Genomic DNA, 115,343 nt, shown 5'->3' with positions numbered 1-115,343 from the left:
TTTCTGTCAAGAAGGTGCTCGATTTCAAGAATCTTAGCAGCTTCATGAACTGACTTATCAATCTTTTCCTTTGGTACCTTTCTGAGTTTAAGACCAAATGCCATGTTATCGTAAACTGACATATGAGGATACAGAGCGTAGTTCTGGAAAACCATCGCAATATCTCTATCCTTTGGCTCAACATCGTTAACAAGCTTGTCGCCGATCCAAAGCTCACCACTACTAATGTCTTCAAGACCTGCGATCATACGAAGTGTAGTAGACTTACCACATCCTGATGGTCCTACGAAGATTATAAACTCCTTGTCCTGAATATCAAGATTGAAATCCTTAACAGCGTTGAATCCGTTTGGATAAATCTTGTAAATATTCTTTAATGATAAACTAGCCATTTTTTAATCCTCCTACTATTATAGCTATGTTTCTTGCTTACTAACTATGGAAAATAATACAACTTTTCTATATTTTAAGCCATATTAGTTTTGCATAAAAACAAAAAAAATCTTTTGTTTAGATTGCATAACCCCCGGTGGTTTATATGAATTATTACCAAAAAAATCTTTTGAAAAAGCGGTATTCGACCTGTTTTTTGTGAATTCTTTACCACTTCTTAAGATTTATCGGCTACTGCCAATCTTTTTTTTTACATTTTGCCCATTTTCCAAGCTTTATTTGGTCATTATTGCCCCGAATCCGAAGCTCCAATTATTATGATAATCTTAACATCAGTAAGGTCTGCATCTGTCTCTTCACTGGTCATAGTCCCTACTGAAATTGATGCATTAGGGAAATACTCCTGAATATCCTCTCCAAGCCCTTCTTCAGCCACAAGTATCTTTGTCGTATCGTACTTATTATATGAATTTGCGGCAGAAACATCAGTAAAACCTGCATCCTCAAGTTTGGCTGTCCATCTACCCGCAAGTCCTTCAACTTCTGTAGCATTAAGCACAACTATCTTCATATTGGCAGAAGAAACCTTTTCCTTCTTACCTTCTTCCGTATTGTCACCATTTTCATCAGTTGTCGTATCTTCATCCTTCTGCTTATTGGAAATAAGATTATCATCACCTTTTTCCTCTGTAAGGATTGATTTTTCAACAGCAGCCTTTGTTCCCTTCTTTTTCTTAAGGTCATTTCCTCTTATAATTTCCTTAACAAGATATGCACTGAGTCCAACTATCACAAGTGCAAGTATTATAACTATTCCTCTGAAAAAAAATGTAAAGAAAAGTCCTGCTGCACTGCCATTTTTCTGTTTCTTATCGTCTTCCATTACTCAATCTCTCCATTCATATTTATTATCTATATCCATCCACCGTCACATTTTAACACTTCACCTGTAAGATAATCCGGCATTTCCAGCATTTTTATAACTGTATCCGCCGCCTCCTCCGGAGTTGCCATCCTACCGATAGCGATGCTCTCTGCCAGTTCATTTTTCTCCTCATCACTGAGGTGACCGTTCATTCTGGTATCAACCGCACCGAAAGCTATAGCATTTACCGCTATGCCGGACAAAGCCATTTCCTTAGCCAGCGCCTTTGTAAATGCATTAACCGCACCTTTAGTCGCCGAATAAGCCACTTCGCACGAAGCTCCGACAAGTCCCCAAACAGAGGAAATATTGATGATCCTGCCTCTTTTTTCTTTCACCATATAAGGTAATACTTCATGGCAAGTATTATAAACAGAATCAAGATTGACTGCCACAGTCTGTCTCCACTCATCAGGATTCATATCCATCAGAAGTCCGACATAAGATATGGCCGCCGAATTAATAAGCGCATCGACTCCACCGGCCACAGAAACCGTCTTTTTAATAAGCGCCTTTGCTGTAATATTCTGACTGATATCGCCAAAAACCGTAATAACTTTTATCTTATCCGAAATCTCTTCGATAAGATGAGCGACATCCGCCAAGGCCTTTTCATCATGGCCTGAATTAATGGAAATATATTCATATTTACCGCTCTTTGCAAGTTGAAGAGCTACACTTCTGCCAATGCCTGATGAGGCACCGGTTATTATAACTGAACTCATATGATCTCCATTTTTGATTATTACTATCCCGGAACTACTGAATAATCCCGTGAACAGCGTATATATTTTACTATAAGAGATAAAAAAATGATAGTTAAATATAATGAAAAGTTTTTAAGAATGAGTTATACTATCATTAAGAGGGACCAATAATTCACGAAGGGGTGATACTATGTCAGGGACATTCGTTGAATTCTTCTCAGAAGAAGCACTTGAAAATGTTATGGTCATTTTAAAATACAAGCCCGACAGGGTTGTTTATGTTGGCCATAAATCCAATATGATCACAAAAAAGATCAACAGTCTTCGTGCCTTCGTCGCACGCACTTCTCCGAATACAGAACTAAAATTTGTTGAAGTTTCAAGAGATAATCTTGACCAGATAATCGACACTTTAATGGAGCTTGTTGAAAAATATAAAGATGCCAAATTCGAACTTACCGGTGGTGGGGAGCTTATACTTATCGCCTTTGGCTTCGTTAGCTCCAAAATCCCTGTCGAAACTCTGCGTATCGATCCATACACAGGAACGGAGATTGATTTCAGTGGATCTACACCTACACGAAGCGCAAGCCATATACAGATGTCGGTAGCCGACAATATGGTACTTCACGGCGGTTCACTTACCAATCTTACCGGAAGTTATTCTACATGGAAATTTACCGATGACTTCAGAAATGACATCAGAGCCATTTGGGAAATCGCCAAATCGATTAAATCCAAGTGGAATAAATGCACCGCAAATATCGAAGAAGTAGTTAAAAATTTCCCTCCTGACGAAACAGGTCTTTATACTCTTCCTCGTTCCGGTCTCGGTGAAGCTACAGAACTGCTTTTTAAACTTAAAAATATTGGCGTTGTAAAAGACCTTTATATAGCGAAAAGAACGGTATCATTTTATTTTAAAAATGAAATGATACGTCATGTTGTTACAAAAACCGGTAATATTCTTGAGCTTCATGTTTATGATGTCGCCACAAGCAATAATTCCAAATTCACGGATGCGGTTATCGGCGCCATGATTGACTGGAACGGCGACAACGATAAGAAACCTTTTGAAGAGCAGCAACAGCAGTATGATAATTCAACCAATATAGATACAATAAATGAAATAGATGTCATCTTAATGAGAGATACCATACCTACATTCATTTCATGTAAGAGTGGAAAAGTCGGCAGTGTTGCTCTTCACGAGCTGCAGACAGTCACAAGTCGTTTCGGTGGCAAATACGCTCTCAAGGTTCTCGTCATGGCTACGCCTTGCGACAACTCATCCAGCGGAGTCAGCTTCTTCAAACAGCGAGCCAAAGATATGCACATCTGGGTAATCGATGACGTATATTCCATGAGTGACGAAGCCCTTCGCCAGAAGCTCCTGAAAATCCAGGGAATATCGATAAATTAAATATAGAAAATATGAAATATCGAAAAAAACCTCAACGTTACTGTTGAGGTTTTTTTACCGGAATATTTATCTTGCACAGTTGGCAAATCTTGTATATTTACCCTGCCAAACAAGATCTATAGATCCCGTGGAACCATTTCTTTGTTTTGCGACGATTATCTCCGCAATACCCGGTTTCTCGGTCTCCTTATTGTAGTATTCATCTCTATATATGAACATTACAACGTCGGCATCCTGCTCGATAGCTCCGGATTCTCGAAGATCCGCAAGAACCGGCTTATGATCCGGTCTCGAGTCAACCGCACGGTTAAGCTGTGAAAGAGCTATAACAGGAACATTTAATTCTCTTGCAAGACCTTTAAGAGATCTTGATACTTCTGAAATAAACTGCTGTCTTGATTCAACAGCCCTGCTGGGACTCATCAACTGTAAGTAGTCGACAATTATAAGTCCTATATCATTTTTCTGTTTAAACTTACGACATTTCGAACGCATTTCAGCTATAGTAATAGAAGAATTATCATCAACAAATATCGGTGAATCACCAACTATACCGGCGCTTTCTGCCATTTTGCTCCAGTCCTCATCCATAAGATTACCTGTCTTAAGAGCCTGGGCATCGATGAAAGCATCCTGCGCAAGTACTCTGTCTCCAAGTTCTTTCTTACCCATTTCGAGCGAGAAGAACAATACCGGGATATTCTGCTTAACTGCCACATTATGCGCTATATTTAACACGAAAGCTGTCTTACCCATAGAAGGTCTGGCAGCAACAAGTATCAATTCACCACCGTGAAGACCTGTAAGTTTTTCGTCAAGGTCGATAAATCCTGTAGAAAGGCCGTTTATACGACCCTTATTCTTTGAGGCTTTATCAACACTTTCTATAACTTCAAGAATGATATCATTCATTCCCGCAAAATCACTGTAACCGTTTCTTGACTGAGAAAGCTTGAATACATCCTGCTCTGCACGTTCAAGAATATTATCTACCGTATCCTGTGCGGCATAACAATCCTTTGCTATCTCATCAGTTATCTTTATAAGTCTTCTTAATACAGCCTTATCTCTGACTATCTCTCCATACCCTTTAGCATTGATAGTTGTCGGAACGGAATTTACAAGATCACCTATAAATGAAACATTATTGATCTCTTCAGGAATATTCTTCTTGGTGAGCTGATCCATCAATGTAACGATATCGATCATTCTTTTTGATGAATATAGTTCACATATCGCTTCAAATATAACTCCGTATGCAGCATTGTAGAAATCATCGGGAAGAAGCATATCCGCAAGGTCTGCAACAGTTTCTTTATCCATTATCATGGAACCTACTACAGCTTTTTCGGCATTATTGTCATGAGGCATTATTCTTCTTACTGCCCCGGGAACCTTCTTCTGTCTCTCCACGGCCGCATTTCCTGCATCACGCGAAGTATTATTTGATGCTAAATTTGCTTCAAAAGAAATGCTTTTAAGACTGCTGTCATCCGCTATATTTGTCCCGGTAAAATTATCTGAAGGAACAGGCTCTGCCGCATTAAAAACGGCATTTACATCTATATATTCATTTATGTCTTCTGTTTCTTGAGGAAACATATCCTGATCATCAAACATCTTAATCTAATCCTTTTTTAGAGTTAATCCTACATTCCTTCAACAACAACCTTAAGGCTTGCTGTTACTTCCGGATGAAGTTTTACTGATACAGTATATGTACCAATATTTTTTATAGCATCCTTTACAACTATCTTCTTCTTATCAATCTTGATGCTGTGCTGCTTTTCGAGTTCTTCTGAGATTTCCTTTGATGAAACCGAACCGAAACTTCTTCCGCCTTCGCCGACTTTAACTTTTGTATTTACGGCAATAGCTTCTATCTTCTTAGCAAGTTCCTTTGCGTCTGCAAGATTCTCAGCCGCAACCTTGTCATCATGCTGCTTCTTAAGCTTAAGATCGTTAAGATTCTTAGATGTTGCTTCAAGACCAAGCTTCTTAGGAAGCACGAAATTTCTTGCATAACCATCATTTACGTCTACTATCTGTCCTGCCTTACCGAGGCTCTTAACATCCTGAATTAATATAACCTTCATCTATATGTCTCCTTCTGTATACATTTCCTTAAGTACTGTCTTTAATTCATCAAAAAATTCTTCTTTATGCACATCCTTCAGCTGTACGCCGGCAATATTTGCATGACCGCCTCCGTTAAACCTTTCCATAACGATCTGAACATTTACATCACCGATAGATCTTGCAGAAACATAGAGCGTTCCCTTAGACTCGGTAACTACGAATGATGCCTTTATACCGTCAACATTCAAAAGTTCATTTGCAACCTTGGCAACAGGAACTGTCGGAGCCTCGCCGAGACTCTCGTCTGCTTCAACATATGAAAGTGCAAATACATCCATAAATATTTCCGCATTGCTGATACCCTGTGCACGTTCTTTTAATTCATTTATACCGCTTCGGAACATCTTTCTTACTCTTACTATATCTGCACCACATTTTCTAAGATATGATGCAGCTTCAAATGTTCTTACGCCGGTTTTATTCAAGAAATTATCTGTATCTATGAGAATTCCCGCATACATCGCATCGGCCTCAACGGCTTTGATCCTTGGCTTAACGCTAATATACTGGAACATCTCTGTGATCATCTCGCATGCTGATGAAGCAAATGGCTCGATATATGAAAGAGTTGCATTGGTAATTGCTTCATTTGACTGTCTATGATGATCGAAAACTACTACTGTTTTACAGAGTGAAATGAGTTCTTCACATTCTGTAATGCTTGGTCTGTTTACATCACATATAACAAGCATGGTATCATCATCTACCATATTGATAGCCTGCTGACTTGTAAGCAGAAGATTATCATATGAATCCGCTGCCCTGAAACTGCTGACTACAGGTTTTATGGCAGAAGTAACTTCATTTAAAACTATATAGCCCTTCTTGCCTAAAGTAGTTACAAGTCTGTAAATACCAACAGCTGAACCAAATGCATCCGCATCCGGTCTTTGATGAGCCATGATGATAACCTTATCTTTATTTGCAAGAAGTTCCTCAAATGCCTGAGCCTTAACTCTTGCCTTAACTCTTGTTGTCTTTTCTGTTCCGGCACTCTTACCGCCGTAGTAAGTAACCTTGTCGCCATACTTAAATGCAACCTGATCACCACCTCGACCAAGAGCAAGACCTATGGCAACTTTTGAATATTCATAACAGTCGGAAAATGAATCCGTTCCTGCTCCGATACCCATACTGAGTGTTACAGGGATTTCATTTCCAACATTTATATTCTTGATCTCATCTATAAGTGAGAATTTATCGTCTTTTAATGTCTGTAGATATTTCTGTCTGAATACGAAGAAATATTTATCATTTTCAAGACGTTTTGTTATGGCATCAATATTAGCAAGGTACATATTGATCTTTCTGTCTACAAGGGCATTAAGGATCGAATGCTTAACCTCTTCTGTACTATCCATGACTTCATCATAGTTATCAATATAAAGAAGACCTGCTATAAGTTTCTGATCTGCATTTTCCTGCATGTAGAATCTAAGATCTGTAACATCCAAAAGATAAAATGATATTACCTTTTCATCATTTTTCTTCTCTTCAGGATTATCTGTTAAAACCTTTGTCATATCAATCTTCTTGATCAAAGCATTATATGTTTTATCATCATAATAAAGCTCCATGCTTGAATCATCGACTTTATCAAAGACCTCTGAAGTAAGTTCAGGGAAATAATAATCCATCCTCTTCTTGGCACGTTTCTCATTGTGGCAGATGTCTTCTTTGAACATCTTGTTGCACCAAAGAATTCTTCCGCTTGTATCAAGTATCGCATAAGGAACAGCCAGATCCTTAAGAAGTTCCTTCTGTATCCTGCCCTGATCAAGTGCATAATCAACAAATGTTGCACTGAATACAGGTCTCATTTTCCAATAAATTACGGAAACGATCAGGATGTAAGCAAGTATTACTCCCGATGCGATGAGTGTTTCCTTACGGTCGGTGCCCATAGTGGCACATACAACCACCATAAGGACAAGCGCCAGGATGATAGGTACAATGATCAGATATTTTATTTTACCTTTGAGTTTTCTCTCGTTGCTCATAACTTATTCCGCCTTATTTACCAAGAACAGCTATACTGTTTTTTGAATGAGTATAGCTGTTCTAAGTCTTTATCTTAACGCATTGATTCTCTCAACAACCTGTTCATATGTTTCTTTATACTTAACAAGTTTTGCCTTTTCTTCTTCAACCTTAGCTACCGGTGCTTTTGCTATAAATTTCTCATTTGCAAGCATTCCTTCGCCACGCTTAATCTCACCTTCGAGACGTGCCTTTTCCTTGTTGAGTCTTTCAAGTTCCTTCTCAATATCAACAAGTTCAGCAAGAGGAATATAGATAACAGCATCATGGATAACTACAGATACCGCATCATCAGCTATTCCTTCCTTATCTGCCTGTACTGTCACCTTATCAGAAAATGCGAGTTTCTCAAATATATTGCTGCTTTCTTCAAAAATGCTTCTTACAGCCGGCTTATCTGAAACAACGAATACATTTGCCTTTCTGCTTGGTGGTACATTCATCTCTGTACGGATATTTCTTACGCCTCTTACAGCTTCCTTGATAACATCAATTTCCTTCTCTTCAACAGCGAAGTTTAATGAGTCACTAGGAACAGGCCATGGCTGGATCATGATTGATTCTTCGCCTGTTATACTGCAGAAGATTTCCTCTGTAACGAATGGCATATATGGATGAAGAAGTTTCATGCAGTTTACAAGAACTGTCTTAAGTACATAAAGCGCAGCAGTTCTTGTACTGTCATTCTCATCCCAAAGACGAGGCTTAACCATCTCAATATACCAGTCGCAGAACTCTTCCCAAAGGAAGTTATAGATCTTATCTGCTGCTATACCGAGCTCGTACTTCTCCATATTGTCTGTAACATCTTTAACAAGAGTATTCATCTTGCTGATGATCCATCTGTCAACCGCTGTAAGATTTGTTGGCATAGCACCACCTATCTTAGCAGCATCATTTGAATTGCCGTCAACTTTCTTAGCATCATTCATCATAATGAATCTTGAAGCATTCCAGATCTTATTTGCGAAATTACGGCTTGCTTCAACTCTCTCCCAATAGAAACGCATATCATTTCCCGGAGCATTTCCTGTAATAAGAGTGAAACGGAGCGCATCTGCACCGTACTTCTCGATTACTTCAAGAGGATCGATACCATTTCCAAGAGATTTACTCATCTTTCTTCCCTGATCATCTCTTACAAGACCATGGAAAAGAACTGTATGGAATGGAAGTTCACCTGTCTGCTCAATTGAAGAGAATACCATACGGATAACCCAGAAGAAGATGATATCATAACCTGTTACAAGTACATCTGTTGGGAAAAAGTACTTAAAGTCTTCTGAATCTGTATCAGGCCATCCAACAGTTGAAAATGGCCAAAGAGCAGATGAGAACCATGTATCAAGAGTATCCTCATCCTGCTTGAAATGAGTACCGCCGCACTTAGGGCATACATGTGGTTCTTCAAAATCAACAACTGTTTCTCCACAATCCTGGCAGTAATATGCAGGAATTCTATGACCCCACCATAACTGTCTGCTTATGCACCAGTCACGGATATTATCAAGCCAGTTATAATAAACTTTATTCATTCTTTCAGGAACAAGACGAAGCTTTCCTGATACAACAGCTTCCTTAGCAGGACGAGCCATTTCTTCCATCTTTACAAACCACTGTGGCTTAATAAGAGGTTCAACGGTAGTCTTACATCTGTCATGTGTTCCAACCTGATGTGTATGAGGTTCAATCTTTACAAGAAGACCAAGCTTATCAAGATCTTCTACTATTGCACGTCTTGCCTCATAACGATCCATTCCGTCATATTTAGAACCGATATTTGCAATAGTAGCATCATCGTTCATGATATTGATCTCCGGAAGGTTATGTCTCTTACCAACCTCGAAATCGTTAGGGTCGTGAGCAGGTGTGATCTTAACGCATCCTGTTCCGAATTCCTTATCTACATAACTGTCGGCAATGACAGGAATTTCCTTATTTACAAGTGGAAGGATAAGCATCTTTCCAACGATATCTTTGTATCTTTCATCGTCAGGATTTACAGCAACAGCTGTGTCTCCGAGCATTGTTTCAGGACGGGTTGTTGCTATCTCAACAAATCTTCCTTCCTCACCTACAACAGGATACTTGATGTGCCAGAAATTACCCTGCTGCTCTTCATGAATTACTTCCGCATCAGAGATAGATGTCTGACATACAGGGCACCAGTTAACGATTCTTGAACCCTTATAAATCCATCCTTTATCATAAAGCTTTTTAAATACAGTATTAACGGCTTTATTGTTTCCTTCATCCATTGTGAAACGTTCTCTGTCCCAGTCAGCTGAAGAACCGAGTGACTTAAGCTGGTTGATGATACGTCCGCCGTATTCCTTCTTCCACTCCCAAGCTCTTTCAAGGAACTTCTCTCTTCCGAGATCTGCCTTGTCGATACCCTGAGCCTTAAGTGCTTCTGTTATCTTTACCTCTGTAGCAATAGCCGCATGGTCTGTACCCGGCTGCCAAAGAGCGTTATATCCCTGCATTCTCTTCATTCTGATGAGAATATCCTGCATAGTATTATCAAGGGCATGTCCCATGTGGAGCTGTCCTGTAATATTTGGAGGTGGCATAACGATAGTAAAAGGTTTCTTTGATCTATCTACCTCAGCATGAAAATAACCGTTTTTAACCCATTTTTCGTACAATCTCTTCTCTATTTCCGAAGGATTGTAAGTCTTTTCAAGTTCACTCATTTTTATATCTCCTACTTAAATATAATTATCAAATAAATTAAATGCTTTCTTCACGGAAGTTATCTTTAAGTTCCGAAAGAATTATGTCCATACGTTTGTCGTAATCACCCATGTCTTTATTCATTTTATTGTAAACAGCTCGCTGAAGCATTGCAAATATAGTCATTTCTCTGACATCATCCTTTGCATCGCCGATTTCCATCATGATATCCTCAAAATATCCTTCGGCATCTTCGATATCCTGCTGTCTTATTTCCTGTCTTAATGTCTCTGTATCGCCCGTGACGGCGACGACAAAGAAATACCCCTTGCGGGATTCCTCATTATTATTCAGTTCAAAGGCCTTAAGGAAATATTCCTTGGCAAGAACCGTATCAAAATTGCTCGCAGCCGCAACTGCTCTGTTATGATAAACATTTCCAAGAAATGTCTTATTCTCTATCTCATCTGCCATTCCGATAATGTCATCATAAATATTTGCCGCTTTAATATATCTTCTGTAACCAAGATATCCGTCCGCCTTCAGTTTCATCCTCTGCACAGGCGAAAGCTTTCTGTACTTTTGCCATGCTTCTGCATAGATGCGCACTTCCTCGTTGGTATAATAATTTCCTGCAGAAAGTATCTCCACGAGCAGTTCCTGGGCATATGCGGTTTTGTTGACCATCCCCGTCAGCCTATCAGCCAGAACAGGCATCTTTATCTCATTTCTGATCCAGTCGAAAAGCTTCTCAGAAAGAGAAGATTTACTTATAAGAACTGTATTGTTATAGATATAAAAACAAAGCTCTTCATAAGTATATATCTCAACCTTAGTATTCAGAAATGTAAAAGGAACCTTTGCCTTTTCAGTTGTACAAACAATTAATTTTGACATCTTTACATCCTTACAGATTTTTTATACTGAATTCCTTACGATATATCTTGTTCGTAGTAGGGAATAGCTTCCCAAATCCTAAATCCTTTATAATAATCGCTCCGTCGGTCGGATTCTCAAATTCAACCGAAAGCGACAACTTCGTAGTCTTGTTCGGACGCTTCGGAATCCCATGGATCATCACCGTCTCCCTGGCTTCCGTACCTGTATGTCTGCCTCTGTAAACAATACCTACTTTATCTGTATCATCAAGTATCACTTCGACCTTACCATGTGTGTTATACCACTGTTTGCCACCCTCGGCAACCGGAACGAAAGTATCCTTCTCATCACCGAGAGATATGCCTACATCAAAAAGAACATTCTCCTTGGTCTCTATGAAAAACCTGTCATAAAACTCTTTATATTCTCCTCCGACCGCTCTGTAGCAGGCGCCTTTGGTATAAATATTCTGTCCCACGAATACCCTTCTGCCCTGACAGAGAACATTGGTGGTCTTCTTCATCCATTTTCCCGAAAAACCTATTCCTGTAAGGAACACAGAAGAAATATACGCTTCCTTCACCTCATAATCTGCGATCCTCGAGAAATCATTATCCATCGAATGTGTATCTGTTCCATACTTTGCAAGACTCATCTGACTTGAATAATCTTCATGGATCACTGTTATTATCTCAGGTTTTTTATTCCTTGAAATATCGATCCTATAATAATCAAGCCCGTCAGCATTATAATCAAAAAGAGCCACACTGTTAACCCACAGATCCTGTTCCTGATTGAAAATATAGTAAAGTCCGCTGTCCATATGACTCGTTATCTCAATCGCCTCTTCAGGAACATCCATTATCTTATATAAATCCGAAAGGATCTGATGAATCTCTTTATTGTATTCCTGTATGGAAATGACAAGCTTTCTAACAACCGCCTGCTCATATCTATACAAAAATGAATCCACATGAAGCTTTATCATCATAAGGAACAGTTCCCTGTAAGTATACTTCTTCCCGGCAATTTCTACAGGTTCTGTATTCTGAAGATTCTCGAAAAGACTGTCAACGATTATACCGTCCTCGCTGAATCTTGCTTCAGATGCTTCTCCGCCAACATACCAATGCTCTGTATCCCTGCTATAGAAAAGGATATTCGGCATCATATATGTCTCTTTATTATTCAGTTGGCTAATTGACTCCGGCTCACGAGTGATATCATTATAATAGCTCATCTGCGTGAAGTCCGTACACAGGTCCATGCCTATGTAAAATGCTTCTGCCATCTTTCAAGTCTCCTGTTTTTGATACGTGATCAAATTTGTTTTTGTCCTGCAGTTTCAGAAAATATAATCAATACTCATACCTCAGTTTCGGTGAGCATGATCTAACTCGTTTTTGTCCTGTAATCTCCCGGCATTTTAAAGTATGCTGAGATTTTCTTCAAATAAATGAAGTGTATTGATATATACATCAAGATCTTCGAGAAGTTCTCTGTCTTCTCTCATTTCCTGTTTAACAAGCATATTGTTGATCATCTCGAATCTGTCGCGACCTCTTCTGTCATAAGCTTTACCCTTAAGGCTTTCACTTTCTATTATCTTCGTATTTCCGCCTTCGTCGCCTTCAATCCTATAGACCAGTCTTTCGCCATGGAATACAACAAATTCCATAACATATATTCCCTGTACAACTTCTTCCATACGCTGAACCTTTGAAACAGTCTTTGTTCTGCTTCCCGTATCGAAGCTGTATTCCACAAATATCTGCTTATCAGATTCACCCTTATAAATAAGATATGTCTTAAGGAAGATATCCTGAGGAAGTCTGACAAACTTCGAAAAGCTCTTATAGAATGGCAGGCATTTTCCTGCATCCATGAACTTTTCAACGCTTTCAGCTATCCAAAGCTTCTGGTCTTCCGAATATCTTTCAAGCCTGCTAAAGAATAAGAGCAGTGCCATCTTAGATATTTCATCATCAATATTGTCTTTAACTATTTCATGATACAGGCATTCAAATATATAATTCGGAACCTGCACATCATTTATCAGATAATTATGAGCAACCATCCTGAGGAATGCCTTTACAACAAGGCCTCTGCTTCTTCCGGAATAATAAGTTGCAAATATATCATAAATATATTCAAGATAACCTCTTACGAACATCATCTGCGCCAAAGTATTTTCGGCCAGAAGCGCCACGTCATTTACCTTATCCTTTGCAAGTTTAAACAGTGCCGCAAGCTCATCAAGACTTCCGTTGAAATGATTGATGATATATGTAAGTATGTTGGCATTTACCGTTCCTGTTTTGTAAAGGTTGAGGCATATAGACATCAGGTCTTCATTTATGAATCCGTCAGAGTCTTTTACACCATAGTCCGCAAGTCTGTATAATTCATCAATTTCAAGCTCGTTGAAACCATATAATTTAACAGCCTGAAATGCTTTGTCATACATATTCATATCGATGAGATATGAAATGATAGTACTGGTATTGGCATGAGTAAGATATTCAATATCAAGTCTCGAAAGATATTTTCTGAGGACATCCGTATCAAGATTCTCATGATAATATTCGATAATATTGATACATGCCTGCTGCTTATAATGATAAGATATCTCGTCGCAGTTGATTATCTCTCTTGCTGCATTTACCTCTTTCGCATTCCTGTATGTGAATTCTCCGATGCTCTTGTAGTTGAAGAGAAGGACCCTGTAATCTCTAGGACTGTATTCTCTGCAAATATGCATATATGCCTTCTCATCTACTATTCTTTCAAGATGATAAGGGATAGAACCCGCATATCTGTTACCGGACTTATCTTCAAAAATAATGGATGCATTTTCCGAAAGAATCTCAACATATGCTTCTCCATTTACAAGAGGTACTCTCTCCTCATTCTGAAGTTCCTCATGAGTAACTATTACTGCACGAACATTTTTGTTGAAACATACAAGTTTACGCTTAAATATTATATTTACAAGTTTGCCGGCAAAAAGTGAACTTACGCTTTCCGGCTCAAGAAATTCATCATAAATCACGGTAAGATCGTCATTTACCTTACCCTTGATGATCATATTCTCCATGAAATCTTCCATGGTAGGAGCATAATCATGATAGATCTTCATATGCTCAGCCTTGTTGAAGATAACATTTGCATAGAGATAGGTCAGTTCTTCCTCGTTGAGTGTATTCTTGTAATTAAGATACATAAGAACCGAAGCAGGAATCAGATCATACTTCGAATGATTCATACTTCTGATGTAACACTCATTAAGCCCTATGAATTTAAGGGACTTAAGAACTGCAGCCTTATAAAATCTATGATATTTATGATCAAGTTTATTTGCAGAAATAAGCATAGAACAAAGGCTCTTTAATACCTCTTCATTTTCCTGCTCTCTGCGCATATAGTTTTCAGTATTTAATGCATGCTCTTCAAGAGCTTCCGGATCATCATAAACCGTCTTCTCCGTCTCGGCCTTCTTCTCCGGAACATCCTTCTCTTCAGAAGTTTCCTCCATATATTCATCCGGCGGAAGAGCATTTTTGTCCTTGATTCCGTTTGCCAAAATGAGATTCTCAGGATCTATACTTGCGTCGCCGCTTTCCTCCATCGAATACTTAAGATATTCATTGCTGCTGTCCATCCTGCGGATGCGTTCTTTCTTAAGCTGATTCTCATTTTTGTCATAAACTTCTTTCAGAACATCAAAAATCTGCTGGTTAAATTCCTGGTTTTTACCGGCCAGCTTAACAAATTCACTTTGCACATCATCCGAAAGATAGTGATGTCTGATGCCCCATTTGATAGCTGTTATCTCAAAAGGAGTAAGCTTTCTGAGAAGCATAGGATTTGTATTGAAAATCTCGCAAAGTTCAAAATATATTATCGGACTGTTCTCGCCCTCTTCATACATAGAACTGAGTTCTCTGTAGAGCGTTGAACTGTCCTCGTTATATTCATTATCAACAAAGAGTAAAAGCCAGAAATAAAATATCTTCGGCTCCTGTGTTCTGAAATTACGGCGTATCATATTCGCTGTTTTCTCAACAGTCTCTTCATCCTTCAGTACCATTGATTTGAGATAATTGTAATAACATCTCTGCTGGTTGCTCATGAGATTCCTGTCAACATCGGCTTCGATTCTGAGGAATTCCTGCTCAACCTTTGCAAAATCACCTGCAAGGACATTCATATGCATGATACCGAGTCTGTACATATCCTCTTCAGGTTCAAGTTCTCCGAGAGTCTTCAATGCATCGATTGACTTCGATACATATTCTTCAAGAGATATCCTCTCCATTCTGAAATCAAGATATGCCTTGGTAAGTTTGATATTGCTGTCTTTATATAAGCGTCTTCTATTTCTGTTTTCCTGATCCGGACGCTCTCTGAGAGGCTTTGTAAGGTGTATCTCAACTTCAAATCTCTGATAGATATTCTCAATAATGAGATGACCTCTGTTCTCGCCTTCAGCCACGTGTTCAGGAGAGATATATACAGGAAGACTGCAGGTATTTCCTGTGAAATCATCGCCTGTTATAACTTTCTTCGAAGGAATGATAAATTCCACATCACTGCTTATCTCCGAATGTGTATATCCCCAAGTATTCTTATTGATATCAACTGTTATCTGAGACATTTCTTCCGGCATCTCAACATCGATCTCTGCCTTCGGCATAGAGAGTGTTACAGTTCTCTTCTTATGAACCATAACAAGAAATTCTTCCATAGCCTGGTCTACAAGACGGCTCGCAAGAAGACTCTCATACATCTGTCTCATATGATTATCATTATCTATAAATGTTCTTCTAAAATCACCTGTTGTGAAAAGTTTTGCCGCTTCAGACCAGCTCTTCTCCGCTAAAGCCGCAAACTTGAAAAGATCGTCAATTTTGTCATTATAATGCTTAACAAACGGCATTACTATATTTATATCATAAGGAATACGGAATTCACCGCCGTCAGTGATAACATTTATATGACCTCTGAATGTCTGTCCCGCCTCAAGGCAAGTTGCATCAAACGAGAATTTTACAGTGAATTTCCTGCTGACAAATGAATGCGTATCAAAACGCATAAGATATCTGCTGTCATATAACATTCCCTTTATCGGTACATCATTAAGACTATGAACTTCGAAACTGCCTTCATAGATTGTGCCTGCCTCAATATTCAGTTTAAATCGCTTTTCCGAAATGGCTACTTCAGGTCTGTCAACCTTGAATTCGCCCTTGGCATACTGTTCAACGATTGCCTTCATTATGCATCTCCGATGATATAATTATGCCCCATGTATATATGGGGTATCTTTTTTGATTATTACTCTTGATATTACTCATTTATTTGTTGTAAAATACTACTTGTATGAGTAAAGCTGGTTATCCAAATTACAGCCTCATATATTATAACAAAAGAGTTTCTCGTTTGCAATGTAATAAACTCTTTTGTTTATGCAGTCTTCTGACTCTTTATAACAGTTTATAGGAGAGAGTAAAATGGCAAAGGCAACATTAAGGATCAATCAATACGACACAATTCACTTTGATACAAATGTCAATCCCCTGGGAATTCCTGAAACCGTAAGGACAGCTCTTGCAAATAACATTTCTTCTGTATATAATTATCCTGAAACTTATTATGGAAATCTCAAAAATGCCATATCCGAATACATTTCAGCACCTGCTGAGAATATCATCCTCGGAAGCGGTTCTGTGGATCTCATAAGACTTCTTACAGCACTGGTCATGCCTAAGAAAGCACTGGTCATCGTTCCGGGAAGTATGGGATATGAAAATGCACTCCATGTTATTAATTGTAAAATGGATTATTATCATCTCGATGAAAATAATGATTATGAGCTGGACATAGTTGATTTCCTTAGTAAACTCGATTCATCTTATGACATGCTGATAATCGGCAATCCTAATAATCCTACTTCCAAAAAACTTGAGAGAAGCAGTATTGAAGAGATTGCAAAGGCATGTGAAGCAAATAAAATCTTCCTTGTGGTAGATGAAATGTATATCGAATTTATAGATAATGATGAAGACTATACATCTATTCCATTAACCGAGAAATACAGCAATCTTGCAGTTTTAAGAAGTGTAACCAAATTCTTTGCGGTTCCGGGACTCAGAGTTGCATATGCTGTTATGAATAATCCTAGTTTCATAAAAAAAGTCAAGAATTCCAGAAGCGAATCCGGAATCTCTTCTCTTACTGCTATAGCAGGTTCGGTAATGTTTAGAGATATGTCTTATATAGAGGAATCAAAAAGTATGATGCATACCGAAAGGTCTCTCGTTTATCTGGCAATGTCTACCTGTAAGACTATAAAGCTTATAAGACCGGACGCGAATTTCATGTTAATGAAGATCCTCAAAGATGATATCACTGCTTCCGATGTTTATGATCACTGCAAACAGCGCGGAGTACTGATCAGAAAATGTGATGATATAACAGGACTTAATAATAAATATGTTCGTTTCTGTTTTATGAAACCAAAGCAGAACGATCTTATGGTTAATACAATACTTGAGTTAATGTAATACTTGATCACAACACTTAAATTAATTTAATACACAAAAAATGTCGGTACACTGTACCGACATTTTTTGTTATATCAACAATCAAGATAATTGATTATTTTGCACGATTCTGCATATATTCATCCATAGCCTTAGCAGCAGCCTTTCCTGCTCCCATTGCGAGGATAACTGTAGCAGCACCTGTAACTGCATCTCCACCGGCATATACGCCTTCTCTTGAAGTAAGACCTGTTTCCTCATCAGCGATGATTCCGCCCCACTTCTGTGTATCAAGGCCTTCAGTAGTAGACTTGATAAGTGGATTTGGTGAAGTACCGATTGACATGATCATACAATCACATTCAATCTCGTTAAATGCACCTTCAACAGCAACCGGTCTTCTTCTTCCAGATTCATCAGGCTCAGAAAGTTCCATCTGCTGACACTTAACGCTCTTAACCCATCCATTTTCACCAATAACTTCTACAGGATTGTTAAGGAATGCAAATTTGATTCCTTCTTCCTCTGCATGCTCAACTTCTTCTGCTCTTGCAGGAAGTTCCTCTTTTGTTCTTCTATAAACGATTGTTACATCTGCGCCAAGACGCTTTGCACATCTTGCAGCATCCATAGCAACGTTACCACCACCAACGATTACTGCACTCTTTGGACGCATGATTGGTGTCTTTGAATCTCCAAGATAAGCCTTCATAAGATTGATTCTTGTAAGGAACTCATTTGCAGAATAAACTCCGTTAAGGTTCTCTCCCGGAATATTCATGAATTTAGGAAGTCCGGCACCTGAACCGATAAATACTGTCTCATATCCGAACTCATCCTTAAGCTCATCTATAGAAATTGTCTTTCCGATGACAACATTTGTTTCAACTTTAACTCCAAGAGCCTTAAGTCCGTCGATTTCCTTCTGAACGATTGACTTCGGAAGTCTGAATTCAGGGATACCATATGCAAGAACTCCTCCGGCAAGGTGAAGTGCTTCATAGATAGTTACATCATATCCCTTCTTTGCAAGATCACCGGCACACGCAAGTCCTGAAGGACCTGAACCGATGATGGCAACCTTGTGACCATTTGAAGCAGGCTTTACAGGTGCATCCTTAAAGTTTGCATTGTGATAATCTGCTACGAATCTCTCAAGACGACCGATAGCAACAGGCTCGCCCTTGATTCCTCTAACACACTTCTGCTCACACTGTGATTCCTGTGGACATACACGTCCGCAGACAGCAGGAAGTGAGCTTGAACGGCTGATTATCTGATAAGCTTCTTCAAATCTACCATTCTTTACTTCTTCTATGAATTCAGGAATATCAACCTGAACAGGACATCCTGATACACATGGTCTATGCTTACAATGAAGGCATCTGTTTGCCTCATCTATAGCCATCTCGGCTGTATAACCAAGAGCAACTTCATCAAAGTTTTTATTTCTTACATCAGGCTCCTGTGATGGCATCTTGTTCTTTTCCAATGACATATTAGGCATTTCTACTTCACCTCCATTTTAAGTAAGTTGCAGGCTTCTTCACGAGCCTTCTGTTCAAATGGTTTGTATGTAGCCGAACGCGCCATAGCTTCATCGAAATCAACCTCGAAACCATCAAAATCAGGTCCGTCAACGCAAGCGAACTTTGTCTGTCCGCCAACTGTAAGACGGCATCCACCGCACATTCCTGTTCCGTCAACCATGATCGGATTCATGCTGACAACAGTCTTAACATTATATTTCTTTGTAACTCCAACAACAAACTTCATCATGATAAGAGGTCCGATAGTAATAACTTCATCATATTCCTCTCCTGACTCTATAAGCTTTTCAAGAGCATTTGTTACAAGACCCTTTTCTCCGGCAGAACCATCATCTGTCATAAGAACGTATTTATCACTAACAGCCTTGAACTCATCTTCAAGGATTATAAGATCTTCATTTCTGAAACCAACAATTGAATGAACTTCCACACCGATATCATGAAGCTTCTTTGCAACAGGATATGCTATAGCACAACCTACGCCACCGCCTACAACAGCAACCTTCTTCAGTCCTTCTGTCTCTGTAGCTTTGCCAAGTGGACCAACGAAATCGTGAATGAAATCACCTTCATTAAGTGCATTAAGAGTTTCTGTAGCACCACCAACAATCTGGAAAATAATAGTAACTGTTCCCTTCTCACGGTCATAACCGGCGATAGTAAGAGGAATTCTCTCTCCGTCCTCGCTTGCACGAAGAATGATAAACTGGCCAGGCTCAGCCTTTCTCGCAACTAACGGTGCATCAACTTCCATAAGTGTTACCGTTGGATTGAGAGCCTTTTTCTGAATAATCTTGTACATTTCCTTACTCCCTTTATAGATGCTCTGAAGCTAAAAGTATTTTGTTACTTCCGGCATAATCTCTAGATCATTATCTATTACCGCACCAACCTAAAAACTCAGGTCAGATAAATCGGTCATTAAGCGGCTTATATTATACATTATAATGCCGCTTTACTTCAAGATATTTATTATAGTTAAATAGATCAATCTTCAAATTTAGGCATATCACTGTAATCTACAGTATTTCCAAATCCGGCATCGCTCAGACTGTTACTGCCTAAATCACTGCTTCCTCCGAGGCTTCCACCACTGAGGCTGTCGCTTAAGCTGCTTCCGTATCCGCCGCCAAGACTTCCTCCTCCGAGACTGTCACTTATGCTGCTTCCGTATCCGCCACTAAGTCCTCCTCCGAGGCTGTCACTTGAGCTGCTTCCGTATCCGCCACCAAGACTTCCTCCTCCGAGGCTGTCACTTGAGCTGCTTCCGTATCCGCCACCAAGACTTCCTCCTCCGAGGCTGTCACTTGAGCTGCTTCCGTATCCACCGCCAAGACTTCCTCCTCCGAGGCTGTCACTTGAGCTGCTTCCGTATCCACCGCCAAGACTTCCTCCACTGAGGCTGTCACTTGAGCTGCTTCCGTATCCACCGCCGAGACTTCCTCCACTGAGGCTTTCTCCGCTGAGACTATCGCTCATGCTGCTTCCGTATCCGCCACCGAGTCCTCCACTGAGGCTTTCTCCGCTGAGACTATCGCTCATACCGCTTCCGTATCCGCCGCCAAGACTTTCTCCTCCGAGTTCGCCGCCATTTAATCCCTGTGATGAAATATTACTACCGTTTAAACTGTTTTTATAGATGTCTGCGCTGTTTCCGCCAAGTCCTTCACCCAATGAACCAAGATCATTTCCACCAAATGTGTTTCCGCCAAGATCATTTCCGGTGAACTCATTTGAACCAAGATCACTTCCGCCAAATTCATTTGAACCAAGATCACTTCCGCCAAGATTATTTCCGGCAAATTCATCTGCAGGAGACGAAAAACCGTTTCCACCAAGACCGTAATTTGATTCCGGATAATCACTACTTACATTATTGTCAGTGTTAAAATCAGTCCTACCAAAAGCTATCTTTTCAGGAACGCTCGCCGCAGGACTTTCACTTACATTATCCTGACCAAACTGAAGTTTTTCCTGTGTTGGTTCTGTTGAAGCAACAGACTTATCAACATTATGATCGAAATAACTGATTTCAACAGGTTCATTCTGCTTCTGTAAAAGCTCAGCTTTCTTGTTGTCTACAGCATTGATAATTCCGCCAAAATCGTTCTGCACGGCTGTTGCTATATCATAATTATATCCGGTAATAATATATGGAGCCTTTTCATGAACAATTTCTACTAGTTTTCCCTGCTCAACATAATTAACTGTAACAGGTGTAGCTTTCTTATTCCTCTCTGTAAATATTACCTGATATGTTTTTGTCTGACTTGTTTTTATTCCATAAGTCTTATTCTGTGTTGTTGTAATCTTAGGATATACCCAAACAAGGTTTTTAAAGAAAAATACCTTTGGTGAAATCCCCTGAATAACAACTGCATCATCAGTAATTGTAATGAGCTTACCAATCTTAGTACCACTCTGAAAATCTTTTGTAAACTGAACCGGGTTAATTCCTGAAGCAAGAATTTTGTTTGTAGCTTCTTTTCTGCCGCCATTCATGGTTACGATGAATATAACACCTCCAACAAAAAGGGCCAAACCCATAAGTCCCATAATCCAGTCTTTTCCACCCATCATCCTTGGGAAAGTTTTATATTCAAGAGTTTTATATACCAGATGATCCTCTATTTCTTCTCCATAAGCCTCTAAACATGCCTTTTTAAAATAATACTTTTCATCAGATTTCATCTTTCTGACTCTTCCCGAGCCTGAAATATATTGATAATCTCCTGAATTCAATCCATTGTAAAGCTTTTCAGCCACCTTAGAGTCACTTTCATCAAAGAATATTCCCATTAAATACCAGTCATTCTGTGACTCATCTAAATGTTCCATATCACCTTCCGGATAAATGCACATTACATATCCTGTACCTACAGTTCTACTTCCAACGGAACTTTCTCCGTAAGTTCCCAAAACTCCATAAATATCAGTATATTTATAGTAACCTGTACTTACCTGATTAGCCTTACATTTTGTAAGTTCCTTACTTGCAAGCTGACATCCGATAAGCATTCTAAAACCGATTAAGAAAAAGGGTAAACCAATAACAACTAAAATAATTCCGAGTTTTATTCGCTCACTCCTACTTTTCTTAAACAATTCCTTTTTTAACGTATCCATTTTTTCACTCCTTGTTATACTTTAACCTTTTATATTATGCGGCAAGATTTTCCCGCATCATATCATATGCAATGTCGCTGATTTCCTGTGTAGAAAGCCTTTCTACATCAGCAGCTTCAATCACACCCAAAATGTCCATTTCGACTTTTATTCTCTTAAACATAAAACGCCGAAATACTCTGTCACTGTTTTTTATTGTCATGACCGCTACAGGACATTTAGCCTTTTTAGCAACTTTAAATGCTCCTGCTCTGAAAGGAAGCAGAGGCTCATCCGTTTTATTCTCTTTACCTTCCGGATAAATACCGAGATTGCAATGCCCCGTCCTTATATAATCAGCAGCCTTATTAATCGTATTTATGGCATTTCTTGGATTTTCCCTGTCAAGATCAAGGCAGCCTACCGCCTTCATATATCTTCCAACAAAAGGTATCTTCAGATTTTCCTCTTTCGATATATATGCCATATTATATTTTTTAAATCTCGTTATGCCTATCAACGGATCAAATATGGACCTGTGATTGCAAACGATAAGAAAATTCTCTTTCGGAAGTTTCTCTTTACCGCTTATCTTTATCTTGAATCTGAACGAATCAACAAAAACCTTAAGCGTCAAAAGCCCAAACCACCTATAGAATGTATGTATGCTCTTTGGAAGTTTTTTCTCATTTATGGTCGTCCCGACCAGAACGAATACCGCCACATGCAGTGCAAAAAGAGCGATATATCCGCTTATAGTCAGCCCTGCCACAATAAAATATCCTGAAATCTTTCTGAAAAGATGTCTGGCCAGCGCATACATTAGAGAGCTTGCGAAGCTTATACCCAAATAAATCAAATGCAGCATATCCCTTTTCCCCTTATTAACCGAAAACTTTAATTCATTTTTTCTTCAGCATCATCTAAATCTTTGTAACCATACATTTTAACCGTATTTTCCATAATCTTAAGTGTAAGATTTATGTTATTTTTGCATAATTCAGTTATAAATCTTCCATACATGACAAGCATCTTATCACTATATGAATAAAGCTCACCTCTCTGATATGTCTCAGATGAGGTTTCAAAACCGGCATCTTCAGTAGTATGAATAACTCTGGCATTCTTTGAAAGTTTCGGATATTTGCCGGCAAACTCCTCCATCCAGGCCGTCTCAATCTTTGTGAGTTCCTTAACAAGATTCCTTTTTCTTTCGGGAACCGGAGGCAGTTTATCCTTAATCCTCTTAAACTCTTCAGGCGCCGTCGTTTCCATCATATAACCATACTTCTCGGTTATCATATTCCTTCCCTCGGAAATGACACCTTCAAAATCAGTTATATATTGAATAAGCATTTCTTTGGTCCATGTAAGATACTGGCTCATTCTCATGATCCTGAAAGTCGGCCAGTTATTCTGACATGACGCCCTTCCGCCTTCATTATTCACATCATTAAATGCCCTGAATTCAACCTTCGCAACTTCTTCCGCAAGCTTTTCAATACTCATCGTATATAAACCCGCTTTTCTTTCGAAATTACCGGCATAATCAGGAAGAAATGTACTGTTTCCCCAAACTATACCCTGATCTTTAATTTCGCGAAGAATTGTAAATGTCAGTTTTTCAAAATATCTTACTATTTTATCTTTATCTCTTATATCAGATAATTCTATATCATCAATAAGTCCGCCAACATATGAAATATGCGGAAGATCTTCTATACCACGTCTAAGCCATTTTTCATGAGGCGCATAGGTATCATTAAGCAGATATATAAGATGAAGCGCATCCCTTACTGCTGAATCTCTCATAAGCGCCGCAGCTGTATAATCTCCTCTGTTCGAAACTCTTTCAAAATTATACTGAGCTTCTCGGCCGAGCATCGTTGTATATTCAGCCACTTTCAGAAGTCTTATATACTCCGGATAATGCATCTTAAGGCGGTTTCTTATAGCTGTAAATTCACCAAGATCATCTCTAAATACCTCTCCGTTTACAGCTGCCGCAAGTCCCGTTTCCTCAGCACTTAGATAATCTCTTTCACTGAGTGGGCCTTCCGGATATCCTGTATGCTCAAGGTAGAAATCAGAAATCTTTCTTACACCATTTCTCTTTTCCGCCTTTTTATTCCTGTATGCACTTCGGATATTCTCTTTTCCGGAAATATATTCTTCAAGTATCTTATCATATTCTTTTGATAATGCTTCCGAAATTTTTCCATAATCTTCATCTGTAAGCCACATAGAAAATCCCGGCCCAAAATCATGATCCCTCGATAAGTCATCATCAAACCCAAAGCACTCAGAACCACTGCCAACTTTACCCACAGCTATTCTTCCCGCGTACTCCGGAAATTTATCTTCAATCATCTGTCTTCCGTATTTTTCATAAAAATCCTTCGACAGCTTCATTCCATAACCTTGTTCTACGACTTTTTCAACCTTAGAACCTATATCCGGAATGGATTTATATTTCTCTTCAACGCGCCTATAGTCGTCATTCTGACCGATATAACCTTCTATCATGTCCATGGCATATTTATATCCGTCACGGGCTTTTTCGTAGTCACCCATTTTAAGATCAATATCTGCAAGCCCTGTAATTGCCGCAGCATGATGCGTATCGCTGGCGCCTTCATCGGTAAATATCTCTACAGCTTCCGTAAGGTCAACTTTTGCTGCCCCCAGTTCTCCGACCATAATCTCGCAATTTCCAAGATTAGCCAAAGTAACTGCTGTCTCAAATTCTTTATGAGGCGTATCTCTGCAGATTGAAAGTGCTCTCTCAAGTGCATTCACAGCCTTATCAAATCTTCCAAGTTCCTGATAAAGCAACGAAACATTATTGCATACTTCTGCAAATCTGAAATCTCCCGGCTGAAGTATGATATCAAATATTTGAAAAACTTCAGCATATCTTGCAGCTGATTCCTCATACTTTCCTGCCGCTCTATATACTGTAGCAGCATTTAACAGTGTCATTGCATATGGCTCCGTGCCTTCCATCTTCAGATCTTTCATGATCTTCGTTGCTTCTTCGGCACATTCTATAGCTTTTTCATGCATACTCTTTTCACGATAGAAGCCCATCATTTCATTTAAAACAGTAACTCTGGAACCTTTATCATTTTCTGCATCACAAAAGCCCAGCCATTCACTAAAGAGCGCCGGTACCTTCTCAAGTTCATTTAAATTATATAATTTCGATAATTCGTTAAAAAAAAGCTGAAGTTCAACCATTACAAGCTCCAGTCATTCCTTACTAATATTTTATACTTATCTCAGTCAGGGAAATTCCCCGACCGAAATAAATATTTATCATTATTCTGTGTAATCTGATATTTCTTTTTCGTAATTATCTCCGATTTTTCCTGTTTCAGGAACATAGTTAACGGCATTCACTACTATATCCTGAGCCGCTTTTATAAATTCGTTAGAGTCTGTTGTTTCTTTTCCGTCAACAATATATTTAACAGTTCCGTCTTTAAATACTTCACCGCTTGTATATTTGCTGATTTCAATTTTTTTACCATCAAACTTAAAGAGTAAATACTTCTCTGCTGCCATATAATCGCCTAATTCCTGGTTTATATAAACTCTGGCACAGATTGTATCATCCTTTGTTGTGATAAGCTTTCCTGTAGTTGCTATATATTCAACCTTACCACTCTTATATGCAAATATATGCGAATAGTATTCACCATTAATAATCAATTCAGGTGTACCATTTTTATCAAGATCATAAAGTGAATATGACTTAGGTGTATCAAGGTCAAATAAACCTGCATCTGTTGGTATATAGTCCTTGATAGAATTTCCTTTAGCAAGAGCATCTTTAAGATGCTTCTCATAATTGTTCATAAAAGCTATATAAGACTCAGCCCACTCAGGATTGAATCCGGAAAGAACATCATCATTTACTGCGAAGTGATCTTTAACTTCCTCATATAACTTCTTTGCAGAGTCCTTATCCTTCTTCTCCTTAAACTCTTCGAACTTAGAATTATAATAGATTGTACCTTCTTCTATAGCTCTTTTATATGCATCATCAAGCTTATTCTTTACTTTCTCAACATTTTCAGCAAGAATCTTATCTGCATACTTTGTTGTGCATTCAATATACTGATTAACCGCTTCTACATATTCTTTGTTATCACTAAACTCTTCCATCTTGTCGATATATGCCTGAAGCGTCTGAGCAGTTTCAAGCTCAGACTTAATATCTACAGCAAGATCAGAACCTGATTTTGACTTATAGAAATATCTAGAAACAATATCAGCCTCAATAACTATTCTGTCAATGTTACCATTTCCGGCAAGGTAATTATCGTAATCCTTCTGAAGAATATCATTGAAATATTCTTTTATATATGCCTGATAATTCTGCAGTGCAGTAGGATCAAAATACTCAAGATAGTTAGATATTGTATCAACACCATCTATCTTCTCTTCACCGGTTATGAAATATACATCATGAAGACTGCTTAAAAGAGCATCACTCTTTCTTGAATCAGACGAACTTCCGGAAAGTTCTGTAACTAATTCATCATATATTCTTTTAAGTTCCTTTGTATTAGCTTCTGTGAAGCAGTCGTCAGCCATATTATAGAACCAGCTAACATTTTCAACAGTGAGAAGAAGCTTTTTAAGCTTGTCATAATCACCGTTATTTGCAATATAATTGTTGGTTTCGCTAACTACAACATCTCTGACTTTATCTTTAACCTTAGCTCTGTCGGACTTAGAAAGAGTATCCATTATCTCTTCCGCGCCTACACTGTCTCCGGCCTTAACCTTTTCTATAACCTTATTACCTTTCATCAAAGGAATAAGATAAAAGATGCTGAATAATACCTCTGCTGCTATGAGAACCAGAGAAATGACAGTAATAATGATCCACTTCTTTTTATTCTTAACCATCTCTTCAGTCCTCCTATTCACTTTCTTCTTCAGAATCTACTTCATCATCTGAATCGTCACTATCGTCACCGGTTTCGTCATCAGGTGTTTCCGAATCAGGTGTTTCCGAATCACCGGAATCTTCAGAAGTCTTATCATCTGAACCCTTATCATCTGGAGCTTCACTTGCTACTTTCGCCAGTTCCTTACCGTTATCTTTATAATTCTTGGCATAATCCGAGAAGAAAAGATTAATACAAAGCAGTACGGCAACAGTTATACATCCAAGAATCGCAATGATAAGTGTTATGATTCCGGTAGTTTTTATACCTTTACCACTGCTCTCCTTTAATGGATCCTTAGGTGCTTTAGGAGCTTTCTGTTTCTTTAACTTCTGTGTTGGCTTTCCACCTGTAGGAGGTGTCATCAGGCTACTCTGAGGGAACTGTCCCGGCGGATACTGTCCTTGCGGATACTGTCCCTGTGCACCCTGCTGATTCTGAACACCCGGATACTGCACGATCGGTCCACCTGGATTCTGCATATTGCCGAACTGAGGGAACTGTCCCGGCGCGCCCTGGAAACTTCCGTTCTGATTATTTAAATTCTGATTAAATCCGTTCTGACCAAACTGTGCCGGTCCATTTGGATTATTCTGACCAAACTGAGGTATACCATTCTGATTCATTTCGTTCTGATCAAACTGCATTGGTCCATTTGGTACATTTCCGTTTGGATCACTATTCTGAGCGAACTGTCCGGAAGTACCCTGAGGTCTCTGACCATTCACTCCAACAGCACCTGCAGGCATAGGCTGGTTCTGATTCCGTCCTACAATTCCGACAGGTCTCGGCTGAAAATTAGGAATCTGATTATTCACCGGTATAGGATTTCCAACCTGAGAAGGAATCGCAACCGGTGATACTGTACCTGCCGGCTTTGGAATACTTGTAGGTGTAAATCCATTCGAAGTTAAAGGAGTATTACCCTGACCCTGCTGGCCATTTACGTCCATAGCCCCGTTTCTGTCATTTTCTTCCAACATACCCAACATCTCAGCTGTAAGTATTGTTGTGCCTTCCTCTCCGTCAAGACTTCCGGCAGCTCCATCTGCGGCCGAGGCATTAAGCGCTTCTATAGCATCTGGCGCACTGGCAACATTTCCTGCTGCCTTTGCCATCTCGGCAACCACATCTCCCGTTGTCTCATTCTTTTTCTCTTCGAAGATATTGTCTACAGTCTGATTGATGTCAGCAGCAACATCTGTATCATTAGCTTCCTTACTCATTGTAACCTCCTTATCTTTAATTCCATTATTCCCCCGAATCATGAAAATTAGATATCCATATTATAAACATTGGACTTAATCGGCGGTATTTCTACCTAAATGATAAGTAATTAGCTGATCATTGATCCAGCCGGCATATCCTTGTCAGCTGTAAGAAGTGCAAGATTACCATCAAAATCTTCTGCACATAAAAGCATACCTTCCGATAAAACTCCCGCAAGTTTAGTAGGCTTAAGATTTGTTATTACAACAACCTTACGTCCAACCATATCTTCCGGCTTATAGAACTTCTTGATTCCTGATACTATCTGAAGTGTACGACCTGCAACCTTAACCTGTGAACAGATAAGTTTCTTTGATCCAGGAACTTCTTCACACTTAAGCACTTCTCCCATCTGAAGCTGGAGTTTATCAAAATCATCTATTGAAATAGTTTCTTTAATCGCTGTTTCAACTGAAGGAATCTCTGTTTTTTCAGGAGTTTTTTCCTTTTCAACTACTTCAGGTTCTTCCTCTTTAACAGGGAATTTTTCGTTGATCTCAGCAAGTTTTTTCTCAACATCGATTCTTGCGAAAAGCATCTCAGGCTTTTCAGCAACCTTATTTCCATTTGGATAAAGACCAAATGTACCAAGCTCAGTAACCTTTCTCATTTCTGTATTGAGCTGAGCAAGGATCTTCTCTGAAGTCTCAGGAAGGAATGATGAAAGAAGGGAAGCACCGATTGTGATACCCTCAACAAGATTGTAAAGAACAGTCTTAAGTCTGTCTTCCATATCTCCTTCTTTTGCAAGTGCCCAAGGCATAGTTTCGTCGATATACTTATTGCATCTCTTGAAGAGATTCCAAATTTCTGTGATAGCATCAGCAACACGAAGCTTGTCCATAGCATCATTTACCTTGAGTCTTGTATCAAGGATAAACTTCTTATATTCATCATCCGGATCAATATTGATACCACCATCAGTAACAACACCACCGAAATATTTATTTACCATTGAAACTGTTCTGTGAACAAGATTTCCAAGTGTATTTGCAAGATCCGAATTAACTCTCTCGATAAGGAGCTCCCATGAAACCACACCATCATTATCAAATGGTGTCTCATGAAGAACAAAATATCTTACAGCATCTACACCAAAGAAATCTACCATATCATCAGCATAAAGAACATTTCCCTTAGACTTACTCATCTTACCGCCACTCATATTGAGCCATGGATGACCAAATACCTGCTTTGGAAGCGGAATATCAAGCGCCATAAGCATGATTGGCCAATAAATGGTATGGAATCTAAGGATATCCTTACCGATAAGATGAAGATCTGCAGGCCAGTACTTGTTATAAAGTTCATTATGATTGCCGTCAACATCATAACCAAGTCCTGTGATATAGTTTGAAAGTGCATCTATCCAAACATATACAACATGCTTAGTATCGAAATCTACAGGGATTCCCCACTTAAATGATGTTCTTGAAACGCAAAGATCCTGAAGACCCGGCTTAAGGAATGTGTTAACCATCTCATTTTTACGAGATTCAGGCTGAATGAAATCAGGATGATCCTCGATATACTTAATGAGTCTGTCAGCATATTTACTCATTTTGAAGAAATATGCCTCTTCCTTTGCAGGCTTTACAGGACGTCCGCAATCAGGACAACATCCGTCAACAAGCTGGCTCTCTGTCCAGAAAGACTCACATGGAGTACAGTACAGTCCTTCATATTCACTCTTATAAATATCGCCCTGATCATAGAGCTTCTTAAAGATCTTCTGTATCTGAACTTCATGATACTCATCAGTTGTTCTGATGAATTTGTCATATGAAGTATTCATTATATCCCAAATTCTCTTAATCTCTCCTGACTGTTCATCAACGAACTCCTTTGGAGTAGAGAAATTCTCAAATGCTTTTGTCTCGATCTTCTGGCCATGCTCATCTGTTCCTGTCTGGAATCTTACGTCATAACCTGTAAATCTCTTGTATCTTGCAATACTGTCTGCAAGAACTATCTCATATGTATTGCCTATATGAGGCTTTCCTGATGCATATGCGATCGCTGTTGTAATGTAATAAGTCTTTTTTGCCATTTATTTCCACCTTTCCGCCACTAATGATATGGCCGGCTTTTTTTGCAAATTTATATGTATCTTCAAATAATCCTTCTTATAAAACTAACGCCACCGCCTTTAGGCGATGGCGAATCTTTTTCTGATATCGAATCGGTGATTAGCCAATTTTTAATTTATACTTCTGATAATCTCTTTCTGAATCAATGATCTCAATAACGCCACCAAGATTTCTGATCTTCTCATCGAAGTTCTCATAACCTCTCTTAATAAACTTTATATCATCAATAAGACTGAAACCATCAGCTGCAAGAGCTGCGATAACAAGAGCCGCACCTGCTCTAAGATCCGGAGCTACAAGATTAGCACCAAGGTACTTGTCCACACCATGAATAATAGCTGTATTGCCTTCGACTCTAATGTCAGCACCCATCTTACAAAGTTCCTGAACATATCTGAATCTGTTCTCGAAAATGCTTTCGGTAACTATACTTGTTCCTCTTGAAAGAGCCAGCGTAGCTGCCATCTGTGCCTGCATATCCGTAGGAAATCCCGGATACGGAAGAGTCTTTATCTGTGTTGGCTTAAGTGTACCATCGGCCATAACTCTTACAGAATCATCATATTCTATTACTGTGGCACCCATCTCCATAAGCTTTGAAGATATAGCCTCAAGATGCTTAGGAATAACATTCTTTATAAGAACATTTCCTCTGGTAGCTACTGCCATTGTCATGAATGTTCCTGCTTCAATCTGATCCGGAATGATAGAATATTCCGCACCATGAAGTTTAGCAACACCTCTGACTCTGATAACGTCAGTACCGGCACCTTTTATATTTGCACCCATTGTATTAAGGAAGTTCGCTACATCTACTATATGTGGCTCTTTTGCGGCATTTTCGATAGTTGTCTTGCCTTCTGCAAGAGCAGCTGCAAGCATGATATTGATTGTTGCACCTACCGAAACTGTATCAAGATAAATATGCTTACCAATAAGTTTATCTGCTCTGGCAACAATCTTGCCGCCCTGTACTATCTTCACGTCTGCTCCGAGATTTTCAAATCCCTTGATATGAAGATCGATAGGCCTTGTACCTATATCACATCCACCCGGAAGTGCTACATTAGCATATTTATATTTACCCAGAAGTGCTCCGATCAGATAATATGAAGCTCTGATCTTTCTGATGTTTATACCGTCAACTGACAGAGAATCATCACCGGCGATTCCCTTTCCACATATCGCAACTGTATGTTCATTAATCTGTTCAACAGTTGCACCAATATCCTGGATAGCAGCCAGGAGTGTTCTCGTGTCGCTAACATCCGGCACATTCTCTATAACAACTTTCTCATCAGTCATTATAGCTGCCGCAAGTATGCCTAACGCCGCGTTTTTTGCTCCTGCGATGGTAACCTCTCCCTCTAATGCCTTACCACCTTTTATCGCATACTGTTCCATACCAATAAAGCTCTCACTTTCTTTATTTTTACGCAGACTAAGCCCACGTAACTAACTGATTATACCATATTCTTGTCATTTGTAAAACGAAAATTCATGTTTTTATTAAGATTTTATAAATCCAGTTATGCAAATTATGCACTTTTTACTTATCAGCTTCACAATAAATACATCTGTAAACACGGTTCTTTTCATCAGTAAGATTAAATATATGAGGTATTCCCGGTTCAATTGCGGTAATACATCTAGGATTCTTGCACTTTTTGATATTTACAAGTTTCTTAGGAAGATCAACCTTCTTCTTCTCGATAGTTTCGCCGTTTTTAATGATGCTGACCGTCACATCAGGATCGATATATCCTATGACATCAAGGTCAAGATCCATATTCTGATCAACCTTGATTATGTCCTTTTTACCCATTTTCTTACTTTTAACATTCTGGATCAGAGCAACGCTGCAATCCAGTTTATCAAGCCCCAAATCGTAATATATCTGCATAGCTTTTCCCGCAGTTATATGATCTAAAACGATACCATTATAAATACTGTCTATTTTCATCACTGCCTCCTGTCCTATACAAGCTCGAGCAATTTAAGAATAAGCGCCATTCTGACATATTTCCCGTTCATAACCTGTCTGAAATACGCTGCTCTCGGATCATCATCAACATTTGTTGCAATTTCATTTACTCTCGGAAGCGGATGAAGGATCGTCATATCCGGCTTCGCATCAGAAAGCTTAGCTTTATCAAGAATGTATGTATCTTTAAGTCTTACATAGTCAGCTTCATTGAAGAATCTTTCTCTCTGTACTCTTGTCATGTAAAGGATATCAAGCTTTGAAATATTATCTTCGAGTGAAGTCACTTCCTCATAAGGTATTCCTGCAGGATCAAGCACCTCTTGAAGGATATAACTTGGTATCTTAAGTTCCTTAGGTGAAATGAATACAAATTTGATACCTTTATATCTGGACATTGCCTTTACAAGAGAATGAACCGTTCTTCCGAATTTAAGATCTCCGCATAAACCTATAGTCAAATTATCAAGTCTGCCTTTTTCTCTGAAAATGGTAAGAAGATCAGTAAGTGTCTGTGTCGGATGATTATGTCCTCCGTCACCTGCATTTATGATCGGTACAGGTGAGTACATAGACGCAAGCATTGGAGCACCTTCATTTGGATGTCTCATTGCTATCACATCAGCAAAACAGCCTACAACCCTGACTGTATCCTCTATGCTTTCACCCTTACTTACAGAGGATGATGAAGCAGAAGAAAAACCAAGCACGGAACCACCCAGCTCAAGCATCGCTGCTTCAAAGCTAAGTCGCGTTCTGGTACTTGGTTCATAGAAAAGAGTCGCTATCTTCTTCCCTTTACAAATATCACTGTATTTATCCTTATGATCGATAATATCAAGAGCAAGCATAAGCAATTTATCAAGCTCTTCAACCGATATATCCATAGGGTCAATCAAATGTCTCATATTCGCCTCCATGCGTTTTATACTTTTTTTATTATAAAATCGGATATAACGTATGTCAACCCGAGCTTCTTCCAATCTTATCAAAAGGAGCCCGGGTTGACGCACTGTTTTTATATTTAATTAATCAAATGATATTACACCAAGTGAAATAAGAAGGAGAAGTGTAAGAAGGATCGGTGCAATAACTGTTATCATTGCTGTAAACAATTTCTTCCTTCCGAATTTTTCTCCGTTGATACTAGCTTCATCAATAACTGTCTTAGGTTTAACTACCCATCCTATAAGTATACATGTTCCGATAGCAACTACCGGCATGAAGATATTATTTGCAAGGTAATCAACTACATCGAGAAGCTGCTGACCCTTGGCACCGTTCGGAAGATCAACTTCCATATAGAATATTGATTTTGCTTTATAACCAAAGCAGATGATGATTCCGATTATAAGAGCGATGATCCCTTCCGAAATAACAGCTTTCTTTCTCGAAGTTCCGAACTTATCGATCATTCCCGAAACAACAGCTTCAAGAACCGAGATAGAACTTGTAAGTGCCGCAAAAAGAACCATAAGGAAGAAAAGCGCTCCTACAAACTGGCCAATACCGCCCATTGACTGGAATACTTTAGGAATTACCATAAATACAAGTCCTGCACCACCGGTCATTCCTTCCTTACCCATGAATACATAAACCGCAGGAATTATCATTACACCTGCAAGAAATGCAACTATTGTATCGAATATCTCAATTCTGTTAACAGACTTAATAAGATTATCTTCTTTCTTGAAATAAGAACCGTAAGTTACCATGATACCCATAGCAACACTGATACTGTAGAACAGCTGGCCCATGGCATCCATTATGACTCTGCAATAATCGCTTAATTTAAATCCTTCAACATTCGGAACCACATAATATTTCAAACCTTCAAGACCTGTAACACCTGTCTCTTCATTCTTTATTGTAAGAGAGAAAATAGCGATGCCGACTACGATAACAAGAAGCACCGGCATAAGTATCTTTGATAAAGATTCGATTCCCTTATTTACACCACGATAGATAACAAAGCATGTTGCAAGAAGGAAAATAAAATCAAATGCAATAGCTACCTTCGGATCCGAAATAAATTCAACAAAGTAACCGTCCTGTGCTGCCTTTGTTCCGTTTCCGGTAATGAATACAACTGCATATTTGAGAACCCATCCACCTACTATGCAGTAATATGGTAGGATAAGAAAAGGAACTATTGCCGAGAAAACTCCGAGCCATCCGAATTTCTTATTAAGCTTACCATATGCAGTAAGTGAGCTCTGATTAGTTTTTCTTCCTATTGAAACTTCTGTAATAAGAAGAGTAAATCCGAAAGAAAGCGCCAGTATAAGATACACCACAAGAAAAAGGCCACCACCGTTTTTTGCAGCAAGATTCGGAAATCTCCAAATATTTCCAAGACCTACCGCACTTCCTGCCGCCGCAAGAACGAATCCTATCGAGCCTGAGAATTTGTTACGTTTTTCCATTTCCACATCTCCATTCATATACTAATAGTCCCACCGGAGGTTCCGATGGGACTAAATAAACATACTTATCTTTCGGACTAACTACGAATTAATAAGTGTATACATTACAGCTTTTTCTGCATGGCGACGGTTTTCAGCCTGATCAAGGATATGCTCAAGATTCTTCTGTTCAACACTCTCTGAAATCTCAAAACCTACATGCATTGGCATATCATGGAATACTATAGCCTTACTGTCTTTTGTAAACTCATCATTGATCTGATATGGCATCATCTTGCTTAATGTTTCTTCCTTCTTCTCCTTATATGCAGGATTGTTGAAGAATTCCATATCAACCCATGTATCTGTATAAAGAACATCCATGATATCAGCATATTTCTTTGCTTCTTCCATGCTCATTGTCGGATCAAGCTCTACATAATGACCTGTAGCTTTTGCTTCTTCATAGAAATCAGGTCCGCATGCTGTATCATTTACAAGAGGAGTGAGTCCGTAAAGAGTACCCTTCTTCATCTTTGCAAAGAATTCAACAAGAGAATTAAATACATTATTCTTAGCACCGATATACATAAGCTTAATATCAAGTGTTCCGAACTTCTCAATAACTGTCATCATATCCGCAAGGATCTGACATGGATGATATGAATTATCACAACCGTTGATAAAAGGAACTGTGACATTCTTACCGAACATCTCAACAGTTTCATTCTTTATAAGACGCGCCATGATGATATCAACATTTCTGCAGACATATTTAATCTCTGAAACAGGCTCTCCAAGTACGAAATTCGAATCTTCCCAAAGCTGGTTGAAATAATGTCCGCCAAGCTCTGTAATTCCTGTTGTGAACGATAAAAATGTTCTTGTAGATGTCTTCTCAAATAAAGAATATAATTTCTTACCTTCAAGCGCATGAGCGTACTTATTAGGATCCTTCTTCATATCGATAGCAAGATCAAGTATATCCTGCAGCTCCTGTGCTGTAAAATTCTTGAAATTCAGCATGTTTTTCATATCATCAATCCTCTTTCAATTCTTCCAGGCTCCCCCGCCTATATTAATGATTCAATCGATCATTTGTTACTCAAATAAACAAATACCAATGAAATGTCTGAAAAATCACTGGTATTTGTTTATATTCGCACCTTTTATAAAAATATGCAAGCATTTTTTACGTTTTTTCGTATATATTTTGCATTTTTATGCATATTTTATGTATATTCAATGCATATTTGGTTTAATTGTCATTTTACTGTAACTTTGCAGCTTCTGCAGCAAGCTTATCAGCAAGATCTGTCTTCTCCCAAGGAACTTCGATATCATTTCTTCCGAAATGTCCATAAGCTGCTGTCTGCTTGTAAATAGGACGTCTTAAGTCAAGCATCTTGATGATTCCTGCAGGACGAAGATCGAAATTATTTCTTACAAGCTCAACAAGCTTCTCATCAGAAATCTTACCTGTTCCGAATGTATCAACGAATATTGATGTAGGTCTTGCAACACCGATAGCGTATGAAAGCTGGATCTCACACTTATCAGCAAGGCCTGCAGCTACTATATTCTTAGCAACATATCTTGCAGCATATGCAGCCGAACGGTCAACCTTTGTTGGATCCTTTCCTGAGAAAGCTCCGCCGCCGTGACGAGCATATCCACCATAAGTATCTACTATTATCTTACGTCCTGTAAGACCTGAATCTCCGTGAGGACCACCGATTACGAAACGTCCTGTAGGATTAATGAAATACTTTGTATTTGCATCAACCATTTCCTGAGGAATGATAACATCAAATACATGTTTTCTTATATCTTCATGAATCTGTTCCTGTGTCACTTCCTCGCTGTGCTGTGTTGAAAGAACAACAGCATCGATTCTTGCAGGCTTACCATTCTCATCATATTCAACTGTAACCTGAGTCTTTCCGTCAGGTCTGAGATAAGGAAGTGTTCCGTTCTTACGAACTTCTGTAAGTCTTCTTGAAAGTTTATGAGCAAGTGAAATAGGATATGGCATAAGTTCAGGTGTTTCATTTGCAGCATATCCGAACATCATACCCTGATCTCCGGCGCCGATTGCCTCAATCTCCTCATCGCTCATCTGATTTTCTTTAGCTTCGAGAGCCTTATCAACTCCCATTGCGATATCAGCTGACTGCTCATCGATAGCAACTATAACTCCGCATGTATCACAGTCAAAACCGTATTTAGCTCTGTCGTAACCAATCTCTCTGATCGTGTCACGAACTGTCTTCTGAATATCTACATATGCACCTGTTGTGATTTCTCCCATTACAAGTACAAGTCCTGTTGTAACTGCTGTCTCGCAGGCAACACGGCTATTTGGATCCTGACGAATCATCTCATCAAGTATCGCATCGGAAATCTGATCGCAGATTTTATCCGGATGTCCTTCTGTTACGGACTCAGATGTAAAAAGTCTTCTTTCCATTACATCTACTGATCCATTCCATTTTAACGGAGGATCTTTTCCTTTCTAAAAATTTTTCGAGTAATACTCATCGCACAATAAATGTAAAAACCAATAAAGTTTGATTAATATATCTTTTTTGAAACAGCTCATATAAAATGAACAGTTTCCATATAACAACATAAAACCTATTGCTATAAAAAAACGGCTGTGAGAACACAGCCGGATTTGATACTTATAATACAAACCCTCTTATTGCTCACAATAATCTGTGCTCAGGCTGGCACCTTCGTCATAATGACCGGGTTGCCGTGGCTTCAACGTTCCCTGTAACTCCACCACTCTGAATAAGAGTTATTTTTCAGATGAGACAAAATTACAACATCCACACAATCTTGTCAATAATTTTATTATAATATATAATCTTTTTTAGACTGAATTTATACTCGGCACACGAAAATGTACCGATAAATCACACAGGAGGTATAACTAAAATGATTAAAGACGATTGCATTTTCTGTAAACTTGCAAATGGAATCTTTCCTACAAATACTATATATGAGGACGAAGATTTCAGAGTAATTCTTGATAATTCACCTGCTGCAAAGGGACATTCACTTATAATCCCAAAACAGCATTTCGAAAATATCTACAGCACTGATGATGCTTATCTTGCAAAGCTTCTTCCGGTTGCGAAGAAAGTTGCAAATGCATTAAAGAAGACCTTTAACTGCAACGGAGTAAATATAGTTCAGAATAACGAGCCTGCTGCAGGCCAGACTGTATTCCATCTCCATGTTCATGTAATCCCACGTTATAATGATGACAAAGTCGGCATTACATGGCCACAGCATGAAGTAGATCAGGATGAGCAGAAAAAGCTCGCTGATGAGATTGCAAATAATTTCTAAATAAAAACGGTATGTACCTGATACTTCCGAACTTCGGATATATCATTTACATACCGTTCATTTTAATTTCGTTCTTTTATTATTTTCTCTTCTATTATCTCTTTTTTATTTCTTGATGTACTGCTCTTTTTATTTGATATACTGTCCGATTATTTCTTTAGCCTTGGCACTGTCTCCGGAAACAACAAGTACAACATACTTTCCACCGGAAATAATAACCGCACCATCAAGTTTTGGAACTTCATTTGCATTGTAGCTCTGGAATGATTCCTTCTGATCTGCAACTCTTGTCTCGAAAGCTTTCTTCACATCTGCTACATAAGATTCATCATTAACTTTGATAACTGCGATGTCCTCTGCTGTAGCATTTGAATTTGAATAAAATGCAGCTGAATCGATCTTATTCTCATCAAGCTCATAAAGTCTGTTTATCGCAACTCCGTTTTCAATAACACTTAAATCTGTAAAAGTGATCTCACTCTTGATCTTATCTGCAAGTTCCTGAACCGCAAAATCTGTCTGCTGTTCTTCAGTAACTGCGCTGGTATTCTCTTTTTTGTTCTCTTTACCGCAAGCAGATAAACCTGCCATGCATAAAGCAAATGTAAGTACAAGTATCGCTTTCTTTCTCATATATTCATCCCTCATATTCCGGTTAATCATTTATCAAATCTCGATTTTCAAAAAAATCGTACAGCGAAAATCATAGCATTAATTAAAAATTATGTAAACAGTAAATCCCTGTGTTTCAGAAAAAATTAATTTTATCTTCGTCTCTCTACAACAGCACTCTTTATATAATTCATAATGACTCTGTATCCTTCAGGAGTATAGTGAAGCCCGTCCGAAATATACTCTTCCTTCGCCGTACCGTTTTCATCTGTCATAAGCGATGCGATATCAAGATAAATAAGGTCTTTTGACTCTTTACACATTTCCTTGATTTTCTTATTATACAAGACTGCTCTTTCATTTGAGAAATTCGGATTATTGTCCGAAAATCTCTCGCCCATCGGAAGAACATTTTCAATATAAACAGTGGCTGTCGGATGATATTCCTTAATGGTATCTATAACGACCTTAAGTTCTTCTATAAACTTATCCGGATCTCCGTATCCCAGTTCATTTGTGCCGTAACCAACATAATAAATATCATAATCCACATTGGAAATGATATCCAAAATGTTCATCATATTCTCGCCATCTATAGTATAGGCTCTTTCTATGCACGCCGCTGCAGCAGTACTTCCGACTTTATAAAATCCATGCCATTCCGGAATTACTGAATATTCAAGAAGGCCCATGGTCCTTGAGTCGCCCAGGAAGCATACTTTTTCAAAGTAACTGTCCGGAACATCTTCGCATAATGCTCTGTAAATGTCCGTGTTGTACCAGCTGTCATAAAGATTTTTCTCGACATATTCACGTTCTTCATCTCTGTCCGCTTTTCCTATATCTTCAGACCAGCCGAAATCAGTAACACTGCCCGGTTCACCTGTATCCTCTGAATAAGCTTCTTCCGTGGTCGATTTTTCTTCCTCGTCGGCACTCTTACCATTTAGTTCAAGCAGCATTTTTATGAATAAACATGTCAGCACAGAAACACTTATCATAGCTACGATAAGTACGACTGTCAGCTTATCTATTTTATTTTTCCTTTTGCGTTTACCCTTTCCAGACTTCTGCATATCTCCACCAACGACTTATTTTTTCCAATCGTCGCTCATTATACATTCATTTTTCTTCATTTGCAAATAATCACCGTTATGTCTTTTCTTGACACTGTTTTTCTATTACCTTATTCTATATTTATACACATTTTTACATGAAAGGAATTCTTATGAATAAAAGAAAAATAGTTTTAATATATTGCGCTGTAGCGCTTATAGCAGTAGCCGTTGCAGTATACTTTATAGAAAAAAATAATGATAAAGCCGCTGCAAACAGCACTTCTTCCACAGAAGGATCACTTGATTCATCGGTAGATTCAAGCGAATCAAATGACACAATTTCATCAGAAGCCTCTACCGAAAACGGTAATCTTTCAACCGAGGAGGCAACAGAAATCTATAAAATAAAAGTTCTTTCTGAAGGTGATAAAGCTCCTGACTTTACAGCAGAGCTTGTAAGCGGAGAAACATTCAAACTTTCAGACCACTCAGATGAAGTTGTACTTATCAACTTCTGGGCCACATGGTGCGGTCCATGCGTCAATGAAATGCCTGCATTTGAGTCTCTGAAAAATGATAACATCGACGGCTTTACACTTGTTTGTATTAACTGTAATGAAGATAAGTCAACAGTCGATCAGTATGTAAAAGAATGCGGTTATACATACAATATTGCTTATGATACAGATAACTCCATCGGACAATACTATCCGACCGACGGAATCCCTTATACACTTATTATTAATAAGGGCATTGTTTCTAAAACCTTCCTTGGCGCAGACAACGCCGAACATATGTATAAAGAATATAAAAGTGCTGTAGAAGAAGCACTTTCATCCAAATAAAAAATATTAAATACAGCAATTCATCTGCCGCCTAAACCGGCGATGAATTATCATCAAATAAAATCTGATCAACCACCGTTTTTCTGTCCGTAAAAGGAGTGATTATATGCAGCAGGATAATAACTTAAAAGAAGAAAAAAATATAATCATAAATATTATTCGCATAATTCTTTTTATCACCGCTGTCACTCTTATTATCGTCGGACTGGAAAACGGTGGTTTTCGTGATGTGATGAATAAAGCTATACGTATATGTTTCGAATGTATAGGCATAGGCTAAACGAGGTGGAGACTTATGAAGATTAAGAAGCGTAGATATACTCAGCTGATAACGGCTGTTTTATATAACTGCAATATCAAAGGCTTCATGGACGGAACCATTTATAAAGGCTCCTTCAAAGGAATATGCACACCGGGACTTAACTGTTATTCCTGTTCCGGTGCTATCGCATCCTGTCCCCTCGGCAGTCTTCAATCAGGCCTTCTTTCATCCAAATATAAGGTTCCTTATTACATTCTCGGAACCCTGCTTTTCTTCGGGCTTATACTCGGCAGATTTATCTGCGGCTTCCTGTGTCCCTTCGGCCTGATTCAGGACCTTCTGTATAAGATTCCATTTCCAAAGATCAAAAAGAACAAGTTCACACGTATACTGTCATATCTGAAGTACGTTATACTATTCGGACTTGTTATCATAATCCCATTGGTAAAACTTGTTCCGGGCTTCTGCAAATATGTATGCCCTGCAGGAACACTCGAAGCCGGCATACCGCTTGTTTCGCAAAATGAGTCTTTGCAGCGTCTCACCGGATTTTTATTTACATGGAAGATCTTTATCCTCGCAGTGATCCTGCTTATATGCATGTTCTGTTACAGGTCTTTCTGCAGATTCGTATGCCCCCTCGGAGCAACATATTCATTCTTTGCTCCCGTTTCTTTAGTAAAAATTAAAGTGGACCGGAAAAAATGTATTCACTGCGACAAATGTATCGTCACCTGTCTTATGGACACCAAAAAAGTTGGAGATCATGAATGTATCCACTGCGGCGAATGCATCCATCACTGCCCTGTTGATGCCATCAGTTTTTCGGTTCGACGCCCGGGTAGAAGGAATACAACTTCAAAAATACCCGCATGCAAAAAATAAAAATGCAAATAAATATTTAATTATATATTTTATTAAGGAGAATAACTTATGAGTATTTCAGCTGAAAAGAAAAAATTCCACGGAAAGGATATCGTTGAATTAACCTGCGGAAGATATACCGCCACTATCGCTGCATTTAACGGAAGTAATATCATGCGTATGCAGGACACAGAAAACGGTATTGACTTCTTCAGAAACGATCCTTCATTTAATGCCGATGATTATAAAAGCCATGCGGAGATATACGGCTTCCCAACTTTATATCTTCCTAATCGACTTTCAAACGGAACCCTAAAAGTTTCCGACTATATTTATCAGTTCCCATGTAACGACCCTCTCGGAAATCATATCCACGGTTTCCTTCATCTTAGAGAGCATACTGTTACAGCTGCAGAAACAACTGATTCAGCCGCTATTTGCAAAACAGAATATGTATATGATGAAAATGATCCTTTCTTTGAGACATTTCCTGTCAGCTTCAAAGCAGAATTCATTTTCACATTAAGTGATGAAGGTATGTCATACAGTTTCACAATGACCAATCTTTCGGACAGATTTCTTCCATACGGCGTATGTAATCATACTGCCATGAAGGGACCTTTCACAGAAAACGGACGCACCGAAGATGTACGCCTTTATGTACCTATCGGAGATAAAGTAATCTTGAATTCCAAATGCATTCCTGACGGAACATTTAAAAAGCATGACGATTATGACAAAGCATACCTTGAGGGTACAGTGGTTCCTGTAGGACATGACATTGATAATGATATGTATTTTATGGCAGACGGAAATGTGGACGGTAAACCTTTCTACGGAATAGTTGCCAAAGATACAGCCTCAAATAAAGAAATCCGTTACGAAGTATGCAGAGACTTTAAATACTGGGTCATCTGGAACGATCATGGTGACAAAGGATACTTCTGCCCTGAACCGATGAGCTGGATCATAGACGCTCCAAACCTTGATATGGACCCTGAAGTTTCAGGATATACAGAGCTTGCTCCGGGCGAATCAAAAACAGTGACAGAAAAGATTTATTCGGTCATTTCATAATGCGTATTTAGTTACATTTTAATTGTTTTTTAGGCTTATTTATTATATAATGTAGAGTGATTATGCGGAACTCCATAAAGTAAATGTATTTCAAGTGAATATCTAAAAAGAGGGGTTCTTTAGATAAGCAATAATTTACTAATCAATCTAAAGAAAGGCAGGTATTACAATCAATGAAATTCGGTTATTTTGATGATGCACAGAAAGAATATGTCATCACCTCTCCGAGAACACCATACCCATGGATCAACTATCTTGGAACAGAGAGCTTCTTCTCTCTTATCTCCAACACAGCAGGAGGTTACCATTTCTACAAAGACGCTCGTCTTAGACGAATCACACGTTATCGTTATAACAATGTTCCCGTAGATCTCGGAGGACGTTATTTCTACATAAATGATGACGGAACAGTTTGGAATCCGGGATGGTCTCCGGTCAAAACCGAGCTTGATTTTTATCAGTGCCGTCACGGTATGGGATATACTATCATAACAGGTAAGAAAAACGATCTTAAGGCTGAAGTTACTTTCCTCGTTCCACAGGGATACAACGGAGAGATTCAGAAAATAGTTCTCAAGAATGAAGGAACAACAAGAAAGTCATTTACACTCTTCTCATTCCTCGAGTGGTGTCTCTGGAATGCTGAAGATGATGAGCATAACTTCCAGAGAAACTTCAACACAGGTGAAGTAGAAGTTGAAGGTTCTACTCTTTTCCACAAGACAGAGTATAAGGAACGTCGTGATCATTTTGCATTCTATACAGTTAATACAGACATTAATGGTTATGACTGTGACAGAGAATCATTCATGGGTCTCTACAACGGTTTTGATAAGCCTGATGTAGTATTTAACAATGAGTCAAAGAATTCAAAAGCAGACGGATGGTCTCCAATTGCTTCTCATTCTATCAAGATCGATCTTATGCCTGGCGCAGAGAAAGAACTCGTATTCATTCTCGGTTATGTTGAGAATGGTGCAGATAAATGGAATTCCGACGGATCAATGAATAAGTCTAAGGCTTATGAAATGATCAAACAGTTCGATACAGTTGAAAAGGTTGATGCTGCATTTGAAGCAAACAAAGAAATGTGGGATGACCTTCTCAGTAAATATAATGTTAAAACACCTGATAAAAAGGTTGACCGTATGGTTAATATCTGGAATCAGTATCAGTGTATGGTTACATTCAACATGTCACGTTCAGCTTCTTACTTCGAGTCAGGAATCGGACGTGGAATGGGCTTCCGTGATTCTAATCAGGATCTTCTTGGATTTGTTCATCAGATTCCTGAAAGAGCACGTGAAAGAATCCTTGACCTTGCTGCAACACAGTTTGAAGATGGTGGTTGCTTCCATCAGTATCAGCCTCTTACAAAGAAGGGTAATGATACTCTCGGAGGAAACTTCTCAGACGATCCACTTTGGATGATCCTTTCAACAGCAGCTTACATCAAGGAAACAGGTGATTATTCAATCCTTGACGAAAGCGTACCTTACAAGAATGACGAATCAAAGGCTCAGTCAATGATGCATCATTTACATCAGTCATTCTACAAGGTAGCAGGAAGTGTTGGTCCTCACGGACTTCCACTTTCAATGAGAGCTGACTGGAACGACTGTCTCAACCTTTCATGCTGGTCAGATACTCCAGGTGAAAGCTTCCAGACATATACATCACCTAAGTATGGTGATAAGGGATTCTCAGATGTAGCAGAGTCTGTATTCGTTGCAACTCTCTTCACATATGCAGGTCCTGAATATGTTGCACTTTGCAAATATAAGGGCGACGAAGCTGAAGCTGCTAAGGCACAGGCTGAAATCGACAAGATGAAGAAAAATATCGTTGATGCAGGATGGGACGGAGAATGGTTCCTCAGAGCATATGACGATCTCGGAAGAAAAGTTGGTTCTAAGGAAAATGAAGAAGGTAAGATCTTCATCGAGCCACAGGGATTCGGTATCATGTCTGATATCGGTAAAGAAGAAGGATTTGCAGAAAAGGTTCTTAACGCAGTTGAAGAGCGTCTTGGATGCAAGTATGGTCTTGTTCTTAATAATCCTGCATTTACAAAGTATTATATTGAATATGGTGAAATCTCAACATATCCTGCAGGATATAAGGAAAATGCCGGTGTATTCTGTCATAACAATGCATGGATGATCGCAGCTGCAGCTTATGCAGGTAAGGGTGATCTTGCATATGATTGGTACTCACGTATTGCTCCTGCTTTCAATGAAGAGATTTCAGATCTTCATAGAACAGAGCCTTATGTATATGCTCAGATGATTGCCGGTAAGGATGCAGGTCGTATGGGTGAAGCTAAGAACTCATGGCTTACAGGTACTGCTGCATGGAACTTTGTAGCTATCAGCCAGTATATCCTTGGTATCTCAGCTGATTGGAACGGTCTTAAGGTTGATCCATCTATCCCTGCTGCATGGGATGGCTTCGCAGCTGTTCGTCAGTTCCGTGGCGACATCTATGAGATCACTGTTAAGAATCCTAACCACGTATGTAAGGGTGTTAAGTCACTCATCGTAGACGGAAAGGAAATCGAAGGAAATGTTATCCCTGCTATCAGCGATGGCGGAGTACATAAAGTAGATGTAATCCTTGGTTAATTATATTTCTTGATATATTAAAAGAATCCATGACATATGTTATGGATTCTTTTTTTACTATGTATATTAATTTTTTAAATTTACTCTGTTATGAGATTTCTGACATCAACCTTTTTCGTTTTTCCTGCAACTACATATGCAAATATAAAATAGCAAAGAGCTACGGATATTATCGGGAGAAATACGGTTATAAATCTATAATCAATAACAAAGTTGGCAATGCCCATACTTCTCAAAATATACGAAAGCATCTTTCCGGAAAACAAAATGCTTAATGTTGTACCTATTATTATTCCGAAGAATGCAACGATAAGAAATCTTACTGCAAATTGAAGTCTCAGATTTCCTGAAGTAAATCCCAGAGCCTTATAGATTCCTATATCTATCTTCTCTCTGACAAATGTCTTAGAACATATCATGGATACAACAACAAGTGCAAAGATCACTGAAATAATATATATAACAGCTTTGATCGAATAAGCTATCGTAGTTATCATTTTTGATCCCGAATCATTTCCAAGATAAAGAGTAAAACCAATGTCAGGTGATATTTCCGACTGAATCTTCGCTTTTATCTCTTCCGCTTTTTTCGGATTGGCAAGCTTATAACCAACTGCCCTTACAACGTAATCATCTATAAAAAAGCCTGCCCCTTCACTATTCATACCGAAAAATCTGCCTGCATCAGCAATACCAGTAATAAATCCGCTTATTATAAATTCTTTCTTCCTTCCTCTGTAGGCTACTTCCACTTTATCACCGATATGATAACCCATATCTTCTGCATAAATCTGACTTACTACCACCTCATTTTCATATTTCGGGAAACGTCCCTTTGTAACTGTAAATACTTCTTCATCTTCAGCGAATGTACATAACAACTTTTCTCCGTTAAACAACATATACGAGGATGTATAGCCATACCTTTCTTCTATTTCCGTATATTGTCCGATAATATTCTCTATTTGATCATACGTATCACGAACATATTGGGTATATTCCGGACTAAATTCATCGAAAGGTAAATCAACACCAAAATTCTCCAAAGTCGCACCCATGGCTTTCTGCGCACTTTCTGATGAAACCGCATCAGTCATCCCCGTCATAGTCATAAGGAAAAATGTAAGCACGGATGCTATCATGATCGAAGCAATATATCTTTTTATACTTGAGGTAAACTGTCTAAAGGCAAGACTTGGTGAAAGCATCTTACTGCTTATAGAAGCCGTCAGCCTGCTCTCAAAAAACACCTCACACTTTCCGCCTGAAATAGCTCGTATAGGCGATATCTTACTTACTTTAGAAGATATTAACAGAACACACAATCCGGAAACAAGCATAATACCGAGAAGTATCAAAAGGGTGAATCCGATTGCAACACCACCTACTATCTTGATCCCAACCACAGATTCAAAGGCCCTCGGCAGATATATGATAATCGGAACAGATAAAAGCATCCCTGCTATCGTTCCAATTATTTCAGCCAACATATATTGTCCAAGAAATACAAGCTTTAATTTTTTGCTATCAAAGCCCTGGGCTTTCAGTATTCCGAGGTCTGTATAATTCATTTCTATACTTGAAGAAATGCTATTCGACATCACAACAAAAACTATGACCACAAGAATGATCACAAATGACAGAAATATATTAAGAATTACATCCGGCATGAGTCCGTGATAATATAAGCTATCAGACCTGGTCAAAAGGCCTTGAGCATAACTTTCTATATCTGATGTTTTATTCAGTTCCTGAGCAAATCTATTGTCCGAAAGCTTACAGTCTTCAGCTTTTGTTATATAGACTATTTTATAAATATAATAACTTAAAGTCGGATCTTCAGCTATTTCCTTCTTTCTGCCTTCTAAAATCTCTTCAAAATCTTCCTTGCTTATAAAAGGAACTTTAAGCGGCATAAATGAACTTCCGCTGACCGGTTCCTCCACAAATCCTTTAATTATAAAATCATATGAAGCCCCTTCAAATTTAACGGTCATAGTATCTCCAACTTCGAGATTATAATAACTCTTCATAACCCTCGGAAGATAAACCTCTCCTTTTGATAATACAGGAACTTCCTTGATGATTTCCGAATAATCCTTATTAAATATACCATCGACAGTTTCATTTTGAGCCACAATACGTATACCGAATGTATTCTTTTCTCCGTTTGAAAATGTAACTTCATCAGGACAAATGGCATCACAATAAAAAACATCTCCTACAAGCGGATCATTAGAAAGATTCGTCATCATTTCTTCCGTAACAAAATCTCCACGGATATTTAAAGTAAGATTTGCATTATATTTTCTGTCATATGTACTTTCAATTGATTTAGATAAATTCCTCTTAAGACTGACTATGGTGGAAACAGAAAGAGAAATGATCATCATAAGCATTATTATACTTTTAAATGACCCCTTCTTGTGACGGATATTCGATCTGATAAGTGTAATGATCTCCATAGGCCACCTCCTACCAAGACATAGAGGAAAGCCATGAATTCACCTGAGTTTCCCTGCTTTTCTCATCTTCTTTATTATAAGGAGGAAGTGTCATTTCCCCTATAATCTTTCCGTCTTCAATATAAAGAATCCTAGTTGCCCTAAGAGCCGCGCGAATATCATGGGTGACCATAAGAATACTCTGTCCTTCGCGGTTACATTCCGTGAGAAGATCCAGGACTTCCACTGTATTCTTACGATTAAGAGCCCCTGTCGGTTCATCAGCAAAAACAAGAGCAGGTTTATTTATAAGAGCTCTTGCAATGGCGCACCTTTGCTGCTCTCCACCCGAACACTGCGACGGAAGGTGAGTCTTAATGTTGGATATATTCATTTTCTCAAGAAGACTGTCAGCAAATGAATTAATCTCAGCAACCGAACGACTCTTATCCAAATATCCTGGAACTGCAACATTTTCAAATAATGTAAGATTACTTACAAGATGGATCTGCTGAAATACAAACCCAAACGCAGTAGAACGAAGCCTTGCCAGCTTCTTCTCACTCATCTTTACAATATTATCACCTTCATAAATCACTTCGCCCGAAGTTGGCCTATCCATACCGCTAAGGGCATAGAGCATCGTAGACTTCCCTGAACCGGAAGCCCCCATGATAACAGTCAGATCCCCTTCGTAAATATCAACATCAGCATTTGATATAACATGAATCTGCCCGCCGTTATGTGCAAAACTTTTACATAGTCCTTTTGCCGAAAGAACCTTATTTTTCATTTCGAATTTCTCCTTTTATGATCATATTCCATGTTTAATGTTCCGGATCCATGTTTCTCATTCCGTATCCCGGTCCTATATCCCGGTATTACATTTTGTTCCGCATCCCGGTCCTATATCCCGGTTCCGCGTTTTTTATTCCATGCTCCGGTTTCATGTTTATGACCATAGTGTAATCAAATTCTTATTAAGAAGTATTTAAGAGAAATCATTTTCCGACTTTTTTATCGGAAGTGTGACTATAACTTCAAGTCCGCCTTCTCCGGAAGTATGATTTATTAATTCCAGATTTCCTTCGGACTTTTCAGCAATATACTTTACTATATAGAGTCCGAGCCCCGAACCGTTTTCTTTCCCTACGTTCTTTCCTCGGTAGAATTTATCCGTAATAAAAGGCATATCTTCATCAGGTATTCCTTTTCCGTAATCCCTAAAATGTATCGCAACTTCGTCACTTTTCCGGGTAATCGAAACCTTCATATCCGTCTTTGCATATTTACGGGAATTGTTGATCAGATTTTCCATTATCTGATTGATTCTCTTTTTATCCGCATATACAACAGGCGATAAATCTGTCTTTTCAAATATCACATCACCGTATTCTGCCGATATTTCATTTATAGACTGCTGAAGGAAAGGAACCAGTGAAAATTCCTCCGGCTTCATTTGAAGCATATTAAGATCTGAAATGGAGTGAAGCACCAGATCATTTGTAAGTGCCGTAACCTCATCGCACTTTTTCATCATAACAGAAAGATATCTGCTCCTTCGTTCCGGAGATTTATCAAGATTCGCCTCAAGCCCTTCCGCATAAGCACGAATAGATGCGATTGGTGTTTTTATATCATGAGAAAGAGTCGCTATTACCGTCTTATTATTCTCAATCGCCTCAACTTCAGCCTTCCTTGAGCGGGTTATCTCTTTACGCATACTGTCAAAAGCCCATGTATAAGCACCAAAATAATTGGATCTGTCATAATTAAGCGGAACATCAAAATTTCCCTTAGCTATTTCAGATGCATATGCATTCATCTTTTCAAAAGGTCGAAGTATACTGAAATAAATATAGATAAAAACAAGTATTATAAATAAAATAGCAACGGCACAGATGATAATTTCATTATTTGCAGATGATTCCTTCGTCTTATTTACCCGAAGTTTATCTGCATATTCCTCTATCTTCCGCTTCGCTTCATCATAATTTTCACGGCTCATTAATACAGAAATTTCATTCATATCAACAAGCTGTTCACTCCTTTTCTCACCCTGACCCTTTTTATCATTATTAAAGATCAGCAAGCCCGTTACAGCAGCAAGAAGCAGTGAAAATAAAATAATAATCTTTAATACTCTTCTTTTCATATATCTGCCTCCAGAATATATCCGACTTTATAAACCGTTTTAATGAACTTTGGTTCTGCCGGATCATCCTCCAGCTTCTCCCGAAGCCATCTTATATGCACAGCAAGTGTCTTGGGCTCAACCTCCGAAAATGCGCCCCATACTTCGCTAAGCAGCTTATCCTTTGTAATTGCTATATTGGGATGTGTACATAGATATGCGAGGAGATCAAATTCTCGCAGTGAAAGATTTACCGGAATCTTACCTTTTGTCACCGAACGTGCCCCGGTATCAACAGTAATATCCCCGAAGGATACGGTCTTATCATTCTCACTGAATCCATAAGTACGACGTATCAATGCATTTATATGCGACAATAATTCCTTCATGGAAAATGGTTTTGGAATATAATCGTCCCCACCTATATCAAGACCGGTAATACGATCTGTCTCACTGGTACGGGCACTTGCGAATATAACAGGGACATCAGAAACTCTTCTAAGCTCACGGCACACTTCAAATCCAACGGCATCCGGAAGATTAATATCAATAATAATAAGATGAAAACTTCTTTGTGCCAGTAAACTAAAAGCCTCTTCACTACTTCCGACATGAGTAGCTCCGAATCCTTTATCCGTAAGCATATCCATTATGATCATTGCAAAATCTTCATCATCATCAATTATCAGAATTTCTCTCTTCATATAATTTCCCCTGCCTGTAAATATTTCATTTAATCCGAAAGTGTAAGTTCCACGATCAGTTTTGAATTACCTTCATCATCCTTTAAAACCACATAAATAATCTTATCTTCCATACCGACATAAGGATAAATTACATCTCCAAGTACCGATTGTAATTTGTACTCCGCTCTGATTTCCGCTATGTCATTCAAAGATACCGAAGAATCTGCTTCTTCATTGATCAGATACTCACTGACGGCAGACATTGCGAGCTCCATATATTCGCCATTATTAACATGATGATTCGTATCAAGATTGCCGGCTGTAACCTTTATCGGATCAGTTGCCGTCATTTCACCCGGAACTTTTATCTTCCCCTTTTTGAATTCAGCATCCAAAGGTTCCGATATACCATATGCATCGAGTTCCTCCTTGGGAATACTCTTCACCGGTTCACCCTTTTCAGTATCCACATATGCCCATCTTGAAAATGAATATATCAGTAACTCACCATCATCAGAAGTAATGGTAAAATTTCTCTCTCCAATAAAATGCCTGAAGTTACAAGCCCATGTTTTTATATGAATCTTCTCATTGAAATCCGGCCTTCTGTCTATCTTAATATGCCAGTTTATCAACATCCATGCAGTATGATTCTTATCCAGAACTTTGAGTCCTACCCCCTTTTCTTCAGCTTCAAAGGTGCAGCAATCCTGAAAATAATTAATGATGGAAACCGGACTGAGTTTCTTATCTTCAGCCAGCTCACTATATCTTACTTTTGAATCAAATTCATACATTTAATGTGTCCCCGCCTTTTTATAGTTTACGCCTCTTTTTCTGCAAAAAACTTTCCGCTGCATTTCCCGGAAAACCTTTGATTATTCCTCTACTCCCTGCTCTTTAAGTATCTTTATAATATCTTCTACAGTTTCAATATCATTTAATTCTTCCTGAGGGAGCTCAATATTAAATTCCTCTTCAAGAACCATAATAAGGTTATAAAGATCAAGCGAATCTACAGCAAGATCATCTCTAAGTAATGTATCTGTAGAAATCTCCTGTGGCTGAACACCAAGCTGCTCTGCCATAATCGTAACAAGTTTATCAAAAATCATATAATAATACTCCTTTAAGCAGATAATTTTATCTTACTCTCATAACATTACAACAGTGAAAATATGATGTCAATATCAGCCGCAATCAGCTTTTTTACACGAAAAAAGCACCTGCCATAAAGACAGATGCATTTCCCATATAATCCGTAAGTTCTATCCGGTATAGCAACCCCTGCGAAAGGGATTGTCATACCGTGTAAGATAAAAACATAGCTTTCAATAAAAATTATGCAAATGGATTCTCTGACTTGTAAAGTGTTCCTGCCGGATGGTTGTAATCGATCTCATCGAACTTAACTCCGAGGAATTTGAATACATCAAAGAGAAGCTTTCCATTGTGATGGAATGTGATAGCTGCATGATGTGGATAATTCTTCTGTACAAGTACGTGACGATAGAAACGTCCCATCTCAGGAATAGCAAAGATTCCGATAGCACCGAATGATCTTGTTCTTACAGGAAGAATTTCTCCTTCTGCAACGTAAGCACGAAGCTTTCCGTCTGATGTGCTCTGAAGTCTGAAGATTGTAGCATCACCAGGGATAAGATCTCCTTCAAGTGTACCATTTGTAACTTCTACAGGAAGTGAACGAGCCATAATCTTCTGGTTTCTCATCTCGCAGAATGCAAGCTTATCTGTAGCTGTATTTCCGCAGTGGAATCCCATGAATGTATCTGTGATCTTGTAATCATACTTGAACTTGCCCTTGATCTCTTCTTCATACATATCCTTAGGAACTGTATTGTTGATATCAAGAAGTGTTACGATATCTTCACTTACAAGCTGTCCGATGTACTCTGAAAGAGCACCATAAATATCAACTTCGCAAGAAACAGGAATTCCATCTTTTGTAAGACGGCTGTTTACGTAGCAAGGAACACACTTGAACTGTGTCTGGAATGCTGGCCAGCACTTACCTGCAACGATAACATTTCCTCTGCTTCCCTTGTGATCCTTGATCCAGTCACGAAGAGTAAGTTCGTACTGAGCAAGTCTTGAAAGAATTTCAGGCTTCTTGTTACCTGCTCCAAGTTCCTTAGCCATATCTTCAACTACTGCAGGGATTCTCTCATCACCTTCATGCTTGTTGAATGCTTCGAAAAGGTCAAGCTCTGAGTTCTCTTCAATCTCTACACCGAGATTGTAAAGCTGCTTGATTGGTGCATTACATGCAAGGAAGTCCTGAGGTCTTGGACCAAAGCTGATGATCTTGAGATCGTTAAGAGCTACTTTAACTCTTGCTACTTTCTCGAAATCATTGATCATATCTGCACATTCCTCTGCATCACCAACCGGATACTCTGGAATATATGCGCGAAGATTACGAAGCTTAAGGTTGTAGCTTGCATTAAGCATACCACAGTAAGCATCTCCTCTGTCATCAAGAAGGCTGTCACCAGACTCCTCAGCTGCAGCGATGATAGCTGATGGTCCCTGGAATTCCTTAACAAGAAGTGTTTCACTTGATTCAGGTCCAAAGTTTCCAAGGAATACTACAAGAGAGTTAACTCCTGCCGCATTAACGTCAGCAAGTGCCTTTCTCATATCTACTTCGTTCTCGATTGTTACCTTACATTCATAAATGTCGCCATACTTCTTCTTGTATGCAGCAACAACTGCCTCTCTTCTTCTTTCTGAAAGACTCATTGGGAAACAGTCTCTACTTACTGCAACAATACCTAATTTAACTTCTGGTAATTTCATTAAAAATATATCCTCCCTTACTTATCTCAGTCAAACTCCGCAATTTTTCTGAGAAATTATTATAAATAACATAATACAATATTTTGAAGAATTAAGCAATAAATCTTTACTTCAACAGACGTTTTTTCTTTGCTATAACAACCGACTGTATTACAAGGAAAATGCATAACATGGCAGCTATGGTTATTCCTGTCCACCAAGGCTGATCAAGGCCCGCTGAAGATACGATATTCTTGATGGTTGCAAGAGAAAGAACACCGAAAAATGTACCGATCGTATTTCCGACTCCACCTGTAAGCATCGTTCCTCCTATGATGGATGACGCAATAGCATTCATTTCCATTCCGCTGGCATGCAGTGCCGATCCGGAACCAACGTGCATGAAGTAAACAAATCCTGCCACTCCTGCAAGAAGACCACAAATAAGATGAGCGAGGAATTTTGTTCTCTTAACATTTACACCGAGCATAAGTGCACTCTGGTTATTTCCTCCGACTGCGTAAAATCCTCTTCCGAGCTTAGTCCATTTAAGAACTACAAAGAAGATCAAAACAGTAAGAATAGCCACGATAACACCTATTTCAACATAAGCATTTACATATTTACCGATCTTATTGACCGATCCGAATCCCGGAACATTGATTCTTGTATTTTTAAGTTCAAGGAACTCTTTATTCTTAACATTAAATGATGCTGTATGAACTATGGTTGTCATACCTCTCGCAAAGAACATTCCCGCCAGAGTAACAATAAACGGCTGTATTTCCAGATATGCTACCAAAAAGCCCTGGACAAGTCCGAATGCAAGACCTATAGCAAGGGAGATTCCTATAGCCCCGAGTATACTACCGCCATGATAATCAAGATATACGGCGCAACTCATACTTACAAGAGCAACAACACCACCAACAGAAATATCGATCCCACCACTTATCATGACGATACTAAGGCCCACGGAGGTAATAATGAGCGGTGCATCGGAGTTCAGGATATTAAAGAACGTCTGGGGCTTAAGGAATCCTTTCCCTTGAAAACACATAGCTCCTATATACATCATAAAAAATATAACTATCGTAATTGTGAGAAGTATATTCGTATCACTTGCTGATGCGAATCTCCTGCCAAATCCGGAAGCATTACCCTTTTTTGTTTTTTCTTTCATTTTTTATGCCTCCTTCTTCTTAAGTATTTTTGCTTTAAGTCCTGCAAGTTTTTTTCTTACAGTAGGTGCACTTAAAACTACAAGCATGATAACAACCACTGCTTTATATGCTGAAAGTGCATCCGAATTAACTTTGAATTTATAAAGTGTTGTTGTAAGGAACTGAATAATATAAGCTCCGAGTATTGATGCAGCCATGCTGAACTTACCGCCGCTAAGTGCATTTCCGCCAAGTGCAACAGCAAGGATAGCATCCATTTCTATATCCTTTGCAACATTCGAGTAGTTAATTGTCGCAACTCGGCTTACCTTGATAAGTCCGACAACTGCTACGCAAAGTCCGAGTATAACGAATGTAAGGAACTTCATAAACTCAGGTTTGATACCGTTGAGCTTTGAAGAATTTTCATTTATACCAACCGACTGAGTATAAAGACCGAGGGTTGTGAATTTAAGTACAAGTCCGATCACCACTATACATATGACTGCTATGAAAAATGGTGTCGGAATCGGAATCCCCGGAATAAATCCACCGAAATATTTGAAAGATGCCTGTTTGATTATAGGAAGTTCATTATTATTAATCCATGCTGCAATAGGTCGTCCAGCCGTGAACATTATAAGGGTCGCGACCATCGGTTGTATCTTGAAGTATGCAACCAGTATTCCGTTAAATGCTCCAAAGAACATAGCTACAACACACGCAACAAGAAATGCTGTTAAATAAGATGCCTGAAGAGTTTCCGGCTTCGAATTTGTACCGCAGAGAACTCTAAGGATAACACTTCCTGCTATGGCAATGGTTGCTCCGACGGAAATATCCTGTCCTCCCGTAGCCGCAGTAACAAGGGTCATTCCTATAGCAAGTATCGCAAGCTCCGAACCATTATCAAGTATCGAGATAGGATTTCCGAGTAGTACCGGATTACCTGAACTATTCTTAACAAGTGTGATCTTGAAGAATGAAGGATCGACTATGAAATTAAATACCGCAAGTGCAACAAGTGCTGCCAAAGGTATAAGCAACTGTTTATTGAACGTTCTCTTCTTCTGCACTTTCGTCACCTCCCGATTCATTATTACCTGCAATAGTTTTCATTATGCCATTCTGTGTGAGCTCTTCACCTTTAAGCTCTCCAACAACCTTTCTGTCTCGCATGACCACAAGTCTTGAACAAGTTCTAAGCATCTCGTCTGTTTCGGAAGAAATAAATGTTATACTCATTCCTTCCGATGCAAGTTTTAATACCAGTTTCTGAATATCAACCTTAGTTCCTACGTCGATACCTCTTGTAGGCTCATCAAGAATTAAATATTCAGGATGCATAAGCAGCCATCTGGCAACTATAACCTTCTGCTGATTACCACCGGAAAGCTGTTTGATCGGTGTGTCCGCAGAGGCTGTCTTAATATCAAGCAGTTTTATATATTCATCTGCTATAGCATAGGTTTCTGCCTTTTTATATGGTTTAAAGAATCCTCTTAAAACCTGAGATGCAAGGATAAGATTTTCTCTTACCGAAAGATCACCGATTATTCCGTCCGCCTTTCTGTCTTCAGGAAGATATGCTATTCCTTGTTTCATGGCATCAAGCGGTTTTGATATCTTAATTACTTTACCGTTCTTCTTAACCTTGCCTCGTATTACTCTATCTGCTCCGAATATCGCTCTTACGCATTCGCTTCGACCGGATCCGAGAAGACCTGTGAAACCATTTACCTCACCCTTTCTGATGTAGAAATCAAATGGTTTTATGCCGGCATTGGATTGAAGTCCTTCAACCTGAAATAACGGTTCTTCATCACTGATAAGCTCTTCCTCATTAGTTTCTTCTTTAATATCCGAAAGATCATCAAGTTCCTTACCAAGCATCTTCGATACAAGCTGAACTCGAGGAAGATCTTTTATCTCATATTCGCCTACAAGTTTTCCGTCTCTAAGAACCGTGATCCTGTCACATACTTCATATACCTGATCAAGGAAATGCGTAACAAATATTATTCCAACGCCTTTTGATTTAAGATCATTCATAAGACCAAAAAGCTTTTTAACTTCACTGTCATCCAGAGATGATGTAGGCTCATCAAGAATAAGCACCTTGCATTCCATATCCACCGCTCTTGCAATGGCAACCATCTGCTGAACCGCCAGAGAACAGCTTGCAAGCTGCTGACTTGCTCTGGCCGGAATATCCAGAGATTTCAGGATCTTATCCGCCGCCTTATTCATTTTTCTCCAGTTAGTCAGACAACCTTTTGTTCTGCCTATAAACATATTCTCTGCCACGGTGAGATTCGGACAAAGTGTTATTTCCTGATATACAGTACTGATACCAAGATTCTGAGCATCCTGTGGTGAATGAATATGAACTTCACCTTCATTTTCCTTTAGAAAGATGCTTCCTTCTTCTTTCTCATAAACACCTGTGATAACTTTGATAAGTGTTGATTTTCCCGCTCCGTTTTCACCCATCAAAGCATGTATCTCGCCCTCTCTCAGTGTAAAATCAACACCCTGAAGAGCTTTGACACCCGGGAAGGTTTTATGAATATCATGTAATTCCAAAACAGCCTTTTCTTTCACTGTTCCACCTCCAAATGATACTTTTAAAAAAAGGAGAGTGTAACATCCATGTGTTGCACCCTCCCAAAAAAGTCATAGATTAAATACCGTTATCATCTATATCCTGCTGTGTAATAGTTGATGCATCAAAACCTTTTTCATCCATAATGATGACCTTTTCTGCAGGTTCATTTCCTGACTCAATAGTCTTGATTACTTCATCAATATATTTTGCCTGGAAAGGATTACACTGACCATCATAATTCCAGTTCTGCTTAAGAAGTTCTTCAAGTGCCCATGTATTACAGTCAAAGCTGATTATTACAACATCCTTACCAACACCATGTGAGATATTTGCTTTATCAAGGGCTTCAACAGCACCTCTTGCCATATCATCATTTTCAGCGTAAATTACGTTAAATTTTGTATCTGAATCTATTACAGACTGAACAATCTGCTGAGCCTTCTCTGCGTTCCACTCTGCTGTCTGCTCTGAAACGATGTTCCATCCTTTTTCTTCTGCAACTCTTGTAAGTGCTCCTGATCTACCCTGCTGAGCTGCAGAACCCATAACACCCTGAAGATGAAGAATGTTATATTCACTGAGGTTCTGATTTACAAGCCACTCAACAGCCTGCTCACCTTCTTTATTCATGTCCGAAACGATTGATGCAGCATAGAGACTTGGGTCAGCATCAATAGTACGATCATAGAGGATAACTCTGATCCCTGCATCCTGTGCATCCTGTAAAACTCCGTCCCATCCAGATGTATCAGCTGCTGAAAGAAGAAGATAATCAACGTCATCCTGGATGAACTTCTGAGCTGCCGCAATCTGTTCATCATTCTTTAAGCTGTAAGCAAATGAAGGATCATATCCGTTTTCTTTACAGAACATAGCTTTAAGATCTTTATCATTTGCTGTACGGTATCCGGACTCATTAGGGTCATTATTGATGATACCAACCTTTATAAGCTTTCCACTGTCTGCCGGTTTAGCCTCTGTTGTCTGTGTCTCAGTTCCCGGAGCCTCTGTAGCATCCGGTTTTGCAGCTTCAGTAACTTTAGGCTCATCCTGTTTTGCTGTTGTCGTTTCCTTGTCTTCGCTCTTACCGCATGCACCAAATGAAAGTACCATGGATGCTGCCATGAACGTTGCAACCATTTTTCTCTTAAATTTTCTCATGTAAAAAACCTCCGTTATTGATATACTTTTTCGAAAAAAACTTATTTAAGCAAAATTGTGGGGGAGCTTATTCTAAGCTTTTTCCGAAACCAACTTTATATGCTGGTGTAAATATATCAAACGACGAAGGTTTGTTATACGGAATATCTTTTGAAGTTTTTTCAATTTATCACGTAATTATCTTTAGATAAAATTTCAGATTAATTTTTGTTTTGCTTTTTTATTAAAAGTTAGATTTTTTATTTTAGTATTCACGATCGGCTATTATATCTTCCGTAAGTGTTGTGATCTCATAATCACCATCACGGAGCTTTACGGTTTTTACTGTCTGATCCATCGAAAATGCCCTTTCTTTAACATATGTATAACGATGGAATTCATCACTGTTTTGAACCTTCTTAACAAGAAGCGCAACCTCTTCACCCTGAAGAGGATTACATTCAACATCAAGTGCAATCTTTCCTTCCATAACCATCTTAAGCCCTGAATGCGTTGCATCAAATGAAATGATCATGATCTCGCCGGCAGATATATTGCTTCCGACCTTTCTGCCCGACTCTTCTATAGCTTCTATCGCACCTATTGCTTCATTGTCATTTTCACAATAGACAACATTCATATCTTTATATTTATTCAAAAGATTACTTACGACTTCTTTAGCCTTAGCCTGGGTATAATCCGCCGGCACCTGTTCAAGAAGATTCCATCCATACTTTTCACAAGCATTTTTAAGCCCGTCGGAACGCTCTATCTGTGCTGTTGCCCCAAGGGTTCCCTGAATATCAACTATAAAGAGTTCTTCCGGTTTTATACCATTACTTTCGGTATAGCTTTTTAACCACTCGCAGGCTATGGAAGCTTCTTTTCTAAAATCCGAACCAACCCACGCTGTAACAAGTCTTGTGTCCTGAACATTAACCCTTCTGTCTACGACAATAACAGGTATTCCCGCATCCTTTGCTTCCTGTAGAACCGTGTCCCATCCGTCTTCCATAACAGGCGCAAGCACGATACAATCCTTCTCCTGCTGGATAAATTTTCGCATGGCTATAAATTGCTTATCCTGTTTTTGCTGAGCATCATCAAATGTCAGATTAAAACCATTTTCATTTGAAAGACTGTTACGTATGGATTCGGTATTGGCGATCCTCCAATCAGATTCTGCGCCCAACTGAGAAAATCCAACATCTATCAATGTCTGTTCACTTGTTTTTTCTTCCGCATCACTCTTCTTACCGCATCCTGTAAGAACAGTTGCCATAAGAGAAAACATGACCATACATCCGATCAATTTTTTTCTTTTAATCATATCTGATATTTATAGTGCCCGTCATCAAAACGGTTCATTCCCTTTCTCCAAAAAATACATTATTCCGTCTCATCTTTCTTATATTTCGGAATTCTGACTGTTACAGTTGTGCCCTCATCATATCGGCTGTCCACCGTCATGCCATACTCTTTTCCGTAAAGCATCTCAAGTCTCTTCTCAACATTAGCCATTCCGAATCCTCTTTGTTCATCCAGAACTATCTCTCCGGAAATAAGTTTTCTGAGACGTTCAAGCCCTTCTTCATTCATTCCGATACCATTATCTTCAACGACGAATACAATATCATCTCCATCCTTCTTTCCTGTGACAGTGATCTTTCCGCCGCCTCTTTTATTCTTGATACCGTGGTAAAGCGCATTTTCAACTATAGGCTGAAGTGTAAGCTTTTGAATATGGTAATCAAGTATATCTTCCTCAAAATCAATTGAGTAATCCAGTATATCCTGGTATCTGTATCTCTGAATCTCAAGATAATTCTTGATATGTTCTCTTTCATTTCCAACCGTTATCTCTCTCTGTCCTTTACTTAATGAGATACGGAAAAAGCTGGACAGTTCCTGAATAACCTGAATAGCCTTCTGATTTTCGCCGGCTTCGGTCATCCATATTATAGCATCCAAAGTATTATACAGGAAATGCGGATTGATCTGTTCCTGAAGTAGTCTGAGTTCCGCATCCTTTGCATTTTCCTGCTCTCTATGGATATCTTCTACAAGTATCTTGATCTCCTTAACCATGCTGTTGAAACTCTCTGCAAGAGTTCTCATTTCATCATTACTTTCAGTATGATATGAGACCGTAAAATCTCCTCCCGCGAATTTCTCAGTCATATCACATAATTCTGTGATTGGCTCCGTGATCCTTTGCGATAATTTTCTGGAACATACAAATATAAATATGATCGTAAGAAGAAGGAGTATGGCCAGAATCCTGATAGTATTTAAAAGACTCTTCTCAGCTTTGATTCGGAGGATCTCCATATTCTCCGCTTCATCATAGATATACTGCTGAATATCTTCCTGTATCAGTGATGTAAGGGTCCGGATGTTCATATCGAGCATATTCATATTCTCATCATAATGCCCGCCAACCTGCACATTTACAAGGATATCATCAACTCTTTCATCAAGTATTCCCAGAAGTTTTATAAGCGCCGCCAGGTCCATTCTTACATTTTCCTTCACGGATTTTGATCTCAGTTTTTCAAAATGCTCCCTTGCCTCACGTATCAAAGCTTTTGGATCTTCATTTTCAAGCTTCTTCTCAGGATCGGTCCAGTTCGCATTTCCTATGATTATCCTGTACATCATTTCATCCATGGAATACTTAAAGCTCATGTTATATTTATTAACGCTGGTGATATTCTTAACAAGCCTGTCGTAGTTACGGGTATATTTCACAAGCCTTACTACTGCGAATCCGAAAAGGACTATCATCGGAATTCCGCATATCCATATATATAATATTAACTTGGATTGTATCTTGCTGATCTTTCTTTTTTTCTTACCGGCACTCAAGATTCTTTCTTAACCCTTCTATACTCTTTCGGGGATATTCCCTGAGTTTTCTTGAAAATATAACTGAAGTAATGAGGATCTTTATATCCCACTTCAAAACCTATTTCCGATGTTTTAACTGCTGTGCATGTCAGAAGTTCCTTAGCTCTGTCCATACGAACAGTTGTAAGATAATCTATAAATGTCTCGCCCGTTTCTTTCCTGAAAATAGTGCTGAAATGATTCGAGCTGATATTTACATTTAAGGCAACCGACTGGAGTGACATTTCATCATTCTGATAATTTTCCTGAATGTATTTCTTCGCCTTATCTATAACTTCTGTATATTTCTTGTCCGAAATCTTATTTCTGTATTCAATAACCTTCTTAAGAAGCGTTGAAATGTATTCTCTCGCTCTGTCCGACGAATCAACATCTTTTATAGTCTCACTAAGGTCGCCGAGAATCTCGGACGATTTCTCCTTATCAACTCCGAGACTTTCAAGAAGCGCAGCCGAACTAAGAAGGGATTCAACCAGAACATACTGACGTATTATCGTAGACTCGGTAGCTTCCTTTCCTATACTCTCAAAGTATTCATCCACAAGATCGTCAACCTCTGAAAGAGTACCGCTTCGCAGAAAATGAAATATCGTCTTCTTCGAGATCATCCTAATATCGATGGCACCTATATCAAGTTTGCTCAGATCGAAATCTTCAGGACCTATGGCATCCTTATCTATCTCCTCACCGAATCTTCCGCTTACAGGGAAATCATCTCCGCAGAATACAAAGCTGTCTTCGCACATATATCTCTCTGCAAACTTCCTGTTCGCATCAGCGTAAGAGATATTTACATCTCGTATTCTTTCAACAATCTTTCCTATGGAAATGAAATAAATATTATCCTTATAGTTATCCATAAGGGATTTCATATTGGCAATTATATTATTGATATTTTCTTCTATCTCATTTATGGAATCTGCCTTTTCAAGGAGACACAGAACATCTCCCACCTGCTCATAAGGATATACATGACTTTCTCCATCATAGATTTCCTTGATCTTTCCGTATATCTCTTCACTCACGCCGGAATATTCGTTTGCATCTATCTTATCCGGCTCTTTCGGAAATACCTGTATAAGAATGATGCTGTAAAAAGGAGCTGTAATATCAATCCCAAGTTCTTTACCTGTTGCTATGGATTCCTGAACGGAAATCTTGCCGTTGATCATATCATGCATAAACTTCTGACGCTCAAGTATACGGATTTCCTCCATATCCTTCATGTACTTCTGTCTTGCTTTTTCTTCCTTCTTCCTGCTGCTTATAACATCGGAAATCTTACCTAATTCCTGAAGAAGATTATCACCTGAAACAGGCTTCAAAATATATTCATCAACACCAATGCTTATAGCTTCCTTGGCATAATTAAAATCATCATATCCGCTTAAAACGAGGATTCTGATATCCGGAATTTCCGCTTTTACAACCCTTGCCAGTTCCAGCCCATCCATAAAAGGCATACGAATATCTGTAATCAGTATATCCGGCCTGGTCTTCAGGATCTTCGGAAATGCAATCTCTCCGTCTCCTGCTTCACCAACAAGTGTAAATCCATGTTCTTCCCAGTTAACCGACTTCTTTATTCCTTCTCTGATAGCAAATTCATCTTCAACTAAAAATACTTTTATCATATTTTTCTCCTGTCCCTTATCAACAGAACGGCATACTAAATCACCATGTATTTTATCATCAAAACAAGGTTAATAAAATTAAATATATTATTTAATTCGTTAGATTTTTTACTATGTTGGCTATCACTCCGTAAAATATCATACAAAAGATCCGGGTATTTCGAGATGCATCTTAACGGAGTGATTTTTACTTTACAGAAAACACTTTTTCCCATAAAGCAAAAAACGTAGCAGCCATTACAGCTGCTACGCTCATTAAATACACGCATTAAATATGCTCATTATTTTGTTTTGGTATTCTTCTTAGGAAGATCAACTTTGATCTTCTTAAGATGCCAGATATCTTTAACATACTCTTCAATGGTTCTGTCAGATGAGAATTTACCTGCACATGCAGTATTCATCATTGCCATTCTGGCCCATGCGGAAGTATCTCTATATGCAGCATCTACTCTTCTCTGAGCTTCTGCATAAGAATCGAAATCTTTAAGTATGAAATAAATATCCTCTTTTGTAAGAGCATCATAAAGATCTCTGAATCTTTCAGGATCATCAGGCGAATACATACCATTTATAAGCTGAGTAAGAACACGTCTTACATTCTGATTTGAGTTATAAATATCCCAAGGATTATAACCGCCCTCACGCTCATATTTCATAACTTCGTCAGCTGAAAGTCCGAAAATAAATGCATTTTCAGCGCCTACTTCTTCGACGATCTCAACATTTGCTCCGTCCATTGTTCCGAGAGTAGGAGCACCGTTAAGCATGAATTTCATATTACCTGTACCTGATGCCTCTCTTGAAGCAGTAGATATCTGCTCTGAAACATCTGCTGCCGCAACGATAATCTCGGCATTTGATACTCTGTAATCCTCTATAAATACAACCTTGATCTTACCTTCTATAGATGCATCATTATTAATAACATCCGCAACGGCATTGATAAGCTTTATAGTAAGCTTTGCTCTCTTATATCCTGCCGCAGCCTTTGCTCCGAAGATAAATGTTCTAGGATACATATCCATATCAGGATTTTCTTTAAGCTCGCTGTAAAGATGCATAACATGAAGTATATTGAGAAGCTGTCTCTTGTACTCATGAAGTCTCTTGATCTGTACATCAAATATAGAATCAGGATCAACATCGATACCGTTATTCTCCTTGATATACTTAGCAAGTCGAAGCTTATTCTGATATTTAATATTCATAAATTCCTGCTGATATTTAGGATCATCAACAAGAACTTTAACCTTGCTTATCTGCGAAAGATCTGTTATCCAGCCTTCACCGATATTCTCATTTAACCACTTGGCAAGAAGAGGATTTCCGTGTGCAAGGAATCTTCTCTGAGTGATACCATTTGTCTTATTATTGAACTGCTCAGGTCTCATCTCATAGAAGTCTTTTAATTCTCTCTTCTTAAGAATCTCTGTATGAAGTTTAGCAACACCATTTACAGAGAAGGAACCTGCTATTGCAAGATGAGCCATCTTAACCTGCCCGTCGTAAAGTATTGCCATTGATTTAATCTTATCCTGATTGCCCGGATACAATTCCTGAATCTTTAAGACAAATCTTCTGTTGATCTCTTCAACAATCTGATATACACGTGGAAGTAATCTGCTGAAAAGTTCGATAGGCCACTTTTCAAGAGCTTCCGACATGATCGTATGATTGGTATATGCACAAGAATGAGTTGTGATATCCCATGCTTCATCCCAGTCAAGTCCTTCTTCATCCATGAGGATTCTCATAAGCTCAGCAACACAAACTGTCGGATGAGTATCATTCAGCTGGAATACAACCTTTTCAGGGAGGTTATGAATATCATCATTTGTCTCCTTGAACTTAAGGATTGCACTCTGAACTGATGCAGAAATGAAGAAATACTGCTGCTTAAGTCTAAGTTCCTTTCCTGAAATATGATTATCATTTGGATAAAGAACTTCAACAAGAGTTCTGGCAAGATTTGCCTGCTCAACAGCCTTTGAATATTCACCCTTATCAAATGATTCAAGGTTGAATTCCTGAGAAGCTTCTGCATCCCAGATTCTAAGTGTATTTACAACATTATTTCCATATCCGACAACAGGAAGATCATATGGAACCGCACGGATTGCACTATATCCTTCCTGTATGAAATGATTTCTTCCTTCCTTCTGCTCAACTCTTACATATCCGCCAAACTTAACTTCTACAGCGTATTCTGCACGTTTTACTTCAAAAGGATAGCCATTTATAAGCCAATCATCCGGAACTTCGTACTGATATCCGTCTTTGATCTTCTGCTTGAACATACCATATCTGTAACGGATTCCACATCCATATGCAGGATAGCCGAGAGTCGAAAGTGAATCAAGGAAACATGCTGCAAGACGACCAAGACCACCATTTCCAAGTGCGGGATCTCTTTCCTGATCTTCAATAAAATCCATGTCGAATCCCATTTCTTCAAGCGCTTCTTTAATCTGTGGATAGTATCCAAGACTGAGGATATTATTACCTAAAAGTCTTCCGATAAGGAATTCCATCGAAAGGTAATAAACCTTCTTGGCATTCTGCTTCTTGTATTCCTTATGAGTCTCTATCCATCTGTCGATAATATCATCTTTTACCGAATAAGCTACTGCCTGATAAATCATTTGCGGTGTAGCCTCTTCTATATCCCTCCTGTAGAGAATTTTGACATTATTCTTAACTTCCGTTTTAAAACTTTCTTTGTCAAAATCTGCCATCTTCTTCATAGTCCCCTACCTCCTTCTATATATTACATTCTATAATATACTTTTTTTTCGGATTTAACCATATAAACTTTTTGCTTTATTTGCAAAATCGCGAAAATTTTATCTTAAAAACCACGAAAAAAGGCACTGTTTACATGAACAGCGCCTTTGCTTTTCGTTAAATAAAATTTATTTAATTAATGGATTTAATATATAAATATATTAAACTCTTTCGACACCCATCTTAACGTCTTCACCATTGATATTCCAATCTTTGATGAATCCCTGCATATCAGTGTCAGAAATATCATCTGCAAGAACTGCAGTCTTTATAACATCTGCATTTGAAGAGATAACTTCTTTGATCTTATCATTATCTGCAACAAATACTTTAATTCTGTCAGTTACATCGAAATCAGCCTCTTTACGCATTGACTGAATCTTTGAAATGATCTCTCTTACATAACCTTCTTCAATAAGTTCAGGTGTAAGCTTTGTATCAAGAACTACAGTTACGTAGTTATCACCTTCTGTTACATAATCATCTGATTTTGCAACATCGATGAGAAGATCTTCTTCTGCAAGTGCTATCTCTTCACCATTTACAGTAAACTTAAGCACGCCTTCTGACTTGAGTGTATTCATTGCTTCGCTTCCGTTTACGTTAGCAAGATATTCCTTGATTCCGCCAAGGAACTTACCATACTTAGGACCAACTGTTCTAAGCTGTGGCTTGAAGATATATGTTGAAAATTCAGATACATCATCCTTCCACTCAACATTCTTTATATTGAGCTCATCCTTGATGATATCAACAAAGAATTCAGGAAGAACCTTGTCTGACTTAATGAACATATTTGCGATTGGCTGTCTGTTCTTGATATTAGAAGTATTTCTTGCTGCACGTCCGAATACAACGCACTTAAGAACTTCTTCCATATTCTCCTCAAGTTCCTTATCGATAAAGCTTTCCTCAACCTCAGGGAAATCACAAAGGTGAATACTGAGTGGAGCATCCTTATCAAGATTTCTTACAAGATTCTGATAGATACTCTCTGTAAGGAATGGAACCATAGGAGCAGCAACTGTTGAAATAGTAACAAGTGCTGTATAAAGTGTCATGTAAGCATTTATCTTGTCCTGAGGCATATCCTTAACCCAATATCTCTCACGACAACGTCTTACATACCAGTTACTCATATCATCAACAAATTCCGCAAGAACCTTTGCTGCTTCAGGAATTCTGTAATTGCCAAGCTGTTCATCAAATGACTTAACTGCTGAATTAAGCTTACTGAGAAGCCACTTATCCATAACAGAAAGCTTGTCATATTCAAGGCTGTAATCAAGCGGATTGAACTGATCTATCTCTGCATAAAGTGTGTAGAATGCATATGTATTCCAAAGAGTTCCCATGAACTTTCTCTGGCCTTCAAGTACTGCATCTTCATGGAAACGGTTAGGAAGCCATGGAGCTGAATTAGTATAGAAGTACCATCTTATAGCATCTGCACCATACTTACCGAGTGCCTCCATAGGATCAACTGCATTTCCTTTTGACTTACTCATCTTAAGACCATCTTTATCCTGAACATGTCCAAGAACGATAACGTTCTTATATGGAGCCTTGTTGAAAAGAAGTGTTGACTCAGCCATAAGTGAATAGAACCATCCTCTTGTCTGATCAACCGCTTCAGAGATAAAGTCTGCCGGGAAATTATCCTCGAAGATTTCCTTATTCTCAAATGGATAATGCCACTGAGCAAATGGCATAGCACCTGAATCGAACCAGCAGTCGATAACTTCAGGAACACGTCTCATTGGTGCACCTGACTCAGGATCGTCAATTATTACTTCATCAACAAATGGTCTGTGAAGCTCGATATCTTCAGGAACAGGAAGCTTCTCACCGTTTTCTCCAAGGATATAACCCTTTTCACGAAGCTCGGCAATACTTCCGATAGCTATCTGATTACCATTTTCAGAGCATTCCCAGATATTAAGAGGAGTACCCCAATAACGGTTACGAGAAATACCCCAATCCTGAACATTCTTAAGCCATTCACCAAAACGGCCTTTTCCTATACCTTCAGGTATCCAGTTAACTGTATTATTATTTGCAACCATTTCATCAGAAACAGCTGTCATCTTTATAAACCATGACTCTCTTGCATAATAGATGAGCGGTGTATCACATCTCCAGCAATGTGGATAATCATGCTCAAATTTAGGTGCTGCAAAAAGAAGTCCTCTTGATTCAAGATCAACAAGTACCTTTGGATCGGCATCCTTAACAAAGAGACCTGCAAATGGAGTCTCCTCTGTCATGTTACCTTTTCCGTCTACGAACTGGATAAACGGACCTTCATACTTACGTCCAACACGTCCGTCATCCTCACCGAATGCAGGAGCTATATGAACGATACCTGTACCGTCTTCCATTGTTACATATCCGTCGCATGCAACAAAATGAGCTTTCTTATGCTGCTTCTCAGCCTTCTCGCCTGCGCAGGCAAAAAGTGGCTCATATTCTTTATATTCAAGGTCAGAACCCTTATATCTCTCAATTATCTCATAAGCCTTGCCGTCTGCATTTGCAGTAAATTTAGCTTTTCCTTCTTTGTCCTTCTCTTCAAGAAGTCCACCGATCACCTTATCAAGAAGTGCCTCTGCAAGAACATATGTATATCCGTCAACAGCCTTAACCTTTACATAATTCTCGTCAGGATTTACGCAAAGATAGGTATTGCTCGGAAGTGTCCATGGAGTTGTTGTCCATGCAAGGAAATAATACTGCTCAGGAGCTTCAGGATCGATAGCCTTAAATCTTACGATAGCTGAACGCTCTTTAACTGTCTTATATCCCTGAGCAACCTCATGGCTTGAAAGAGGTGTACCACAACGTGGACAATATGGAACAACCTTGAATCCCTTATAAAGGAGTCCCTTATCCCAGATTGTCTTAAGTGCCCACCACTCTGATTCTATATAATCATTATGATAAGTAACATATGGATCATCCATGTCAGCCCAGAAACCAACCTTGCCGGAGAATTCCTCCCACATACTCTTATACTGCCATACTGATTCCTTACATTTTCCGATGAATGGCTCAATGCCGTATTCCTCGATCTGTTCCTTACCATTTATTCCAAGTATCTTTTCAACCTCAAGCTCAACAGGAAGTCCATGAGTATCCCATCCGGCCTTACGAATGATCTTATGTCCCTTCATTGTCTGATATCTAGGAATCATATCCTTGATAACTCTTGTAAGAACATGGCCGATATGTGGCTTTCCATTTGCCGTTGGAGGGCCGTCATAGAAAGTATAAGTAGGAAGATCTTTCTTCTCATCTATACTCTTCTCAAATACTTTGTTTTCATTCCAAAACTTCAAAACTTTGTCTTCATTTTCAGTAAAGTTCAGTTTTGTCGAAACCTTATCATACATAATTTGGATATCCTTTCTGTTTATCTAGAAATCTCACGGACAAATGTTTGCGCGCTTAATTATGTCCGTAACTTTGCAATAGTATAGCACTCCAGTAAAACATGGTCAAATAAAACTATTTATGCGGCTGTAAACTAATTGCCGCTTATTCATCCAAAATAATCAGGTCCCGACCAATTTACCACCCAAATTCTTCCAGCCAACGGACTAATTTCGGCTCACGTTCTTTACCATCCTCAGGCATACTCTTTCCGAGCCTCAACTCTCCTTTTATCTCTCCATCCAACAGATAGATAATTCTTTCACATTTACTCGCTATCCAACTGTCATGTGTAACCATCATTATGGTTGCTCCTTTACGATTTATCCTGAGAAATGCCTCCATCACTTCCGCCGCCGAAGTCCTGTTAAGCGCCCCCGTCGGTTCATCGGCAAATATTATTTCCGGATTGATTATCATACTTCTGCATATACATGCTCTTTGCAGCTGCCCTCCTGACACCTCCCTTATTCTTTTCTCAGCTATATCTCCTATATGAAAATCATCCAACAGTTTCCGGGCACGATCATAATGCTCTGCTCGATGTTTCTTATCTGCACGAACTGCAGGAAATACGATATTATCAATGATATTCAGGTTTGAGATCATATTCATTTGCTGGAATACAAACCCCATCCTGTTAAGTCTGAGTTTAGCCTTATCATCTTCGCTTAAATGTACTATCTCCGTATCCCCAAGCCATACTTCTCCTCCGTCAGCCTGATCCATTCCGGATACATTATAAAGAAGAGTTGATTTTCCTGAGCCTGAAGGGCCCATAATCGCTATCATTTCCCCTGACATCATTTCAAAGCTTACAGAATTCAGAATATTATCTTTCTTTATATTTTTAACTTTAAGTAAAGTGCTCATAAAAAACCTCCTGCATCTATCAGTATCATTCAACTCCGGAGTTAAGACATTCGGCAGCACGTATTCTCTTTATCTCAGTAAGACTTATCATTGCAGCTAAACCGACTGAAAGCATTATAAGTACCGGTACCAGAATAAACGTAGCAAACGGATTGATCACAAACTTAAATCCCGTAGCCCCCATAAGACTGAGAAATCCGGCCGCAAGTTTCTGTCCGAGAAATACCCCAAGTAATACTCCGATAACAACTCCTGACAGAGTGTATATAATAAGTTTCTTCGTATAATCTTTACGTATCTCTGATGACGAGATGCCCAGTGCTTTCTTAAGTGAACTATCCTTTCGATCTCTCCAGATTATCAGGCGCATCAGTAAAATTATCACGATCATAATGATGATTCCTGACAGAGCCATCGTCAAAACTGAAGCATCATTTATATTTCTTATTGTCTGGCCATATGTTCCCCGGATATAATCAGCTATTTCAATTATTTTGACACCTTCGTCAACGGATGAAAAAATACTTTGATATTCTTCAACCCATTTACTTATCATGCTTTCATCCTTAAGAGAGATGTAAATTATACTCCACATAGGAGAAGATTTATCATTACTGTCATCAAAACAACCCTTAGCCGTTTTTCCACCATTGGTTATATCTGAATATATACCGCATACTGTACAGTAATATTCCTCATTTATCCCGTCTCCATCATCTTTTAGTACAGTAACCTTATCCCCCGGTTTAACTCCCATTTCCTCTGCATTTATAACAGAAAGCGCTATTTCCGTTTCATTCTCCGGATATTTTCCTTCCTGATAATTAACCGGGAAAATACCGTGATCCCCATTCTCGAGCATAAGACCATATATTTTACCGTCCTGAAGCCTCACCTTATAACTTCTCGTCTTCATCACAGAAAGCTCTCCAACTCTGTCATCCTTTTGTATAGCGTCCGATATCTTTATAGTTGCTGCATTGATATCATCCTTCTGTCTGACATCAACACGTATATGACTGTTTCCTATGCCCATATATGTTACGAATTCCGGATCTGCCATAGTACTCTTCATTCCCATAGGTACAAGGATCATAAATACTGTAGCTGCTGAGATAATGAATGCAGGTATCCAAAGATTATTCTTTTTGGAAGAACTGCTACGTCCGCATAAAGCAGATACCGCAGATTCTTTTTCAGTTCTTCGAAGTGTCCTGCGTACAAAAATCAAAATGATCGCTTCTGCCAGAAAAGCTCCGAGGATCATAAAGATATATACCAAAGCTTTATTCTCCGTTTCGCCATACATTTCCTTTATTCCGAAACCAAGTAATCCTGCTATTACTACCGCCAGAACTATTCCCACCAAACAGCCTATCATGGATAATATCAGATATTTTGATAAATAAAGGAATCGGATATCCTTTCCCCTGATACCTACTGCTTTAAGCATGCCGATCTCTCGTCTATCCTTTTCCAATTGTGTAAGGATAATGTATCTGATGCATATTATAGAGATGAACAAAACAACAAAACTGACCAGAAGTATAACCAGTATCATTATTCCGTCTGAAAGAGCATTCATAGTTTTTATCAGCGGATATGTGATAGTGGGACCATTTTCAGGCAGGCCCGCATCTTTATACTCGGTAGCAAATTTATTTGGATCACTGCCTTCTTTAAGTCTGAACTCGATCAGATATTCTTCACTTCCAAGCTCTTTAAGTCTTTCATAATCCGTTTCACTCACAAGAAATCTCTTTGAGGATGCCATCATCGAATTCATCTGCGAATCTCTTAAGAAGCCCGCAACCGTCAGTTCTTCTGTCCCGATCCTCATCGTATCTCCCTGCTTAATCTTATATTCATTTTTATAAGCAACAGGAACATATACCTCTCCGGAACCTGCTTGGATCACATTGTTGTATCCATCCAACAGATAATCAAAGCACTCCCCCTGACAACAAAGGCCATTATCCTGCATATTTGTTTCAAATGACACATCTCCTATGGAAAGACAGCTGTTCTGGAGATTAAGAAATCTGCATATCTGCTTTTTTTCTACATCTTCTCTTGAAGCTACAAATTCATTAATCTTTGCTTCTTCCGGATCCCCCGTATGCATCTGCAGAAAATGTGGTGTTTCCGCCTTATTCATAAGAGTGTCTATTGATGCGACCAGACTCGTAAAGAGATATATTGATAATCCCAGCAGCATCGCAGTTACCGCCATGAACAGACATGTAGATATATTGATCAGCTTATTCGATTTAAAATCATTTAAAATTAATCGCTTATTCATTTTTCTCACCGCTTTCCAGTTCTCTGATCGATCTGAACCTTGAGATTAAAGTGGCAATTATCGCCAGCATGATACCGGATATTATGATTACCGTTGCTGCTCCACGACCTATACCTATATGTCTTACATCCGCTATCTTATCTGCTAACAGCCCTGCCCCTGCATACGCAACTACATATCCAAGCTGTGACAGAAAGCTTATTAAGCCCCATGCTCTTCCCTGTTTATCAGCATCTATATTTGTTCTGGCCAGATAATCAAGACAATTATTTGCAAATGGAAGCATAAAGAAAAACAGGAATCCAAAACAGCAGATGATATATATATTTTCCTTTAATCCGAATCCTATCATTGCAAGTCCGCAGATTGTCAAAGAGATACTTAGTATCCTTGTAAAATTCTTCTTTATCCCTATGATTCCTATAAATATACTGGACACAAGCATACCGCTTGCACATACTGTTTCTGCTATTCCCAGAACTTTACCGGTCTGAAAATCAAGTATCATTGGTTCAACCAATATCTGGATAGCCCCCATAAAACAGGTTATCACCGACGTAATCATAATCACTACAAATATACCCTTTTTTTCAGTTATAGCTTTCCATCCCACCTTAAAACTTTGCACAAAGGAATCAGTAGTTTTTTTCTGTCTTACGATACGGCTGCTTCTTACTACAGCTGTACAGATTACTGTCAGAATAAAAGTACAGATATCGATAATGATAAGCAGCTTAACATCGCTGATTGTAAGAAGAAATCCTGCGATCATAGGCGATATAAGATATCTTGCACTTCCCGCTATACTCATCATGCCGCTTGCCTTGGAGTATTCATCCTTTGACAGCATATCAGTAACTATTGCCCTGTATGAAGGTTCAAGCAAAGACGAAAATACTGCACTTATAAATACACCGATACATATTTGATATAGTCCGGCTTCGCCTGCAAACATACATATGAGTATATATACCAATCCGAGTCCCGACATACCGTCACCGATCATCATCATAAGGCATCTGTCATATCTGTCTGCAAGCACTCCCGCTACAGGACTCAGCAGTAAGATGGGAAGAAATGAAAGTAATGCCACTAGACCCATGCTTGCTGCACTCCCTGTCTTCTGAAAGATATATATACTAAGTCCGAAGCTTGTGAGACCTCCTCCTATCGATGATATGAATTCACCGCACCATAACAGTAGAAATTTTTTATAATTTGATCTGTTTTCCATATACAACCTTCCTTAAAAGTTTATCTCCCTTATCAACCGACAAGTTGTCGGTTGATAGTTATAATATATGGGGTCTTTTGACAGACCCCTTTATGTCCCATCACCGGGTTAATTTTTCTGCTTCATCTGTTTCTTGAATATTATCATGATTGGTTCCACCAGGCTGTTTTCCTTTGCCGACAGAATTCTTTCTATATGACAGATAAATGCCTTTCCTTTTATTTCAATCTCCCTGGCGCTTAAATCTGAAAACTCATCAAAAGCTACACTGGAATAAATCATGATCATCTCTGCAGCTTCTGCCGGGTACTTTGAATCAAATAATCCAATTTCATTTCCCTCTTCTATTAATGTAGTTATTATCGGCACCACACCACTTAACAGCTGTTCCTGCATCTTCTGATGAAGCAAAGCATTCTGTGGTTTATGAATCTGTTCAAAAACCTCTTCCTGCACATCACCGCTGACATTCAGTGCCAGAATTATCCCTGTAAGTCTATCCTGCAAGGGAATTGTTTTATCTGATACAATTATCTTAGCCCTCGCGATTCCGGCATTAGTTATTCTGTTAACGATAGCGTCGAGTATCTCTTCTTTTGATTTAAAATGATGATACAGTGTTCCTCGGGCAATTCCAATTCTTTTGATTATGTCATTTGTGCTGGCATTATCAAATCCTTTTTCCGCAAATAGCTGTTCAGCAACATCCAGTATCTCATTTTTTCTTTCTTCTGCAGACTTTACTACTCTCATTACCAATACCCATTCATATCCCAGCCTCATTATACCGACAGGTTGTCGGTTAATTATTTTATATCATACAATTCCTATAGCTGTCAATAAAAATCCGAATATTGACAAATTAACCATTTACGCAGAAATAACTTTCGTCTCGATAGAAATTTTTGCAAAAAAATTATAAAAACAATAACTTTTATATAAAAAAAATGGTATAATGAAAAAGAAGTATATCTATTGGAGGAGGGTACGCTTATGAACAGTTTTTACGATCTCACTGTTGAAGATTCAAACGGAAACGAGATACGCATGTCCGAATTTAAAGGCAAAGTTATCCTTGTTGTCAATACTGCTACCGGTTGCGGATTCACTCCTCATTACAAAGACCTTGAGCAGATGTATGAAAATTTTCATGAAAAGGGATTTGAGATAATCGACGTTCCCTGCAATCAGTTCGATGATCAGGCACCGGGCACCGATGCAGAGATACATGAATTCTGTACAATGAAATACAATACTCAGTTTCCTCAGATGAAGAAAGCTGATGTAAATGGTCCCAATGCAATTCCTCTTTTTAAATATCTAAAAGAAAAGAAGGGATTTGAAGGATTCGGCAAAAATCCGAGAGGTGTTGTAATGTCCGCATTTCTTAAGACCTTGGACAAGAATTACAAAGATAATCCTGATATCAAATGGAATTTCACCATTTTCTTAATAGATCGTTCCGGTGAAGTTGTCGCCAGATATGAACCCACAGAGAAAATGGAAAATATAGCAAAAGTCGTGGAAGATCTTTTATAGATCTTCCTTTTTTATATTCGGAATCCATTTTTTCCTGATAAATCTGATAAGGAAAATGGTTCCTCTAAAACAAAGCTCAAGACACATAGCTATCCAGATTCCCTTCAGGCCATAATTTTTTCTGAATATCTTACCGATAATTCCTTCTCCCGAAGTAATGCCAAAAAGCTTTCCGACTCTTCCTGTAAGAGTAAATGCCAGCACCAGTCGAACTCCCCAGATACTGACAAGATTCATTATAAATGGTTTAAGTGTATCTCCGGCCCCTCTTAATGCTCCCGCTGCAACAATTGATGCTGCATAAAAAGGTTCCGCAAATGCTTCTATACGGAGCACCGAAGTTCCAAGATCCCTTATCTCTTTGACTGAAGTAAGAAATCCTATCATATAAGGTGCAGCTATATACATGATAATTCCGGTAAGAGTCATTATCACCATACCTGCAGCTATAGTGATCTTTCCAAATGAATAAGCTGTTCCTCTTCGTCCGGCACCTATACTCTGTCCAACCAGAGTTGCCGACGCATCACCTATTCCGTAGCCCGGCATATAGCAAAGGCTCTCAGCAGTTATGGCAAATGAATTTGCAGCAATGGCAACCTTACCAAGAGGTGCAACTATCACAGTTGTAACAACCATTGCCCCGCAGATAGCTATATGCTCAAGCCCTATAGGCCAAGCCAGCATCCATGCCCTGCGAAGATCTGCTTTATTGAATTCTTTACCGCTTATCTTTTTACTGTTTCCGAATTCTTCATCATATATTTCACCACGATCTTCCTCGATTTCATGACCGATGTATTTTTTTGAAAGTATGGATCTTTTACCCCACAGAAAATAATACATAAGGATACAAACAACCAGCTCTGCCGTTACGGTTCCGATTGCGGCTCCCATAACTCCAAGCCCGACTCCCGGAAGAGTTATATTCATGCCGAAAACTTTATAACTATCTGTAGGAAATATAAAAAAGAAATTGAAAATAATATCAAGAATACAAACCAAAGAGTTAAGAAGCCCGGGAACCTTCATATTTCCGCTAGCCTGAAGCATAGCGCCTGCAAGTCTGCTCATTGCAACTATAGGAAGTCCCAATGAAAAAATCATAAAATACTTTCCCGCATCATCTACTATATCCGCACTTCCACCAAGCATCTTAGGAAGAACCGGCACTATGATAAGACCTCCGAGCATAAGAATAAGAGCCAGTCCCAGTACAATAAAATAAGACTGCCACATAAGCTTTCTTGCATATTTATATTTCTTCGCTCCGATTGCCTGAGCAACCTGTATGGAAAAACCGGAAACCGCTGCCATGCTGGTTCCACCCACAAGCCAGGTAGATGTTGAAATAAGTCCTATGGATGCAGATGCATTCTCTCCCAGATGTCCTACCATCGCCGCATCAATATACTGCATAACAATGGAAACTATCTGAGCAAGGATTGCAGGAAAACTAAGCACAGCCGTAAGATATATCTTTTCGGATGTGCTTAATGTTTCACCATTTCTTATCTGCATAAGCAGTTTGCCTGATTTTGATATTTTTATATTTTCATTCATCTGGTATAGAGCTCCACACCCTTTTTCAGCCTCTCGAGTCCATCCTCCACATTGCATTTAGGAGTAGCAACATTAATTCTGAGGAATCCTTCACCGGCTTTACCGTAAGCCGCCCCGTCAGATATCCACAATCCTGTGGTTCTGCGAAGGAAATCAGTGAATTTTTCATTTCCTTTACCAAAACTTCTTGCATCAACCCAACATAAATATGTAGCCGGTCCGCTGACATATTTAAGATGAGGGATTTCATTCTGAATAAATGTCTTGGTAAGATCCTTATTGATGGCAATATATTTTCTTAATTCATCAAGCCACTCTTCGCCATAATTATATGCTGCAATAGCTGCCTGAACAGCAAATGCATTTGGTTCTCCGACTTCATCAGTATTGATTCCTCTCCATACCTTATGACGGATGTCCTCATCATGAACATAAACAGCGGCACCTGCAAGTCCTGCAATATTAAAGCTTTTTGAAGGAGCAAGACATGTAATGCTTATCTTTTTATTCACTTCATTCACTGAAGCAAATGGTATATAATGTCCTGTCGGACAAACAAGATCGCAGTGCACTTCATCACTAATGACTCTTACATGATTTCTAAAGCAGATTTCTCCAACCCTTGCAAGCGATTCCTTATCCCAGACCGTTCCTGTAGGATTATGAGGATTGCAGAATATAAGAAGAGATACCTGAGGATCACTGCATACCTTTTCAAAATTCTCCCAGTCAATCTCGAAATGACCATCCGCACAAACTTTTTTATCGGAAGAATTCTTATCATCAGCAGCCATATCATTACTGCTTTCACTGCAATTATTTATACAATTATTTGCATCACTGTTTTCAACATATTTCAGAGGACACTCCACCGGAAATCTTCCGTTATTGACTACCGAATTAAAGAAAATGTTATAAACCGGTGTCAGAAGTACAACTTTCTCAGCTGGAGTTGTGAGCTTTCTTACTATACTCGAAATAGCAGGTATTGCTCCCGTTGAAAAGATAAGTGCATCCTTATCCATCTCGAAATCATGTCTTCTCTTCCACCATCCGACATAGGCCTCTTTCCATTCCTCTGTATAGTCCGAGTATCCAAAAATCCCATGATCCACTCTTTTCTTAAGCGCATCAATAACAGGTGGCGCAGTTTTGAAATCCATATCTGCCACCCACATCGGAAGCTCGCCTTCTTTAATATCCCATTTGATGGAATTTGTTCCTGATCTGTCAACAATCTCGTCAAAATCAAACATATATCTGTACCCTCATTATCAATAATTTAAGCTAATATTTCTGTGTTTTGTCTGTACTAATCCGGACTGTATTATCTAAGTTTTCAGTCATTAATTCTCATTACCGATGATAATCTTTGTTGCATCAACATTTACCTTATCTTCTTCCATGATAAGTTCTCCCACTGATAAAGCACGGATGCTTCCGCCTGAAGGATTTTTGATGCTGTCCACATGACTTGTTAATTCAACATCACATGTAGAATATTCAAATGCAAGATTGGTATTAACAGTTTTGCAGTTCTTCATCACAAGCCCGTCAATATAGCAGAGCCCCTGAAGACTCTCGATGGTACAATTGATAAATGTTACATTCTTCGAGTTCCATCCAAGATATTCACCTGATATAAATGAATCATATACCGTTATATTTTCAGCATTCCAGAATGCATCTTTTGAAATAAGTTTTGAATTTCTTATCTCAACATTCTTTGCTCCGTCAAAAGGATAATTACCATCTATTGTAAGATTATCAGCTACAATATTACTGCTGTTCATAGCAAAATAATCCCCCTTAACATCAACGGAATTCATCATTATATCTGTACATTTCCACATGGTTTCAGATGCATTTGTAAAACTGACATTTTCCAGTTTCAGACCTTTGCATCTTCTGAAAGCCTTTGGTGCTTCTATAATGGTATCAACCATCTTAAGCTTATCAGTGTACCAGATTCCTGCTCTTCCCGTTTCAGAAAGTCTGCTGTCACTGACTTCAACATCATGACAATACCAAAGCGGATATTTCCAGTTGAAGCTGCTTTTGTAAATCTTTAGAAAACTGCTTTCCTTAAGCGGTGACTCGCCATCTTCAAAAGTACACTCATTTACAATTAAGTTACTCACATTAAAAAGCGCCCTTTCACCTGTAAGAACTTTATTATTCACTTCATTTTTATTATTTGTATCTTGCATGTAAAACTCCTATTTTTATACATTATTATCTTTATTTTAACATATTAATCCCATGCGTTAAAATATATTCTGTTTATTGATATACGTCGGCTATAACGCATAAATCTTAAATTTCATGGTATACAATGAAAATGTCGTCTACAAACCAATAAGGACTCCGGAAATTAACCGGAGCCCTTTGATAAGGAAAAATAATATGAAATATATTAATCAATGTTGATTGTTACCTTAGCCTCTTCCTTTGGTTCAGGCTTTGGAACATCAATGGTAAGTACTCCATTATTAAAGCTTGCTTTAATGCCTTCTGCTTTGATATTCTCTCCGACATAGTAGCTTCTCTGTCTGAGACCTTTATATCTTTCTTTTCTGAGATACTTAGTCTCCTCAGCTTCCTTATTCTCTTCTTTCTCAGCATGCTCAGCTCTTATAGTAAGATAGTCATTCTTAAGTTCGATGCTAACTTCTGACTTATCAAATCCCGGAAGGTCTACTTCAAATTTGTACCCCTTATCATCCTCACTGATATCTGTTCTTAAATTAGCGACTCTCTTTGGAGGCTGGCTCTTTTTATTCTCTTCACCGCAACTTCTTCCTGTTGCTCCTCCGAATAACTCATCAAGAAAATCCTCTACAAAACCATCATTAAAAATATTTGTGTAATACATAATTTTTCTCCTTTCAATCTGTATGTCCGGTTTATCTACCGGATCATAACCAACAAATCTCCGTCCATTCTTTTTGCAGGTGGGCTTTAAGTTTCTCAACTTGATTATGTTATATCACAGCTGTTAGCACTCGTCAATAGTGAGTGCTAACAATTTTTGTGAAGTTTATGTGAAATGATTTTTAATACGTCAAAAGCGGCTAAAAAAAACAGTCTATGAAAGGCTTAAGTCCTTCATAAACTGTTTCTTATTAAAATCTCGCACGACAATTATCACAAATGTGCACCGGCTGATCATAAATCATTTTATTTTATATGATTATTCTACGTGTCCTTTAGCTTTGATAACTTCAATGACACTATCTACATACTGGTTGCAAACGCTTTCATCCGCTGCTTCAACCATTACTCTTACAACAGGCTCAGTACCTGATTCTCTAACAAGTATTCTTCCGCTGTCTCCAAGCAAAGCTGCAACTTCATCAACTTTAGCAATAACATCTTTATCACTCTGAGCTTCTCTCTTATCCTTAACGCGGATATTCTTAAGCACCTGAGGATAAACTGTAAATCCTCTCTTAAGTTCCGAAAGCTTCTGCTTCTTATCCTTCATAACTTCAACCATTTTGATAGAAGTAAGTATACCGTCACCGGTTGTAGCATATTTAGAGAAAATAATATGTCCTGACTGCTCACCACCTATGCAGCAATCATTCTGAATCATATATTCATAAACATATTTGTCTCCAACTGCTGTCTTGGCATAATCAATGCCTTCTTCATCAAATGCCTTATAAAGTCCGAAGTTAGACATAACTGTTGTTACAACAGTATTATTCTTCAACTTATTCTGCTCTTTAAGGTATTTACCGTAAATATATAAAATATGATCTCCATTGACTATCTCGCCATTTTCATCAACAGCCAGACATCTGTCAGCGTCACCATCATATGCAAATCCTACATCAAGGCCATTCTCAACAACAAATTTCTGAAGGCCTTCAATATGAGTTGAGCCTGCATTTCTGTTGATATTTGTTCCGTTTGGCTCTGCATTTATAATATATGTCTTTGCACCGAATGCTTCAAATACAGTCTTGGCAATATTCCAAGAACTACCATTTGCGCAGTCAAGTCCGATCTTCATATCTTTAAGTGAATACATACCAAGTGAAATGAGATATCCGATATATCTGTTTCTTCCTGATGCATAATCAACTGTGCAGCCTATTTTCTCCTTTGTTGCAAAAGGAATAGTATCCCATTTGCTGTCAAATACTACAAGATTTCCGTCGAGATATGCTTCGATAAGCTCTATGGTATCCTCTTTCATCTTCTCACCTGAGCCGCTGATAAGCTTGATACCATTATCATAATAAGGATTGTGGCTCGCTGATATCATGATACCACAATCAAACTCATCCATTCTTGTTATATAAGCAACTGAAGGTGTTGTAGTTACATGAAGCAGATAAGCATCTGCTCCGGATGCTACAAGTCCTCCAACCAATGAATACTCAAACATGTAACTTGAACGTCTTGTATCTTTTCCTATAACGACCTTTGCAGGAGTTTCATCTCCGGCCCTTCTTCTCAGCTCGTTATAATACCATCCAAGAAATCTTCCGACTTTATATGCATGATCTGCAGTAAGTCCAACATTTGCTTCTCCCCTAAATCCATCAGTACCAAAATATTTGCCCATTTACGTTGTCCCTCTCTTTGTGTGTTTTATTATAACCTTCTGTAACGACTTTTCGTATAAACAACATTACCTGTTTCCAGACACAATACCCCAAGTGACCTTCCCGAAACACAACCACAGTCAATGTTGACTATATTTCCACATTTAAAATATCTGCCGGGAATAGCACTCGGAATTACCGCAGTTGGTGTATGACCGATCACTATGATTATATCTTCATCAAATTTATAATAATCAGGTCTATCAAAATTCGGTCTTCCAAAAAGAAGCGACATGGTTGAATAAGTACCGTCGTCTATATGCTTATATGCATCCTTTTTTTCCGGAAGTGAATGAATCAAAAGATAGTTTATACCCTTAATGGTAATCTTGTCATAAAGCTTGAATCCCTGCATATATTCAAGGATTTTCTGCTGCTCTTCCACCGGAAGCTGAAGTATCTGCTCAACGGTAACGATACCGCCATTGTAATACCACTGCTTCAGAGCATTTCTGAATGACTCTCCCTGCATCAAAATGTTTATGTCATCGTTACTTTTACCTATGATCGCCGGAAGTACCTGAAGGGCCATAAGTTCATGATTTCCAAGAAGCGGAACAATATTTTTATGTTCCATCATGAACTGAAGCACGTCAACATTTGCTTCGCCTCGATCAACAGTATCACCAATAATATATAGTGTGTCTTTTTTGTTGAAATTGATCTTGTCCAGAAGATCTATTAACTCATAGTAGCATCCGTGAACATCTGAAATCGCGTAATGCATAGGCTAATCCTCCTATCTTCCTTAGTTTAACACTCCATATATTCTTTTTGATTATAGCATATATGCATCATATGGTCAAAAAGGCTCGCAGGAAAAAATGCCCGCGAGCCTGAATATTTTTTTGTTATTTAATTAAAAAATTATTTACAGCGAAAACTGAGAAATGAATTTCCATGCATTTTCACAAGTATGTTCTCTTAATTCATGCTGCTGATTATCTATACTTGCAAGGACTGTTCTGCAGATACCATCCTCACTTTCATAATATCTTTCAGTAAGTATCGCATCTCTGGTTTCGTCCCTAAGTTTCTCTATTCTATCAGGTTTACCGCAGTATTCTTTATCAGCCCATTTCTCCTGCTCATCAAAGCCGAAATTAAAATCAGCCTTAAGTTTATTTACATCAGCAAGGTATTTGATCCTGTCAAGACATACTTCATTCTGGCAAGGTAACTCAGGAAGAGGTGTCATCTCACCGCCTGAATAATACATTGGCACAGACACTGTTTTGTTGATACCCGGATCATCAATGCTAAGCCCGAACTGATTATTCTTCATAGGGAATAATGCATCATTAGGTGCAACACCGGCAAGTATTTCAGGATATTCCATAAAAAGATCCCAAGTTTTTCCGCTTCCCATAGAGAAGCCTGCCGCATATATACGATTTTTGTCTATATTATATTTTTTCTGAAGATCTTCTATAACTTCAACCGCTTCTGTTGCGCTTACGTCCATATGATTTTCGATTGAAACAAATAAGAAATCATGTCTATGGCACACATTCCACCATCCTGCCACGAATGTGAAATACATAGACGAGTCTCCGCCTCCATGGAATCCCACAAGAAGAGGAACTGGCCCTTTATCGAAAATACCATTATTGTAATATGCAAAATATCCAACCTTATGTGTCGGAACACCTTTAAATCTTCCTCTATGATCAGGTGAAGTTTTTACTTCTGTAAATCCTGCTTCCTCTGTCATATTAAGTTCTTCAAAATCAGGCTCTATCTCGATCTTGCCGCACCACATTTTATAGCGTCTTACAAATGAATTGTAATCTCCCACATAATCGGAGCTGTCCTCTATAAGATGATTCTCACATTCCTTGAAATACTCATTAATCTCCGGACTGTTGCCTACACTGATTACAGGTATATCTTTCCTCTCTATAACCGGAGTAACGCTGAGTCTCTCCATATAGCAGCATGCAGGTGTTATCTCGCCCGGTCCCCAGAGATACTCTCCGTCTATCTTCTTCAGAAGCTTCGTTGCAACATAATCCGCAGACTTTCCGTAACTGTAGATATCTGCTCTGAATACTGCGCCTCTTACAAAAAAACCTTTAAATTCGGATGTAAAGAAGTCATGTATCTCAGCTATTCCGTCCTCATATTCAGGATGATTCTTAACTTCCGCAATAAGATCTATATATAAATTTTCATCAGCTGCTTCCCAGCCGCCTTCGCATGTCGGATAAATAAAAAGAACACAGGAATCATAATCCGAAGCTATCTTTGCCAATCCATTTTCTTCCGCAAATTTTATAGCTTCATCCATACTCATTTTATTCTCTTCAAAAACCAAAAGAAGCGGCGCTCTGAATCCGTAATTATTTACGGTGCCGTCTATGGTTGTCGAAGGAACATATGATTTGAGATAAAATGAGTCATATTGATGCTTCCAACATTTTCCTCCGTCTTCTCTTTTAGTTACATTAGGTCTCTCAAATAAAGCCATTACACCCTCCTGTAAATCATATAAAAATGTAGATTAATAGTTCGTATCCATAACGCCTTCTATCATATCACGGAACATCTTTAAAACACCACGGAGATATTATAGTTATTACCCGTGATATATTTATTTTTCCATCATTATACAGTTCTTATTTCATCATTATACAGTTCTTATTCCATCATTATACAATTCTTATTTCATCATTCGGTTTATAATTTTATCCGCACAATATTTTCCCTCTCATTCCGGTTTGTACTTTATCCTTATGATATGGTATAATATTGATTGGTGTTCGAGCATATTTTTAACCGATATGCTCGGGGCTGAAAAACTAAAATAACATAGATATAGGAGGAACATATGAAGAATTATTTTGATCTTACAGGAAATGTTGCTATAGTTACCGGATGCTCAACCGGACTCGGAGTTCAGATGGCCAAAGCCCTCGCAAGTTGCGGTGCAACCATAGTCGCAGTGGCCCGTCGCCAAAACCTTCTTGACGAAGTTTGTGCAGATATTACTAAAGAATATAATGTTCCTGCTATAGGTCTTCGTTGTGATATAACAGATACTGCAAATATCGAGGAAGTAGTTGATACAATCCTTGAGAAATTCGGAAGAATAGACATACTTATCAACAATGCCGGAACAGGAGCTGTTGCCCCTGCCCAGGACATTACAGATGAGCAGTTCGAAAATGAATTCAATATCGATCTTTTCGGTTCATTTAAATTCGCTCGTTCAGTAGCTAAGAAAGCTATGATACCTGCAAAATACGGACGAATCATCAACATATCTTCAATGTATGGTCTTGTTGGTAATAAGATTGCACCTGCTGCACCTTACCACGCTGCTAAGGGCGGAGTTGTTAATCTTACAAGAGCACTCGCTGCTGAATGGGGACAGTACAATATAACAGTTAATGCTATTTGTCCTGGATATTTCTACACACCACTTACAGAGGAAACTCTCAGAAGCGATTTCTTTGTAGCTCATGCTAAGGCAAATATCCCTGTTGAAAGATACGGAAATGAAGGCGAGCTTGATACAGCAGCTATCTTCCTTTCTTCGCCTGCTTCATCTTATGTTACAGGTGTAGCTCTTCCGGTCGATGGCGGATATACAGCTATGTAATTAAATGTAACTCTTCCGGCCGGTGGTTTATTGCTATAAATTTAAATTCATCTATTCCCACCGGCGGTGGATTTATACATGTAATTATTTTAAAAAGCAAATAACAAAAGACACATGAAAGGAACGTCCGGGTTTTCTTATAAGATCATTTTGATCATTATAAGTTAAGGCTCGGACATATATAATATTATGATACTTATTAAAGGCGGACATATCGTCGATCCATATACAAATACAGACAAAACAGCCGATATCCTTATTTCCGATGGAAAGATTCAATCTGTTAGTGATTCCTTATCTCCTGAAGAAATAAATGATAATGATCTCCAGGTCATCGATGCATCGGGACTTACAATTACTCCGGGACTTGTAGATGCACATGTTCATTTCCGTGATCCGGGATTCACTTATAAAGAAGATATAATCACAGGATCGGCCGCAGCTGCCAGAGGCGGCGTTACCACTGTAATCCTTATGGCCAACACAAAGCCGGCTGTGGATAATCTTGAAACTCTTCATTACATTCTGGAAAAGGGAAAGACAACCGGAATAAATGTTCTTCAGACAGCAACCGTTACCAAGGGGATGAAAGGCGAAGAACTTGTAGATATGGATCTTCTTGCTTCAGAAGGTGCCGCAGGATTTACAGATGACGGACTTCCTATTATGGATGAATCAGTTCTCTATGCAGCTCTCAAAAAGGCAGCCGAACTTAATCTTCCTGTAGCTCTCCATGAAGAGGATCCTAAATTCGTTTATCAGGCCGGAGTTAATAAAGGCGCGGTTTCTGAAAAACTTGGCTACGGCGGAGCAGACAGGATTGCTGAAGAGATCATGACTGCAAGAGATGCTGTACTCGCACTTAATACAGGCGCCTCACTCTGCATCCAGCATATAAGCTCCAAAAATTCTGTTGATATCGTAAGAAGCTTCCAAAAAATGGGCGCTGATATCCACGCCGAGGCAACACCCCATCACTTTACACTGACCGAGGAAGCAGTTCTTAAATATGGAACAAATGCAAGAATGAATCCTCCTGTCCGCACTGAAGAAGACAGACTTTCTATAATTGAAGGCCTGAAAGACGGCACCATAGACATGATCGTTACAGACCATGCTCCACATAGTGCAGAAGAAAAGAGCCGTCCTCTCGATAAGGCTCCAAGTGGAATCACCGGCATCGAGACATCTCTTGCCTTAGGTATAAAATCTCTTGTTCAACCAGGACATATAAGCCTTATGAAGCTTATATCCCTTATGAGTGAAAATCCTGCTAAATTTTATCATTTGGATTATAAAGGAATTTCTGCCGGGGCTGCTGCAGATCTTATCATTTTCGGTGAAAATGAAAACTGGATCGTTCGTGAAGAAGAATTCGCATCAAAAGCTTCCAACAGTCCGTTTATCGGTTGGGAACTTCCGGGAAAGATTCATTATACAATTTGTAACGGAAATATAGTATATAGCGCATAATAACCTTTGAAATATGGAAATAGCGGTAGGAATCAAATGATTCCTACCGCTTCTTTTGCAAGTCTGTCAGCTTCTTCATTTCCTTCTATACCGGAATGACCTTTGACCTTAATGAATTTCAATCTGATCTTTTTGGAAGCCTGCTGCATATATTCATAATACTCGACTGTACCCTTTTTATTTCTCTTCCAGGTACCGAGAGCCCACATCTCGATTCCCATATAATCGTAGTAAATACTAATCTCCGGAAGCCCAAGTTCTATTGCTTTTTCAACCGCTGCCATACTTCCGCATATCTCTCCGGCAACATTTCGCATCGAGGCCATTTCCTCATCATCATTTCTTCCCTGAAGGACATACTTTTTATCTCCTGCCACAAGGAAACCGCCATAACCATATACATTGCTTGACGAATTAAATGATCCATCGACGAAAGCATAATTCTTGACTACTGCACTATTTACTTCTGCATTTCCTTTTCCCTGACCGGTTGCGGAGTTACCTGCCTCCTCCAGGTCAGCTGTACTGCTGCCACCATTCATAAAACTCTTTGCTTCTTCAAGTGAAGTAAAGCTCTTATAAATTGCTCCAGAAAAACCTATAACATTTTTCCTACATTCATCCCATGTATTATATATACCCGGATTAAGCCCTTTTCTTACTGCATAATATTTTTTAGTCGGCGCTGATCCCATCTTTTTTACCATTAGCCTTTCTTAAAAATTCAACCATTTGTTTTCTAGGCACAGGCTTTGAATAATAATATCCCTGAATAAAATCGATACCCATTTCCTTGAGCCCTTCCACCATAATATTATCTTCGGCGCCTTCTGCCAAGACTTTAAAATTAATATTTTTGAAAGTTTCTATGGTATTCTTAAGAACCTTGCGCATCTTTTCATCTTTGAAAGCTGACCAGACAAAGAATTTATCAATCTTGATGATTGAAAACGGAAGTTCAGCCACATAATTGATGTTGGAATATCCTGTTCCGTAATCATCAAGAGAAAATTCGATACCGGCTTTTCTGAGTCGCTCCATATTCTGTACCAGAGTCTTTTCAGAATAAGCTGCTGCACTTTCGGTGATCTCAAGATTTATCATTTTATTCGGAATTCCAAATCTTCTGATTATATCCATTATCTCTACATCCAGTGTTTCTCGCATACATTGAACAACCGAAAGGTTTACTTCAACATAATCTATACCATATTCCCAAAGTTTTTCTTCTTTTACAGTTCTGCAAACTTCTTCAAGGACAAGCATTCCTATCTTTGTAATCAAACCATTTTGCTCGGCAATCCTGATAAACTCCTCAGGCGAAACATATCCATATCCCGGAACATTTAATCTCGCAAGAGCCTCCATCGAATGAAAACTGTCTCTGGCCGAATCATAAATAACCTGGTAATACACTTCAAATACACCTGTTTCTACAGCAGCCATAAGCGCCTGCTCGATATCCGATCTGCGTTTCATAGTCTCGATCATAGCATCATCAAGTTCTACAACGCTGCCCTTACCTTTCTTCTTCGCTTCAGCTATCATATGATCCATACTTCTTATCAGATTCTTCGGACTGTCAATCTTATACTCCGCAGGAATATGACATATACATCCGGACAGATCAAGTTCTATTCCCTTAAGTTCCCACTGCTGTTCGACAATCTTCTGAATATCCCTGACGCCCCTGCTGCCGACAGCTTTTCCACTGAGAACTATGGCAAATATATCTCCGCTGTATCTATATACATCATTTTTACTTACCTTCCTCTTCAGGTCGCGAACAAGCATTTCGAGCACCTTATCGCCGCCCTCCATACCATAAACTTCATTGACCATTTTGAAGTTATCCAAAGCCAGCGTATAGACTTCCATTTTAGTACCGGTTCTTCTTAACTCATCCGTCTTGTGAAGAAATGCTGTTCTGTTCAGTGCCATAGTAAGAGGATCTCTGTATGCCGCAGGATTTTCAACCGTAAGATAAAGTATAAAAAGTGATAATGCCACACCTGCACCGGTAATATTGTATGTCGGCCACATAAATTGAACTGCCACAGCAATAAATATCATCACAACCATGGCAAGGACTATCATTTTTTTCCTTCTTCGTATATTATTTGGAATTACAAATGTATAGCCCAAACTGAGTATCATATAGAGTACGGAAAAGATGTAGAAAAGGGAATGGAATTTTCCATAATGATATCCTTTGTCATCTATATAAAATACTGTGGTCACGAAAATATTGACAATGGTAAGAATTGCCATAAATCCTGCCGGAATGGCGGAAACAATATAGAATATTTTTTTCTTGCTTGAATAATATGTGCTGCCTAGAATAACAACATATACCATTAGAAAATATGGTAAGATTGATTGCATCAAAAGAAAGATTGTATTAGTCGCAAAATTAAGACCACGTGGAGCATATTCACAATTATTGATCATTATGCTCCCCGCTATATCAAATATCAGATCGAAAATTGTCACACATAGTAAGATAAGATACGCCTTGGATTGACTGTCATTTATGTGTTTAATGACTAACAAACTTAACATCAGTAATAACAGAAAAACCAGTGCGCATATCTCATAATCGACATTATAAGTCATATACTCACCTTCATTTTCTCATAACCGGATCATTAAGCATACCAGTTGTCGCAAGATCAACTAATCTAGTTGCTTGTTCTCAATAGCATCATAAATTGCCATAAATATGACAAAGTCTTTAGGTGTCGTAACTTTAATGTTATAATCCGGGCCGATAACCGTGTGTAACTCATGGCCGTACTCCTTCATAAGAGTACACGAATCAATCATATCCGTTTTGCCTTCGGCTATAGCCCTCTTCTGTTCTTTTAAAATATCTTTCAGATAGAAACTTTGAGGTGCTTTTGCAAATCTGCTCCTGCTTCTGTCAGGAACCGTTCCAACTTTTTCGCAACATACATTTCCATCAAAGTCATTATCAACCAGTATAACCGTCTCACTCGCTGCAGTGCATGTAATGGCTGAGCCATATTTCTTAACTGCTTCGATATTATCACTGATAGTTTCCTGCTTGATCAGTGGTCGTACACCGTCATGTATAAGAACTATCGTATCCTCATCATGACCATAAATCTCGTCCGCCGCCGCAAGTCCGTTATAGATTGACATCTGTCCCGTCTGTCCTCCGGGAACTATACGTTTTATCTTATCAAGGCCGTATCTCTGCTTCATGTCCTGCATATAGTCTATCCAATTTTCCAGACATACAACAACGATTCCGTCAATGTCCTTATGCTTCTGAAAAATCTCAATAGTATGAACTATTATAGGCTTGCCATGAACCAGAAGAAACTGCTTTGGTATATCTGCATTTTTCATCCTTGTGCCGGAACCCCCGGCAAAAATGACTGCAATATTCATATTATTAACCCTGAAACCATACTTATAAACCTATTATATCACAAACGCCTATATTATTGAAGTTCTTTATTCGCCATATCAAGCGCTGCTGCAACAACTGCGTCCATGTCATAATACTTATACTCTGCAAGACGTCCACCGAAGATAACATTTTCTTCTGCATCTGCAAGTTTCTTATATTCTGCGTAAAGAGCGCCGTTTTTCTCATCATTTACCGGATAGTATGGTTCATCTCCGAGTTTCCACTCTGAGCTATACTCACGGCTGATAACTGTCTTAGGAAGATCCTTTCCGTCCTTGCCCTTACCGAACTCAAACCACTTATGCTCGATAATTCTTGTCCATGGTGTTTCCGAATCTGTATAATTTACAGCTGCATTCCCCTGGAATGAAGGCTTATCAAGTATTTCATTTTCAAAACGTACTGAGCGATACTGAAGTGTTCCGAGACTATAATTGAAATAAGAATCGATAGGTCCTGTATAAACAACCCTCTTAGCTTCTTCATCAAGCTCAATCTTATTTTCAAAATATTCTGTTCCTGTTCTTACTTCGATATTCTCATGATCAAGCATATTCTTAACCATAGCTGTATAACCACCGATAGGAATTCCCTGATAAAGGGCATTGAAATAGTTATTGTCGAATGTAAGTCTTACAGGAAGTCTCTTTATAATGAATGCAGGAAGTGAAGTACAAGGTCTTCCCCACTGCTTTTCTGTATATCCTTTAACAAGCTTCTCATAAATATCACGACCAATAAGAAGGATTGCCTGCTCTTCAAGGTTACGTGGTTCTGTCACGCCTTCCTTCTCCATAGCAGCCTTAGCTTCAGCTCTCTGCTCCTCAATCTTAGCCTCAGCTTCTTCAGGAGTTACAACTCCCCACATCTTATTGAATGTGTACATATTGAATGGAAGTGAATAAAGCTCACCCTTATAATTTGCTACAGGTGAATTTGTAAAACGGTTGAAATCAGTGAACTGCTGAAGAAAATCCCATACTGACTTATCATTTGTATGGAAGATATGAGCACCGTATTTATGAACCTCAATTCCTTCTATCTCTTCTGTGTAGATATTTCCGGCTACATGATTTCTCTTATCAATCACAAGAACTTTCTTACCCTTTTCAGCAGCCTTTCTTGCAAATGTTGCTCCGTAAAGTCCGGAACCTACTACTAAATAATCAAACTTTTTCACTTTGATTCCTCCTATTTTACCCTAAACATACCTCTATCTTAATTCTTCTTTTTGCGTAACTTGCCGATTACAGAATCAAATATTTCTCTTGTAATCTTCTCTTTAGTTACAAGTAATGTGACTCCGTACGAACCGAAGAACAGTATTCCTGAGATTATGATCTTTATAAAGCATTCTTTCTCTGTATTTCCCATCGGAAGAAGCTTTACCCAAAAGCATGAAGCCGAGCCGATCAAAAGACCGAGCAGGATTTTCCATGCAAAAATATTTTTGAATAATCCCCTTATCTCATCCCTAAGAACAACACACTGCCAAATGAGAACAACACATTCAGCAACGAGAGTTCCCAAAGCCGCACCTGCCGCACCAAGTTTCGGGATATATATAAGGTTTAAAGCAAGATCCGTTACCGCTCCCGCAATAACAGAGTAGAGAACTATCTTCTCTCTTCCCGTCGGAACAAGCATTTCCATTCCAAGGATATTACTGAGTCCGATAAGGAATAAAGTCGGCATGATATAAATCATAGGCACAATGGAATAAGTATATTCCGGTCCCGCAAGGAAATAAATTCCTTCTGTTGCAAATATCATAAAATAAAGCATAAGCGGAGCCGCCAGTACCATAACGAAATTAATGGCTTTTCCACTTATTCTCCTAAATTCATCCATCATGTTATTCTTAACATAATAAGATGCTCTAGGCAAAAGAACCGCACCGAGTGAAGTAACGATTGTAACAAGAATCTCTTTAATCTTCACAGATGCATGATAATATCCGACTTCTTTTTTATTGATCATGAAACCAAGCATTATACTGTCAAGCTTGGTATATACTATCGTTGCACAACTCATGGCAAAGAATACAGAAACTGCTTTCATATGCTTTCTGAATTCATATGGTCCCGTCTTCTTAAAGCTGATATATTTCCTTATATTCAGCAGATTAAGAACACTGGATGCCGATGATGCAAAAATCGTAAGAACTGCATACTTGAGATAATCCGATTCCTTATGAACGAAAAGGAACATCCCAACTAAAGCAATCGCTTTAAAGATCATGGATCTAACGGTTATGAATTTATATTTTTCCAGTCCCTTATAGACCCACTCCATTCCTATAAGATTAAAGAAAATGATAAGACCGCATATCATAAATAACTTCTTATCTTCCCTTAATTTAGGAATAGTAAAGATACATACAGTAAGAGCAGTTGCCGACAAAAGACTTACTACTATATTTATGATGAATAATTCCTGAACGACATGGGAAAGTTTTTTCCTGTCATCCCTTACTTTTGCACATGCTTTAATACCGTATGTCGGAATTCCAAGTCCTGCGATCATGGCAAAATATGCCACGAAATCCGTTGCCCAATTGACATTACCATTTCCGGCCGCCTTTAATACTCTTGAGACATAAGGAAATGAGATCAGCGGAAATATAAAGTTGGACGCCGCAAGTATGGAATTCAATATGAAATTCATTTTAAGTGAAACTTCTTTTTTCACTTTGTCATGTTCAGCCATACTACTTTGAGCCTCTCATCGCAAAAACAGCGCCGAATGTTTTAAGTATAATCTTAACATCAAGCATAAGGCTGAAGTTCTTGATATAATAATTATCGAGCTTAACAACTTCTTCAAAATCTGTTATATCCGAACGTCCTGAAGTCTGCCACATACCTGTAAGTCCCGGCTTAATAGCAAGACGGCTCAGGTGGTGAAGATGATATCTCTCGAACTCGTCCACCGTTGGTGGTCTTGTTCCTACAAGGCTCATATCTCCCATTAAAATATTGATAAACTGAGGAAATTCATCTAAAGATGTCTTTCTCAGAAACTTACCGATTGGAATGATTCTTGGATCATGATCCATTTTGAACATAAGACCCTGCATCTGATTCTGCGCCATCAGTTCTTTCTTACGTTCCTCAGCATCCATATACATAGACCTGAATTTGTACATCTTAAATCTTCTTCCATTCTTTCCGATACGTTCCTGCTTAAAGAATACCGGTCCCGGAGACTGTATCTTTATAATAGGTGCAATAAAGATAAATAATAATCCTGTAAATACAAGTCCTATCAAAGATACAATTATATCGAAAAATCTTTTAACGATCCGCTGTCCGAATGTAATTGGGTTGATATTTGTTGTGACAAATGTTGTATCGCTTATAGTCTCGATAGAAACATTCGGAAGATCACTGATAAATACTTCAAGGCTGACATGAACTATAACACCCATCGAAAGGAATCTGTTGGTAAGCGGACTCGCATCACTCTTACGAGCCTTGATATAAACTTCATCAACAACATTCTGTCTGAAGTATTCAAGCATTCCGGACCTTGTTATAACCTGAATTCCGTCTATCTCTTTCTCATGTATATCCTGTTCATCATCAAGAAGCATTATTCCTTCTATATGATAAAATCCACTGTTATTCTTCTCGATCATCTGAAGGAATTCCTCAAGGAATTTCTTATAGGTAACAACCATAACCTTACTCTGGTTTGCATATGCTGTATACCTTTTAATAAGCATCTTCTTCCAAATAGCATGCATGATTGACATCAAAATAACATCGAAAATGAAGAAGAGACCAAATACCATACGTGAATATATATATGTGATCTTTACTATGAAAAGGTAACTCAGCATTACACCGAGTATTCCCAGATTCATTACAAGTATCTTCTCTAATTCCTTCTTAAAACCTCGTCTAAGTATTCCACTGTGTATAGGAAGAAAGAATACTATAAAGAAATAAGTAAGAAGCATAACAACTGAAAGCGCCAGATAGTTATTGTAAAATCTTACTTTCTCTGATTGAGGTATCCAAATAACATATGCAAGCCACATTGAACTGAGCACGCATAAAAAATCGATTATAATGAAATCAACATGTTTTGCTCTTGTACTACCTTTATTCATATCCTCACGGTACCATTCCTTTTGAATTTAACCATATTATTTTAGCCTCTAATCAAATATAGGTCAATACCAAATTAAAGCTGCAGTTGCTTAAACTCAACTACAGCTTTAAGAATTCTAAATATTATTAATATGCTTGTCCGTTCTTTATTGTATAGTATCTGCCGTTATAATATGCAGTTCCCGATACATTGAACATTACTTTACCATTCTTGCAGTACCAGTTTCCATACTTGTTGGTACCGATACCTGTAAATGAAAAATCAACCTTTCCATTCTTACACTTGAACCATCCGTGTTCATTTTTCTCAACAGTATTGCAAGAAAAATCAACCTTTCCGTTCACTATTCTGAACCAGCCATTCTCATTCTGGGCAATACCTGTATAACTGAAATCGACCTTTCCGTTAAGTATACGCCACCAGCCGTACTGATTCTTTGCTACGGTATTTACAAACTTGACTTGGCTGTTTCTTACGTACCACCAGCCTTCAACACCGCCTACAACGCCCTTTACTACATCATTTTTCTTAAAGGTAACCTTGCCTTTTTCCATATAAAACCAGCCGTTGGCATTTGAAGCAAATCCTGTATATCCGGTATCTACCTTACCGCTCTTAACGTAATACCAGCCTGTTGTTCCATTGTATGTAGTCTTAACAACAGTATACTTCTCTACGCCGATAGTTTTTGTATCTTTATATGATCCGATCTGAGCCGTTATATTAGCTTTTCCTGGGCCGACTGCAGTAACATTTCCCTTGCTGTCAACCTTTGCAACAGAAGTATTTGAAGATTTCCAAACTACTCCTCCGTAAGCAGTTGCAGTCTTTGTATTAACCTGCCATACGCCTGAATACTTAAGGCTGCATTTTGCTGTAAGCTTTGTCTTTCCGCCAGGTGAAAGTGAAACCGCACCTGATACTGTAACGCCTGTTACATTCTTATTGGTAATTTCCATCTGCTGAACATAAGCGCCTGATTTACCATATAAGGTATTACTTCCCGCATATGTTCCGAATTCACCAACATAAGTTGATAATTCATAATCAGATGTTGTATCGCTTGAACTGAATCCTGCAAGACCTATTGATTTGTAACTAGGATTGATTATCATTGCATAATGTCCGATATTCTTGGTTGTTGATGTCGGATCTGAAAGATAATCATTTTTCTCTTCATACCAGGCCTGAATACCGCTTTTGATACCGCCTCTGTTCCAGGCAATAACTTCACCGGAAGACTTATGTCCTTTATGATTAAGTGTAAATGTGCTTGAACCGTTAGGTCTTGTATGAGACATATAAACATCTGCTTCTGCAGCCCTTAACTGTGCGATATACTCCAGTGATGAATCCCATTTAAGTTCAACATAATCGCTGGATCTAAGATTTCTCTTAAGATCCACACAGTAATAGCCATTATTACATGCCTCTTTTCTGATATCATTAAGTTGTTTAAGAAGTGCTGCTTTATCAGGCTTATCATACTTTCCGCTTACGCCAACGATGGTACATCCACTTGATGGAGATGTTTTGTCGGTATTTCTGACTGTCGCTGCATTTACTATCGAATTAGACATAAAGATTACAGCGAAGATTACTGCAAAGACCATACTAAGTCTTTTTCTCTTTTTCATAATCATCGATACCCCTCCTTCATGTATATTAAGATTTTAAAAAGTTTATTAATCAGTTAACAACTTTACCGCCACTGATTCTGTAAGTTCTTCCGTTGTAATAAACATTTCCGGAATAACTGAAGTCAACTTTTCCTCCTCTACAGTACCAGCTACCATATTTATTGTAGCCGATTCCTGTGAATCCAAAGTCAACCTTTCCACCCTTTAACTTAAACCATCCATACTCATTTTTCTCAACTGAATTACAGTTGAAGTCGACCTTGCCGCCTACTATACGCCACCAGCCATATTCATTTTTAGCTATACCTGTATAACTAAAATCAACTTTTCCTCCTACGACTCTGAACCAGCCATATTCATTCTTGGCAACTCCTGTATAACCGAAATCAACCCTTCCTCCGACTATACGCCACCAACCGTGTTCATTCTTAGCAATACCTGTGTAGCTGAAGTCAACCATACCATTCTTTATACGCCACCAACCATTTTCATTCTTGGCAACAGTATCTGTAAATGTTATCTGGCTGTTCTTTACATACCACCATGCTGTTTTTCCATTGATAGCACCCTTAAATATGCCATTCTTCTTGAATGTGACTTTACCTTTTTCAACATACCACCAGCCGCTTGAGTTAGAAGCTATGCCTGTAAAGCTTGGAACCACCTTTCCTTTCTGAACATAATACCAACCTATTACACCTTTATATGTAGTTTTAACTACCTGATTCTTTGTTGGCTTTGGTGGCTTGTATGAAGATGCCGAACTTCCGCTTGATGACTGGCTCTTTGAACTTGACAGATTCTTGTCTACACTCTGTCCTGACTCGCCGATATGGCCTGAATAAATAGCCGCTGCAGCAGCAACGAGAGTTGCATTATAATCGATTGCAACTTCATTATATACATAGTCATCAGCTCTATCTGCATAACTTCCGTCAGTCTTAGGTCCACCAACCAAAGCACCGATCAGGTTATATTTATTGGCATGTGTTCCCTGATTAAGCTCAGAGAATGAATATCCGGAAGCAGCCTCATGATGAGGATACTTTGGAGAATATGAATTATATCCTACGACAAAGCACTGTTTCTGCGAATTATTTCCAAGAAGGAATTTCATCTGCTGCTCAGACTTTTTCCTGTAGGTTGATGTTCCTGAAACCTTATCGTAAAGAAGTCCTGCATACTGAAGAGCTGTATTGTATCTTGCTGAACCCCAGTCAAGAAGACATACATATCCTTCGTTAGACACATAATTATTTGCTACGTCAGCTGATGCTTTAAGCTTTGTCTTATCTTTGCTGAAATAACCGATTAATGGCGCAACATTATCCCAGCTTATTGCCCAGTAAATATTGTTGCCCTTTGTAGTGTTGGAATATTTGTTATATTCATTCTTATACTGTGAATCACCTGTAATATTGTAAAGAAGTGTTGCTGCAAGACAGTAATCATCTTCCCATCCTGATGATTCATAGAAAGAACCTGCTGTTTTATTGGTTGCCTTTGGGTTATCCTTTGCAAATTTGAAAAGTTTCTTCGCTGCTGTAAGACTTGATGAATCAGAATAATTCATATAATGAAGAGCAAGTGCTGCTGAAGAAAGCGAAACAATATCTGTAGAATAATCACCCTTTGATGATGCGAAATAGATTTTCCTTCCGCTGCTCTTTGCCTGCTTCTCCGGCGCTCCCCAGTAAGTATTATGATCATCATTTCCTTCACCTACCTGAATGACGAAGGCTTCAACATTACCTGAGGCATCGCTTACTATACATTTTTTGAGATATTCATTAAAATGATCTGTTATAGTTCTATGATGCTTTGTCTGTCCCGCAGATTCATAAGCTTTCTTATCTGTATAGTAGCTCATCTCAAGGAGTGTTGCCGAATAAGCTTCAGTGATACCGAATTTTACATGATCGCCGGCATCATGAAAACCACCTGTTACATCTACATTAACAGTCTTTCCATCTTTTCTCTTATATGTTGTTTTATCATATGTATGGCAGTTGCCTCTCCAGCTGAGAAGGCTTCTTGATCCAACATTTGGACCACACATATTTGCATCATAAAGATACAAAGAATATTGTAAAAGTTTCGCATAATTATAAGAGATGTCGGAATATTTATAATCTTTTATCTCTCTTGAACTTCCGAATCTGATAGTAGATCCGTTTTTACTCTGTGCCAGGGATGTCGAACCTGACATTCCTAAAACAGAAAAGATCATGATTAAAGCAAGTAAAATTGATAAAATCTTTTTACCGGACTTTTCTCCTGATCTTTTTCTTGTTAACATACGCATATACTGCACCTCACATTTCATACCTCTTTCAATGAGGCTTATTTTGTTATTCCAACAGTATAATTATATATGTTTTTTATTCATTTTTATATAAGTTTTTTCTACATTTTATTAATTTTATTTGTTTTTTTGACGGCTGCATTTCCCATGAAAGAAAACGCCAAAAGTATAAATGGATTATAAGCCAGATTGAAAAGTCTCGGCTCAGTAATTCCAAATACAAGTATGAATATTACAATCCATACAGCATAATATTTTTCACTCTTATAAGCCTTATACATAATGACACTGTATATGGTAAGAAGGAGCACAAGGAATATAAGTCCGTACTCAAGCGTAAGCTGAAGATATGAATTATCTACATAATTGTAATCTCCGGCAGCCATGTCGCCGATACCGTTCCCGACCCATTTCACTTTGCGTCCCAGCAGATGAATCCCCATTTTCTTGATTGCATTATGTCCAAGGCCAAGTCTTCCCGAAAGAAGCTTATTTGCCCTAAAGAACAGCTTATCCTTTTCATTATAAATCTTCTGAAAATAAATCGACAGTCCAGCCAGCACCCAAGGGATCATAAAGAAAATCCACTTCAACCATCTTACTATCCTTCCCTTTTTACATGCCACTCCGAAGATAAGGAAAAATGTCGTAGCACCAAGAATCGTAGCAAAGACCATTCTGCTGTCCGTATAGATAAAGAAGATCACATTTATCACATTTAATATCATATAATTCAGTATGTTCAGTCGGCCTTCTTTGAGGTAGATAAACTGAAATACGATAAAAAGGAAAATGATAGGTCCTGTGGTTGTCCATTCAAATCCGAGGAAATGTCTTACTCTGTTGTCATCATCTCTGATAACATTCTCGATGATCCCGACAGCCGCGGCTCCCACCGTCATTATAAGCATAAATGATTGAGCAATTATCGAAGCTGAAAGAACCGTCTTATCACTGATGCCTAAAGTTGCGATCATTATAAGAAGATAAAATACAATAGTGGCATTTTTACTTGAGATAAAACTGAGTCCTATTATCCCGACCGTCATATAAACGAAGATTATATTTCTATTTCCTATCTTACATTCATACAGGATCTTCGCTGCAAGAAGTCCGTATGCTGTAAACCTTATGATCTTCGCAAAGAAGCCGAGAGGCGTCAACTGGTCGCTTTCCGAAAATGACCACATAGAGGTATCCATTATTACCGATATTTCATGTAGGAAAAATCCTGCAAAGAAAAGGATTGTTGGCACATCATAACAGATATCATATCTAAATATTCTGTTCCATACTTTAACTTTACCTCTCATTTATTGTCCTCTTTTAAATTCTCTTAAAAGTTTTCCTTTAACATATTTACTGTATGAAGAGCACCTTTCTTCATATCAAACTCAGCTTTCCAGCCGAGAGCTTCAAGCTTTACAGACGAAAGCGCCGAGCAAGGCATTACATTATAACTCTTTACTTCCGATTCCGTAGGAACATCAAATACAATATTTACATTTCCGGCTTCTGCAAAAGCTTCAGCCATTTCTCTGATAGTAACTATTGCTTTCGATGCTGAAATATTATAAGCATTCCCTTTTTCGCCGCGTATAAGAACAGAAAGCATAGCTGATGCACAGTCAAGAACATGACAATATGATCTAAGCTGTTCACCTCTGCTCTTCATAACTATGTCTTCACCCTTAGCAGCTTTCAGTGAGAAGAGAGCTGATGCTCTGCTGTCACTTGCCTTTATAGTCGGTCCGTATATATGTCCCGGTCTGACTATAACTGTATCAATATTATATTCTTCACCATAAGCTATGCAGAGGGTTTCCGCTGCTCTCTTTGATGAAGGATATGAAGATCTCGGACTTAATATATCAACATATCCGAGCTGTTCCTCTTTGTACGGTTCTCTTGTTTCATTTACCCCATATATTTCGCTTGATGAAACATAAAGAAGTCTCTTTAATTTATCTTTATCAACTGCTGATAAAAGACTGTTTAATCCCATTACATTTGCAAGAATGGTTTCTACAGGTTCTCCGGAAATCCTGGCCGGATCCGCATTGCTGGCACCATGTATAATATAGTCCGCTGAAATCATTTCACTAAGCTGCTTCGTTGCGTCATAGCTGACAAAATGATAATCCCTGCCTTCTTCAAAACCGGCAAATCTTTCTATCATTCCATTTTCATTTCTTCCCGCAAGGTAGATCTTCATACCAAAATCACGGTTTTTATTTAAATAAAGAAGAATGTCCGCAACCGCAGAACAGATAAGACCTGTCGCGCCGGTTATAAGGATCTCGCTTCCCTTAAACTTCTCATAATCAGGTATATTTTCCGTAACAAGATTAATATCATTTATATATTCATCTGTATATCTCACTCTAACTCACCTTCATTCCGTGATAAGAAATTATCTAACCAATACACCAAGAGTCTTAGTTGAACGACTAAGTTCTTCCTCAGCATCTACAAGTTTTCCGATTTCTGATTTTCCGTATCTAACCATATAGATTACCGAATCACATTCCTTAACCTTATCAAGTGCCTCATTGTCAGATTCAAAATCCGCCGCACCTATAACCTTTATCTTAGAACCGAGGCTCTTAAGTTCTTTATTTATATCTTCTGCATCCTTCGGTGCATTCGTATTACCATCGATAGATACAAGAAGAATCTTTGAAACTCCTTCAAAAAGAGCAATACTTCTTGCAACTCTTCCACTGTCGAATTTCTTTCTTCTAGGTCCAACTGCAAATTTCATTCCCGCACTAGCAATATCTGTTTCAGAATAAATCTTGTCTGTGAATGCAAACATAAGGAATAAAAATGCAATTATAAGGATAAATCCTAAAGCACCACCAACTATTGCAAACTTGAGAAGCTGCTTTTTGTTAATATCCTTAACCGAAGATTTTAAAAGCGTAAAACCGGTATTTTCCGGCAAAGTAGCACTGCTTACCTTTTCAACCTTATCAACAAAATCATATGTTTTCAGGCTGCTCATAGTCTTATCCGCAACCGCATCACAGATTAATTTTGCTCTTTCAGGATTAACATCCGAAACTACTATATTAAGTACATGTGCACCTGTAAAATTCTTATTTACAAGCCACTGAAGATCATCGGCAGTTATATCTTTCATGTCATCATAACTTCTAAGATCCAACTCAGTTATGATTTCATCAAGGTTCTTACTGTCTTTAAGAATTGTTGTCGCATCGGTTTCATATTTACTGTTGATTTCAAGAAAGCTTATCTTTGCATTTTCAAAGCCTTCGATATCATCATAATCAAAGTCCACATACAGTCTGGCTGTAGAATTATAAATTCCTGCCGGCTGCTCTGCATCGGTAAATTTCTTTGAACCAAAATAAAATGCGTCATGATTCTGCTCCATCGCAGCTTTAAGCCTGTCTTTTGCAGATTCATCTCTAACTCCCTTTTGTCTCTTATAATCATATGCTCCGATAAGTCCCGCGCACACAAATACCGTCAAAGCAATTACAGCTATCTTACTTTTCAGATAATTAAAAAAATACAGAATGTCTATCTCTCTGGTTTTATCCCTCATCGATCATTCTCCTTCATCGAAATATTTTAAAAGCTCTTGTCATATCCTTTGTGCATGAATTTAGCCTTAAGAAAGGCTGTTCCCTTTTTGATCTTATTCACTTTTTCCATATAAATAAACGGAAGTTCGGCTATCTCATCTTTACTGATAACACCTGTCTTTACCTTTTGATCAAGCCATACGTTAAAAATAAGCTCACTGATCCTTCCCGGATATCTCTTCTCGAAATCCGACATATTTGATGAATCAACTCTCTCAACGAGCATATCAAGTATATTGAATAACCATGTACAGTAATCATTAAGAAGACTTCTTTCCATGATCATCATATTAAACATATATCCTGAAGTCTTTTCCAATACAGTATCAAATGAATCAAGATATTCAGGACAATATTCTTCGATTATCTCTCTTGTCTTATCAAGCTCTTCTGCCTGATATGTATGAACATAATGAGAATAAAGGCTTTCTATATAATATCTCCTCTTTCTCGGAACAATCACCTTATATCCCTTTTTAATAAGAAATCTTACTTCCTTACCTCTTAAAACCTTATCAAATTGGTCCTTTCCGCTTCCCTTTCCACAGAAATGTCTTCTGTAATGAGCAAGACCGATATAATCAGAATCAAGATTCTTCCAAGCCCAGTAGAGACCTGTTAATTCGCAGTACATCGGATTTTTTGCGGAAATATTATCTCCTGTATTATCTTTCAGGTATCCAAGATTAAGCGGATTACCATTTTCGTCGGTTTTTCCTTCAGCTCCGACATGAAGTGGAAGATATAAACTATCCTCCGGCATACGGTATTCCTTATGCGCAGCAATAATAACACTTATCTTTCTTTTCAAAGATGTTGTTGTATCTCTGTCCATTTCGATTCCTTCCATTCGTCTAAAATTACATAAATCCGGACACGTTCCGTAAACGCCAACCAGCGCAAAAAACCTAACCCGGATATCCCCAAAACCGCATAAATTCACAATTTACCATGCTTATTATTGCATAAATGTTTTTTTTAGTCTATACTCAATTTGTTTTACTGTTTTGTTATAGAGGTAAGAGGTGTTAATATGCTGGAAAAGAAGATTAGAAAATTCTTTTACGGATTCGGGATATTTATGTCCCTATTTTTACTGTTAGTTTCTGCACTAATTCTCTTTAGCGCTGTATGGGTCACAACAAACTGGGGTTTACTTTCATTTGAATCCATTATATTTCAATTAAAATCCCCTATTCACGGAACCGGAAACGGAATGATACGCGATTATATATTCCGCGCAGCTTTACCGGCCATCCTGATCTTGGCTATCGGAATTTGCGTTTATATTTTCGTAGTAAGAAGGATCAGCAAGAAGGACCCTCATTCCAAGAAAGCAAAAGTAAGCTATTCGGTCACACTTTCTTCAACATTTGTGGTTGCTATTCTGCTTCTTGCTTTCGGTGTTAATATTCTTTGGAATAAAGCCGGTCTCGGCGAATATATCCACAATATCAATACCGAATCGGATTGGATAGAAATGTCATATGCGGATCCTGAAAAGACAAGCCTGACATTCCCTGAGAAAAAAAGAAATCTTATTTATATATTCCTCGAATCAGTTGAGCTGACTTATACCGACGAAGCTTCGGGAGGCGCCTTCAAATATAACTGCCTTCCAAATCTTACAGCTCTCGCGCAGAGTGAGGGAGCAGACAATTTCCGAGGAACAGAGACAAAGCTTAACGGCGGGCATGCTCTTTCATGTACAACATGGACTATGGGCGCCATGTTCGGACAGACCAGCGGACTTCCGCTTAAGATCGCTATTGACGGAAACTCTATGGATACCCAGGAAGCATTCTTCCCAAGTATCACAACTCTCGGAGATATCCTTGAAGATAATGGTTACAAAAATATCCTTTCAATAGGCTCAGATGCTGCATTCGGAGGAAGAGAAGCTTATTTCACAGGACATGGCAATTATGAAATTCATGATTATAAATACGCCCAGGCAAATAAACTTATTCCTGAAGATTATTTCGTTTTCTGGGGTTTTGAAGATCAGAAGCTTTTTGAATTTGCAAAGAATGACCTTTCCGAACTTGCAAAGAGTGACCAGCCATTCAACTACACAATGCTTACTGTCGATACACATTTCGAAGATGGTTACGTCTGCGAGCAGTGTAAGAATGAGCTTGATACACAATATGCAAATGTTATGAGATGCTCAGACAGACAGGTCACAGAATTCGTTAAATGGTGCCAGAGCCAAGATTGGTATGATAATACAACCATCGTGCTCGTCGGCGACCATCCAACAATGGATAAGGATTTCTGCCAGGATGTTCCTTCAAGCTACGACAGAACTGTATTTCTTACAATACTTAATTCCGCTGTAGATGAAGCCCGTCCAAATGATTTCAGAACTATTTCAACATTTGATATGTTCCCAACAACCGTAGCGGCTCTCGGCATAAAGATCAAGGGTGAACGACTCGGTCTCGGAACAAATCTCTATTCTACAGAAGATACATTAACAGAAGCTTATGGAATAGATAAAGAACAGCAGGAATTAAAAAGGCATTCGGACTTCATGGACAGAATCTCTGAAGTTGATACCAATTCCAAAAAAATGCTTGAAAGACAGGACACATATCTTGAGCGCCCTATAATAATGCTCGCTATAGATGATAGTGTTGAAAAAATATATACAGAAGCAGAAAATAAGAATAGCATTATAGCTTCCGGTAAAACTTATACAGGAACTTACGATCCGGAAAAATATAATTCTACAAATGATAAATATGATCAGACAAAGACAGAACATGTTATTTCCGCTGTATTCTCAAATGCAGACAGTTATAACAGATCATATATCGATCATGTAATTGTGACTGTCAAAAATGAATCCGGCAAGACGACAGATTATGAAATGTCACCAGCAGAAATGGGACACGATATCGGTAATTACTTCGTATATTCAGTTAATGCCCCTTCTGATTATCTTACAGGAAAAGTTAGCCTTTCTCTGAAGATAATAACAAGAAGCGGCAAAGAAATATCTCAGCCTTCTTGGATAAGAAGAGCTGATCCAAAGTAATTCAAGAATTTATTGCAATAGTTTAAAATCAGCAGTCTACTGCATACTGCTGTACATATCAACCAATTCCTGGAGTTCGATAAAACGCTCCATCTTGGTTTCGATCAGAGCATCAATTTCTTCCTTTTCCTTGGTTAATTCCATAAGGTGTGGGAAGTTGGTTGATGCTTTTATCATTTCTTCTTCAAGCTCACTGCTTTTTTCCATAAGAGCCTCTATCTCACCTTCTATGCTGTCATACTCTTTTTGCTCTTTGTATGAAAGCTTGGTTTTTTCTCTCGGCTGCTTATAACTGTTTTTAGATGATTTTTCTTTAGGCGTTGATTCTACCGTTTCTGAATTTCTTTCCGGCAGATCCCTGGTGTGGATCAGGTAATCGCTGTAACCGCCTTCGCTTTGGAAAAGCGTTCCGTCTTTTTCAAATGAAAAGATTCTTGTAACAACTCTGTCAAGGAAATATCTGTCATGAGAGACTGTTATCACAATTCCGGCAAAACTATCCAGGAAATCTTCAAGAATTCTAAGTGTCTGAATATCCAGATCATTTGTCGGCTCATCCAGGATTATCACATTCGGAGCCTCCATAAGAATCTTCAAAAGATATAACCTTCTCTTTTCTCCTCCCGATAATTTCTCTATCGGAGCATACTGCATTGCAGAATCAAAAAGGAATTTTTCACACATAACAGACGCAGACATAAGTCCTTCTGTTGTTCTGACAAATTCAGCCGTTTCCTTTATATAATCAATAACTCTCATATTATCGATTTTCTTGATCCTTGTGCTGTCAAGATCAGCCAGTCCTCGACCGTCAAAATCTTCAGCAGCTCTGTAAAGGGCTTCATTTTCCTGACTGAAATATCCTACTTTGATCGTCTGACCTATTTCTATATTTCCTTTGTCTGGTTTAACTTTCCCAACTATACACTTAAGAAGAGTAGATTTTCCGCATCCGTTTGAACCGATGATACCTACTCTGTCCAGTTTTCTAAAGTTATAAGAAAAATCTTTAAATAATATTTTGTCACCATAACTTTTGGAAATCTTATCAAGAATGATTGTTTTATTGCCCATTCTCTGAGGAAGCGAACTGAGCTCAACGTTTCTCTCATCCTCAGGTTTTTCTCTGTCTCTAAGCTCCTCAAATCTTTTGATATGAGCTTTTTGCTTTGTTGATCTTGCTCTGGCTCCACGTCTGATCCATGCAAGATCTTTTCTATATAAAGTAGCCGCTTTCCTCTCAGCAGCTCTCTCATAATCAAGTCTCTCAGCTTTTAATTCAAGATATCCCGAATAATTAGCTGTATATCTATATGCATTTCCCTTATCAATCTCTATGATTTCCTCTGTAACCTCATCAAGAAAATATCTGTCATGAGTAACCATGAGAATCGCTCCTCGGTAACGCTTTAGGAAGTCTTCAAGCCACTCGATCATCTCTGAATCAAGATGGTTTGTTGGCTCGTCCAGAATAAGCAGATCGGCAGGAGTCATTATAGCCGAAACCAGTGCCGCTCTTTTCTTCTGTCCGCCTGAGAGTATCGAAGGACTGCATTCAGGATCATTTATCCCCATCTTTGCAAGATTAGCCTTGATCTCGCCCATCTTATCCCAGTGGTCACCACCGGCATAAATTGCGTCGGTTATATTTTCCAGAAGAGTTTTATTCATATCAAACTCCGGATTTTGCGGAAGATATGATATACGAATATCATTTCCCATAACAACCTTACCGCTATCTGCCGAAATCTTTCCGGCAGCTATAGCAAGAAGCGTTGATTTTCCCGTTCCGTTTGCACCAACGACTCCGATCTTGTCTGCGCTGTCAATACCAATGCAGACATCATTTAGAACAGGCTTTGCCATATAGGTTTTCGATATATTTTCAAGATTTAAAATATTCATATTTTCGGTGCATTACTCCAATTCTTCATTATATACAGCTCTCTCACCGCCAACATATTTAGGTCTTCTTCTGGCTCCGATAACAACTGCTTTTCCGATTTTCTTATTGTCTAATCTGAGAGGAACAACAACCGGATGGATATGCATTCCTATCAAAACTCCGCCGATATCAATACCGGCATCAGCTCTTGCTTCTATACTTTCAACAACGATAGGATCATCAAAATTCTTATATGCTTCAACTGCAAATGCTCCGCCTGCATGTGGTTGCGGGATAACATTTACTTCTTCAAAACCATAAAATTCCGCTGTCTCACGTTCAACTACAACCGCACGGTTAAGATGTTCACAACACTGAACCGCAACTCTTATGCCTGCATTCTTAAGCTCATTTACAACAACACTATAAATAACCTCTGCAGCTTCAGCACTTGATGCTGTTCCCATATGTTCACCTATTGTTTCACTTGAAGAACATCCGATGATGAACAGCTGACCTTTTTTTAGCTTTGCTTTCTCGATTACTTCTTTTATAACCTGTGACGCATCATTTTTTATCTGCTCAAGTATATCTGTTTCCATTATTCAACCTCCAAGGTTCTTCGCCCTTCCCGGCACTATTTGACTATATATCAAAATTCATTTGATAATTTCGAAATTAAATGATATGACATCAAACGACATTTTCATATAATACATCAGCCGAGTATCTTCACAAAATTTATATTATTTACAATACACCAAAGATTAATAGTTCCATACAGTGCATCATATCCCATATATGTAAGCTTGCCTCTATAATCCGGCTTGCCAAAATTGTACTTTATTTTTTCATTATTCTTAGTGATGATTATCATATCTCTGGTCAAAATATCGTAATTTGAAGGCACCATTAAAATGTTAAGAATTGAATCTGCGCTATATGTTTTATCTCCCATAACAAGAGCATTTGAATCTATATAAATATAATTCGGAAGATTCTTTATCTTTTTATATAAGTTGACCTTAGGAATCGTATCCATCGGAAGTTCCGCCGCTGCAATGCAAAACGCAACGATCAAAACAAATAACACTCCCGTCGACTCTTTAGGCATAACAAAATTAGCTACCAATGCCACTAAACCGATTATGATAAGAGAAACCATGATCGCAATTGATAAAGACGCTTTTTTCTTGACCTCTTGGATTATACTGTCATTTGCTATTTTGAACTCATGTCCTTCTTTAAAATATTCTGCCGCCGCTTCCATATCATGTGACTCTGTGTAACTTGAATGACCAAGATATGAAACCATTTCCGCAAATAATCCCTTTGAAAGATGGTTTGCATTAATTGTCGTAACTTCGCCGTCCGCTTCAATTATTCTGATTTCCCTGGTTGTGGAAGTACGGATTCCATTTACGTAATTTCTCACAACATTGGAACCTCCGAAAGCAGTAAACGGATATTTCTTAATCTCTTTACCCTTAGTGAGTTCGAATCCATCAGAATATATCTGCAAATAATATTCCTTAACAAAAATAATACATGCCAGCATCGCAACAACTCCGCATATAGCAGCTGCAATTACGCATTGTGGTGCATTATTCTCAAGATCTGCCACAAAGTAGCTCATAATAAGCGCCGCTAAAAAGCCGCCCATTAATGCCCAAGCCGCTGCAATTCTTTTATTACTCGAAACTCTAAATCGTTTGTTATTCATAATGCTCCTCGCTCTTCAAGATAATCTAAAAAAGCATTGCATCCCTCTACCACATCACTATATGTCACGTCAAAATTCCCCGTATACCATGGATCTGCAACGCTTCTCGGATGGTCGGTAAAGTCCAAAAGGAGGAATATTTTTTCCTCCGGATCGCCCCCTAATATTTTGGGCATCCATCTTCTGTTTTCACTGTCCATTCCAATTATATAATCATAATCATTATAATCTGATTTGACAAGAAGCTGAGCGGTTTTTCCCTTGCAGGAAATACCAACTTCCGCAAGCTTAGCCCTTGCCGGAGGATAAACAGGGCTGCCCTGCCCATTCCATATTTCATCTGTATGTGTAGCTCGGGATTCAATATAAAACTGTTTCTCGAGCCCTCTCTTTTTTACCATATCTTTAAAAACAAACTCCGCCATCGGCGAACGACAAATATTGCCGTGACAGACGAAAAGCACTTTAATTTTCATAATTTTCCTCCTAAAAAGGCACGATTTGCCGCGATTTGCGCGTGTTTCGGGCCTAAATTTTGATAAAAGAAATGTTTGTCTGTCAAGTGGACATCAGACAAATGTACATATTATGGCAAATCGAGGCAAAATACGGCAAAGTGTTACACTCAAACGGATACGAACCGTATACGAATATTGGGTAAGAGTATACGCTTAAGCATATTTTTGAAATACATCTTATTTCCATTCGCCAAATACACTAATGGAATAAGCTTCTGAAACCATAAACCGTACCATGACTGTGGCGAAGTAGCATAACCTTCTGCTTGAGCTTTTACTTCATCACCCAGAGGATTATCTTCTCTTTTAGCTTCAACAACCGCAATTGCCTTTCCATCGATGAATAACAAATAATCACTCTCTGTATTTCCAACCATTAATGCTTCTTTTATTGTAGAAGTACTATTCGGAACATACTCATCACGAGCCACTATATCCCAGCCGGCATTTCTCAATTGCTTATCTATTTTTCACGATCTTTTTCTTCTGGTAACATAGGCGTACTCTTCCTTTCTAATCTATTTTCTCATGCCACTTGTCCCAAAATCAGGACTTGATATATTTCCCCGACTTAATTCTTTTATCCACCGGCCTCTCTGCATCCATAGGAATGGCCCAAGCACGACCAAACTTCACAACACCCGGTATCATACCTTCATTGCATATAGTTTGGAGTCTACGCTCTGATAATCCCCATTTTTCTGCTGCCTGTTTTACTGTCATAAATTCCATAGTTTCACCTCATATTGATAAAAAGCATTTTTATAGTAATTTTTCTTCTCATCTAAAATTTATAGTCATTTTTCCCTGTCTATGCATTTCAATAAGATATGCCGCATACAGCTTTGCATCATAAAAATCATCTATCTTTTTACCATCATAATCATATTGTGAATATGTTTTTCCATCACAAATAAAAATAATGTTATAGCATCTTTTTTTTGGAAAAGTGGTCTTTATATATTTTTATTTCTATTTCTTTGTTGTTTGCAATGTCATAAACATTTCCAATTCCGCCATTCCAAACAATGTCTGATACAATTGGTGCATAATACGTTCCAGAAATATAATGTTTTTCAATATCTTCATAATAATCCGAAAAAAATTGTATCATTTTTTCTTCATCACAACTTTCGTTGATAATCGCAGATGGTAAATATTTTGTTAGAATATCAAATTCTAATATATTTAATCCAGTCATTTTATATGCCATCATTTTTTTAGGTTTAACTCTTGATTTGTGATGAACCTCAAAAAAAATAACTTCTCCATTTAAAATTGATGCTAAATCATCACTTATGTCAGCTATTGCATATTCACAATCTGTTTCATATTTATTTCCCATCAATTGATATGTAGTTTCTGTTTCAGTCCATTTTTTTCTTAACAAATAGTCTTTGCCATCAATTTTTACTCTTATGCATTTTGCACGTGCAATTCCCAATTTACACGCTTTATGTAGCTTTGATTCGCACACACTACTGAATCCATTTCTTTCTGCCTCGCTGATATTCCATCTTCTGAAATAAGGTTTTTCAGAATTAACAAATATTAGCTTATATTCATCAGAATGTATTTTTTTTGAGTATAAATTACGACGAATATATCCTATATCCGAATGATTTAAATCATCCAACTTTTTTAGTTGCTCAGGTGTATATGAGTCATTCCAAAACATACCAAATCTATCATATACATAACCAATATTATCCAAAATCTCATCTCCTCGAAAAGCATTATCATTTCTTTTTAATTATACAGCGGAATACCGCCGAATATCAACATAAAAATAGCCAGATACACAAGAAATATATCTGGCCACAACATTTATTTTTGTTCTAATAGTTCTTTCCAATTCTCAGGGAATCCCATTGTCTTTACATCTACTGTTTCATACTTATCTATTAGCATTTCTATTTGGTCCACATAAAGATTCCAATGCTTATCATTCTTGAGAATTTGCTTCATGCAGAGCAATACACCAAACATTCGATTGTTACCAATACCAGCTTGCGAATACTCTTTATACAGTGTTGGTGTCTTGGACAGCTTTGCATTGTATAGTCTACCGTAATGCGCACAGATATTACGCACATAGGAAATACTCTCCAGCCAGCTTTCTAAATATGTATAACCAATTCCAAAGCTTTTTGCTACCACTTTCTTATCAGCATTCTTCATGTTCTTATAGAATTTTGAAAGTGTTCCAAAACTGAACACCTCAACTAGTGCGTAAATAGGAAGTTCTCCACCCTCATAGTTATCTCTAAAATTCTTTACAAATGGAGCCTTTGAATTTCTACCAACCTCTTCTTCAATATCCTCCACAAACGTCTTATGATATTCTTCATCAACAAAATTTGCTGCTTCCTTATACCCAAGAACACCATATATCTCTGCAAAATAGTTTGCAATTCTGCATCTAACATTTACTTCTATCTTTTCAATTTCAGCAAATGTAATCTGTCTGAAGTTCGCATTAAACAAATACAACTCCACTATTTGCTCAAATGTTACACCGTCATTGTAATTTCCGTTTTTAGGCTTAAATCCTAAGCTATATGCTTTTACTAATCTAAAGTAAGAAATATCATTTAATATCTTCTTAGCATACTCCTCGTCATTGATGATAAGTCCAAGCGATTTTAAATTTTCCACCTGTTCATCAATCGTCATAGGCGGTTGATGTTGCTTCAGTTCCTCCATGCATTTTTCTCCTTAAAATTAAAAGACCCAACGTGGTCCGCATCGTTGAGAGGCGTGTTGGGTTCTGTTAATGTTAGTATATGCTAAATCCGGTAAAATTACAACCACTATTTTACTTTTTTAATGCTATATTTCCTGACGCAAGTTACTCAAGTGACACTGTAAATGACACTGTATTTTTTACTAGCTAATTTGGTATGAACTTTATAACGATTTAATCGTTACAAGGTTAGCATAATCGTTAATTGTTTCTACTGGGTTCATTTTCACTCATTTATACTTGCACACTAACCTTCTTTAGTCACCTCAAACGTATACGAACGGTATATTGCTAGCCACATTTTGCCGCAGTTTGCGCCAATGTGCAAAGTTTTGTTCATCTGTCATGACTTTTGCCGTGGCATACAAATAGTACTTTTATCATTAGCTTTTCCTCTCAAATTATTTAATCCTTTATTTCAAATTCCCATACTTCTATAAGTCTTTCCAAACTCCACGCTGCATTTGCCGGACTAGTGGATGGAAGCACCACTGCTTTTATCCCCGTCACCGGTTCAATATACTTGATATATAGTCGTTCAGCTGTTTTCCCATTTACGATTATCTTCTGAATTTTTGAATTTTTTATAATTTCACTTAAATCATTAGCTTTTGCATTTTTAATGCTTGCATCAGATGAACCCGATATTTCACATTCAGCAATCACATCCCAAAGTGCAAGATTATTATCGAGAATCAATTTCTTCTTTTCTTCAATTGAAGTCGGATTCTCCTGATCAAAAATACTTGCGATTACCTTCCAGAATCTGTTTTGCGGATGGCCATAGAAAAACTTCATTTCTCTGGATTTAACAGATGGAAAACTCCCTAGTATCAACACCTTGGAATCCTTATCATAAAGTGGGGGAAACGGATGTTGCTGGACACTCTGCTTATCCGTCTGTCCCATTACTTTCATTTTTGTTTGCGTGTTATATTGGTTGATATTGACTTTCTTTTTTATCTTTCTCATTCCATCAAACACCACATGTTCAACCTTTTTCTTACCCATTTTAAATCACTTCAATCTATTATAAACCAAATAGCTATTTTACTTTGGTCAATATATCTTTTATTCCTAATTCTTCAAATAATTTCAAACCGACATTAAACCGACATTCAAACCGACAATTATATCAATAATATACATCTTGTTTAAATATATCCGTTCCTTTATATGGTTAGAAAATTCATAACCAACGCAACCATTATGTCTTTTTCTTCCGGTCTTGATTCTGCAATCATTAATGTTATAGCTACTAGAGCCCCATCACTGATTACTTTTTTACCATCCCTGATAAGTGCATTGTTTTTTCCGAGGAATTCAAGAAATAGAGACCTTATTTGCCCAGCGTCTGAACTCAACCCCACGTTGCGATTTAACACGATATCCAACAGAAATTATCATTTCTAAATTATAGTATTCTATGTTTCTTTCAATTTCTCTTCCACCTTCATTTTGAACTGTCGCAAAATTTGCGACAGTTGAATTATCCATTTCTTCCTTTAAAGCATTATTTATATGTTTGCCTATTGTTTTAACATCTCTACCGAATAAATCAGCCATTTGATTTCTATTTAACCAAACAGTATCTTGATCCACTTTTACATTAAGTTTTATCTCTTTATCTTTCGTCTCAAATAATATAATTTCATTATTCAAATCAAGCACCTCCTTTAGTGAACTACTCGGCAATTGAATTGCCAAAGCATCTGATTTGCGGAGCTTTCGCTCCGTAGATTCAGGGTGCGTCCATGACACCAATACTGCTTTTTACACAGCTACTTTTACCACATATGGATTGTTAATCTCATTTGGATTAAGATTTATATTTTTACTATTATTTGACAAATATACTCTTAGTATATTGTATGCTCCGACGCAATCTGCATTCCATACCTTGTCTCCATCTTTATATAGACCTCTTTTTATTCGATTATTCTTCTTTGCCGATTCTTTTGTTACGCTTTCACATAGTGGACTGGTCTGACTGGTATATGCTTCATTTTGTTTGATCAGCGTTATCCCATTCATTTCCAGCTTATACTTAAGCATTATATATATCTTTGCATATGGAAGTGAATGCAATTTTTGATTTGTTACATTTCCCAAATCATTGTCTTTACGTATATTTGTGATATCTCCAATAACTACCGTATTTATCTGATTTTTAACACAGTATGAAACTATATATCTGGTAACTTTGTGCAGATAATCATTTATAGTATTATTTTTCTTTTTATGAATTCTTTGGATATGCTTTGATGATTTTGGAAATTTAACACCTTTTCCATTCTGCAAAGATGACCACTGAGACTGTACACGCGCAATCTCCTTATTAAAATAGTTGCATATAGAAAGATATTTTCTTCCTACAATAAATGTATCACCACTTGTTGAATCATAACAGGTCATTAAATTATGAAGTCCTAGATCAATAGACAGATATCTGCCATTATCCGAAAGAGGCATTACATCTTCCACTTCATAGATAATTATGATATCGCATTTGTTCCCTTCCGGTGGATATATCTTAATCTGCTTTATGGCATCTGTGTTCTTAAAAATCATATTTTTAAGATAAATGTAATTATCACTTATACCATATGTTTCAGACATAAATAACTTAAGCTGCTTAGGAAGAGACAGACGAATAGTATCAGAGTCTTTCTCGTGAACTATAGCATTCTGCATATATGTTATAACTATAGGAGCCTGTTTGAATCTTGGTGGTTTAGGATTCTCTATCCCATGCGTTTTCTGAAGAACATAAAATGACTTCCATGACTTATCAAGAATCTTCAAAACCTCTTGTGCAGTCTGCGACGGAAGTTGTTTATACCATAAATCATCCTTATGACATTTTTTCTGATAGTACCAGTCTGGATATTCAGATAATCCAAGCTCTTTATAATTCATTCTTTCATAATTGCCAACATTCCAAAGCTTATATGCTGCATAGCACATATGACCTATTATATTTGAGTAACCATTATTCAGCGATACTTTTGTCTTATGTGATAGAAGCATCGATCATTCTCCTTTTAGTAAGATTTGCTTTGGTGTTCTATATATCGTTTGATATTCTCTTCCGATACCGAACCGATTGTTTCGCAATAATAAGAGTGATTCCACAGCTGTCCCTTCCATAATTTATCCTTTATTTCCGGGAACTGTTCAAAGAGCTTTCTTCCTGTTATTCCTTTAAGATACTTTACAATGATTGTTACAGAAAGCTTCGGTGGTGCAGTAATAAAACAATGTATATGGTCACATTCGCCACATTCAAACATCTGAACTGTAAAGCCTTTTTCCTCTGCAATCTGCTGTACCAGTTCCTTTAAATACGCTTCAACATCAGCAGTAAGAATCTTACGGCGATACTTAACGGACCATACCACATGGTAATTAATATTGCACACCGAAGTTCTGTAATGAATTAGATTATTATTCATACACATAGTATAACATATTTAATGAATTATTGCATTAAATTTGTAGTTCAATCAGGGATAACATGACGCTTTCATCTCGGTAATTGAATTACCGAGGATTCCCGCTTAGGTATCCTAAA

89 protein-coding genes and 1 riboswitch (1 of these 90 running past the window's edge) are annotated in these 115,343 nt (G+C 38.3%); of the genes, 12 read left to right on the top strand and 77 right to left on the bottom strand.

Annotation, left to right across the window (positions count from 1 at the left end):
- From B5D25_RS03310 to B5D25_RS03300, 3 genes are all read right to left on the bottom strand, one after another.
- Nucleotides 1-392 carry the beginning of an ABC transporter ATP-binding protein gene (locus B5D25_RS03310; protein WP_078786383.1) on the bottom strand. Its footprint begins 721 nt before the window's first position, so 392 of the gene's 1,113 nt are visible here — the first part of the coding sequence; it begins with the start codon at nucleotides 390-392; its stop codon lies off the left edge, out of view.
- 287 nt (nucleotides 393-679) lie between these two features.
- Complete coding sequence (locus B5D25_RS03305; RefSeq protein ID WP_078786382.1) at nucleotides 680-1,276, bottom strand: LytR C-terminal domain-containing protein; 597 nt, start codon at nucleotides 1,274-1,276, stop codon at nucleotides 680-682.
- Between the two features lie 29 nt (nucleotides 1,277-1,305).
- Nucleotides 1,306-2,043: an SDR family NAD(P)-dependent oxidoreductase gene (locus tag B5D25_RS03300; RefSeq protein ID WP_078786380.1), complete on the bottom strand. Its 738-nt coding sequence runs from the start codon at nucleotides 2,041-2,043 to the stop codon at nucleotides 1,306-1,308.
- Between the two features lie 172 nt (nucleotides 2,044-2,215).
- Between B5D25_RS03300 and B5D25_RS03295 the strand changes: the two genes are divergently transcribed.
- Entirely contained in the window at nucleotides 2,216-3,448 is a 1,233-nt protein-coding gene (locus B5D25_RS03295) for a PDDEXK family nuclease (RefSeq protein WP_078786378.1), read from the top strand.
- A 66-nt stretch (nucleotides 3,449-3,514) separates the two neighbouring features.
- Here the strand turns inward: B5D25_RS03295 and dnaB are convergent, their stop codons facing one another.
- From dnaB to B5D25_RS03260, 7 genes are all read right to left on the bottom strand, one after another.
- Nucleotides 3,515-5,068, bottom strand: a complete 1,554-nt coding sequence (dnaB, locus tag B5D25_RS03290) for a replicative DNA helicase (protein ID WP_423230080.1) — start codon at nucleotides 5,066-5,068, stop codon at nucleotides 3,515-3,517.
- A 29-nt stretch (nucleotides 5,069-5,097) separates the two neighbouring features.
- Nucleotides 5,098-5,544: a 50S ribosomal protein L9 gene (rplI, locus tag B5D25_RS03285; protein ID WP_078786376.1), complete on the bottom strand. Its 447-nt coding sequence runs from the start codon at nucleotides 5,542-5,544 to the stop codon at nucleotides 5,098-5,100.
- Nucleotides 5,545-7,587, bottom strand: coding sequence for a DHH family phosphoesterase (locus tag B5D25_RS03280; protein WP_078786374.1), 2,043 nt, complete (start codon nucleotides 7,585-7,587; stop codon nucleotides 5,545-5,547). It lies immediately after the preceding gene.
- 69 nt (nucleotides 7,588-7,656) lie between these two features.
- Nucleotides 7,657-10,323, bottom strand: a complete 2,667-nt coding sequence (locus tag B5D25_RS03275; protein WP_078786372.1) for a valine--tRNA ligase — start codon at nucleotides 10,321-10,323, stop codon at nucleotides 7,657-7,659.
- Between the two features lie 37 nt (nucleotides 10,324-10,360).
- Nucleotides 10,361-11,200: a hypothetical protein gene (locus B5D25_RS03270; protein ID WP_078786370.1), complete on the bottom strand. Its 840-nt coding sequence runs from the start codon at nucleotides 11,198-11,200 to the stop codon at nucleotides 10,361-10,363.
- Between the two features lie 10 nt (nucleotides 11,201-11,210).
- Nucleotides 11,211-12,473: a DUF5716 family protein gene (locus tag B5D25_RS03265; protein ID WP_078786368.1), complete on the bottom strand. Its 1,263-nt coding sequence runs from the start codon at nucleotides 12,471-12,473 to the stop codon at nucleotides 11,211-11,213.
- Between the two features lie 135 nt (nucleotides 12,474-12,608).
- Entirely contained in the window at nucleotides 12,609-16,460 is a 3,852-nt protein-coding gene (locus B5D25_RS03260) for a DUF5717 family protein (protein ID WP_078786366.1), read from the bottom strand.
- A gap of 235 nt (nucleotides 16,461-16,695) precedes the next feature.
- Between B5D25_RS03260 and B5D25_RS03255 the strand changes: the two genes are divergently transcribed.
- Nucleotides 16,696-17,748 carry a pyridoxal phosphate-dependent aminotransferase gene (locus B5D25_RS03255; RefSeq protein ID WP_078786364.1) on the top strand — a complete coding sequence of 351 codons (1,053 nt, stop codon included), beginning with the start codon at nucleotides 16,696-16,698 and terminating at the stop codon, nucleotides 17,746-17,748.
- A gap of 94 nt (nucleotides 17,749-17,842) precedes the next feature.
- Here the strand turns inward: B5D25_RS03255 and gltA are convergent, their stop codons facing one another.
- The 14 genes from gltA to metK all read right to left on the bottom strand — a co-directional run bounded on the left by gltA (nucleotide 17,843) and on the right by metK (nucleotide 37,561).
- Complete coding sequence (gene gltA / locus B5D25_RS03250) at nucleotides 17,843-19,234, bottom strand: NADPH-dependent glutamate synthase (protein WP_078786362.1); 1,392 nt, start codon at nucleotides 19,232-19,234, stop codon at nucleotides 17,843-17,845.
- A gap of 2 nt (nucleotides 19,235-19,236) precedes the next feature.
- Entirely contained in the window at nucleotides 19,237-20,079 is an 843-nt protein-coding gene (locus B5D25_RS03245; RefSeq protein WP_078786360.1) for a sulfide/dihydroorotate dehydrogenase-like FAD/NAD-binding protein, read from the bottom strand.
- A gap of 185 nt (nucleotides 20,080-20,264) precedes the next feature.
- Nucleotides 20,265-22,403: a DUF6709 family protein gene (locus B5D25_RS03240; RefSeq protein WP_078786357.1), complete on the bottom strand. Its 2,139-nt coding sequence runs from the start codon at nucleotides 22,401-22,403 to the stop codon at nucleotides 20,265-20,267.
- 34 nt (nucleotides 22,404-22,437) lie between these two features.
- Nucleotides 22,438-23,250, bottom strand: a complete 813-nt coding sequence (locus B5D25_RS03235) for a lysophospholipid acyltransferase family protein (RefSeq protein ID WP_078786355.1) — start codon at nucleotides 23,248-23,250, stop codon at nucleotides 22,438-22,440.
- Between the two features lie 29 nt (nucleotides 23,251-23,279).
- Nucleotides 23,280-25,622 (bottom strand): DUF4125 family protein, encoded by a 2,343-nt coding sequence (locus B5D25_RS03230; RefSeq protein ID WP_078786353.1) that lies wholly within the window; start codon nucleotides 25,620-25,622, stop codon nucleotides 23,280-23,282.
- Nucleotides 25,623-25,703: 81 nt separating this feature from the next.
- Nucleotides 25,704-27,302 carry a hypothetical protein gene (locus B5D25_RS03225; RefSeq protein WP_078786351.1) on the bottom strand — a complete coding sequence of 533 codons (1,599 nt, stop codon included), beginning with the start codon at nucleotides 27,300-27,302 and terminating at the stop codon, nucleotides 25,704-25,706.
- 13 nt (nucleotides 27,303-27,315) lie between these two features.
- Complete coding sequence (locus B5D25_RS03220; protein ID WP_078786349.1) at nucleotides 27,316-28,569, bottom strand: hypothetical protein; 1,254 nt, start codon at nucleotides 28,567-28,569, stop codon at nucleotides 27,316-27,318.
- A gap of 110 nt (nucleotides 28,570-28,679) precedes the next feature.
- Complete coding sequence (gene metG / locus B5D25_RS03215) at nucleotides 28,680-30,662, bottom strand: methionine--tRNA ligase (RefSeq protein ID WP_078786348.1); 1,983 nt, start codon at nucleotides 30,660-30,662, stop codon at nucleotides 28,680-28,682.
- Between the two features lie 139 nt (nucleotides 30,663-30,801).
- Nucleotides 30,802-32,106: a UDP-N-acetylglucosamine 1-carboxyvinyltransferase gene (locus tag B5D25_RS03210; protein ID WP_078786346.1), complete on the bottom strand. Its 1,305-nt coding sequence runs from the start codon at nucleotides 32,104-32,106 to the stop codon at nucleotides 30,802-30,804.
- Nucleotides 32,107-32,251: 145 nt separating this feature from the next.
- A complete protein-coding gene (locus B5D25_RS03205; RefSeq protein WP_425365073.1) occupies nucleotides 32,252-32,668 on the bottom strand; it encodes an aspartate carbamoyltransferase regulatory subunit in 417 nt (138 codons plus the stop codon).
- An 11-nt stretch (nucleotides 32,669-32,679) separates the two neighbouring features.
- Nucleotides 32,680-33,594, bottom strand: a complete 915-nt coding sequence (gene pyrB / locus B5D25_RS03200) for an aspartate carbamoyltransferase (protein WP_078786342.1) — start codon at nucleotides 33,592-33,594, stop codon at nucleotides 32,680-32,682.
- A 120-nt stretch (nucleotides 33,595-33,714) separates the two neighbouring features.
- On the bottom strand, nucleotides 33,715-35,112 hold the full coding sequence (locus B5D25_RS03195) for a sodium-dependent transporter (RefSeq protein ID WP_078786706.1): 1,398 nt from the start codon (nucleotides 35,110-35,112) through the stop codon (nucleotides 33,715-33,717).
- An 81-nt stretch (nucleotides 35,113-35,193) separates the two neighbouring features.
- Nucleotides 35,194-36,126, bottom strand: coding sequence for an ornithine carbamoyltransferase (locus B5D25_RS03190; RefSeq protein WP_078786340.1), 933 nt, complete (start codon nucleotides 36,124-36,126; stop codon nucleotides 35,194-35,196).
- A 235-nt stretch (nucleotides 36,127-36,361) separates the two neighbouring features.
- Nucleotides 36,362-37,561, bottom strand: coding sequence for a methionine adenosyltransferase (gene metK, locus B5D25_RS03185; protein ID WP_078786339.1), 1,200 nt, complete (start codon nucleotides 37,559-37,561; stop codon nucleotides 36,362-36,364).
- Nucleotides 37,562-37,789: 228 nt separating this feature from the next.
- Nucleotides 37,790-37,894: riboswitch (SAM riboswitch) on the bottom strand.
- A 140-nt stretch (nucleotides 37,895-38,034) separates the two neighbouring features.
- Between metK and B5D25_RS03180 the strand changes: the two genes are divergently transcribed.
- Nucleotides 38,035-38,451, top strand: a complete 417-nt coding sequence (locus tag B5D25_RS03180; protein WP_078786338.1) for an HIT family protein — start codon at nucleotides 38,035-38,037, stop codon at nucleotides 38,449-38,451.
- 129 nt (nucleotides 38,452-38,580) lie between these two features.
- Here the strand turns inward: B5D25_RS03180 and B5D25_RS03175 are convergent, their stop codons facing one another.
- The gene (locus tag B5D25_RS03175) at nucleotides 38,581-39,084 is read right to left on the bottom strand and encodes a DUF4358 domain-containing protein (RefSeq protein WP_159444066.1); all 504 of its coding nucleotides are present in this window, start codon (nucleotides 39,082-39,084) and stop codon (nucleotides 38,581-38,583) included.
- Nucleotides 39,085-39,215: 131 nt separating this feature from the next.
- The gene (locus tag B5D25_RS03170) at nucleotides 39,216-40,139 is read right to left on the bottom strand and encodes a GDSL-type esterase/lipase family protein (protein WP_090168549.1); all 924 of its coding nucleotides are present in this window, start codon (nucleotides 40,137-40,139) and stop codon (nucleotides 39,216-39,218) included.
- Nucleotides 40,140-40,291: 152 nt separating this feature from the next.
- Here B5D25_RS03170 and B5D25_RS03165 point away from each other — a divergent pair, with 152 nt between their 5' ends.
- From B5D25_RS03165 to B5D25_RS03150, 5 genes are all read left to right on the top strand, one after another.
- On the top strand, nucleotides 40,292-40,966 hold the full coding sequence (locus B5D25_RS03165; protein ID WP_159444065.1) for a TlpA family protein disulfide reductase: 675 nt from the start codon (nucleotides 40,292-40,294) through the stop codon (nucleotides 40,964-40,966).
- A 106-nt stretch (nucleotides 40,967-41,072) separates the two neighbouring features.
- Complete coding sequence (locus B5D25_RS13010; protein WP_176755077.1) at nucleotides 41,073-41,246, top strand: CD1871A family CXXC motif-containing protein; 174 nt, start codon at nucleotides 41,073-41,075, stop codon at nucleotides 41,244-41,246.
- A 15-nt stretch (nucleotides 41,247-41,261) separates the two neighbouring features.
- The gene (locus B5D25_RS03160; protein WP_078786335.1) at nucleotides 41,262-42,113 is read left to right on the top strand and encodes a 4Fe-4S binding protein; all 852 of its coding nucleotides are present in this window, start codon (nucleotides 41,262-41,264) and stop codon (nucleotides 42,111-42,113) included.
- Between the two features lie 48 nt (nucleotides 42,114-42,161).
- The gene (locus tag B5D25_RS03155; RefSeq protein WP_078786334.1) at nucleotides 42,162-43,169 is read left to right on the top strand and encodes an aldose 1-epimerase; all 1,008 of its coding nucleotides are present in this window, start codon (nucleotides 42,162-42,164) and stop codon (nucleotides 43,167-43,169) included.
- A gap of 173 nt (nucleotides 43,170-43,342) precedes the next feature.
- Nucleotides 43,343-45,793, top strand: a complete 2,451-nt coding sequence (locus tag B5D25_RS03150; protein WP_078786333.1) for a glycoside hydrolase family 94 protein — start codon at nucleotides 43,343-43,345, stop codon at nucleotides 45,791-45,793.
- A gap of 80 nt (nucleotides 45,794-45,873) precedes the next feature.
- Here B5D25_RS03150 and B5D25_RS03145 read toward each other — a convergent pair whose 3' ends face one another.
- From B5D25_RS03145 to B5D25_RS03050, 20 genes are all read right to left on the bottom strand, one after another.
- Nucleotides 45,874-48,258 carry an ABC transporter permease gene (locus B5D25_RS03145; protein WP_078786332.1) on the bottom strand — a complete coding sequence of 795 codons (2,385 nt, stop codon included), beginning with the start codon at nucleotides 48,256-48,258 and terminating at the stop codon, nucleotides 45,874-45,876.
- A 10-nt stretch (nucleotides 48,259-48,268) separates the two neighbouring features.
- Nucleotides 48,269-49,030, bottom strand: coding sequence for an ABC transporter ATP-binding protein (locus B5D25_RS03140; protein WP_078786331.1), 762 nt, complete (start codon nucleotides 49,028-49,030; stop codon nucleotides 48,269-48,271).
- Nucleotides 49,031-49,228: 198 nt separating this feature from the next.
- Nucleotides 49,229-50,392 carry a HAMP domain-containing sensor histidine kinase gene (locus B5D25_RS03135; protein WP_078786329.1) on the bottom strand — a complete coding sequence of 388 codons (1,164 nt, stop codon included), beginning with the start codon at nucleotides 50,390-50,392 and terminating at the stop codon, nucleotides 49,229-49,231.
- Nucleotides 50,389-51,075: a response regulator transcription factor gene (locus tag B5D25_RS03130; RefSeq protein ID WP_078786327.1), complete on the bottom strand. Its 687-nt coding sequence runs from the start codon at nucleotides 51,073-51,075 to the stop codon at nucleotides 50,389-50,391. The genes B5D25_RS03135 and B5D25_RS03130 overlap by 4 nt, the downstream gene beginning before the upstream one ends.
- 29 nt (nucleotides 51,076-51,104) lie before the next feature.
- On the bottom strand, nucleotides 51,105-51,854 hold the full coding sequence (locus tag B5D25_RS03125) for an acyl-[acyl-carrier-protein] thioesterase (RefSeq protein WP_078786325.1): 750 nt from the start codon (nucleotides 51,852-51,854) through the stop codon (nucleotides 51,105-51,107).
- A gap of 81 nt (nucleotides 51,855-51,935) precedes the next feature.
- Complete coding sequence (gene acpP, locus B5D25_RS03120) at nucleotides 51,936-52,172, bottom strand: acyl carrier protein (RefSeq protein WP_242870194.1); 237 nt, start codon at nucleotides 52,170-52,172, stop codon at nucleotides 51,936-51,938.
- 226 nt (nucleotides 52,173-52,398) lie between these two features.
- Nucleotides 52,399-53,877, bottom strand: coding sequence for an L-fucose/L-arabinose isomerase family protein (locus B5D25_RS03115; RefSeq protein WP_078786323.1), 1,479 nt, complete (start codon nucleotides 53,875-53,877; stop codon nucleotides 52,399-52,401).
- A 106-nt stretch (nucleotides 53,878-53,983) separates the two neighbouring features.
- On the bottom strand, nucleotides 53,984-55,039 hold the full coding sequence (locus B5D25_RS03110) for an ABC transporter permease subunit (protein ID WP_078786321.1): 1,056 nt from the start codon (nucleotides 55,037-55,039) through the stop codon (nucleotides 53,984-53,986).
- A 3-nt stretch (nucleotides 55,040-55,042) separates the two neighbouring features.
- Complete coding sequence (locus B5D25_RS03105) at nucleotides 55,043-56,095, bottom strand: ABC transporter permease (RefSeq protein WP_242870193.1); 1,053 nt, start codon at nucleotides 56,093-56,095, stop codon at nucleotides 55,043-55,045.
- Nucleotides 56,070-57,623 carry a sugar ABC transporter ATP-binding protein gene (locus B5D25_RS03100; protein ID WP_078786318.1) on the bottom strand — a complete coding sequence of 518 codons (1,554 nt, stop codon included), beginning with the start codon at nucleotides 57,621-57,623 and terminating at the stop codon, nucleotides 56,070-56,072. The genes B5D25_RS03105 and B5D25_RS03100 overlap by 26 nt, the downstream gene beginning before the upstream one ends.
- A gap of 79 nt (nucleotides 57,624-57,702) precedes the next feature.
- Nucleotides 57,703-58,788, bottom strand: coding sequence for an ABC transporter substrate-binding protein (locus B5D25_RS03095; RefSeq protein ID WP_242870192.1), 1,086 nt, complete (start codon nucleotides 58,786-58,788; stop codon nucleotides 57,703-57,705).
- A 244-nt stretch (nucleotides 58,789-59,032) separates the two neighbouring features.
- Nucleotides 59,033-60,097: an ABC transporter substrate-binding protein gene (locus tag B5D25_RS03090; protein ID WP_078786316.1), complete on the bottom strand. Its 1,065-nt coding sequence runs from the start codon at nucleotides 60,095-60,097 to the stop codon at nucleotides 59,033-59,035.
- 59 nt (nucleotides 60,098-60,156) lie between these two features.
- Complete coding sequence (locus B5D25_RS03085; RefSeq protein WP_143000643.1) at nucleotides 60,157-61,554, bottom strand: sensor histidine kinase; 1,398 nt, start codon at nucleotides 61,552-61,554, stop codon at nucleotides 60,157-60,159.
- A gap of 77 nt (nucleotides 61,555-61,631) precedes the next feature.
- Nucleotides 61,632-63,311, bottom strand: coding sequence for a response regulator (locus B5D25_RS03080; protein WP_078786313.1), 1,680 nt, complete (start codon nucleotides 63,309-63,311; stop codon nucleotides 61,632-61,634).
- Nucleotides 63,312-63,592: 281 nt separating this feature from the next.
- Complete coding sequence (locus tag B5D25_RS03075) at nucleotides 63,593-66,049, bottom strand: glycogen/starch/alpha-glucan family phosphorylase (RefSeq protein WP_090168676.1); 2,457 nt, start codon at nucleotides 66,047-66,049, stop codon at nucleotides 63,593-63,595.
- Nucleotides 66,050-66,259: 210 nt separating this feature from the next.
- Nucleotides 66,260-69,490 carry an isoleucine--tRNA ligase gene (gene ileS, locus B5D25_RS03070; RefSeq protein ID WP_078786310.1) on the bottom strand — a complete coding sequence of 1,077 codons (3,231 nt, stop codon included), beginning with the start codon at nucleotides 69,488-69,490 and terminating at the stop codon, nucleotides 66,260-66,262.
- 178 nt (nucleotides 69,491-69,668) lie between these two features.
- Complete coding sequence (locus B5D25_RS03065) at nucleotides 69,669-70,403, bottom strand: ABC transporter ATP-binding protein (RefSeq protein WP_078786308.1); 735 nt, start codon at nucleotides 70,401-70,403, stop codon at nucleotides 69,669-69,671.
- 25 nt (nucleotides 70,404-70,428) lie between these two features.
- The gene (locus tag B5D25_RS03060) at nucleotides 70,429-72,705 is read right to left on the bottom strand and encodes an ABC transporter permease (protein ID WP_078786306.1); all 2,277 of its coding nucleotides are present in this window, start codon (nucleotides 72,703-72,705) and stop codon (nucleotides 70,429-70,431) included.
- Nucleotides 72,698-73,939 (bottom strand): MFS transporter, encoded by a 1,242-nt coding sequence (locus B5D25_RS03055; RefSeq protein ID WP_078786304.1) that lies wholly within the window; start codon nucleotides 73,937-73,939, stop codon nucleotides 72,698-72,700. Before B5D25_RS03055 ends, B5D25_RS03060 begins: the two co-directional genes overlap by 8 nt.
- A gap of 108 nt (nucleotides 73,940-74,047) precedes the next feature.
- Nucleotides 74,048-74,692, bottom strand: a complete 645-nt coding sequence (locus B5D25_RS03050; RefSeq protein ID WP_078786302.1) for a TetR/AcrR family transcriptional regulator — start codon at nucleotides 74,690-74,692, stop codon at nucleotides 74,048-74,050.
- Between the two features lie 240 nt (nucleotides 74,693-74,932).
- On the opposite strand from B5D25_RS03050, the gene B5D25_RS03045 reads away from it, so the two are divergent.
- Complete coding sequence (locus B5D25_RS03045; protein ID WP_078786300.1) at nucleotides 74,933-75,478, top strand: glutathione peroxidase; 546 nt, start codon at nucleotides 74,933-74,935, stop codon at nucleotides 75,476-75,478.
- On the opposite strand, the gene B5D25_RS03040 is transcribed toward B5D25_RS03045, so the two are convergent.
- The 7 genes from B5D25_RS03040 to B5D25_RS03010 all read right to left on the bottom strand — a co-directional run bounded on the left by B5D25_RS03040 (nucleotide 75,473) and on the right by B5D25_RS03010 (nucleotide 84,130).
- The gene (locus B5D25_RS03040; protein ID WP_078786298.1) at nucleotides 75,473-77,041 is read right to left on the bottom strand and encodes an MATE family efflux transporter; all 1,569 of its coding nucleotides are present in this window, start codon (nucleotides 77,039-77,041) and stop codon (nucleotides 75,473-75,475) included. The two genes, B5D25_RS03045 and B5D25_RS03040, sit on opposite strands and share 6 nt — an antisense overlap.
- Nucleotides 77,038-78,297 (bottom strand): MalY/PatB family protein, encoded by a 1,260-nt coding sequence (locus B5D25_RS03035; RefSeq protein WP_078786297.1) that lies wholly within the window; start codon nucleotides 78,295-78,297, stop codon nucleotides 77,038-77,040. The genes B5D25_RS03040 and B5D25_RS03035 overlap by 4 nt, the downstream gene beginning before the upstream one ends.
- 90 nt (nucleotides 78,298-78,387) lie before the next feature.
- Entirely contained in the window at nucleotides 78,388-79,251 is an 864-nt protein-coding gene (locus B5D25_RS03030) for a DUF3737 family protein (RefSeq protein WP_078786295.1), read from the bottom strand.
- A 206-nt stretch (nucleotides 79,252-79,457) separates the two neighbouring features.
- Nucleotides 79,458-79,916: an Hsp20/alpha crystallin family protein gene (locus tag B5D25_RS03025; protein ID WP_078786293.1), complete on the bottom strand. Its 459-nt coding sequence runs from the start codon at nucleotides 79,914-79,916 to the stop codon at nucleotides 79,458-79,460.
- Nucleotides 79,917-80,234: 318 nt separating this feature from the next.
- Nucleotides 80,235-81,620, bottom strand: coding sequence for a phosphoglucosamine mutase (gene glmM, locus B5D25_RS03020; RefSeq protein ID WP_078786291.1), 1,386 nt, complete (start codon nucleotides 81,618-81,620; stop codon nucleotides 80,235-80,237).
- Nucleotides 81,621-81,649: 29 nt separating this feature from the next.
- Nucleotides 81,650-82,387, bottom strand: coding sequence for a metallophosphoesterase (locus B5D25_RS03015; RefSeq protein ID WP_078786290.1), 738 nt, complete (start codon nucleotides 82,385-82,387; stop codon nucleotides 81,650-81,652).
- A 144-nt stretch (nucleotides 82,388-82,531) separates the two neighbouring features.
- Nucleotides 82,532-84,130, bottom strand: coding sequence for a hypothetical protein (locus B5D25_RS03010; protein ID WP_078786288.1), 1,599 nt, complete (start codon nucleotides 84,128-84,130; stop codon nucleotides 82,532-82,534).
- A 360-nt stretch (nucleotides 84,131-84,490) separates the two neighbouring features.
- Between B5D25_RS03010 and B5D25_RS03005 the strand changes: the two genes are divergently transcribed.
- Both B5D25_RS03005 and B5D25_RS03000 read left to right on the top strand, forming a co-directional pair.
- The gene (locus B5D25_RS03005; protein ID WP_078786287.1) at nucleotides 84,491-85,264 is read left to right on the top strand and encodes an SDR family oxidoreductase; all 774 of its coding nucleotides are present in this window, start codon (nucleotides 84,491-84,493) and stop codon (nucleotides 85,262-85,264) included.
- 189 nt (nucleotides 85,265-85,453) lie between these two features.
- Nucleotides 85,454-86,737 (top strand): dihydroorotase, encoded by a 1,284-nt coding sequence (locus B5D25_RS03000; protein ID WP_078786285.1) that lies wholly within the window; start codon nucleotides 85,454-85,456, stop codon nucleotides 86,735-86,737.
- 32 nt (nucleotides 86,738-86,769) lie between these two features.
- Here B5D25_RS03000 and B5D25_RS02995 read toward each other — a convergent pair whose 3' ends face one another.
- From B5D25_RS02995 to B5D25_RS02940, 12 genes are all read right to left on the bottom strand, one after another.
- Nucleotides 86,770-87,444, bottom strand: coding sequence for a ribonuclease H1 domain-containing protein (locus tag B5D25_RS02995; RefSeq protein ID WP_242870191.1), 675 nt, complete (start codon nucleotides 87,442-87,444; stop codon nucleotides 86,770-86,772).
- Nucleotides 87,413-89,188 carry a GGDEF domain-containing phosphodiesterase gene (locus tag B5D25_RS02990; RefSeq protein WP_159444064.1) on the bottom strand — a complete coding sequence of 592 codons (1,776 nt, stop codon included), beginning with the start codon at nucleotides 89,186-89,188 and terminating at the stop codon, nucleotides 87,413-87,415. Before B5D25_RS02990 ends, B5D25_RS02995 begins: the two co-directional genes overlap by 32 nt.
- Nucleotides 89,189-89,413: 225 nt before the next feature.
- The gene (locus B5D25_RS02985; RefSeq protein WP_078786282.1) at nucleotides 89,414-90,154 is read right to left on the bottom strand and encodes an IspD/TarI family cytidylyltransferase; all 741 of its coding nucleotides are present in this window, start codon (nucleotides 90,152-90,154) and stop codon (nucleotides 89,414-89,416) included.
- A 53-nt stretch (nucleotides 90,155-90,207) separates the two neighbouring features.
- Nucleotides 90,208-91,356, bottom strand: a complete 1,149-nt coding sequence (glf, locus tag B5D25_RS02980) for a UDP-galactopyranose mutase (RefSeq protein ID WP_078786280.1) — start codon at nucleotides 91,354-91,356, stop codon at nucleotides 90,208-90,210.
- A gap of 38 nt (nucleotides 91,357-91,394) precedes the next feature.
- A complete protein-coding gene (locus B5D25_RS02975; RefSeq protein ID WP_078786279.1) occupies nucleotides 91,395-92,885 on the bottom strand; it encodes a flippase in 1,491 nt (496 codons plus the stop codon).
- 1 nt (nucleotide 92,886) lies between these two features.
- Nucleotides 92,887-94,293, bottom strand: coding sequence for a sugar transferase (locus B5D25_RS02970; protein WP_078786277.1), 1,407 nt, complete (start codon nucleotides 94,291-94,293; stop codon nucleotides 92,887-92,889).
- Nucleotides 94,294-94,420: 127 nt separating this feature from the next.
- Nucleotides 94,421-95,938 (bottom strand): CAP domain-containing protein, encoded by a 1,518-nt coding sequence (locus tag B5D25_RS02965; RefSeq protein ID WP_078786275.1) that lies wholly within the window; start codon nucleotides 95,936-95,938, stop codon nucleotides 94,421-94,423.
- A gap of 46 nt (nucleotides 95,939-95,984) precedes the next feature.
- Nucleotides 95,985-98,240 (bottom strand): glycoside hydrolase family 9 protein, encoded by a 2,256-nt coding sequence (locus B5D25_RS02960; RefSeq protein WP_159444063.1) that lies wholly within the window; start codon nucleotides 98,238-98,240, stop codon nucleotides 95,985-95,987.
- 101 nt (nucleotides 98,241-98,341) lie between these two features.
- Complete coding sequence (locus B5D25_RS02955; protein ID WP_078786273.1) at nucleotides 98,342-99,553, bottom strand: O-antigen ligase family protein; 1,212 nt, start codon at nucleotides 99,551-99,553, stop codon at nucleotides 98,342-98,344.
- A 23-nt stretch (nucleotides 99,554-99,576) separates the two neighbouring features.
- The gene (locus tag B5D25_RS02950; RefSeq protein ID WP_078786272.1) at nucleotides 99,577-100,623 is read right to left on the bottom strand and encodes an NAD-dependent epimerase/dehydratase family protein; all 1,047 of its coding nucleotides are present in this window, start codon (nucleotides 100,621-100,623) and stop codon (nucleotides 99,577-99,579) included.
- Between the two features lie 30 nt (nucleotides 100,624-100,653).
- The gene (locus B5D25_RS02945) at nucleotides 100,654-101,814 is read right to left on the bottom strand and encodes a YveK family protein (protein WP_078786271.1); all 1,161 of its coding nucleotides are present in this window, start codon (nucleotides 101,812-101,814) and stop codon (nucleotides 100,654-100,656) included.
- Between the two features lie 26 nt (nucleotides 101,815-101,840).
- Nucleotides 101,841-102,689, bottom strand: a complete 849-nt coding sequence (locus B5D25_RS02940; RefSeq protein WP_090168668.1) for a DUF4422 domain-containing protein — start codon at nucleotides 102,687-102,689, stop codon at nucleotides 101,841-101,843.
- 381 nt (nucleotides 102,690-103,070) lie between these two features.
- Between B5D25_RS02940 and B5D25_RS02935 the strand changes: the two genes are divergently transcribed.
- Nucleotides 103,071-104,897, top strand: a complete 1,827-nt coding sequence (locus B5D25_RS02935; RefSeq protein ID WP_242870190.1) for an LTA synthase family protein — start codon at nucleotides 103,071-103,073, stop codon at nucleotides 104,895-104,897.
- 36 nt (nucleotides 104,898-104,933) lie between these two features.
- Here B5D25_RS02935 and B5D25_RS02930 read toward each other — a convergent pair whose 3' ends face one another.
- From B5D25_RS02930 to tnpA, 12 genes are all read right to left on the bottom strand, one after another.
- Entirely contained in the window at nucleotides 104,934-106,802 is a 1,869-nt protein-coding gene (locus tag B5D25_RS02930) for an ABC-F family ATP-binding cassette domain-containing protein (protein WP_078786269.1), read from the bottom strand.
- Between the two features lie 12 nt (nucleotides 106,803-106,814).
- Complete coding sequence (locus tag B5D25_RS02925; protein ID WP_078786268.1) at nucleotides 106,815-107,384, bottom strand: TIGR01440 family protein; 570 nt, start codon at nucleotides 107,382-107,384, stop codon at nucleotides 106,815-106,817.
- 116 nt (nucleotides 107,385-107,500) lie between these two features.
- Nucleotides 107,501-108,505: a DUF6585 family protein gene (locus B5D25_RS02920; protein ID WP_078786266.1), complete on the bottom strand. Its 1,005-nt coding sequence runs from the start codon at nucleotides 108,503-108,505 to the stop codon at nucleotides 107,501-107,503.
- Complete coding sequence (locus tag B5D25_RS02915; RefSeq protein WP_078786264.1) at nucleotides 108,502-108,981, bottom strand: low molecular weight protein-tyrosine-phosphatase; 480 nt, start codon at nucleotides 108,979-108,981, stop codon at nucleotides 108,502-108,504. The genes B5D25_RS02920 and B5D25_RS02915 overlap by 4 nt, the downstream gene beginning before the upstream one ends.
- Before the next feature lie 149 nt (nucleotides 108,982-109,130).
- Nucleotides 109,131-109,454 carry a type I restriction endonuclease gene (locus B5D25_RS02910; protein WP_242943580.1) on the bottom strand — a complete coding sequence of 108 codons (324 nt, stop codon included), beginning with the start codon at nucleotides 109,452-109,454 and terminating at the stop codon, nucleotides 109,131-109,133.
- Nucleotides 109,455-109,569: 115 nt separating this feature from the next.
- Nucleotides 109,570-109,755: a helix-turn-helix domain-containing protein gene (locus B5D25_RS02905; RefSeq protein WP_078786261.1), complete on the bottom strand. Its 186-nt coding sequence runs from the start codon at nucleotides 109,753-109,755 to the stop codon at nucleotides 109,570-109,572.
- Between the two features lie 193 nt (nucleotides 109,756-109,948).
- Complete coding sequence (locus B5D25_RS02900; RefSeq protein ID WP_078786259.1) at nucleotides 109,949-110,737, bottom strand: hypothetical protein; 789 nt, start codon at nucleotides 110,735-110,737, stop codon at nucleotides 109,949-109,951.
- Between the two features lie 113 nt (nucleotides 110,738-110,850).
- Nucleotides 110,851-111,729: an Abi family protein gene (locus B5D25_RS02895; protein ID WP_176755076.1), complete on the bottom strand. Its 879-nt coding sequence runs from the start codon at nucleotides 111,727-111,729 to the stop codon at nucleotides 110,851-110,853.
- 445 nt (nucleotides 111,730-112,174) lie between these two features.
- Nucleotides 112,175-112,780, bottom strand: coding sequence for a DNA-deoxyinosine glycosylase (locus tag B5D25_RS02890; RefSeq protein WP_341443614.1), 606 nt, complete (start codon nucleotides 112,778-112,780; stop codon nucleotides 112,175-112,177).
- A 312-nt stretch (nucleotides 112,781-113,092) separates the two neighbouring features.
- Nucleotides 113,093-113,431, bottom strand: coding sequence for a RhuM family protein (gene rhuM, locus B5D25_RS02880; protein WP_176755075.1), 339 nt, complete (start codon nucleotides 113,429-113,431; stop codon nucleotides 113,093-113,095).
- A gap of 111 nt (nucleotides 113,432-113,542) precedes the next feature.
- On the bottom strand, nucleotides 113,543-114,799 hold the full coding sequence (locus B5D25_RS02875) for an RNA-guided endonuclease InsQ/TnpB family protein (RefSeq protein ID WP_173472362.1): 1,257 nt from the start codon (nucleotides 114,797-114,799) through the stop codon (nucleotides 113,543-113,545).
- A 14-nt stretch (nucleotides 114,800-114,813) separates the two neighbouring features.
- Nucleotides 114,814-115,224: an IS200/IS605 family transposase gene (tnpA, locus tag B5D25_RS02870; RefSeq protein ID WP_143000642.1), complete on the bottom strand. Its 411-nt coding sequence runs from the start codon at nucleotides 115,222-115,224 to the stop codon at nucleotides 114,814-114,816.
- Nucleotides 115,225-115,343: the final 119 nt, after the last annotated feature.

Origin of the sequence: Eubacterium ruminantium (assembly GCF_900167085.1) — a bacterium.
In the GTDB taxonomy this organism is placed as follows: Bacteria; Bacillota; Clostridia; order Lachnospirales; family Lachnospiraceae; genus Eubacterium_Q; species Eubacterium_Q ruminantium.
The sequence above is the reverse complement of the archived record's forward strand: the minus strand, read 5'-3'. Positions and strand labels throughout refer to the sequence as shown.

Excerpts from the sequence above, each read along its gene's own strand:
- B5D25_RS03305 (WP_078786382.1), bottom strand. The coding sequence starts at position 1,276 with ATGGAAGACGATAAGAAACAGAAAAATGGCAGTGCAGCAGGACTTTTC.
- B5D25_RS03300 (WP_078786380.1), bottom strand. The coding sequence starts at position 2,043 with ATGAGTTCAGTTATAATAACCGGTGCCTCATCAGGCATTGGCAGAAGT.
- B5D25_RS03295 (WP_078786378.1), top strand. The coding sequence starts at position 2,216 with ATGTCAGGGACATTCGTTGAATTCTTCTCAGAAGAAGCACTTGAAAAT.
- dnaB (WP_423230080.1), bottom strand. The coding sequence starts at position 5,068 with ATGTTTGATGATCAGGATATGTTTCCTCAAGAAACAGAAGACATAAAT.
- rplI (WP_078786376.1), bottom strand. The coding sequence starts at position 5,544 with ATGAAGGTTATATTAATTCAGGATGTTAAGAGCCTCGGTAAGGCAGGA.
- B5D25_RS03280 (WP_078786374.1), bottom strand. The coding sequence starts at position 7,587 with ATGAGCAACGAGAGAAAACTCAAAGGTAAAATAAAATATCTGATCATT.
- B5D25_RS03275 (WP_078786372.1), bottom strand. The coding sequence starts at position 10,323 with ATGAGTGAACTTGAAAAGACTTACAATCCTTCGGAAATAGAGAAGAGA.
- B5D25_RS03270 (WP_078786370.1), bottom strand. The coding sequence starts at position 11,200 with ATGTCAAAATTAATTGTTTGTACAACTGAAAAGGCAAAGGTTCCTTTT.
- B5D25_RS03265 (WP_078786368.1), bottom strand. The coding sequence starts at position 12,473 with ATGGCAGAAGCATTTTACATAGGCATGGACCTGTGTACGGACTTCACG.
- B5D25_RS03260 (WP_078786366.1), bottom strand. The coding sequence starts at position 16,460 with ATGAAGGCAATCGTTGAACAGTATGCCAAGGGCGAATTCAAGGTTGAC.
- B5D25_RS03255 (WP_078786364.1), top strand. The coding sequence starts at position 16,696 with ATGGCAAAGGCAACATTAAGGATCAATCAATACGACACAATTCACTTT.
- gltA (WP_078786362.1), bottom strand. The coding sequence starts at position 19,234 with ATGCCTAATATGTCATTGGAAAAGAACAAGATGCCATCACAGGAGCCT.
- B5D25_RS03245 (WP_078786360.1), bottom strand. The coding sequence starts at position 20,079 with ATGTACAAGATTATTCAGAAAAAGGCTCTCAATCCAACGGTAACACTT.
- B5D25_RS03240 (WP_078786357.1), bottom strand. The coding sequence starts at position 22,403 with ATGGATACGTTAAAAAAGGAATTGTTTAAGAAAAGTAGGAGTGAGCGA.
- B5D25_RS03235 (WP_078786355.1), bottom strand. The coding sequence starts at position 23,250 with ATGCTGCATTTGATTTATTTGGGTATAAGCTTCGCAAGCTCTCTAATG.
- B5D25_RS03230 (WP_078786353.1), bottom strand. The coding sequence starts at position 25,622 with ATGGTTGAACTTCAGCTTTTTTTTAACGAATTATCGAAATTATATAAT.
- B5D25_RS03225 (WP_078786351.1), bottom strand. The coding sequence starts at position 27,302 with ATGGTTAAGAATAAAAAGAAGTGGATCATTATTACTGTCATTTCTCTG.
- B5D25_RS03220 (WP_078786349.1), bottom strand. The coding sequence starts at position 28,569 with ATGAGTAAGGAAGCTAATGATACAGATGTTGCTGCTGACATCAATCAG.
- metG (WP_078786348.1), bottom strand. The coding sequence starts at position 30,662 with ATGGCAAAAAAGACTTATTACATTACAACAGCGATCGCATATGCATCA.
- B5D25_RS03210 (WP_078786346.1), bottom strand. The coding sequence starts at position 32,106 with ATGGAACAGTATGCGATAAAAGGTGGTAAGGCATTAGAGGGAGAGGTT.
- pyrB (WP_078786342.1), bottom strand. The coding sequence starts at position 33,594 with ATGAGACATTTGATTGACCCTATGGATATATCGGTTGAAGAGCTTGAT.
- B5D25_RS03195 (WP_078786706.1), bottom strand. The coding sequence starts at position 35,112 with ATGGAAAAACGTAACAAATTCTCAGGCTCGATAGGATTCGTTCTTGCG.
- B5D25_RS03190 (WP_078786340.1), bottom strand. The coding sequence starts at position 36,126 with ATGAAAAACATGCTGAATTTCAAGAATTTTACAGCACAGGAGCTGCAG.
- metK (WP_078786339.1), bottom strand. The coding sequence starts at position 37,561 with ATGGAAAGAAGACTTTTTACATCTGAGTCCGTAACAGAAGGACATCCG.
- B5D25_RS03180 (WP_078786338.1), top strand. The coding sequence starts at position 38,035 with ATGATTAAAGACGATTGCATTTTCTGTAAACTTGCAAATGGAATCTTT.
- B5D25_RS03175 (WP_159444066.1), bottom strand. The coding sequence starts at position 39,084 with ATGAGAAAGAAAGCGATACTTGTACTTACATTTGCTTTATGCATGGCA.
- B5D25_RS03170 (WP_090168549.1), bottom strand. The coding sequence starts at position 40,139 with ATGCAGAAGTCTGGAAAGGGTAAACGCAAAAGGAAAAATAAAATAGAT.
- B5D25_RS03165 (WP_159444065.1), top strand. The coding sequence starts at position 40,292 with ATGAATAAAAGAAAAATAGTTTTAATATATTGCGCTGTAGCGCTTATA.
- B5D25_RS13010 (WP_176755077.1), top strand. The coding sequence starts at position 41,073 with ATGCAGCAGGATAATAACTTAAAAGAAGAAAAAAATATAATCATAAAT.
- B5D25_RS03160 (WP_078786335.1), top strand. The coding sequence starts at position 41,262 with ATGAAGATTAAGAAGCGTAGATATACTCAGCTGATAACGGCTGTTTTA.
- B5D25_RS03155 (WP_078786334.1), top strand. The coding sequence starts at position 42,162 with ATGAGTATTTCAGCTGAAAAGAAAAAATTCCACGGAAAGGATATCGTT.
- B5D25_RS03150 (WP_078786333.1), top strand. The coding sequence starts at position 43,343 with ATGAAATTCGGTTATTTTGATGATGCACAGAAAGAATATGTCATCACC.
- B5D25_RS03145 (WP_078786332.1), bottom strand. The coding sequence starts at position 48,258 with ATGGAGATCATTACACTTATCAGATCGAATATCCGTCACAAGAAGGGG.
- B5D25_RS03140 (WP_078786331.1), bottom strand. The coding sequence starts at position 49,030 with ATGAAAAATAAGGTTCTTTCGGCAAAAGGACTATGTAAAAGTTTTGCA.
- B5D25_RS03135 (WP_078786329.1), bottom strand. The coding sequence starts at position 50,392 with ATGAAAAGAAGAGTATTAAAGATTATTATTTTATTTTCACTGCTTCTT.
- B5D25_RS03130 (WP_078786327.1), bottom strand. The coding sequence starts at position 51,075 with ATGAAGAGAGAAATTCTGATAATTGATGATGATGAAGATTTTGCAATG.
- B5D25_RS03125 (WP_078786325.1), bottom strand. The coding sequence starts at position 51,854 with ATGTATGAATTTGATTCAAAAGTAAGATATAGTGAGCTGGCTGAAGAT.
- acpP (WP_242870194.1), bottom strand. The coding sequence starts at position 52,172 with ATGATTTTTGATAAACTTGTTACGATTATGGCAGAGCAGCTTGGTGTT.
- B5D25_RS03115 (WP_078786323.1), bottom strand. The coding sequence starts at position 53,877 with ATGAAATTACCAGAAGTTAAATTAGGTATTGTTGCAGTAAGTAGAGAC.
- B5D25_RS03110 (WP_078786321.1), bottom strand. The coding sequence starts at position 55,039 with ATGAAAGAAAAAACAAAAAAGGGTAATGCTTCCGGATTTGGCAGGAGA.
- B5D25_RS03095 (WP_242870192.1), bottom strand. The coding sequence starts at position 58,788 with ATGAGAAAATTTAAGAGAAAAATGGTTGCAACGTTCATGGCAGCATCC.
- B5D25_RS03090 (WP_078786316.1), bottom strand. The coding sequence starts at position 60,097 with ATGATTAAAAGAAAAAAATTGATCGGATGTATGGTCATGTTTTCTCTT.
- B5D25_RS03085 (WP_143000643.1), bottom strand. The coding sequence starts at position 61,554 with ATGATAGTCCTTTTCGGATTCGCAGTAGTAAGGCTTGTGAAATATACC.
- B5D25_RS03080 (WP_078786313.1), bottom strand. The coding sequence starts at position 63,311 with ATGATAAAAGTATTTTTAGTTGAAGATGAATTTGCTATCAGAGAAGGA.
- B5D25_RS03075 (WP_090168676.1), bottom strand. The coding sequence starts at position 66,049 with ATGGCAGATTTTGACAAAGAAAGTTTTAAAACGGAAGTTAAGAATAAT.
- ileS (WP_078786310.1), bottom strand. The coding sequence starts at position 69,490 with ATGTATGATAAGGTTTCGACAAAACTGAACTTTACTGAAAATGAAGAC.
- B5D25_RS03065 (WP_078786308.1), bottom strand. The coding sequence starts at position 70,403 with ATGAGCACTTTACTTAAAGTTAAAAATATAAAGAAAGATAATATTCTG.
- B5D25_RS03060 (WP_078786306.1), bottom strand. The coding sequence starts at position 72,705 with ATGAATAAGCGATTAATTTTAAATGATTTTAAATCGAATAAGCTGATC.
- B5D25_RS03055 (WP_078786304.1), bottom strand. The coding sequence starts at position 73,939 with ATGGAAAACAGATCAAATTATAAAAAATTTCTACTGTTATGGTGCGGT.
- B5D25_RS03050 (WP_078786302.1), bottom strand. The coding sequence starts at position 74,692 with ATGAGAGTAGTAAAGTCTGCAGAAGAAAGAAAAAATGAGATACTGGAT.
- B5D25_RS03045 (WP_078786300.1), top strand. The coding sequence starts at position 74,933 with ATGAACAGTTTTTACGATCTCACTGTTGAAGATTCAAACGGAAACGAG.
- B5D25_RS03040 (WP_078786298.1), bottom strand. The coding sequence starts at position 77,041 with ATGAATGAAAATATAAAAATATCAAAATCAGGCAAACTGCTTATGCAG.
- B5D25_RS03035 (WP_078786297.1), bottom strand. The coding sequence starts at position 78,297 with ATGTTTGATTTTGACGAGATTGTTGACAGATCAGGAACAAATTCCATC.
- B5D25_RS03030 (WP_078786295.1), bottom strand. The coding sequence starts at position 79,251 with ATGCAAGATACAAATAATAAAAATGAAGTGAATAATAAAGTTCTTACA.
- B5D25_RS03025 (WP_078786293.1), bottom strand. The coding sequence starts at position 79,916 with ATGTATTACACAAATATTTTTAATGATGGTTTTGTAGAGGATTTTCTT.
- glmM (WP_078786291.1), bottom strand. The coding sequence starts at position 81,620 with ATGGGCAAATATTTTGGTACTGATGGATTTAGGGGAGAAGCAAATGTT.
- B5D25_RS03015 (WP_078786290.1), bottom strand. The coding sequence starts at position 82,387 with ATGCATTACGCGATTTCAGATGTTCACGGATGCTACTATGAGTTAATA.
- B5D25_RS03010 (WP_078786288.1), bottom strand. The coding sequence starts at position 84,130 with ATGGCTTTATTTGAGAGACCTAATGTAACTAAAAGAGAAGACGGAGGA.
- B5D25_RS03005 (WP_078786287.1), top strand. The coding sequence starts at position 84,491 with ATGAAGAATTATTTTGATCTTACAGGAAATGTTGCTATAGTTACCGGA.
- B5D25_RS03000 (WP_078786285.1), top strand. The coding sequence starts at position 85,454 with ATGATACTTATTAAAGGCGGACATATCGTCGATCCATATACAAATACA.
- B5D25_RS02995 (WP_242870191.1), bottom strand. The coding sequence starts at position 87,444 with ATGGTAAAAAAGATGGGATCAGCGCCGACTAAAAAATATTATGCAGTA.
- B5D25_RS02990 (WP_159444064.1), bottom strand. The coding sequence starts at position 89,188 with ATGATCAATAATTGTGAATATGCTCCACGTGGTCTTAATTTTGCGACT.
- B5D25_RS02985 (WP_078786282.1), bottom strand. The coding sequence starts at position 90,154 with ATGAATATTGCAGTCATTTTTGCCGGGGGTTCCGGCACAAGGATGAAA.
- B5D25_RS02975 (WP_078786279.1), bottom strand. The coding sequence starts at position 92,885 with ATGGCTGAACATGACAAAGTGAAAAAAGAAGTTTCACTTAAAATGAAT.
- B5D25_RS02970 (WP_078786277.1), bottom strand. The coding sequence starts at position 94,293 with ATGAATAAAGGTAGTACAAGAGCAAAACATGTTGATTTCATTATAATC.
- B5D25_RS02965 (WP_078786275.1), bottom strand. The coding sequence starts at position 95,938 with ATGATTATGAAAAAGAGAAAAAGACTTAGTATGGTCTTTGCAGTAATC.
- B5D25_RS02960 (WP_159444063.1), bottom strand. The coding sequence starts at position 98,240 with ATGCGTATGTTAACAAGAAAAAGATCAGGAGAAAAGTCCGGTAAAAAG.
- B5D25_RS02955 (WP_078786273.1), bottom strand. The coding sequence starts at position 99,553 with ATGAGAGGTAAAGTTAAAGTATGGAACAGAATATTTAGATATGATATC.
- B5D25_RS02945 (WP_078786271.1), bottom strand. The coding sequence starts at position 101,814 with ATGAGGGATAAAACCAGAGAGATAGACATTCTGTATTTTTTTAATTAT.
- B5D25_RS02940 (WP_090168668.1), bottom strand. The coding sequence starts at position 102,689 with ATGGACAGAGATACAACAACATCTTTGAAAAGAAAGATAAGTGTTATT.
- B5D25_RS02935 (WP_242870190.1), top strand. The coding sequence starts at position 103,071 with ATGATACGCGATTATATATTCCGCGCAGCTTTACCGGCCATCCTGATC.
- B5D25_RS02930 (WP_078786269.1), bottom strand. The coding sequence starts at position 106,802 with ATGAATATTTTAAATCTTGAAAATATATCGAAAACCTATATGGCAAAG.
- B5D25_RS02925 (WP_078786268.1), bottom strand. The coding sequence starts at position 107,384 with ATGGAAACAGATATACTTGAGCAGATAAAAAATGATGCGTCACAGGTT.
- B5D25_RS02920 (WP_078786266.1), bottom strand. The coding sequence starts at position 108,505 with ATGAATAACAAACGATTTAGAGTTTCGAGTAATAAAAGAATTGCAGCG.
- B5D25_RS02915 (WP_078786264.1), bottom strand. The coding sequence starts at position 108,981 with ATGAAAATTAAAGTGCTTTTCGTCTGTCACGGCAATATTTGTCGTTCG.
- B5D25_RS02905 (WP_078786261.1), bottom strand. The coding sequence starts at position 109,755 with ATGGAATTTATGACAGTAAAACAGGCAGCAGAAAAATGGGGATTATCA.
- B5D25_RS02895 (WP_176755076.1), bottom strand. The coding sequence starts at position 111,729 with ATGGAGGAACTGAAGCAACATCAACCGCCTATGACGATTGATGAACAG.
- B5D25_RS02890 (WP_341443614.1), bottom strand. The coding sequence starts at position 112,780 with ATGGGTAAGAAAAAGGTTGAACATGTGGTGTTTGATGGAATGAGAAAG.
- B5D25_RS02875 (WP_173472362.1), bottom strand. The coding sequence starts at position 114,799 with ATGCTTCTATCACATAAGACAAAAGTATCGCTGAATAATGGTTACTCA.
- tnpA (WP_143000642.1), bottom strand. The coding sequence starts at position 115,224 with ATGAATAATAATCTAATTCATTACAGAACTTCGGTGTGCAATATTAAT.